The organism is Acholeplasma hippikon (assembly GCF_900660755.1).
Taxonomy (GTDB): domain Bacteria; phylum Bacillota_I; class Bacilli_A; order Acholeplasmatales; family Acholeplasmataceae; genus Acholeplasma; species Acholeplasma hippikon.
The window spans coordinates 230686-346028 of record NZ_LR215050.1 but is presented as its reverse complement, the minus strand read 5'-3'; the positions used below and the strand labels follow the sequence as shown (position 1 = coordinate 346028).

Below are 115343 nucleotides of genomic sequence, written 5' to 3'. Positions count from 1 at the left end.
AATAAATAAATTCGCTAATTTTTATAAATCCATTGTTTAACAATGTTTCTTCAATACTAATTGGTTCATCTAAAAAAGGTGAAATCTCGATTTGATTAGTATTTTCTCCATTAAAATAAACCATAAAATTATTTCTAACCTCAAATTCAAAATCAAAATGTTCTTTAAAATATAGAACTAATTCTAATGAATTCGGGTTTGAAATTTCTTGAAATATAATATAAATCTTTAAATTGTTAGTTTCTTGAAACAACACTCTTTTTTCATTTATATTTGTTTCATAGTATATAGAAAAACCAACTTCTATGCGTTTTAAATTATCAAGGACTTGAAGATAGTCATTCAAGTGAATATTGTTAAACTCAATCATTGCATATGATGCTTGTATATCATAATTAAAATCATCTGTTAATTGAGGGATTACTGTGGAGTCATTAAAAATTTGCTGCCATTTTCCAGTTGTTGCATAAACAGTAATAACCTCATCAAAATCACCAATCTTTAATTTGATATCATGATATCCAAAGGTTAAAGCCTCGACAACTAAATGATCAATGACACTAATTTTACTAGCATCATATATAAAAGTTATATCATGGTAATTTGCTCCTGAAATTTCATAAGGTAGCATAACCCCTATACCAACAGTTACATTTAATTGATTGTTTGAAACTGTGAGTTTAATTTCTTCTTTTTTATTTGTACATGCTGTAAGTAATAATATGCATGTGAGTATAATAAATGATATTTTTTTCATCTTGAAAACCTCTCTGTATTAATCATATCACATGGAATATGTAATTTTTTATACAAATATCAACACTTTTTTACTGTTTATCAAGAAACATCCACAAAAAAGTGAGTCTTGGTCCTTTTTCACCTTTTTTTTATTTTTAGCAATATAATAGATGTATCCTGAGGAAAAGGAGCATTTTTTATGGAATATACATTATTTGGAAAAGAACATATTATATTATTAATTATTTCAATTGCATTTATTATCATTAGTAACACACTATTAAATAAATTTACAAGACAAAGCGAAAAACGTATAAAAATTTCATTTATCATCATTTATTCTTTAATATTATTAAGTGAAATTGCAAAACAAATTCACGGATATATCACTTATGGTGAAGTTAGCATCGGATATTATCCATTTCATATTTGTAGTTATGCACTATACTTCTTCCCATTTGTTGCATTCAAAAAACAATATCCAAAACGTTTAATGTTAACTGCAACTATTTTAGGAATCATTCCAGGGTTAGTAACTATCTTTTATCCATCTAACGTCTTACAAGGTGGCTTTGTTACCGCAAATAGTTTCTTCTACCATTCATTAATGATTATCTTCGGTATTCAAATATTATCATCTGGTATTTATCATTATCGACCAAAAGATTTTATTTATACATTATTATCAATAGTTGTGATTTTCTCAATTGCTTTAACAGCAAACACAATCTTCAAAGGTGCAGATTTTGCATTCATAGGTACAGGTGGTTCAGCACCATATGGAGAATGGTTCATTTCTAAATTTGGTAAAGCTTTATATGTTACAACCGTTTATTCACTATTCTCATTTATCGTGTTTTTATTCCAATTACCATATATGATTGGCTATGTAATTAAAAATAAAACTCTACATACTATTAGACTAAGAAATAATTCCATTTAATAGGATTATTTTTTTTATAACTTTTCAACACTTTTTTAGTGATAATGCTATAATAAAATGACAATTTAATATTTTATATAAAATATAAATTGGAGGGAGATTATGAAAAGTTTACATACATTAATGCAGATATTTTCTTCTTTCGATGAAGCAATCTATATTGTTGATAAAAACAGAAAAATTCTGTATTTCAATCCAATAGCTGAAAGAATAACTGGATTTTCAAAAGATGAACTTGTGGGGAAGTACTGTCAAAATGATACATTAAATCATGTTGATAATCAAGGTACAAAACTTTGTATAAAAGATTGTCCATTAGTAACTGCAATTCGTAAAAACATCGTCATGGAACATCAAATTTATCTTCATCATAAAGAAGGACATCGTGTGCCTGTAAAAGTGAAAACAATTCCATATGTTGAAGATAATGAGACCGTGGGTGGGATTGAAGTCTTTAGTTTAGTTAACAAGGAAAAGTTTGAAGAAACATATCAATTAGCTAAAGAAAAGTTAAATTATATTGATCCACTAACAAAAGTCTTTAACCGTTACTTTTTAGAAGAACTTATCAATGGAAATTATCCAATAAACGTTTATGACTATGATATTTTGTTTATTGATGCAGATGATTTTAAACAAGTTAATGATCAATTTGGACACCTCGTGGGAGACGAGTTGCTGTCTATCATATCTAAAACTATTAATTTATATTTAGATGAAAATGAGTATGTTATCCGTTTTGGTGGAGATGAATTTATTGTCTTAATCAAAAAGTCTGATAAAACGCCTGAACGAAGTGAAACCATTAAAAATCTAATCAATCAATCTAGTTTAAGAAACTTTAAATTCTATCCAAGTGTTTCAATTGGCGTTTATATCACCAAACCTAATAATCACTTGAAAGAAGCCCTTAATAACGCTGATAAAGCACTTTATGTATCAAAATCAATGGGCAAGAACAGAATCCATATTTATAAATAAAAACCACTTAAAAAAGTGGTTTTTTTTACTCTTGGGTAAATTCAATTGTTAATATATCATCTAAAATTTCTTCATATTGTTTCAAATATAAATATATGTTTTCTTTTAAGAGATTAATATTTTCATATTTTACTTCTTCTTTAAAGATAATCTTTAGATGTGGAGTATCATCAAATTTAATGTCAAAATCAGAACGATTTAAATACATTGAAATGATATCTGTAATATCTTTGATGTTTTCTTCAATTAAATATGCTTGAAGTTGTTGTTGAAAGTTAATCACTGATACTAACATATCATCTGAATAGTAAGATTCAAAATCTTTATTATTTTCGCAAAATTTCTTGAATGCATTTAAAAATCTAATTTTGTATAATTTGCCTAATTCATAAAAATCTGTTTGTCTAAGATATTTAATAAAACTTGATTGGTCTTTAACAACTAAACTTATCATTGGCTTAGGATGATTCATATCCATAAAGTTATTTTCTTTTTTCACATACAAGACAAACAAAATATCATCTAAAGCGTGAATGACTTCTTCTTTATCAATGACTTCAAAATCAAATAATGATTTTTTTTTTAAGTATTCTAAAATTCTATTTTTCACTTTATCACCTTAACTTACATCATTATAACATATCAAATAAAAAAAGGCATTAAGCCTTTTAATTAAAAATCTTTTTATCAACTAACTTTAATGTTTTTACAATGATAAAGCTAATTACTAGGTAGAATAAAGTTGAAATGAGAAAAGGTGTTAATGTAAAAGTATTTGAAACCATTTCCTTAACTATTCTTAGAATATCTGAAACTGCAATTACTGTCACAATTGATGTATCTTTGATAAGATTAATTAATTCATTTGAAACAACTGGCAACTGCAATTTAAATGCTTGTGGAATAATGATATAACTCGCAACTTGAAACTCATTTGCCCCATATGCTCTTGCTGCATCAATTTGTTCACTGTCTACAGACGAAATTCCTGATTTAAAGATTTCTATAAAATATGCAGTGTAATTTAGTATAAAACCTATATATGCAACAAGTAATCTATCAACATATATTCCTAACTGAGGTAATCCATACATAATGAGAATTAGTTGCATCATGAGTGGTGTCCCTCTAAAAAATAGTGTGTAAATGTTTAATATCTTGCTTAACATTTTTTTTCGCGATAATAAGGCTAATATTAATCCTAATATTAAAGATACAACTGCAGTAATTATAAATATCTTTAGTGAAACAAATGCTCCACTGATGAGATTATTTATAATATCTGACATTTTATTCTCCTAAAATAAATAGATTATTTCCAAACCATTTATTAGAAATTTCGGCAGCAACACCGGATTCTAATAAATAAGTTAATGCTTCATCGATCTTTTCTTTAAGTTTAATTTCACCTAAATTAAAACCAATTCCATATTCTTCACTGCCAAAATCTTCATCTAAAATAAATAGATTTGTAATATTTTTGACAGTTAACATATATCTACCAACGATATCATCAACAACAATTGCATCAATCAAATTATTTTGTAACTCATAAAGTGCTGTTGCATAATCATCAAACTTCAAGAGTTGAATATCATTGGCAATATTTGAATCCTTAACAGCAAACTCAGCTGAACTATTGGTTTGAATACCAACTTTTAAATTTTTTAAGTCATTGACAGTTTTTACGCTCTCTCTATTCGTAATAACAATTTGACTATTGTTCATATATGATTTAGAAAACAACATATTTTCTTTTCTAGATTCGGTAATCGTTAATCCGTTCCAAATCATATCAATTTGTTTACTCTTAAGTTCAAATTCTTTTGTATCCCAATTAATAGGCTGGGAAATTACTTCTAACTTTAAGTATTCTCCTACTGCTTTTGCTAGATCAATATCAAACCCAACAATTTCTCCGTTTTCTTCTTTGAAACCCATTGGCGCAAACGTAGCATCTAAACCGATTACTAAATTTCCTCTACTTACAGCAGTTTCATAGACTGTGCCCTCTTTTTTTGCACATGCTACTGTAAATAAAATAAGCATGATACTTGTTAAAAATATTATTTTTTTCATTTTTCTTACCTCTCAACAAAAAAAGTATACCACGCCACTTTATTAAAGTAAAGTAGTGAAGTATACTTTTGTAATTTTTTACTTATTTGTCGGTAATAATGTCGTAACCCTTAGCTCCATAGTTAAGTGCTTTTGATACGCGAGATATCGTCGCTGTTGAAGCTTTAGTTGCATTAGAAATTTCCTGAAATGACATCTTGTTTTTAAGCATGTTGGCTACTTTTAAACGTAAAGCCATGTCATTTATTTCATTAATTGTACATAAATCTTCAAAGACTCTATAAAACTCTTCTTTAGTTTTAATCTTTAAGAACGCCTCGAATAATTTATCAATATCTTCTGTACTAAAACTTGATTTATAACTCATAAATATCTCCTATCATTAGACTACATACATTATAACACAAATCAGGGTAAATGAATTATTCATTTAAAGAGCGTTTTAAGAATTCCTTAGTTCTTTCTTCTTTTGGTTGATTAAAGATAATATCTGGATGATTATCTTCAAGAATGACACCTTGGTCCATAAAAATCACTCGATTAGAAACCTCTTTAGCAAACTGCATTTCATGTGTCACAATCACCATTGTCATGCCTTCTTTCGCTAAATCTTTCATAACTGCTAAAACTTCTCCAACCATTTCAGGGTCTAATGCTGATGTTGGTTCATCAAATAGCATAATATCTGGATTCATACATAAAGCTCTTGCAATGGCAACTCTTTGCTTTTGACCACCCGATAATGTTTGTGGTTTAGCATGAATAAAATCAGCCATACCAACTTTTCTAAGGTATTTAGTCGCCACTTCTTCAGCCTGTTCTTTATTCATCTTCAATAAAGAAATAGGAGCGATTGTACAATTTTCTAATACATTTTTATTGTTAAATAAATTAAATGATTGGAAAACCATTCCGATTTTCATTCTTAACGCATCTAAATCAGTTTTAGGATTCATTAAATCATTACCATGGAAAACAATTTTTCCACTATCGGGTTCATTTAATAAATTTAAGCATCGAAGTAAAGTTGTTTTTCCTGAACCAGAAGACCCAATGATCGTAACAACTTCTCCGCTATGAATGGTTAAATTAATATCTTTTAGAATGGTATTTTCACCAAAACTTTTTTTTAAGTTTTCAATTTTTAAAATTTCACGCATTTCGTTTAACTCCTTTACCACGTTTTTCTAGACGATTAACTAATAGTGAAGTTAAACTAGTCATAATAAGGTAAATGATTGCAGCTAGCATGAATGTATTAATTACATCATATGTCTTACCGAAAATTTGACGTGTCGTGAAGAATAAATCTGCCACTCCAATAACACTTAAAACTGCTGTATCTTTTAAATTGACAATAAATTCATTCCCTATTGATGGTAATGCATTTTTAATTGCTTGAGGATAAATAAATTTAGTTAATGCTTGACGACGTGAGAAACCTAATGAACGTGCAGCCTCCATTTGTCCAATATCTAAACTATTTACATTACCTCTGATAACTTCTGCAATATAAGCAGCCGTATTTAATGTAACAATAATTAAACCTGCTAATAATGGTGTCCATAATTCAGATCTGAATACAGGACTTAATCCATAGAATAAAACATATGCTTGGATAATCATTGGCGTTCCTCTAAATACAGTAATATATGCTGTAGAGAACCATTTTGCTATTGTTTTAACTATTTTCACAAAGACATGGTCACGTCTTTTATCAACTTTTTGTGTGCGCATATCTACTAAGACTAAACTTACGATTGCACCACCAATGGTTCCGACCACTGCTAATAAGAGTGTGATACCAATACTTGCTAATATGGCTGTCCCATATTCACGAATTATTTCAATCATTATAAACCTTCTTCTAATTAATTATTGCTGTTTGTAACAGCTGTTAACATCCATTCATTTCTTGTATCTTGACTTATTTTTGATAAAACTTCATTGATAGCTTCAACTAAATCAGTATCTTGCTTTCTTGCACCAATTGATACAACTACGTCAGCTTCTTCCATATCAAATCCGCCATTTTCTAATTCAATAATTTTTAATCTGCCTTCAGTTGTTACAATAGATTGAGCAACTGGGTATTCTGCGATGAATGCATCAGCAACACCACTAGTTACAGATAATGTTAATTCACCGTAGTTACCTAATGGTTGGTTGTGAATAGCACCAGTAATTTGTGATGCAATTAAATCATCATAAATTGTTCCTTGTTGTGCAACGACTCTTGCACCATTAAAATCAGCTAATGAAGTTGCATTTGCGTAATTTCCATTTGCACTTACCACCATTACAATTTCAGAACGATAATATTCTTCAGTAAAACTAATTTGTTTCTTTCTTTCCTCAGTTGGACTCATACCTGCAATAATAAGATCAATTTCTCCAGCTTTTAACGCAACAATTAATCCATCCCAGTCAATCGCTTTAATCACTAATGTTTTGCCTAATGCTGAAGCAATTGCCTTAGCAACTTCAACATCATAACCTGCAACATAGTTATTTGAACCTGCTAATGGATAGTTATATTCAGTTGCTTCTGTTTCCATCCAGTTGAATGGAGCATATGCTGCTTCCATTCCTACAATTAATTCTGTTTCAGTTTCTAGGTCATAAGGCGCTAATGATGAACAAGCAGCTAATGCGAATAAACCGAAAACTGATAATACTAATAAGATTTTCTTCATCTTTCTTCTCCTCTGTTTTTTCTAACAAAAAAAGGCATCCAAGACGCCTTTAAATAATCAAAATGTTTAAATTTTTATTATTTAGCGCCTCTACATAAAAATGTAGGAGTGTTATAAGTTTTTCCTATAACCCCATAGTCAACTAATGTCTTAATTGCTATTCGGCACTTTGACCTTTCGAATACTTCATCGCTTACCAGCTCCATATTTTACTATTTCTAAGTGCAACCTCTAAATATCTTTAATTGTTGTATTCAATTATACATATGAAAAAATATTAATCAAGTAAATCACATAATATTTTCTTATTTTCACATATTTATTTGTTTTCAGTCATCTCAATAAAGCGTTTTGTAATACTTTCCAAGGCCATTTTAACGATATTTTCTATATTTTCATTTTCAAAAACTTCAACACCTTTTATCGTAGAGCCATTTGGAGAACATACATTTTCTGCTAAAGTTTTTAAATTTATATTAGATAATTCAATCATTTTAGAGGCACCTAATAAAACCTGACTAATTATTAACTTTGCTTCATTTTCTGTAAACTGATTTTCTTTAGCATAATTTACAAATGCATTTGTAAATAAATATATCAAGGCCGGAGATGAACCAGATAATGAACTTAAGACAGCAATTTTATCTTCAGTAATTTCTATTGATTTACCAATCAAATTAAAGAACGTATTCATTTCTTCTTTAAATGCTTGATTTTCGTTTTCTTCATAAACGATTCCTGTAAAACCTAAATTATAGAATGATGATGTATTAGGAATGGTTCGAATAACTTTAGCCTTGCCTTTCATTAAACCTATGAGTTCTGATATCGTAAAAGATGGTGTAATACTAATGATAACTTTATTCTCAGTTAAAAAACCATTGACCTCATTTAGAATTGATTCATAGAGATTAGGTTTTACTGCAAGAATAATGTAATCAGATTCTTTTACGACATCTCCATTTGATTTAGTTATGTTTACATGATATTTATCTTTTAATTCCATCATGCGTTCATACCTAAATGTATGAAGATATATTTGTTCAGCATGAATATGATTATGATTTAATAAACCGTTTAAGATTGCTTCACCCATATTTCCGCATCCAATGAATCCAATTTTCTTTTGCATGAATTTAACCTCCTATTTTCATTATATCAAATAAAAAGAGGCGCTTAAGCCTCTTTATACTCTTTCAATTAATGCTTCATTAAATCTTCTACATTCAAACAAGAATGTTGTTAATTCTTCTTTCGTTGAAGGCACATGAATTTTTTGTTTAATAATTTTTTGATAAAGTTCTGTATAATCATCAAAATTGAAGTCTGTAAATCGAGAACTTTCAAATGGGATTGATACTGCAAAGTCATCAGCACCTAAATGCCAAACTTCGCCATCACTTAAATTATTTTCATAGAAAGCAACTAATGCTTGGTATGTTGCTGCTCCAATACCTTTAATTGCACTTGTCAAAACACGACTTGATTCTCTTGATTGATCAATATCTACTCCAATCACCCAAGCATTTTTATTTTCAGCGGCTTTAATTACTGAATGACTTGCCGCACCCGCTGCCGCATGTATAATTTCAACCCCAGCATCATAATAACTTTCAGCTAGTGTTACGACTTTATCACTTGCAGAAAAATTTTCTAGATAATTGTAATGATTTGGATCAAATATAATTGATTCATTTAGTTCATAGGATGCATAGTAAGCGCCAGCAACAAAACCAATACCAAACTTTTTAACTGTAGGTAATGCAACACCACCAATGAATCCTAAATTCCTAAATCCATCTTTGACTGCGGCATAGCCTGCTAAAAATCCTGATTCGTGTTCATTAAAATAAATCGTTAATGCATTTTTTGCAACTTTTAAATCTGATTCTTTATTGTAAGATTCTAATCCATCCAATATTACAAACTTAACATGAGGATATTTAGTTTCAAATCCAGAATATAACCCAGGAGTTATAATAATTTTCGCTCCTGCATTAACTGCTCGATTAATTGCCGCTAAGTAATCCTCTTCAGAATTTGTTAGTGGTTGATAATATTGATGAGAAACATTATTTTTAACGGCGTACTCTTGAATACCTTCCCAAGTTGCTTGATTAAAGGAGCCATCTTGGATACTGTCATATACAGTTATCATTGCGATTTCATATGTTTTTGTTTTACAAGCTGCCATTAAAGCAACCAAAAACATCGTCACAGATAATGTAATTATCTTCTTCATAGATATCTCCTTTCTTTCGTTCAACTATAGCATAAAGTCAATATGGTAATTTTGCAAGTGAAAACTAAATAATCCGAATAGATTATTCTATTTATCTAAAAAATTACATTTTTTAACTTTTTATTCCGTTTTATCCTAATGCTACATCTAAAATCATCATAATTGTGAAGCCAATCATAAAGCCAAATACAGCATGGTGACTATTTTTAGATTCTTGACTTCCTTGTGCTTCCGGGATTAATTCTTCCACAACAACATAGATCATAGCCCCAGCAGCAAATGATAAAGCATATGGTAAAATTGATTTCATTGAAGTCACTAATAATGCACCTAAAACAGCCATCATTGGCTCTACAAGTGCAGATGCTTGTCCCATAAAGAATGCTTTCTTTCTACTCATTCCTTCTTGTCGTAAAGGGATAGAAACTGCAGCACCTTCTGGGAAGTTTTGAATTCCAATACCAATGGCTAAACTTAATGCAGCTAGGGTTGCTGCTGCTATTGCAGTTGAAGTATCTCCTCTATTAATTGCACCAAAAGCAACCCCAATTGCTAATCCTTCTGGGATATTATGGATGGTAATAGAAAAGACAAGTAAAATTGTCTTTTTCAATTTTGTTGAAATCCCTTCACGTTCTTGGTCTTTACCAAAGTGAATATGTGGAATCGTCTTATCGGTAATATATAAGAAAATACCACCAAACATAAATCCTATTGCTACAACTAACCAAGCTGGTAATCCCCCGTTAATTTCAGCCCAGTCAATACCTGGAGCTAATAAACTCCAGAAACTTGCGGCAACCATAACACCTGCCGCAAATCCATAAATAAAGTTTAAAATCTTTTGTTTAATTGTTTTTGCAAAAAATACTAATGCAGCACCTAACAAGGTAATAAACCATGTAAACATACCAGCAACGAGTGCTTGTTGCCATGTTTGTAACCCTAGAAACCAATCTGTCATAAAACACCTTCCCTTTCATTTCTAAGATAATTATATCATTATCATAATGTAATAATATCGTTATTGTTCTTCAGCTATTTTTTTGAATTTTTCTTCGGTTAGACGGTAAACTGTCCATCCATTCATTGGAACTGCTCCTAAGGACTTATAAAATTGAATACTTGGTTCATTCCAATCTAAACATGACCATTCAAAACGACCACAGTTACGTTCAACTGCTATTTTAGATAAGATTTTAAAAATAGATTTTCCGTGACCTCGATTACGATATTGAGGCATAATATATATATCTTCTAAATATAAACCAGCTCTACCAACAAATGTGGAGTAGTTATGAAAGAATAAAGCAAATCCTACTTCAATATTATTCTCCATTGGAAAAATGACTTCTGCGATTTTCTTTTCAAACAACCATTCTTTTAGTGTAGTTTCTGTGGCAATAACTTGATCTTCCATTTTTTCATATACTGATAATTCTTTAATAAATTTTAATACTAATGGAATATCCTTTTCTTCTGCAAATCGATAACTTTTGTTCATGAATACCATCCTAAATTAATTACATTGGTGTCTTGATATAATTCATTTGTGCCAAATTGTAAAACTAAATTATTATTTTCAAATTTATAAATCCCGGTGAGAATTAAAGTTTCATCTACTTTAATTTCAAAAATTTGTTGTGCTTTAAATTCAAATGTTGCACTTATATTTTTTGGTCGGTCATTAATTAAAACCTTATAATATCCTTCGAAAAATGATACTTCATCAAATGAAATTCGAATACCAAATTCGCTATTATAATAACTAATTCCTACTAAATTTTCTCTTTTTACTTCTTGATCTTTAATCTCAGTTCTATAAATGATATTTTCATAAATGGTTTCAATGGTTCCATCTTCATGTGCAATTGATTGTGTTAACACAAGTTTATCTTTAACAAATACCTTATTTTCAATATAAACTTTGACATCATACACTATATAAGGTTCATTTTCTACTGTTTCTTTTGTATAAATGAATATTTTATCGTTATTTGATGATGTTTTAAATAATGCATCAACTTTAACATCATCAATGGTAATATACCCACTTCCAATATCTTTTCTTGGACCTGTAAAAATGATTTCTATGGTTTGATTTTCATCTACCCATAAACTATTTTGTTTAAACTGTGCTTGGATATGTGTTAATTCACATCCAGTTAATAACATTAAAAATATAAATGATAATACTAATAATATTTTTTTCATGTCTAAATTTCTCTTTCGTAGTAATTAATCATAAAGTTTTCATTTTCTTTATTAAAGGCAGATAATCTTGTATCTCTAAATTTAAACCCTGTTTTTTTACAAAATTGATTGCCTTTTAAGTTATCTTGCAATGTTTTTACATATTGTTTTTTAGCACCAAGTGTTTTTTGTTTCTGTGTTAAAAAATCAACTAACTGTGTTGCAATTCCTAATCTATTGTAATTTTCATCTACATAAAGCACATAGATACCTGACAATTCATCAGTCATTCCACCACCAATAACACCTACAATTTTATTTTTAATAACTGCCAAATAATAACCTATCCAAAAATTATCGCTATCATTACCACGAATAATTGCTTTTTTGAGTTGATTAGCTGTATAATTCACTTCAATTGCACGGCTCATATATTCTTTTGATAAAAAATCTTGATAAACTGCTAAGTAAGTTCGTTGAAGAAATTTCGAAAGTTCTTCAACATCTTCAAATGTTGCTTTTTTAATTGTAATTTGCATACGAAACCCCTTCTTTACTATACTTGAATATATTATATAATAATATATGCATTCACACAAAAAAATCATCTTAATCAAAATTAAAAAAGTCACACCTATAAAGATGTGACTATTTTTTTCTTATTTTCTTGAGCTTAATTCAAGTAAAACAATATTTTCAACGTGCGTTGAAAAAACCATATTGCTTGCAAAATCAACCTTGTGTGTATTGAAGTAACATCAAAATCGACTAAAATATGTTTCCCCTTACATGGTTGAACTGATGGCTAAAATACCAAAGTAACATATTTTTTGGTTTTTATGCTAAATTGCCAATACGAACTACACTCATTTTATCTCATCACCTAAAGAGTATTCAAAAGGGTTTAAGTCCTCCGTCACTCTACTGTCTAAGGTTTTGAGGTTTAATACAACTTTAGCACCCTAGCCTTCAAATCGTGTAAAAATTTTAGCACCCTAGTGTCATATATATGTAATTTTCTAGCACCCTTAATTTATGGCTTAATGAAGCTGTTTTTATTAGAGACTTGTTAAAAAACATAACCGTAAATCGAATAAACTCTATTAAGTTAGTATAATTTAAGTTAATTATTTATTTTATAGTTATATTTGAGTACCCTCATTGCATTTAGTACTGCTAATAATGACACCCCGACATCAGCAATCACGGCTTCCCACATAGTTGCGATTCCGACAGCTCCTAAAGCTAGAAACAAGAGTTTAACTCCTAATGCGAAGTATATGTTTTGCCATACAATCTTTCTAGTTCTTTTTGCCACAAAGACCGCAGTACCTATCTTAGAAGGTTCATCATTCATAATCACGACATCAGCTACATCGATGGCTGCATCGGCACCGAGTCCACCCATAGCAATTCCAATATCAGCTCTCGCTAATACTGGTGTATCGTTGATACCATCACCTACAAAGAACAGCTTCCCTCTGCTCGATTTTTGGAGTAATAACTTCTCTACAATATTGAGCTTATCTTCAGGCAACAATTCGCTATGAATTTCATCGATATCTAACTCTTGTCCAACTGCATCAGCAACTAATTTCTTGTCACCAGTTAGCATGACAGTTTTTTTAATGCCTAATGACTTCAACATTTTAATAGCAGTTTTTGAGTCTTGCTTTATCTGATCTGAGACAACAATATTTCCAACATATTTTCCATTGATAGCGATGTATATAATCGAACCCAATGCAATAGATTCCTTGAATTCAACACCCTCTCTTTTCATCAATCTAGCATTCCCGATTGCAATGATATCATTTTGATAGGCTGCTTTTACACCGTGTCCAGATATTTCTTCAACATCAGTTATTAAACTTTGATCTATTTCTTTATTGTATTTATTGACGACTGAGACAGCGATAGGATGATTAGAAAAACTTTCGACATACGCTGCTTTTTCGAGTAACTCTTCTTGTGTTGCACCATTAGCTGTATTAATTTCAGTCACTGTAAAAGTTCCTTCAGTCAATGTGCCAGTCTTATCAAAAACTGCAATCTCAATGTTATTTAATGCTTCTAGGTAGTTTCCACCTTTAACTAAGATACCATTTCTTGATGCAGCTCCAATACCACCAAAGAAACCAAGCGGAATCGATACAACGAGTGCACATGGACACGAAATAACTAAGAATATAAGTGCTCTGTAGATCCATTCCTCAAAAGTTGCACCTTGTATAACGAGTGGTAGTATTACCGCAATCAAAACAGCCAACGAAGTGACAATTGGAGTATATACTCGTGCAAATTTAGTGATAAAATTCTCGGTTGGTGCTTTTTTGCTGGTTGCATTCTCAACCATTTCAAGTACCTTAGAAACAGTTGATTCGCTTGCGAGTTTGGTAACTTTAACGGTCAATAAACCATTGATATTAATACAACCAGAGAGTACCATCTCACCTTTTGTAACATTTACAGGCACAGATTCTCCTGTTAGAATTTTTGTGTCAATTGTGGAAGTTCCTGACAACACTTCACCATCAAGCGGAATTCTTTCGCCTGGTTTAATGATCATTATCTCTCCAGTTTGAACGTCTTCAACACGCATTTCCACAGAAGTGTTGCCTTTTTTAATCGTTGCGACATCAGGTCTGATTGACATCAATTTTTTTATGGATCTTCTGGATCGATTGACTGCTACGTCTTGGAAAAATTCACCGACCTTATAAAAAATCATAACTGCAACTGCTTCAGGATGCTCTCCAATAGCAAATGCACCCATAGTTGCTATCGTCATTAAGAAGTTTTCATCGAACACCTTACCTCGATATATGTTATTGACTGCCTTCAGTACAACTTCTCCACCGATGATGAAATAACTTAGTATAAGTAATACATAACGAAAAACCGTTCCTTCAGCAATCAATAATCCTCCAGTAAATAGTAAGATACCTAAACCGAAGATGATTAAATCTTTCGTCATTGATGATTCTTCATCCACGTGATCTTCATTCTTCACATTTGATTGTGCTATCGTTACGCCAGGTTCAATTTTATCAATAATTTTTTGAACCTTTTCTTCTATACGTTTTTGATCTAGCGAATTTTTGAATTGAAGTGTCAGTTTTTTTGCTATAAAATCAACGTTGGCACCTAAAATTCCTTCGGTCTTGTTTAATTTTTCTTCAATCTTAGCCGCACAATTTGCACAGTCTAAACCATCTATTGCATAAATGACATTTGGGGTTAGTTCACATACCTCGACATCACCCTCTTCATCTTTCACAATTTTTTTGATCGTGTCAAATAGTCTTGCAGTATCAGTTGAATCCGCAACTTGTACCTTGATTTCTTTTGTAACAAAGTTTAAATAACCTTCCTCAACTCCGTTTAACTTCTTTATCTTTTGTTCAATCTTATCTGCACAACTCGCACAGCTAATTTCTGATAAACTATATTTAACCTCTTTCATGTTTTTTCTCCATTCTACTTATGTTTTAGATGATTCATTGCTTGAGTTATTAACACGTGGACGTGGTCATCGTCAAGCGAGTAATAAACAACATTCCCCACTTTTCGGTATTTAACCAAACGATTCTCTCTTAAGGTTTTCAATTGATGTGAGACAGCGGATTGACTGACATTGATCACAGCAGACAGATCGCATACACACAACTCGGTTTCTTTTAATGCCAATATGATTTTCATTCTTGTGGGATCGCTAAATGTTTTGAAGAACAAAGTTAGCAGTGAAATAGATTCATTATCTAGTAAGTTTTTATGGGCTATTTCTATTTTTTCAGGGTGAAGAACATTACATTCACAAAACTCTATTATATCTTTTTGATCCATACTAATCTCCCATCTATATGAGCGTTCATTCATATAGATATATTGTATCACAATAAACTGCGGAGTCAATAAAAACAACTTCTTTAGATGTTTCCACATTAATTTCGATATGTTTCCATATTGGGCAAAAAGTAAAAAAGAAGCATTTTACCCAGTTTTAAAGGGCAAAATGCTTCTTGTTCTATTATATGAATGGCTTTGTTAACGCATTCTTAATGAAAGCAATACGATGTTTTCAACGTGTGCTGTGTAGGTAAACATATCAACCGGTTGAATTTCTTTTACATTATAATTTTTTGTTAATTGACAAATATCTCTAAATTGAGTTTGTGGATCACATGCAATATATACAATTTTCTTTGGCTTTAAGTTTAGAACTGCTTGAATAAACTTAAGAGATGCACCTTGACGCGTCGGGTCCATAATTAAGACATCTACTTTATCTTTAAACTCTTCAATTGTCTTTTCAACATCGCCTAAGATAAAGTTTACATTCTCAACTTTATTTTCTTTTTTATTTTTAATCGCATCTTTAACTGAGGCATCGTTTATTTCTAATCCATAAACCATTTTAGCCTTTTTAGCAGCTAATAAAGAAATAGTTCCAATACCTGAATAACAGTCTAATACAGTATCATGCTCGCTTATATTAGCCATTTCTAATGCTTTATGATATAAATCAACCATGAGTGCAGGATTGATTTGATAGAAAGCGCGTGGTGAAATATTAAAGATTAAATCATCAATCTTATCTTGAATATAACCTTTACCATAAAGTACTTTTTCTTCTTCTAAAACAACAAGTTTTGTATCTTTTCTATGTATATTTTGTACAACTGTTGTTATATTCGGATGAATTGAGATAAGTTCTTTAATAAAATCTTTGGCATTTGGGAATAAATTACCTTGTGTTGAAATAACGACCATGAATTGATTAAATGCGTAAGATTTTCTAATTAATACGTGTTTAATTAATCCTTCTTTATAGTTACTCATATAAGCTTTAAACTTATATGTTACTAACAACTTTTCTACAGTTTTAAAGATTTCATCAATTTCAGGGTGATGTAAAAAATGACCAATTCTTGGTTTAATTTTTTTACTACCTTCTTCGAAGAAACCTAAACGTAATTGGTTATTTGAACCAACCTTAATATTAGTTGCAGATAAAACTGCTTTATGACGATACCCTCTTGGATTAGGATTCTTCATAATTGGATTGGCTTTTTTCTGAAATAACGTTTCAACAATTTCTTGTTTTTTAGTTAGTTGGGCACTTACCTTTAAGCTTTCAAAATCAGATGCTTTTAAACTTAAATGAAAGATATCATCATTTTGTTTGTTGATCATTTTATTACTCTCTTTACTTCTACTTTTTTAAATCTATTTATCTTCGTATGAATAAGTAGAACTTCATACGCATTTTTATTATTATTTTTCTAGGTGTCCGGCTAATTTAATGAAAAGAATTTTATCATTATCATAAGTTAAGTATCTAAAAACTTGTTCTTTAGTATACCAACCTGCAACTGATATTTCACTATCTTGTTTACGAATTTTTGTGTTAGTTGCTTTACCTAAAAAATAGTACACATCTTTATAAATACCATTTGGCATAAGATATGTTGAGGTTTGCATTTTGTCTGTTACAATTTCAAACATAATACCAGTTTCTTCATAAACTTCACGGTGCGCTGTTTCAATAATTGACTCATCTTTTTCAACATGTCCTTTTGGAAATCCAAAGTGGCCACCATTTTTATTTTGGGCAAGTAAGTATAAGATTTTTCCTTCTGATTCAGTATATACAATTGCTCCTGCTGAAATTTCTTTAACCATCTTAAACTCCTTTAACTTTTTACTGCATATCTATTATAAATGATTTTAAATCATTTCATTTAAATATTTCTAAAATACCAATCTTTTGCATAATTTAATGCCCCTTCAGTTAAACGATGTCCAGCATCATGTAAATATAGATCCACATTCGCATTTGCATCTTTTAAGTCATTAATTAATAACTCAAGGTCTTTTTTAGTTGTATATGGATCATTATATGATGTAACAATTAAGATATTAAGTCCTGTTAAATCCTTAAATTTCAAATCTTTTCTTACATATACAGGACTTAACAACATGAAGTTTTTTAGACTATCTGGATACATTTGAAATAATGATTCTAAAATATTTGCACCATTTGAAAAACCCATTGCAACAAAGTTAGTATCTTTAAATTCATTCATTTGTTTAATATCTTTGATATCCTTATCAAGTTCAGTTGTATTTAATTCTAAGTTAGGGATATCAAATTTACCAATTGCATGTCGTTTAAAGAAACGACGCATGCCTTCTTCTAATTCATTTCCCTCAAAAGCAATATAGTTTGAACTTGGATCTATATATTCTGCAATTGAGATTAAATCTCTATAACTTCCACCTGTACCATGAAAAAGTAATTGCGTCTTATTTGATTTTTTATTTCTAACGTAATACTTCATTTTTTTAATCTCCTTTAGCAAAATAACCGATTTTTTTTAATAATTGATTAAGTGATTCTTGTTCATTTGTTGAGAGTATATCAAATACTTTTCTCATATGTTCATAGTGCTTTGGAAAAATTTCATTTGAAAAATTTAAACCATTTTCTGATAACTCAACATAGTAAGTTCTTTTATCTAATTTGTCTTGAGTTCTTGTAATTAACTTTTTAACTTCAAGTTTGTCTAACACATATGTCATCGATGAATTTGGAATTAAAACTGCATCGCACACACTTTGTACAGGAAGTTTACCCTTGTGATACAAAACTTCTAAAGCTGTAAACTCATTTAAAGTTAAACCATATGAAAGAATGTCTTTTTTTGCGTAGGTTTCAACTGCTTGATGTGCTCTAAACAAAATTCGCATTGTCTTTAAACTATCTTGTTCCATCAGATGCCTCACAAGTATTCTTTTTCACGTTTTTTATTTGCATCAGATGAATCAAATAATTGTATCACACTATACACATATTCACTTCTATTTTTATATAAAGGCGGTAGTGTTAGATTCTCACCCAAAATATCATAAGTATCTTCATCATCGATGAATCCTGGGTCATCTGTTGCAATCTCAAATAAGATATTTGGATATAATCTTGTATATAAACTTCTAAAATAATATCGATCAACAAAACCACTATTTGGAATACCAAATGATTCAAAGAAATCTTCCCACTTGGCCATTTCTTCTCTATTTTTCACTCTAAATGCAATATGGTGCACACCACCAAATCCTTGAACAGCATTTGGTAAAAGTAAATTATGTTCTATAATCACAGATTCATTGTTACCACCGACATTAACTTCATATAAATAGAATGCATTTTCTTTCTCTACTTTTCTGAAACCTAAAATATCAGTTAATATACGCTCCATTCGTTCTAAATCTTTTGCACGCATAAATACTGGTCCTAAACCAATAATACCAAATTCATTTGGAACAGGTCCATTAAACCAAGGAGTTCCTTTATCATAGCTTGCTTTTGTTTCATCACTAATTAGTGCATAACGTTGTCCATCAAAATCTTCAAAATTAATCATAAGTTTATTAAATAATTTATACGGTTTTTGATGTTTAATTTCATATTTAACAAATCTTTTTTCAAAATAATAAATTGCTTCATCACTTGGCACACGGAATGTGGTGCGTGAGACTTCATTATTACCATGTACTGCACGACGTATGCCTTTAAAGTCAAAAAACGTCATCGTTGTTCCTGGATTTCCTCTATCATCAGCAAAATATAAATGATAGGTTTGAATATCATCTTGATTAACAGTCTTTTTGACCATTCTCATACCTAAAATATCTGTAAAAAATCTGTAAATTTTTGGTGCACTTGAAGTAATTGCTGTTACATGGTGCATTCCTAAAATATTATCCATAGCTTATCTCCTTATTTTTTTGTTAGCCTACTGATGTTTCCATCTTTATCTTCAACAGATACATTTTCTAAGTTTTGTTTAACTTGACCAACGATTAGCTTCACATATACTTTTCTTAATTTGTCACGTTCAATTAACTCTGCTTCAGTAAGTGCTCTAATTTTTGATTCTTTTGCATAATAATTTATCTTGTCTAATACATTTTTATGGAAAATATAATCTTCATAACTTGCTCTATCTTGATAATTATAAGTTTGTAATTGATCAATTTCTCTTACGAATATAGGCATTAAATCATTTCTAATTTCATCAGTTAGATGTGTGAAATGAGGAGGAATTTTAATTTCATCTGAGTCATCTTCATCAATTAACATTCCTGGTTTATCTGTAGCTAATTCAAATAAAATGCCACCCGGTTCTCTAAAGTAAATTGACTTAAAGTATTTTCTATCCTTTATTTCAACATTTATTCCACTTTCTTTTAAAACATCGATAAATGAGACTAACGTATCATCAGTTACCGTGAATGCGATATGATGCGTTGTTCCTGCTCCCATCTTTGATGAAACAGTTTGTTCTTTATATAAATCTAAGAATTGATTGTTATTAGCATCAAATCGAATGAAGTAATTATTTTCATCAATGACTTTTAAATTAAATTTTTCAATTAAAAAGTTTTTAGTAGCTTCATAATCATGACTATAAAGTGTTGCTCCGATGATTCCTTGAATTGCATAATCTTTTGTTACACCATTAAATTCATGATTATTTTTAACATAAAAAGTATCTTCTACTAATTCAAGATTAATACCATGCGTATCTTTAAAAACTAAATAAATTTGATTAAATCTTGAAACTTCACTATACGAAATTTTAAATTTAGCTAAACGTTCTTTCCAAAACAACATGCTTCCCTTAGGGATAACAAATGTTGTCTTAAAAACTTGACCATCGCCAATCACACCTTCTTTAAAATTTTGCTTCCATGGGAAAAAAGTCATTAATGTGCCTAAGTCTGCTTGATGGTTACCAAATGTAGTATGGTAAATTCTTTCATCATCAAAATTTACAGTTTTTTTAACTAGTTTTAATCCTAATACGCCTGCATAAAAATCTAAGTTTTCTTGTGCGTGCCATACAATTGATGACACATGATGTATACCTTTAATGTTCATATCTTTATACTTCCTTTTTTTATCATACTTTTATTATATTTCGAATTCGAATTATTTTTAAATCTTATGCACTTTCTTGCTTAATTATGTTACAATTTATATGTTTATTAACAAAAAGGAAAAATTATGAAGAAAATCATTACACTTGGACCATCTGGTACTTACGCTGAAATTGCGAGTCAAAAATTTAATATTGATTTATCATTATCTTCTTTAATTGAAATGGAAAACACGATTGATCAAGTATTTAAGAAAGCATATTTAGGAGATTATCTTGTTTTACCATTTGATAACTCAATTGATGGGTATGTTCAAAGAACACTTGATTTACTTTATGAATCAAATTACTACATTACGCATGTTAATGAACTATCAATTGATTTTTCACTAATCTCAAATGAGAATTCACTAGAGAATATCAAAAACGTTTATGTTCAATTTAAAGCACATGCCCAGTGCTATAATTTTTTAAAAAATTTCAGTCATTTCAACTATATAACGACTGATTCAAATACTGAATCATTAAATAGATTTACAGCATCACCAAATGAGTCATGTACTATTATTCCAACACATTTAATTTCTTCAAATTTTGAACTAATTATTCATCATGTTCATGATACACTAGATAATAAAACAAGATTTGTTTTACTAGAAAATAAGTTAAATATTCCAGACTTTGAAGTGATAAAAGCTTATGTTGTTTTATCACCAAATATTGATCAACCAGGCTTATTGCATGATATTTTATATAGTTTTAAAATGTTAAATATTAACTTAACTTCTATTATTTCAAGACCTAAGAAAAATACTTCAGGAAAATACAATTTCTTTATTGAATTATCTTTCTTAAGAGAAAATTATAATGATTTAATTAACGAACTAGAAAAAAATAAAAATTTTTCAACAAAAATATTAGGAGTATACAAATGAATTTAGTAGATTATATGACTTTAGAGACATATGAAAATAAAACTTTAGATAATAAACCTTTAATCTATCGTGCATATGTTCCGAAAGAAAAACAAGATAAGTATCGTGTATTTATCTTCTTACATGGTGCAGGTGAACGTGGTAATGATGGTGCATTCCATATTACACCAAATGCTGATATCATTAAACGTGTAATCAACCATCCTATCTATGGTAAAAACACAATTTGTATTGCACCACAAGTTCCTGCAAATGAATCTTGGATGCCAATGGAAAAAATCTATTCTGGTGAATATGATTTCGATAAAAACGAGAAAACACCACTTCAAGCAATCTTTAATGACTTCATTGAAAATGAATTACCACGTAAATATAATATCGATGAAGACCATATTTATATTGGTGGCTTATCAATGGGTGCAAGCGGTGCAATTGACTACTTAATGCGTTACCCGAATAAGTTTGCAGCAAGCGTCTTAATATGCGGAATTATGGACTTAAATAAATTAGATACAATTAGACACATACCGATGTGGTTATTCCACTCTAAGGATGACACAACAGTTTCACCTCATGCATATATTAAAGGTGCTAAAATGCTTAAAGAAATGGGAGCTAATATTCGCTTCACATTATATGAAGATGCTGGTCACCCATCTTGGAGAAGAGCATTCTTAGTTGATGATTTAATTGATTGGTTATTCAGTCATACAAGACAACAATAATAAAAATAAAAGTGTTAGGATTTAATAAACCTAACACTTTTTTTATAGACTGATAATAACAACTAAAGGAATGACACTTAATAAGCCACTTACAGCCATTAAGATATGTAAAATTGCAAATAATGTTAATTGACGCTTTGGTGTATCTTTTTTCTCAATTACCATTTCTTTTGTGCGAATGATCTTCTCATTAACTTCAATTTCAGTAACTGATTCTTCAATAATCTTTTCTTCAAGGGGTGTTAGACTTGAGATCACTCTTTTACTAAAACTTGGAAGCAATAAGCAGATGACTGCTAAAATGTAAAATAATCCTGATAAAGCATATAAAACATAAATAAAGAAACCTAATTTATCTTTTGCAACTAGAAAGTTATCGTTACTTTCTATCCAAAATGCTAAATATAAAATACTAAATACGATAAAAATTAAATATACAAACGTCCTTCGAGTTGCTTTTATACCTTGATCCATATGTTAATACCCCCTTATGTATACTTATATTTTATACTTTTTTTATTAAATTTTATAATAATTTGAATAAAAAAGTAGGATTTTACTCCTACTTTTACATAAAATCATATGGACTCAAGTGAATTGTTGGGTCTTCTAAATCTTCATCAAAATTGTCCTCAACAACTACTTCATTTTCTATGAGTCTTTCTTTTAATTTAGTATGACGTTTTTCAGCTAACTGATTGGATGCATAACGTAATAATTTCATATCACCTAAAATAAGTAAATATTCTTTCGCACGTGTAATTGCGGTATATATTAATTCTTTTTTTAGCATATGTAAATAACTTTTGATAATTGGTAAAAATACAATCTTATATTCTGACCCCTGTGACTTATGAATAGAAACAACATAAGCTAAATTAATATTTTCTAAATCAGCTTGTTCATAATAGACAATCGTTGAATCAAATACAACTTTCATAAGTAACGTATTTTTTTCCCCTAAGATAATATCGTCAATAACACCGATATCTCCATTCATCACTTTACGCTCTTTATCATTAACAAGTTGAATGACTTTATCATTTCTATAATAAGTTTTCTCTCCTATTTTCATAGATAATGATTTTTCATAATAGGGATTAAATCTTTTCTGGATTTCTTGATTCATTATATCGATACCCAAATCACCTTTGTATAAAGGAATTAAAACTTGAATATCGTTAATTAAATCATAACCTTTTTTAATTGCCCCTGCAATTTGATTTAAGATGACGCTCTTTACATTATCGATATTACCATTGTAAAAGATAACATCTTTATGTGAGATTAAATCTTCATCTGCTAGTACTTGTTTATTAACACTTTGCGCAAGACGTACGATATTTGAGTCTTTTGCTTGACGATGTATTTCTGTTAATCTAACAACTGGTATTAATTTCGAGGCAATCATATCGCCTAAAACATAACCAGGACCGACTGAAGGTAATTGGTCTTCATCACCAACGATGATAACTTGTGCACCTACTTTAATCGCATCAAATAAGCGTTTAGCTAAGAAAATATCAACCATTGATGCCTCATCAACAATGATTAAATTTTGTGGTAATGGTTCATCTTTATAATACTTATATGTTTGATCAAAATCATATCCTAAATGTGAGTGAATAGTCTTCGCTTCAAAATGTAAAAGTTCTCTCATGCGCTTACTTGCACGACCTGTCGGTGCCATGAGGGCTATTTTAAGTTTAGCTTCAACCTCTTTTAGATTAATCTTATAATATGTTGCATAAAGCGTTAATAATCCATCGATTAATGTCGTTTTACCTGTACCAGGTCCACCTGTGATAATTGTCATTGGATTAAGCATAGCAGAAATAATCGCATCATTTTGTTTTTCTGTATATTCAATTCCCTTTTGGATTGCAATTTGAGATAAATACAGTTCTAATAAATTTCGATCAATAGCTTTTTTATCTTGATTGATGATTGATTTAATTGATTGAGCAATATGATATTCTGCATAATAAATACTGTTTAAGAAGTAAAGATTATCTTCTGATTTAATCTTAGCTTCTTTTTCTAACATCATAAGCGCTTCATCTATTGATACATCAACATACAGCAATCTTTGAACTTTTTCAACTAACTCTTCTTTTTCTAAATATAAATTACCTTCACCATAGGCAGCAGTTTCTAATACATAAATACTTGCTGCTTTAAGTGTTCTAATGTCTTCTTTTTCGATACCTAGTTTATTTGCGATATCTTGACTTTTTACAAATCCAAACCCATCAATTTCATACATTAACCTAAATGGATCTTCATTTAATTTATCAAGTGTGTAAGCACCATAAGTTTTAAATAATTTCGCTGCAACTTTATTACTTAAACCGAAATCTAATAACTTAATAAAGACATCATTTGTTGCCTTATGTTGAATAAGTTCATTTTTCAAACGAACACGCTTCATTGGGTTTAAAAGTGGTGAAAGTACAGATTCATCTTCTATAATTTTATCAATTGCATCTAAACCTAATAAATCAACGATTTTTTTTGCTGTAACCGGACCAATACCAGTGAAATCTTCACTTGATAAATAACGAATTAAACCATTTTCTGTGTGGTCTTCAATACGTTTATATGTTAAAACCTTCAATTGTTTTCCGTATTTCGGATGATATGTAAATTCTCCCGTAAATTCATATAAAACTTCTTCATTGAGTATAGGAAAATAACCGACAATGGTGATGATTTCTCCACTATCGGTTTCCATTTTCGCAATGGTATATCCATTCTCTTCATTTTTATACTTATAGGATTTAACATATCCTCTTAATGTATCATTCATTAACTGTAAAGACGTCTTTCTCCCTTATAGAATGCTTCATTAATGAAACCTGATCCAACACAAACTTCGCCATCATAGATTGCACATACTTGACCTGGTGTAACTGCACGAATACCTTGTGGATAATCTACCCTAATTGTTGTTTCATCTAACCAAGTTACCATAACATCTTGGTCTGGTTGACGATATCTAAATTTAGCAGTAAACTTGCCTTCTTTTCTTTCTCCGCGCCATTTAACTTCAGTTACAATTGCACTATCAGAATAGCTATATGGATGTTCAAATCCTGGTTCAACATATAGTGTGTTTGTCTTTAAATCTTTACCAACAACAAACCATGCATCAGTTGTTTGGTCTGTTCCACCAATACCTAAACCTTTTCTTTGTCCAATAGTATAGTTCATTAAGCCATAATGTTTCTTAATGTATGTCCCATCTAAGCGACGCATATCGCCTTCTTTAGCTGGTAGATAATTTGATAAAAATTCATTGAAGTGTCTTTCACCAATGAAACAAATACCAGTTGAATCTTTTTTAGTTGCGGTTGCCAAATCAGCTTCTTTAGCAATTCTTCTAACTTCTTCCTTTGGTAAATGTCCAATTGGGAATAAAACTTTTCTTAATTGTTCAGTTCTAAGTTGACTTAAGAAATAAGTTTGGTCCTTATTTTGGTCAACTGCTCTTAATAATTTTGGCTCAGAACCACTATGATCAATTTGCGCATAGTGTCCCATCGCAATATAATCAGGATTAAACTTTTCAGCATAATCTACAAATGCTTTAAATTTAATTTCGTTATTACATAAAACATCCGGATTTGGTGTTCTATTTTTATTATATTCGTCAATAAAATATGAGAAAACACGATCCCAATATTCATGAATAAAATCTACCTTATGTAATTTAATACCTAATTTATCTGCAACTAATTTTGCATCTTGATAATCTTTTTCTTGTTCACAAGTTTCATCATATAATGTTGGGTTTCCTTTGAAATCCATATTCGTTGCTGAGTCCCAGTTACGCATAAATACTGCTTCTACATCATATCCTTGTTGTAAAAGGAGTAATGCTGCTACAGATGAATCAACACCACCTGATAATCCGATAAATACTTTTTTCTTTTTTTCCATGTTACTATCTTCTCTTTATTTCTGAAGGTAATCTTAATTCTCCTCTTGGAGACAATGAAACCTTTAATATTTTTGGCCCTTCTGGCATTGGTTGACGTTTAAACTGTTGTTGGTAGAAACGATTGAAAAATCTTGTTGCATATGTTTCAGATTCACTATCAGTTAAGTCAAATGTTTGTTTAACTAACCAGGCACACTTAGATTCTGAAGCGCCATTGTTTAGGAAATGATATAAAATAAAATCGTTGATTTCATATTTACCAATGGAATCTTCTGTGCTTTGGTTATTTTTTAATTCTGGTGAAATTGGACGCGCTAAGATATTATTTAAAATCTCAGACACATTTGTGTATGCTGTTTCACTATGATATCTTACTAAGGCTTGAACCCATGTCTTAGTTAAACCAGCATTCACATTATACATACTCATGTGATCGCCATTAAATGTCATCCAACCTAATGCAATTTCACTCATATCACCTGTTCCTAAGACAAATCCATTATATTGATTTGCTAAATTCATTAAATTAAGTGTTCTAATTCTTGCTTGAGCATTCTCAAAAGTGACATCATCGCTGCCAGCATGATTTAAATCTTTTAAGTGTTGATCTACTAATGTTTTAATTGGAATCTCTAAGGCTGTAACACCCAATGTATTCATTAAGACTAAAGCATCAGATTTTGTATGCGTTGATGTGATACTAGACGGCATTGTTACTGCAATAATATCTTTAACATCTCGGTTCATACGCTTAAATGTTTGGTGAGCAACTAATAATGCGAGTGCACTATCTAATCCGCCTGAAATACCAACAACAATCTTTGCGTTAGGCATCATTTGGAATTTGTTCATTAAACCTTTGATCTGTAGTTCATTTGCTAATCTTAAAGCGTATAATTTGTTTTCCTCTGGTAAAAAAGGAAGTGTATTTAATTTATTTGAAAGTTGATAATCTTTATTTTCATAAAACTTAACGGCAATTGTTCTAAGTTGTTTTGTCTGAAATAATTGCTCGTCACGAAAGGTAGAATCAATTCGACGTTGATATCGAATTGCCTCTATGTCTAAATCAACTACTAGTGATTCTTTATCATCTAATACATCTGATTCAGCAATTAAATCACCTAATGAAGCTGCAATCTTATGTGACGAATAAATTAAATCAGTTGATGATTCAGTTGCACCACTTGAAGTATAGAAATAACCTCCAAAATGTCTTCTAGATGATTCTAATACTGTATTTTTTCTAACTTCTGGTTTTCCTACTGCTTCAGTTGATGCAGATAGATTTAAGATAAAGTGTGCTCCAGCTAAACTTAAGACATCGCCTGGTGTATGCATAGCCCACATGTCTTGACATACTTCAACCCCAAATGAAATATCATTTGCTTCATCTTTAAATAATAAGGTACCAAATGGAACTTTTTGACCTAATAAATTAACTTCTTCTAAATTTGTTTGTAGCCCACTTTGGAACCAACGTTTTTCATAGAACTCTTTTGAATTTGGTAAGAAGCATTTAGGTATAACGCCTAAAATCTTTTTGTCCTGAATAACAACTGCAGTATTGTATAAAACATCATTAAACTTTAATGGTGCACCAAGTACATAAATACCTTTAAAAGTTGTTGTTTCAATAATTTCTTTTAAGGCCTCTAATGATTGATTAATATACGTTTGTTGGAAGAATAAATCTCCTGATGAATATCCAGCAACTGATAATTCAGGAAATAAAACAACTGATGAAATTGATGCATTCAGTAATTCAACAATTGGTTTAACATTTAATTTTGGATTGCCAATTGTAATTTTTGGTGTAGTCATTTCGACTTTAATAAATCCTTGATATGTCATAAGTTTTCTCCCTTATATAAATCATTTGCTACAATATATTCATAAACTTCTTTTGTAATATATGATTTGAATTTTTCTAAGTTTTCTCTTACTTTTGTAGAAGATACTTCACTATCATAAGAAATCACTTCGTGTTTAGTATTATATTCCTTAAAAATCGATAAATCAATTTCATAGTTCTTACGTTTAATAATTACGAATCCATACGTTTTTAACAACGCTTCATAGTTAATCCACTGACGTAATGTTTCAAGGTGATCAGTTCCAAAAACAAAATAAATATCTTTGGTTTCATAAATTTCGCTTATCTTATTTAATGCATCATAAGTCCCTGTAAAAGTTGTTGTGTTCTCTAAATCAGAGACGATAACATTACGAACTTCATTTGTGAGTAAATGAAGCATGTCAAAGCGCTTTTCAAATGAGATTAAATTATTTTTCCACGTATACTTGTTTCCAACTGGTAAAATAATTATTTTCTCAGGATTCAGTTTCTCATTTAGTAAATTGATTATTTCTAAATGTGCTTTTGTGGGAGGATTAAAAGAGCCTCCGTAAACTAAAATCATAATTTCACCCTAATTAATTATAACACGCTTTCTTAAATTACTTTTTACTAAAGTAAATGTATACGTTTTATATTAAATCTTATGTGAAATTCTAAGAAAAAAATGTTATAATCAACTTAGCGTGACAAATGAGGTTAGAAGTTATGGAAAATGATCAAAACAACCGACCAGAACATGACTTTAAATTAATACCAGCTAGACCTGTGAAATTAAAAAAGGATTATAATTTTTTTATACAAAATCCTATATTTAAATTCTTTTCATTCATTACAGTCATATTAGTTAAAATTATTGTCTACTACATTTACGGTATTATCTTTAGAGGGTTAAGGGTCAAGAATAGAAAAAATTTAAAACATTTAAAAAATGGACGTTATATTTTAGTATGTAATCATATGCATATTTTAGATGCAATTTGGCTAGGTACATCAATTGCTCCTAGAAGAATTTATGTAACCATGTTGCAATCTAACCTTGGTTTACCTGTTATTGGTAAACTACTTCGATTAGCAGGTGGCATTCCAATTCCTGAGACAAAAGAAAATATGGTTAATTTTTTAGATGAATTAAAACAAGAATTAAGCAAGAACACACCTGTACTTGTAATGCCTGAGGCATCTATCAAACCATATCATGTAGGCATCAGAAAGTTCTTAAGTGGAGCATTTAGATTTGCTGCTGATTCAGATGCTAAAATTCTACCTTTCGTTTATGTATATAAACAACCTAAAGGATTAATGAAATTAATTAAGAAAAAGCCATTTGTACACCTTCACGTTTTAGAACCAGTTGAAGTTGTTGAAATGGAAACTAGAAATAAAACTTATGTTGCAACTAAAGATAAAGTTCATCAAATCATGAGTGATTACTTTAACGAACACTCAGATTTAAAGGATCCAGACTATAAAAAATAAAACCTTTATTCATTAAACAGAATAAAGGTTTTTTTATTATCATTGTCTTTCTGCAATTCTTAGTTGAGCTGAATGACTACGTTTATTATATTCTAATTCTTCTTCACTAGGTAAGATTGCTTTTCGATTGATCATCACTAGTGGTGGTTTAGGTAAGTTTCTAATATCGACATTTTTAGGAACATCTAAAGTAGAATTTTTCTTCATAAATTGTTTTGTGATTCTATCTTCTAATGAATGGAATGTAATCACAACCAATCTTCCACCCGGATTTAATAATTCTAATGTATCTTCTAAAACATCTGATAAAACATCTAATTCTTTATTGACTTCAATACGTAATGCTTGAAAAACTCTTTTTGCAGAGTGCCCTTTTACATTTCGATTAATTCTATCTGTGATACGAACGATATCAAATGTTGTTTCTAACGGTCTTTGTTTGACAATTTCACCAGCAATCTTCCAGGCATTGACTTCATCACCATATTTTCTAAAGACATCTGCAAGTTCTTGTTGTGAATAGGTATTAACAACGGTATGTGCACTAAAATCTTTTGTGGTATCCATTCTCATATCAAGTTTATAATCTTTCAAATATGAAAAACCTCTTGTTTCATCATCTATTTGGAAACTTGATAAACCAAGGTCAAATAAGATACCATCAACTTTAAAAATACCTAATTTATTTAATTCTTCTTTCATCTTTTGGAAGTTAGCATGTATAAAGGTTTTATTTGGGTAATCTTTGAGTCTTTCTCCAGCACGCTGATGCGCATATGGGTCTTGATCAAATGCATATAAATGACCCTTTTTTAATTGTTTTAAAATGAGCTCTGAGTGTCCGCCGCCACCAAGGGTTGCATCAACATAGATTCCACCATCTTTAATGTTTAAAGCTTCAACAGATTCATTTAATAATACTGTAATATGTTCCATAAAAACACCTCTATCATATTATACCAAAGAAAAAAGCACTTCCTCGTGCTTTTTCTTTAGGATTACTTAGTTTCTTTGTTCTTCTTTTCTAAAACTAATTGACCTTTGTAGTAACCACTGTTTGGAGTCACTCTGTGTGGTAAAGTAAATTCACCAGTTTGAGGGTCAACAATAATTGCTGGAGTTTTTAGTTTAATATGAGAACGACGACGACCTTTAGATCCTTTACTGTGTCTTCTGAATATAGCACCCATGCCTATTCACCTCCTAAACATCATATTTCTTTTTTAAGCCTTCAAAAGCAGGGTGTCCTGTTTTTTCTGGTTCCAAAAACTTATCTAAATCTGCTGATTCATGATAAACAAATGGTTCTTTTTCTATCAATATTTCAGCAAATATAACTTGACCCAAATCGATTTCATCTTCTAAGATGTAGTCATATGTTTCTTCATCTTCTGAGAAAGTCAATTCTGTATCAAAAGCTAAATCATAGGTAACAGGTAAGAGTGAGATTGTACATTTTTGAACAACTTCCGCTTTAACTTCTAAGTTAAATTTAACTTCGCCTTGTTTTTTATAAATTTTACCTTCAACTTGTACATTGTTTAATGCAACTAAATCCTCTGCATTAGGAATTAATGTACTTAAATCAAGTCCTTGATTTATTGAGGTTACTGGTTCTAATTCTTTTACAATTATTTTCATAAAACACCTCAACCTAATGTATTATATACAAAATACTTTAATAAGTCAATCAAATTATCAAAATCACACATTTAAAAATGCATCTTTTAGTAATTCTTTTAAATCATCATTTGAAGCATTTAAGATATATGCTGAAATATCGACTTTATCAAGTACTTCTACTAAACTTTTATAGTCATAAGAGACGCCTTTAAAGGCTTCTTGAAGCATTTCTAGGTCATCTTTTAAATCAAAGAAGTCACCTATAAATTTAGTATTTTCAATTATACCATCTTTAACATCTAAACGCATCTCAAATCCACCCCAACTAAATCTTTTTTTCAATACTTGAGTAAATGGTGGTTGTTCTTGATATAAAAACTTATCTGTTTGATAAATTTTAGCTCTTTCTTTAAGCATTTCTACTTCTTCCGGACTAATTTCATACACGGTATCACATAATTCTTTTTCTAAGTATTCAATAAATTCATCGTGTGACATCCCATTTAAATATGATTTTAAATTTGCTACTCTAGAACGAACAGATTGTATACCTTTTGAAATTAATTTTTCATCCGGTGGATTCAATGCTCTAACCATTGTTTCAATATCTAAATCATACATCATTGTGCCATGCATTAACATGCCATTTCTATTTTGTAAAAATGCATTGCCAGATATTTTTTTACCTTCAACTAATATATCGTTTCTGCCACTAAATTCTGCGAGTACACCTAACTTGCGTAACGCATCTACAACTTGGCCTAAATAAGTTTTAAATGAGAAATTTTCCTTACTTCTTTTTGTAATAATGGTAAACATCGTGTTATTTTCATCTGAATATACAGACCCACCACCAGTTGGTCTTCTAAAAAACCTAATATGATTTTCTTTTACATATGGAAAGTTAATTTCATTTTCAATCACTTGGTTTTTACCAGAGATAATACCTTTAATTCTCCATGTAAAGAAGTATGTCTCATCACCTTTTAATAATTCATTAAGTACATACGCTTCTAATGCATAATAGAAAAATGGTTCTAAATTCCCTTCATTATGATGTTTAACTAATATCATATACATACCTCCAATACACTAACTATTATATAACAAAAAGAGGGTGGTTAACCCTCTTAATTTGTGAAAAATTCTTTAAATTTTTCCCAGGCTGATTTCTTTCTTGGTTGATCAAGATCTCTTAATTGTTCGTAAAGTTTCTTTTCATCAGATGATAGATTCTTCGGTGTTTCAACTGTGATAATAACATTTTGATCACCTTGTTTACCAGTTCTAACATCTTTTGTACCTTTATCTTTAATCTTTAAGACAGTACCAGATTGAATACCTTGAGGAATTGATAATTCAGATTTTCCATAAATTGTAGGCACTTCAATCTTATCACCTAATGCTGCTTGTGCAAAAGTGATAGGAACTTCTAAGACAATATCGGCACCATTACGTTTGAAGAGTTTATGAGGTTTAACTCTAAAGTTAATATATAAGTCCCCTGCCTCTGCACCTTTTGTACCACCGTGACCATATCCTGGAACACGTAATGTCATATCATCTTGTACACCTGCTGGAATCTTAACATCAACTTTTTTCTTAGTTTTTACTCGTCCGTTGCCTGAACATACGTGACATTTATTTTTAATTGTTTGACCTTTGCCGCCACATGTTGGACATGCTGTTTGCGTACGCATTGTACCAAACATAGTTCTTTGGTCTACATTAATATATCCACTTCCATGACATCTAGAACATGTTTCAACATCTTTAGAACTTTCCGCTCCACTTCCATGGCAGTGACCACATTCTTCTGTTATTTCAACTTCAACAGGTTTTTTAGTTCCTAAGACTGCTTCCATGAAATCGATTGTCATACGCATTTGAATGTCATCACCTTGTTGACGTGCGTTTGAAGAACGTTGACGTTGTCCACCACCACCAAAGAATGAATTGATAATATCTTCAAAACCACCAAATCCACCACTAAATCCACCAAATCCAGCGCCACCAAATGGGTCTCCATTTGCGCCAGCATGCCCAAATTGATCATATTGAGCTTTCTTTTGTGGGTCATTTAAGACATCATAAGCTTCTTGAACTTCTTTAAATTTCTTTTCTGCATCTGGCTCTTTAGAAACGTCAGGGTGATATTTCTTAGCTAAAGCGCGATATGCTTTTTTAATTTCTTCTGCTGAGGCAGTCTTGGAAATACCAAGAACCTCATAGTAATCTCTTTTTTCTGCCATGCTTTTTCATCCTTAACTTAGAATAAACAGGGAAGTATGGCTTCCCTGTTTTTAATTATTCAGTGAATTCTGCGTCAACAGTATTTGAATCGTTTGATCCGTTATTGTTTCCGCCGTTGTTCTTTTGAGCCTTTTCATATGCTTTAACAGCAACTGATTGAGAAGCCTTCATTAATTCATCTTTTTTAGCTTTGATATCTTCAAGGTCATCACCTTTTAACGCTTCTTTAAGCGCTTCGATAGCCTTATTAACTGATTCTTTTTCTTCAGCAGTTACTTCTTCACCAAGATCAACTAAAGCTTTTTCAGCTTGGAAAATGAAGTTGTCTGATTCATTTCTTACATCTGCCATTTCTTTACGTTTAGCATCTGCTTCAGCATTTTCCTCAGCTTGTCTTACCATCTTTTCGATTTCTTCTTTAGATAATCCACCGTTACCAGAGATAGTAATCTTTTGTTCCTTATTTGTACCTAAATCTTTAGCACGCACTGAAACAATACCGTTAGCATCAATATCGAATGTAACTTCAATTTGAGGTACACCGCGTGGTGCTAGAGGAATATCTGTTAATTGGAAACGACCTAATGTTTTGTTATCTGCTGCCATTGGACGTTCACCTTGTAATACGTGAATATCTACTGCTGGTTGGTTATCTGCAGCTGTTGAGAATACTTGTGATTTAGATGTAGGAATTGTTGTATTTCTTTCGATTAACTTAGTGAATACACCACCTAATGTTTCAATACCTAATGATAGTGGTGTAACGTCTAATAATAATACGTCTTTAACATCACCAGCTAATACAGCACCTTGAATTGCAGCACCCATTGCTACAACTTCATCAGGGTTAACTGATCTGTTTGGTTCTTTGCCAAATTCTTTAGTTACTAATTCTTGAACAGCTGGAATTCTTGTTGAACCACCAACTAATAAGATTTGATCAATGTCTTTTACAGTCATCTTAGCATCTGATAATGCACGACGAACTGGAACAATTGTTCTTTCAACTAAGTCTTTAGTGATTTCATTAAATTTAGCTCTTGTTAAGTTATATTCTAAGTGTAATGGACCTGCAGCTCCCATTGTGATGAATGGTAATGAGATTGTAGTTGTTGTTACACCTGATAATTCTTTCTTAGCTTTTTCAGCAGCATCTTTTAATCTTTGTAAAGCCATTTTGTCTAATAATAAGTCAACGCCGTGTTCTTTCTTGAACTCTGCCGCTAAGAATTTATAGATTTTTTCGTCAAAGTCATCTCCACCTAACTTGTTGTCACCTGCAGTTGAAACAACTTCAAATGTACCATCAGCTAAGTGTAAGATTGAAACGTCGAATGTACCGCCACCTAAGTCGAATACTAAGACAGTTTGTTCTTTTTCTGTTTTATCAATACCGTATGCTAATGCTGATGCTGTTGGTTCATTGATAATACGTCTAACGTTTAATCCAGCGATTGTACCAGCATCTTTAGTTGCTTGACGTTGAGCGTCATTAAAGTAAGCAGGAACTGTAATAACAGCTTCTGTAACTGTAGCACCTAAATAATCTTCTGCAGTTTTCTTTAAGTTTTGTAAGATGTATGCAGAAATTTGTTGTGGAGTATATTTTTTTCCGTTAATATCCACAGTATAGTTCATGTCACCCATGTGACGTTTAATTGAATAAATAGTATTTGGGTTAGTAATCATTTGACGTTTTGCAACATCACCTACTAAGATTTCATCACCCTTGAATGCTACTACTGATGGTGTAGTTCTCCCACCTTCAGCATTTGCAATAACTTTAACTTCATTACCTTCCATTACAGAAACGCATGAGTTTGTTGTACCTAAGTCAATACCAATAATTTTATTTGTTTTCGCCATGATTTTCTTCACTCCATTCATTAACTTTAACCATTGCTGGTCTTAATACGCGATCTTTGAAATAATATCCTTTTTGTAATACTTCTAAAACAATTCCGTTTTCTTTTTCTTTATTACTTTCCTTTTCGATAGCATGGTGTAGATTAGCGTCAAATGCTTTTCCTAAAGCTTGAATTTCTTTAACACCTTCTCTTTCTAATGCTTGTTCGAATTGGTCTTTAATCATCTTAAAACCAATTAAGAAGTTTTTTAATACCGGATCTTCAGTCGGGAACTCAACAATCTTAGAGAATTGTTCGTATGGAACTAATAATTCTGATGCAAAACTTGACGCTGCATATTTCTTCATGACTGCCTTTTCTGCATCGATTCTCTTTTTGTAGTTTTCAGTATCCGCTAAAGTTCTTAAATATTTATCATTCAACTCTTTAACTTGGTTTTCTAATTCTTCAATTTTAGCTTCTAACTTTGATTTTTTTTCTTTTTTTGATTCTTCTTTTTTCACTTCTTCTTGTTTTGTTTCTTCAATTATTTGATCATCTTGAATGATTTCATCTTTGTTGTCTTTCACTTAATTCACTCCTTATTATTTTTGTAAAGCTTTGCAAGGTTTGCCGCTATGTATTCCAAGAGAGGAATAATTTTCTTGTATGCCATTCGAGATGGTCCAAGTAAAGCGATTGTACCTTTTTCTCCGTCTCCAACTTCATAAGGCACAGAAACAACTGTCATATGATTCATTGGAATTACTTCTAAATCTGAAGCAAATTTAATGGATAAGCCATCATCACTACCTATGAGTTTGATAATTTCACGTCGATCCAACATATCAATGAACTTTTTAATGTGATTTACATTATTAAATTCGGGTTGTTCAAACACATTTGTCATACCTGATAAATAGAATTTGTCTGAAGCAAATTTAGAAAATGCTTGAACAAATGAATCTATCAATTGAGCTTGATATGCCATGAAACGACTCAATTCATGTTGAGCATACTCTTCTTTTAATACGCCCATTGCCTCACTGATTGTTCGATCTTTAAGCAGTTCATCTAAAGTCTTAATAACTTCTCTTAATTCATTCATACTCATGTCACCACTAATACGAATTTGTTGATGTTGAACATGCCCTGTATCTGTAACAATCAGAATGACTGCCTCAGTTTGTCCGAGAGGAACAAAGTCAATACGCTTAATTTTTGATTGTTCTACATCTGGGCCAACAGCCACAGCTGTATAGTTTGTTAAATCAGATAAGAGTTTTAATGCTTCTTGAATTGCATCATCTCTCGTAAATGATTTTTGTTCGAAGATTTGGTCAACAAGTGGAAAGACTTTCGCAACTTCCGAATCTCTAGTTACTAAGTTTTCTACATAGTAACGATATCCTTTTTCAGAAGGAATTCTACCTGATGATGTATGCGTTTTTTCTAAGTATCCTAAATCTTCAAGAATTGCCATATCATAACGAAGTGTTGCTGATGAAAAGTTTAAATAGGGTAAATTCATTAATGTCTTTGACCCTACTGGTTCAGCAGTATCCGAATGAATGTCAATAATTGCTTTTAAGATTAACTTTTGTCTATTTGATAACATCCTCATTCCACCTTTAGCACTCATCTATCATTTGTGCCAACTATATTGTACAACATCACTTTGGCACTGTCAACATTAATGTGCTATTTTTTGGGATTTTTACGATAATGAATAAATTCATTGAAATATGTTATAATTGCACATGAGGTAGTAAATCATGCAATTTATTTATATAATTATCGCTTTATTCGTTTCTTATTTAATAGGTTCCATTCCATGGGGATACATTATTCCTAAAGTTTTTAGAAATATCGACATTAGAGAACATGGTTCAAAGAACGTTGGATCGACAAATGTCACAAGAACATTAGGTAAAAAATTTGGTATTCCCGTATTTTTACTTGATTCATTTAAAGGTGCTTTACCTATCATTATTATTAGATATATACTTCAAGGACAAATACATACAGATTTAAATTTCATTAATCAGTATGATATTGTAATTTTTTATGGTGTCGCTGCAGGTGTTGGCCACATCTTCTCTATCTTCTTAAGAGGAAAAGGCGGTAAAGCAGTCGCAACTGGTGTTGGTGCAGTTATTGCATTAAATCCAATCGTTGGATTATCAGGCATTCTAATCTTCTTCATTGTTGCATTTGCAACTCGCTACGTATCAATCGGAAGTGTTGTTGCTACTTTTTTAGTTGGTGTTGGTATGTGGATTTCAGTTGCATTAGCACCTAGTCAAACATTCGAAACACAATTCTTTAATTTAATTGCTATTTCATTTATGTGCTTATTAATCATTTATATGCACAAGAAAAACTTTATTAGATTAAAAAATGGTACTGAAAATCGAATTGGTCAAAAGAAAAATAAGTAGTTATCTTTACTGCAATCGTGATTATATTTAATTTTGGGTATTTTCAATCAACAACTTCTATCATAAAACATAAAAAATAGCACTACTAAGTAGTGCTTTTTTCTATTTGATTGTCTAACCAATGAATGATTTCTTTAATTACTTCTCCAGTCACAGTATCATGATTTAAATTATGATAACCTGATTGAATCAGTTTTAATGTCTTATCTTCTATTGGCAAAAGATCATATAAGTGTTCTGCATTTTCTTTAGATACAATTTTATCTTCAGTTCCATGCATAATAAGTATTGGTTTTTTTATGTTGTTGACTTTTTTTAGTGTATCACTAACTGCTTTTTTCGTTACTTGTTTAGCTAATCTAAAAGTGAAGTACTTTAAGGCATATGGATCCACATTATCTGAAGGTGGGAAATGACTTAATCTTTCATCCTTAAAATTAGTTTTAACTTTAGACTTACCAACCAACCACATTGGAAGCATATTTAAAACACCAAGTTTTAAAGGAATCGTTGGCGCAGAAAGTGAAATTGAACCATCATAATCATCATACTGTGTTGCATAAACATTTGTTATCACAGCACCCATAGAATGTCCAAGTAAATAGATAGGTAGATTATTATCTTTTCTTACTTCATCAACGATTAAATGTAAGTCATCGATGAATGTTTGATATGTTTTGATATCACCTCTATCACCTTGACTCTTTCCATGACCGCGTACGTCATACAAAAGGACGGAATATCCGCCTTTGTTTAAACCCTCTGCAATTTTTCTGTAGTATAAAGCATGAAGTGCTATACCGTGAGTAATTATTACAATCCCTTTAGGTTTTTTCGCACTGTGTTGCTCAGTATAAATCATAGTTTGGTTAATTAACATGGTATCACCCTATTTCAAGTACGGAATAATTTCTTTTTTAATGTACCCAATAAAGTGCAAACTACCTGTTATGATTACTAAGTCTTGTTCGCTTTTATTTTTGATTAAATTTTCTAACGCTATTTTTGGATTTTCTTCAAATTTAAATGGAAGTGAGGCTAAGCTCTCATAACGAGTATCCGGGAAAGCAGTCGTTGTAATACTTTTCACATGCCCTTCAAGCATTTCAAGCATTTTTATCGGCTCTTTATCAGATAATGCACTAAACAGTATATTAATATTATACATTTTAAAAGTAGAATGTAAAGTATTTATCAATTCTTTCATTGCGTGCGTATTATGTGCACCATCAATATAAACACCATCTAATACTTTTTCTAATCTTCCACCATAGGATACTAAACTTAAACTCTGATTTAAACTTTCATGAGTAATTTCAGGTAAAATGAACTTCGCTACTTCGATTGCTAGTGCAGCATTTTTCGATTGATAGGTGCCTAACAGTGATAGTTCATAAGTTTCATTTTTATATTCAATGATATTTGGTAAGTTAGATAAAATCTTTATATCTTCTTCTTTAATAATCATGATTTCTGCATTTTTATCTTTAACATAATTATTAAATAAATCATATAATGATTTATCTACTGTTGTAAATAAGTGATTATGTTCTTTAACTATACCTAATTTATTGAGTCCAATTTCTTCTAAAGTATTACCTAGTGTTTTCATATGATCATAACCAATATTTGTAATCACTGAAGCATCATAGTTTAAAATGTTTGTCGCATCTAGTAAGCCACCAATGCCAACTTCCATGACAATGATATCTAAATTAAGTTCATGAAACACACTTAACGATGTCAATGTTAAAAGTTCAAAGAAAGATAATGTTTCTTTTGTTTCATCTTTATATTTTGCAGCAACCAAATAAATTAAATTAATGTGTTTCAATAACAAATCATCTGAAATATTTTCTCCATTCACTTTAATACGCTCATTAAAACTTACTAAATATGGAGACATGAATGTACCAACTTTCAATCCTTGGTCAACAAAGATTTTAGTTAGATACATACAAGTTGAACCTTTACCATTGGTACCAGTTACATGTACTTTTTTAATATGTGACAAGTCTAAAGAAAGCATGTCAAATGCTTTCTTTACATGTATAAGACTTGTTTTTGGTCTAAATTTTTGTTGAACTACAATCCAATTGATTGCATCTTCTAATTTATTGAACATGTTTCTTTAGTTTTTCTAATACGTCTTCGTATTGTTTTTGATAGTTAGCATATTTTTCTCTTTCGATTGCTAACTTTTGTTCTGGTGCTTTTGAAATGAAACTTTGATTATTTAATAAGCCTTCAGAACGAGCAATTTCTTTTTCTAAAGTTTCTTTTTGTTTTAATAAAGCTTCTTTCTCAGCCTTTAAGTCAATTAAATCACTCTTTACAACATGAATATTTGCATATGTTCCTGCTAATAAAACAGTGTCATTGTTACTTGTTTCATTAAATTGTAATGATTTAGAGTTTAAGAACTTAATTAAGTATGCTTCAATATCTTTTAATTCACCTAATACTTTATCCGATTTAGTTTCTAAAATAATATCAAGTGGTTTAGATGGCGCAACATTATATTCATTTCTTAATGTTCTAACTTTTGTTACAATCTCTTCAAATGCTGCAAATACTTGTTTATCATTACTGAAATCATACTTAGCCTCTGGCCATGAAGAAACCATAATTGATTTTTCATCATAGATTTCTAAGAATAGTTTTTCAGTTACAAATGGAATAAATGGATGCATTAATTTTAATACATCTTTTAATACATAAAGTAAAACAGCTTGTGTATTTTTATTTAGTTTTGGATTTTGTAAACTTACTTTAGAAATTTCTAAATACCAGCTTGCAAATTCATTCCAAATGAAGTTTTGTAAGACACGCGATACTTCATTAAATTCATATTTTTCATAGAAATTATCTGCTTCTTTAATTGTTTCTGAAAGTCTAGTTAAAATCCATTTATCAAATACAGTTAATTCAGCTTCATTTATTTCGATTGATGCATCTTCAATATTCATTGTTAAGAAACGTGTAATATTCCATAGTTTATTAATGAAATTCCATGAAGCTTCGATTTTTTCTTCATCATAACGAGTATCCATACCTGGAGCTGAATTTGATACGATAAAGTTTCTTAAAGCATCAATTCCATATTTAGCAACAACATCCATTGGGTCTACACCATTCCCAAGTGATTTACTCATCTTTCTTCCTTCTTTATCACGAATTAAACCATGAAGTAAAACTTGTTTGAATGGATCTTTACCTGTGAATTCTAATCCTTGGAACATCATTCTAGATACCCAGAAGAAAATAATGTCATATCCAGTTACTAATACATTTGTTGGGTAATAACGTTTAAAATCAGGATGTTCAGTATTTGGCCAACCTAAAGTTGAGAATGGCCATAGTGCACTTGAGAACCAAGTATCCAATACGTCTTCATCTTGAACCCAACCTTCACCTGGACATTCAATTTGAACTTTAACTTCCTCACCTTTAAACCATGCAGGAATACGATGTCCCCACCATAATTGACGTGAAATTGTCCAGTCTTGAATATTTGTCATCCAGTTTTCAAAAGTCTTTCTAAAGCGTTCTGGAACAAACTCAACTTGATTATTTTCTAATGTTTGTTTAGATAAACCCTTCATATCAACAAACCATTGAAGCGATAATCTTGGTTCAACCATAACACCAGTTCTTTCAGAATAACCAACTTGGTGAGTATATTCTTCAACGAGTGGACATAAGCCAAGTGCTTTTAAATCATTTGTTACATTTTTTCTACATTCAAAACGTTCTTGACCTTGATATTTACCAGCCATTTCGTTCATCGTACCATCTTCATTCATACATAATGGCATTTCTAATTGATGACGTTTAGCAACTTCATAGTCATTTGGGTCATGTGCTGGTGTTACTTTAACAACACCTGTACCAAATGCCATATCTACATAATCGTCTGCAATCACTGGAATTTCTCTATTTGTACCTGGAATAAATACTTTTTTGCCAATAAATGCTTTATAACGTGAATCTTCTGGATGTACCATTAATGCTTGGTCCGCAAACATTGTTTCAGGACGTGTTGTCGCAATTTCTAAATGCCCTGTTCCATCAACAAATGGATAATTAAAGTGATATAGTTTACCTTGTGTTTCTTCATATTCAACTTCAATGTTTGATAAAGCTGTTTTAGCCTCAACATCCCAGTTAATAATACGATAGCCACGGTAAATCCATCCTTTGTTGTATAAATCGATAAATACTTTGTTTACCGCTTGATTTAATTGACTATCTAATGTAAATCTTTCTCTAGAATAATCTAAAGATAACCCTAATGCAGCCCATTGATCTTTAATAAAGTTAGAATATTCTTCTTTCCATTCCCAAGCTTTAACAAGATAATTTTCTCTACCTAAATCATATCTTGAGATGCCTTGTTTCTTTAATCTTTCATCAATTTTAGCTTGCGTTGCAATACCAGCATGATCCATACCTGGTAAGTATAAAGCATCATATCCTTGCATACGTTTACGACGAATAATAATATCTTGAATTGTTGTATCCCATGCATGCCCTAAATGTAATTTACCAGTAACATTTGGTGGTGGAATAACAATTGTAAATGGTTCTTTTCTTGGATCTTTTCCGGCTTTAAAGAATTCGTTATCTAACCAGAATTGATATCTTCCTTTTTCTACTTCTTTGAAGTCATACTTCGGAGATAGTTGTTGTTTCATAGCCTAAATACTCCCTTTTTGTAATTTTGTAATAATAAAATGTTTTTTCATGATTGTCTAAATACTTATCTTTTCTAGCATTAATAAATTTAAACTTCATCTTTTCTAAGACTCGTTTGCTACCCATGTTACCTTCCAAATGGCTTGCAAGAACATAGTCGAAATCTAATGTAAAGAACACGTATTTTAAGACCTCGCTGACGGCTTCTGACATTAATCCTTGATTCCAATAGGTATCATCTAATATATAACCAATTTCGCAACCCTCACCGTCTACATGATTAACTTGTCGATTATGTAATCCAATGGTTCCAATCATGACATCATCATTTTTAAGTGTGATAGCCCATATATTCTCTTCTTTTATAAAGAGATCTAAAATGAGTTTACTATCATCTAAATTTCGATGTGGATACCATCCAGCCAGTGGACCTATATTTGGTTTAGATGCGTAATAATAAAATGAAACTAAATCAGAATTTTTCGGCGGACGTAAAACGATTCGCTTTGATTCTAAAATTGGCAGCATGTAAACCTCCTAAAAATAAAAATCCTTAGACAAAAATGTCTAAGGACGATTGTATCGCGGTACCACCTTAGTTCGTATAAATATATATACGCACCTTCATGATCTATAACGGGATTTCCCGGCTTAAACTACTAAGAATTTCGTATAAGCTGCTCCATGACTACCTTCATTAATTCCAATCAAGTCTTTCACCAAACGACTTGTCTCTAGTAATTGAAAATTAATTACTCCTTCACTTCATCGCATTTCAAATAATATTATATCAAATTATTTTTAATAAGCAATTGTAAATCGCGTACCTATATGTTTTGGATTTTCTGCTTCATCTAAAATAGGGTGAGCTAAATCTTGAACAGAAATTCTTGATTCATTATATTCATCATATAATAAGTGATCTTTACCTACTTGGTACTTACCTGTTCTTTCTCCATCGATTAATTCAGCTGCTGGAGAAACAAATGTTTTATGAATAGACATATCATCTTTATACTTAAAGTAAACAGCATCAGGGCCTTCTAAAGCCTTCAACCATGGTTTAGGGAAGAATCCTTCTCTTGCTAATTCACCATCATATTGAATAAGTGAAGTTGCACCAATGACTGCAATGACACGTTTGCTTAAAGATTTTGCTACTCTAAAAATCAATTCATATGCATCTAAGAATCTTTCTTTTTGTGCGACATGATAATAACCAGGATTGTATGCAGAAATGATTAAATCACATGATTTAACAATGTCTGTAAAAATTTGTTCATCAAAAATTGTAATTTTATGTTGATTTAAGTTAGCTCTTTCTTTAATCGCATTTCTACGATAAATTGCCTCCACTTGATGCCCTCTTAATAGTGCTTCATCAACAATTTTTTCCCCTACAAATCCAGATGCTCCAATAATTGCTATTTTCATTCTAAATTCGATTCCTTTATCATATTTTTAATAATATTTGCGGATTCTTCAAATGCTAATTGCTCCTCTGCTGCTAAATCAAATTCCAAGATTTCTAACACTCCTTTTCTACCAATAATGGTTGGTGTTGATAAATACACATCACTTACATGGTATTGACCATCTAAGTATGATGATGTGGTTAAAATTGATTTTTCATCTCTTAAAATCGCAGTACAAATTCTTGTTACAGCAACTGCAACTGCATAGTTTGTATAACCTTTTCTAGAAATAATTTCGTAAGCAGCGTTTTTTACCTCTTTAGCAATTCTTTCTTTGAATCCTTTTTCTTTGATTCTTTGTTTCTTGTAGTATTCATCAAATGTAATACCACCAATGTTGGTTCTTGAATAAACTGCAATTTCACTATCACCGTGTTCTCCAATAATGTAACCATGTACATTTCTTGCATCAATATTGAATTCTCTAGCAATACTTGACTTGAATCGTGATGTATCTAAGACAGTTCCTGAACCAATGACTCTTTCTTTAGGGAATCCTGAGATTTTCCACGTAATATAGGTGAGAATATCTACTGGATTTGAAACGACTAATAAAATTGAATTTGGATTTTGTGCAACAATTTCAGGAATTAATTTTTGATAGATTGTAATATTTTTATTAACTAAATCTAATCTTGTTTCTCCTGGTTTCTGTGCAGCACCTGCAGTAATAATGACAATATCAGAATCTTTAGTGTCTTCAATTGTTCCTGCATTTACTAATACGGGTGCAACTAAAGATGTACCTTGATAAATATCAAGTGCTTCTCCTTCTGCTTTTTTGTGATCAATATCATAAATCACAATTTCAGATGCAACTTTATTCATCATTAAACTAAATGCTGTTGCAGCACCAACATTACCAGCACCAATAACAGAAATCTTATTAGCTTTCATTTTATCCCCCTTATTCATTTACGATATAAAGGATACCGATTGTCCCTGCACCACAATGTGATGAAATAACACAACCTGCATGACCTTCATATAAGTTTTTAACTTCAATTTTACCTTCTAATTTTTCTTTTATGTAATCAAATGAATTTGATGCCATAGAGTGTGTAATAAAGATATAGTCTTTATCAACTTTGTCACCTAATGTTAATAAGTCATCAATCATAATATCTAATGCTTTACTCATCTTACCAATTGATTTTTTGTAAACATCTAACGTTCCATTTTCAACTTTAATAATTGGCTTTACTTGAAGAATACCACCAACAAATGCAGCGATTCCTTTTGCACGATCACCTTTGTGTAGATACTCTAATGTTTTAATTGCAAACTGACTTCTAACTTTCGGAACTAATGCTTGTGCTTTTTTAGCAATTTCTTTAGCTTCTAAACCTTGTTTTCTAAAATCACTAGCCTTTAATACAAGTAAAGCAATACCGCTTGATAAGTTTTGTGAATCAACCACAAACACATCATTTGTTTCTAACAAATCAACTGCAAGTTTTGCTGACTGATATGTTGCAGAAATCTTAGAACCAATTGAGATATGTACAATTTGATACCCTTGATCTAAATATTCTTTAAAAAATGATTCAAAACTACCAGGTGAAACTGCTTGAGTCTTTGGAAGATAGCCTAGTTCATCTACTAACTCATAAAGTTTTTCTGTTGTAATATTTACGCCATCTAAATAAGCTTCATCACCAAATCTTACATGTAATGGAATTGTTTTAACATCATACTTTTCAATTAATTCTTTACTTAAATCTGCTGTTGAATCTGTACTAATGATTATCTTCTTCAAAGTTAATTACCTCGTTTACTAATTTTTCAATGCCATATTTCGACTCACTTGAAGTCACATATAATAATTGTCCATCCAAGAATTTACTTCTAATTTCTTTTTCTTGTTTTAATCTAAATGATGATTTGACTTTATCATATTTAGTTGCAATAATAACAAGTTTGATATCTATTTTTTGAAGTTCACGATATAAATTTAAATCGTCTTCAGTTGGACCAACATTAAAATCAACCAATTGAAAAATCTTTTTTAAGTGACCATTATATTTAATATAGTCTTTAATCATTTTCAAGAATGATTGAGTTTGAGTTTTTGATCTTTTTGCATATCCATAACCTGGAGCATCTACCAAATAAAATGAATTATTTAATAAATATAAATTTAGTGTAATTGTCTTACCAGGTGTTCCTGATACACGTGCTAAACTTTTTCTATTTGTAATTGCATTAATTAATGATGATTTACCTACATTTGATCTTCCTAATAATAAGATATGTGGCAAGTCATCGACTGGCAGGTCGCTTACAGATACAGCTGATTTTATATATTCTGCTTGTTTAATCATACCTAAACCTCCGCTATTCTATTTTATCATAAGATGATAAATACCTAACCTTAATTTGACCATTATCGCAAGTTTTACAAAGAAAAAAATAACCGATTAACTCGGTTATTTTAATGCTTCTTTAAATACGTCACTTACTTTATCAACTGGTATAATTTTTAATTCTTTTCTTACTTCAACTGGAATATCTTCGATATCGCGTTCATTTTCTTTAGGAATTAAAATTGTTGATAAACCGCTTCTATGAGCTGCAATTGCTTTTTCTTTTAATCCACCAATTGGTAATACATAACCTCTTAGTGTGATTTCACCAGTCATACCAACATCTTTTCTAACATATTTATTAGCAGCTGCTGACATGATTGCTGTAGCCATTGTTATACCGGCAGATGGACCATCTTTAGGGACTGCACCTTCTGGTACGTGAACGTGGAAATCATTATTTTCAAAGATAACTGGATCAATACCATAATCTGATGCGTGTGCTTTTACAAAAGATAATGCAGTGATTGCAGATTCCTTCATTACATCACCTAATTTACCAGTTAAGACTAATTGACCTTTACCTTTATAATAAGTAACTTCAACTGGTAATGTATCACCACCAAATTGTGTATATGCCAATCCAGTTACGACACCAATTTGTTCTTTTTCATCAATCATATTATGAACAAACTTTGGTTTTCCAATATATGATTCAATATTTGATTTATTAATTGTTACTTTTTCAACTTTACCCATTAAGATATCTTTAATTGCTTTTCTGACTAAAGAACCAATGTAACGATTTAATTCACGTACACCTGATTCTCTTGTGTAATGTCTAATGATAAAGTAAAGTGTTTCATCATCAATCAAGAATTTATTAGTATCTAATCCATGTGACTTTAATTGTTTTTGGATTAAATGGTTTTTAGCGATTTGAACTTTTTCATGTTCAGTATAACTTGATAACTCAACGATTTCCATTCTGTCTCTTAATGGAGCAGGAACGTTTTCTAGGTAGTTTGCAGTTGTAATGAACAATACTTGAGATAGATCGTATGGTTCTTCTAAGTAGTGATCAGAGAATTTGTTGTTTTGTTCTGGGTCTAAAACTTCTAACATTGCTGAAGCTGGGTCCCCTCTGTAATCTGATGCCATCTTATCAATTTCATCTAATAGAAAGACTGGATTAATTGTTCCTGCATCTTTCATACCTTTTAAGATTCTACCAGGCATAGCACCAACATAAGTTCTTCTATGACCTCTGATTTCAGATTCATCTTTTACACCACCAAGAGATTGTTTAACAAACTTTCTTCCTAATGCTTCAGCAATTGAAATTGCTAAAGATGTTTTACCAACCCCCGGAGGACCAGCGAAACAAAGGATAGTTTGTGGTGTCTTACCAGTCATAATTTTGACTGCTAAATATTCAATAATTCTTTCTTTTACCTTTTCAAGACCATAATGGTTTTTATCTAACTTTTCTTGAACTTGTTGCAAGACATTTAAGTCTTTGCTTGCTTTCTTCCAAGGAAGTGCAACTAAAAAATCAAGATATGTTTTGATAATTTGGCTTTCAGCCATTGCTGAAGGTGTTGATTGGTATCTAGCTAATTCTTGAAGTGCTTTTTCTTCGATTGACTTAGGCATCTTAGCCTTTTTAATCGCTTCTCTTAGCGCATCAATTTCATCTTCTTTCTTAGCTTTATCGCCAAGTTCATTTTGAATTGCGCGCATCTTTTCTCTTAAGTAATATTCTTTTTGATTTTCATCAATTGCTTTTTTAACATCATCATTAATTCTTTGTTCAAGATCAGCAATCATCTTTAATTTAGAAATATCTTCTAAAATTAATTTTAAACGTTTATTTAAGTTTAATTCAGCTAAATATTTATATTTATCTGTTTCATTAATTCTTAAATTGCATGCTAAGATATCTGCAACTTTTTCGGCTGATAGTCCAGATTGAACTTGTTCAGATACTTGTTGTGCATTGTTTAACAATTGATTAGCATTTAAGACAATTTCATTTGCAATCATCTTAATTAATGTTTGTTCTTCATCAATATTTCCAGGAATAGTTTCTACTTCTTCATAATCTGCAACGAAATAAGGGTCGGTTAAGAAATATTCTTTTACTCTGATTCTAGACACAATATTAAACTTAACTTTGTAATTATCGTTAGGTAATTTGATCTTCATTGCTACTTTTGCAAGTACACCATAGTTTTCTAAATCAGATGTTGTAGGATTTTCAATTAATGGATTTTTTTGAACTAATATTAATACATAAGATGAAAAGTTTTTTTCAGCCTCTTCAACTGCTCTTAGGGATACTTTTCTGCCGACTTCAATTCTAAAATCATTGTTTGGCATTGGTACAATTCCACGAACAACAACAGCAGGTAAACTTGTTTGTAATTCCATATTTATCATCCCTTCCTCTATGATATTTTCTATTATATATTATATATCTTTTTTGTCAATTAGCAATCGAATTGCGTGAGTGCCAATAATTCTCACAAAATTACACAATATTATGAATAGAAGTTAATTTTAAAGAAAACCTCCAGAGTCATCTAGAGGTTTATGCTTACTTATTTTTGAATTGAACTGTTTACTAAGAAGTCAACTGCTTTTTCAAATGCAATGTCATTTTTAACTAATTCATCACTGATGTAACGTTTAATTTCTTCAACTTTCATCTTGTAGTAGTTAGCTAATTCTTGGTAACGAGCTGCTAATTCTTCTTCAGTTGCAGTGAATCCTTCAGCTTTAGCAACAGCTTCGATAACTAAAGATTGAGTTACTCTTCTTTCTGCTTGTTCTTTAGCTTGTTGTTCAAATGCTTCTTCTGTTAAACCAGATAATTGTAAGAATGTAGGTAAGTCTAATTGATATTGTTTAGCTTGATTTTCTACATTCTTTTTGAAGTTTTCGATTTCAGCATCAAACATTTCTTGTGGAACATCTAATGATGCATTCGCAACTACAGCTTTAATTACTGAATCAGTTAACACATTCTTAGCATTTGCTGATTTTTGTTCTTGTAAGTCTTTTTCAATTGATTTTTCTAATTCAGCAACAGTTGAGATACCTTCACGATTTAATGATTTAACCCATTCATCGTTTAATTCAGCACCTTTAGTTACTTTAATTTCATGTAATTTAACTTTAAATACTGCTGGTTTACCCGCTAAGTTTTCAGCTTGGTATTGTTCTGGGAAAGTTACGTTAACGTCTCTTTCTTCTCCAACATTCATACCAACCATTCCTTCTTCAAATCCTGGAATGAATTGACCTGAACCAATTTGAAGTGAGAAGTTTTCAGCTTTACCACCTTCGAATGCAACTCCATCTTGGAATCCTTCGAAGTCAAAGATTGCTGTATCTCCCATTTCTAATGCTAAACCTTCAGCTTTTGGTTCTAAATCAGCGTTCATTTGTAATAATGAATTAATTTCTGCTTTTACTTCATCAGTTGTTACAACTGAATCAACTTTAGCAACTTCAACACCTTTATAAGCGCCTAATGTAACTTCTGGTTTGATTGCAACTTCGAATGATACTTCAAAGTCTTTTTCAGTTGAGATACTGTTCCAATCTAAATCAATATTTAATGGATCAGAAACAATTGTGAATTCCTTAACTAACATAGCATCTTGGAATTTGTGTCCAATTGCATGGTTTAAAGCTTCAGCCCATAATGATTGAGCACCAAATTTTTGTTCATAAATTTTTCTTGTTACATGACCTTTTCTAAAACCTTTGATTTCTACATCATCTTTGATGTGATCAAATGCATGTTCTAAAGCATGTTCAAATTCGTGTGGTGTAACTGTAAAAGTAAACTTTACGTGGTTACTATTAATACGTTCAAATTTCATATTTTCCTCCTAAAATAACGTTCATCTTTTTTATTATATCACGTTTAATTATTTTCAATAATAAATACCATTTATTTACAAATTAATTTTCAATCAAATCAATATCAGCTTGAGTTAATCTGAAATCGAAGATATTAATATTTTCTTGTTGACGCATGTTATTGTGTGATTTAGGTATAACAACAACCCCACGTTGAAGCTGATATCTAAGTAAGACTTGTGCCCAAGATTTATTATATTTTTTACCGATTTCTAATAATAAATCCTTGTTTGGAACTGGATCTAATGGTCCCCATGCCTCAGGAACAATATCATTTTTAATACAAAATTTAATAATTTCATGATTCCAACGACTTGGATTTGATTCAATCTGGTTAATCATCGGTTTTACTTTGCTATGATTTATTAAATATGTTAATTGTTCTACATTGAAGTTTGATACTCCTATTGCTTTAAATTTATTTTCCTTATAATACTCAATTAAAATGTTCCATAAAATTAAGTTTTCTTCATTTTTTTCAGATGGGTGATGGATAAGATAGATATCAATATATGATCCAACATCAACTAAAGATTGATCAATTTTATTTTTAATTGATTCAATATGATTAAAATCTAATCCTTTGGTTGAAATCTTTGAGGTTACAAAAATTTCATCTCTGCCAATTTTTGTTTCTTTTAATGATTTACCAATTACAGCTTCATTTCTATACATAATTGCAGTATCAATTAATCGGTACCCATTGTCATAAGCCATCAGTAATTCTTTGGTGTCCATGTTAATTTCACCACCAAATTCGTTACCTATTTTTCCAAATGTATTTGTACCCATACCTACCATCGGAATGAGCATCCCGTTATTTAACTTAATATACTCCATATCTTTCTCCTTTACTGGATTGACATGAATCATAATGTGAAGCACATTTTCAAATGTAGTTTCAATATGATCATGAACTTTTTCTGATATATCGTGTGCTTTTTTTAAACTTAAATAATCATGAACACCAATTTCTGCATCGATATAGATATAGTTTACATGCTTTCTCATTTTTAACATGTCAATTTGTATTACACCAGGTATTTTTAGTATTTCATCTCTTACTTGGTCATAAAACTCTACAGATGGTACCTCATCAACAAGATATGATAACCCTTCTTTTAATAAACTCAAGGCTGTTTTAATAACAAAGATTCCAATGATAAGTGAAACAATATGTTCAATATATAGACCTGTTAAGTGATAAAGAGCAACAGAAATTAAAACGAATAAAGTCACAAATGCATCAGAAATATGATTGACACTATCTGCTTTTAACGTTGGTGTATTATATTTTTTAGCACCTTTATAATTAAGAATTGCAACAAATAACTTAAGCATTAAGACAGCACTAGCTACAATAATTGCTTCTTTTGATGGAATTGATGTAGTTTTATTGATAATAGTCATCAGTCCATCGTATCCAATAAATCCACCTGTAAGTAAAATGACAAAACCTAAAGTTAAGAATGTAACTCCTTCATACTTTTGATGTCCGTAGGGATGATCAAAGTCCGGTGCTTTTGTTGCAATTTTCATCGTTAAAATTAAACCCATACTTACTAAAATATCTGCTAAAGAATTGAATCCATCACTCAAAAGTGATTGTGATTTATATAAATACCCAAATGTTAGTTTAATGACAGTTAGTAAAATATTAACGATTAAACTAATATAAAAAATAGTAAGTACTTGTTTAGATGTTGATTGTTTCATATAGATTCTCCGAAAAAAAGATAGACTTAAAACTTAAGTCTATTTCTTTATTTTTCTTGTTTCAATTGTTTGTTGATATGCTCCTTTAAGTTCTTGACCAACTTTTTCAAGCGTTCTTTCTTTTACAACTTCAAAAGCATTATCTGTCATTTCAGATAAATCATTTTGAGATACATATTCAATTAATGATTTGAATTCCTGATTGTTATTTCCTTTTAACACGTGCGTTTTGTCTTGTAACCAATCGTAATATACGGGTATATCACGTGTAATAATTGGTGTTTTTGAAGCCATAGCTTCTAAGACAACAATACCTTCGGTTTCTTCATAAGTTGGAAAGAACATAACATTTGCACATTGATATGCACCTTTAATCACATCACCATCAACATATCCTGCCATAATTGCATTATTTGGTCTATGCTTAATTGCCTTATTAATAAAGTGCGTGCGTAAGATTTTGTTTAGATGACCAAACCAAATAAACTTATAATCAGGCATCATTCTTGCAACTTCAAAGAAATCATGGAGTCCTTTGCGCTCAAATAAAAGTCCTACACCAATAACGACCTTATCGCCTTCTTTAATATTAAATCTTTCTTTAAAAGCCTTCACTTTGTTTACATCTGGTTTGTATGCATCTAAATCAATACCGTTAGAAATAGCGAGCACAGGAGCCTTCACAACGTGCATACTTTCAATTAAATATTTAGAGTATTTTGTTGGTGTAACAATTAGATCAGCAATACCATATGTGTTTTGTAGGTGTTTGGCAAAGAATGGTTCAATAAAGCGCCATAATCTAAAACTTCTTCTAAAATCTTGATACGTAGAGTGTCCATGTACTAAAACTGGTGCTTTTTTCTTAAAGCGTTTAATATCTTTTGGACTTCCTGAGTTAATATGAACAACATCAAATGTATCTTTTGGGTCAAGGGTATATGAAACTCCCGCAGAATCTAGTGCCTTTCTTTGGTGATAGAATGCTCTTCCAATTCCCGATTTTTTCTTAAGTTTTTGATTACTTGAATAAAGTAAGACTTTCATAAGTTCCCCTTTTATTTTTGATTTTTACTTAAATAGTTTTTTGCGTAAATAGTAGCACCTAAGATACCTGAATTTGCTTGTGATTCAGCATAATAGAACTTTAATTTATCTACAGTTACTTTTGCATGTAAATTACGTTTTACAATTTTTTCTAAATACTCGCGAGGGAATTGTTCACTCATAATCACACCACCACCTAAAATAATGGTGGCAATATCTAAAATCGTAATTTCTGCTGCAATATAAAAACCTAACAAGTGTAAATAATCTTGAATTTCTTTTGAATCAAAGTGATCTATAAATAATCTTTCAAAAGGTGTTTGATTAAAATGTTTTTTATGAATTTCCACTAATTTAAATCCAGAAACATAACTTTCTAAATCACTTTGTTTATCGTTGTAGTTAATACCATTTAAGTATTGAGGTACATGCCCAATTTCTCCAGCCGCCCCATTATCTCCTTGGTATAATTCATCTTTAATACGAATCGCATTTCCAAATCCTGTTCCAAGGTAAAATCCTAAAACAGATTGTTTTGGATTGATATTGAAATATTCAGCATCATACATTAATAAATAATTCACATCATTACCTAATATGATTGGAATATTTAATTCTTGTTCTAGTTTCATCAAGTAATTGCCTTCTAACGCTCTAATATTAGGCGTATCAATGACAGCTCTAGTTTCTTGATCAACTAAGCCAGGGAATCCCATAGAAATTGCTACGATATGATAATCATTTTTATATTTATTTACAAAATCCTTTACTACTTCATCTAATTTATGTGCGATTGGTTGAGATTTATGCTTTTCTTCAAATAAGATATTATTTTTTTCGTCTACCAATCCCATTCTTACGTTGGTTCCACCAACATCAATGCCAATATAATACTTTTCCATACATTTATCTCTTTCTTTTAATAATATAAACACCAGGTTTATCTGCGTAGATAAAGCCATTTTGTTTATTTACTTTTTGTGAAGTAAATATTAATTTTCCATCATTAGGTAGCGTAGATTTTTTAAAATCATTTTTAATATAGTGCGATAATGTGTAGTCTTTTGTTTGTAATTCATAGTAAATATAGTTTTCAATCTTTTCAATTGAAATACCTTTTTTAACATATTTATCAAAACGATATACACTATGTAGCTTTCTTATTTTTAAAATTTGTCTAAACTTACTAATGCTCTTATAATCATACCACTTAATTGAGTTAATTTCATCTGAACTATTATAAGAATTTTCTACACCATTTTTTGAACGATACATTTCTTGTCCTGCATGGTAAAAAGGAACCCCTTGTGAAATTGCGATTAAATGGTTATTTAAATCTTGGTATATTTGTTTTACCTCCAATTTATCATAATTAAATGAGAGTGTATCAAATAAAGTTAAATTATCGTGACATTCCACATAATTTATTGATTTAATTGGCGAATCAAACATGTGTGGAGAACCAAGAATCCCTAACATTGCTTTGTCAGATAGTCCTTGATGTCCTGTAGCGTAGCCTAATTCTTTTGTATGTAATTGGCCTTTAAAAATATTACGATAAAAATCATTAAAGTGCCCTATTTTTTTCATAGTTGCTTGATTAGCCATATTGCTTCTTAACTTCTTAGTAACGGCAGTATCCATATTCCATCCTTCACCATAAAGGATAATTGAAGGATTAATTTTAACTAAGCGTTCATAAGCTAAATTCATTGTTTCATTATCTAATAATCCCATTAAGTCAAATCTAAAACCATCGACTTTATAAAATCTTACAAAATGTTCCAACGAGTCTAAAATTAATCTTCTAACCATATAATTTGTAGTTTCTACATCGTTTTCTAAGAAACATGAGTGTGTTTGTTTGAAGTTTTTGTCATGTCGATAAAAGTAACCTGGTGCAAAGACATCATAAGGGAATAATGCACGTTCATAAACGTGATTGTAAACAACATCCATGACAATACCTAAATTTAATTTGTGCGCCTCATCAACTACTTTTTTAAATTCTTTTATTCTTTCATAAGGATCATTGGGGTTTCTACTTAACCAGCCATCTATTGCAAAATATTGCATTGGATTATAGCCCCAGTTATAAGCTTTAGATTTTTCTATATCATCAACCCCATAAAAATCAAATACTGGTAAAAGTTGTAAATGCGTTATACCTAAATTCTTTATATATTCAAGCACGCTTCCATTTAACTTTTCGCTATGCTCTGTAACACCTAAAAAGGTACCTTTATTTACAACATCTAAATTTAAAGATAAATCTCTAATGTGACCTTCATAAATTACAGCATCTGTATATTTTTTTAATTTTACAAAGTCATATTGTTCTTTTTCAACTTTAGTTAAATCTATAATAATTGAATCAGTTAAATTGCTTGCAATATTATATGGATCTGTTGCAGTCTCAAATTCGTCAACCAATCTTATTTCATAATGATATGGTAAAGATTCTAAATCGCCAGAAACTTCTACTGTCCAGACTGGTTTTTCATATGTCATAGGATATTTACTTCCATTGACGTCAAGTATAATTTCCTTTGCAACTGGACTAAATACTGTAAATGTTGTTTTTTCTTTTGTATATTGATAACCTAAAGGGCCATCATACTTAAATTTTTGATTGAAAGATTTCTGTAATGTAATTAATCCAATTGATAATGGATAACTTACCTCATTAATCCAAATGTGATCAACTAAATGTAATTCTAAATTTTTATCAGTTTTAAAGTATTGGTTCCCATTTTCATTTTTTAACCAGTAAAGTTGATATCCTTCAATTCCAATGTGTGAAATATACACATTTGATTCGATTCTTATTAAATTAAAATCATCTATAAACGCTTTCATATAGACTCGCTTTCTTATTTTTTAAACTAATTATGATAAAATTGACTTATATACAGGGGGACAATTATGAAACCAACTATTAAAGATGTAGCTAAGAAAGCAAACGTATCCATTTCAACTGTTTCGAGAGTCATTAACCAAAAAGGTTATGTTCATGAAGAAACAAAGGTTCTTATTGACAAAACAATTAAAGAATTAGGATTTGTTCCTAATCAGTTAGCTAGAAGTTTAACAAATCGTTCTAGTAAAATTATCGCTGTGATCGTTCCTCACATCGGACCATATTTCTACGGCCAACTTTTAGAAAGTATTGAGGCTCAAGCTCAAGCAAACGGATATAAAATCATGTTCTTCAACGTTCAAGATGATCCTGAACGTGAGCTTGAATATATTAAATTCTTTGAACAATATAATATTGAAGGTATTATTATTGCTTCAAATTTCCAAAATGCAAACAAATTAGATGAAATGAAAGTTCCAATCATCACGATTGACCACATTTTAGATGAAACCATTCCTTCAATTACTGCCGATAGCGTCAAAGCTGGTGAATTAGCGGCACAAAAATTAATTAAAGGTGGTTCTAAAAATTTAGCAGTCTTTAGAGGACCTTCTTTCTTAATGACAACCATCGAAAGAACTTTAGGATTCAAAAAAGAAATTGCTAAACATAATTTATATGCAGAAATCTTTGACTTTGACTTAGTTAATCCTGATGCGAAGTTAATTGAACAAATCTTACGTGCTAACCCTCATATTGATGGTATCTTCTGTTACTCAGATACATTAGCACTTGTTGTTCAATCAACACTCCAAAAAATTGGAAGACGCGTTCCAGAAGATGTGCAAATCATTGGATATGACAACACACCATTCTGTGAATGGGTTAATCCACCAATCTCAACAATCAGTCAACCAATTAATTTATTAGGAAAACAAGCCTTCTTAAACATTACACGATTAATTCGCGGTGTTGAATTAGACACATTGCATGAAGTGATTGATGTTGAAATCATTGAAAGAAAATCTACAAGATAGGAAACGAAAGTTTCCTATTTTTTTAATCTTAAAATTAGACCTGTTAATGAACCTAGTTTAATTTTAAGATGATAATTAAAATGACCTCTTGGCTCATTTATAGCTTTTAATGGTAATCCATTATATTGTCCATAACCAGCATAAATATCTTTATCAGAATTTAAAATTTCTTCATATTGACCTTCAAAAGGTACTGGTATTTCATATGATTCATAATAGTTTGGTGTCATATTTAAGACAATCACTAATGTTTCATTGTCTGATTGTCTCATATAAGCAAAAACAGATGAGTCTACATGATCAGATGCTAACCACACAAATCCTTTCGGTTGATGATCATATTTATATAGAGCATCATTTGTTCTATAAATTTTAGCCAAATCTTTAAAATACCTATTTGCAGAATCATGAATTGGATAGTTTAATAAACCCCAATCCAATTCTTGTTTAAAATTCCATTCATCATATTGAGCAAATTCTTGTCCCATAAAGAGTAACTTTTTACCTGGATGTGTCATCCATAGTGTTAAAAGTAAACGATAGTTTTGGAATTTTTGTTCATACGTTCCAGGCATTTTATTTAATAATGAACCTTTTAAGTGAACCACTTCATCGTGACTAAATGGTAAGATAAATTGTTCATTATATGTATAAACTAAACCAAATGTTATTTTATCGTGATGATACTTTCTATAGATTGGGTCTTCTTTGAAGTACTTCAATGTATCATTCATAAAGCCCATATTCCATTTATAGTTAAATCCTACACCACCAATATCGGTTGGCCATGTTACTCTGGCATAATCAGTAGAATCTTCTGCTGAGAAAATAATTCTGTCATCCTTGCTAAATAGATGATTAGATACTTGTCTTAAGAAACTTAAGGCACCTGTGTTTTCTCCCATATCACGATTTCCTAAGTGATAAATTAAGTTTGATACTGCATCAATTCTAAAGCCATCAACATGGAAGTAATCAACCCAAAAATTAAGTGCTGATTGCATGAAACTTCTTGAAATTCCCTTATCAAAGTCAATGTTACTTGTACCCCAAACAACATTTTCTCTTCTTAAATCATCCTCGAACTCATAAAGGTAGGTTCCATCAAATTTAGATAATCCAAACCAGTCTTTATTAATATGACCTAAAACCCAGTCAATAATTACGCCAATACCTGCTTCATGGCATCTATCAATAAAGTACATTAAATCTTTTGGCGTCCCATAACGTGATGTTGCGGCAAAAAATCCTGTACCTTGATATCCCCATGAATCATCAAGTGGATGTTCATAAATTGGCATGAGTTCAATATGTGTAAATCCATTTTCTTTGACATAATTAATTAAGTCATCAACGATTTCGTTATATCTAATGAAGTTACCATCCTTTTTTTTCCATGATCCTAAATGTAGTTCATAAATTAAAAATGGTTCTTGATAAACTTTTTTCTTTGTTTCAAACCATTTTTGATCATGCCAAGTATAACCATCAATGTCATATACTTTTGACGCATTATTTGGTCTTTCTTCTGCATAATACGCAAACGGATCTGATTTATAGATTATTTCACCACTATTTAAATGAAGTTCATAACGATAAGTAGCCCATTCTAAATTCTCAGGTATCGTAATTGAAAAGAAACCTTGAGGGTGCACTTTTGTTAGCACATGTTTCCAACCTTCATAATTATTGAAACTAGATAAAAGTCTAACTTCTTTGGCATTCGGTGCATATACTGTGAAAGTTGTTGAAATTATACGTCCATCTTTATCTTTATTTAACTTAGAACCTAAAAATTCATAAGCTAAGTAGTCTTTACCTAAAAGATATAAATCTATATGTCCGTCTATTTTATTCATATTATTCCCCTTTGATCTTTAATTATATTTTACTATAAGTAAAATGAAAAAACTGCCGTTATGGCAGTTTTTGTTAGAATTTGATTTCTTTTAAATGCCAAATATCTGCGTTGTATTGAGAAATTGTACGGTCTGATGAGAAGAAACCTGCATTGGCGATATTCATGATTGACATCTTATACCAAGTTTGTTCATCTTGATATAACTTATTAGCTTTTTCTTGTGCTTCAACATATGATGCAAAGTCAGCTAATACTAAGAAATAATCTTTGTTTAATAAATTGTTTAAAACATTATCAAAATAGTGTTCATTATCACCTAAAGTTCTAATGAATGCAAATACATCTTGTAATCTTTGATCTTGTTCATAAATTGCTCTTGGATTGTAATTATTTGCTTTGTAAATATTTGTAACTTCTTCAGCTGTTAAACCAAAGATAATTTCATTATTCATTCCTGCTAATTCAGCAATTTCAACGTTAGCGCCATCTAATGTACCAACAGTTACTGCTCCATTTAACATGAACTTCATATTACCTGTTCCGCTTGCTTCTTTTGATGCTGTTGAAATTTGTTCAGAAATATCAGCTGCAGGGAATAAGAATTCAGCATATGAAACATTGTAGTTTGAAACAAATACAACCTTTAATAAATCATTTGTTTCAGGGTCATTATTGATGATGTGTGAAACTTTATTAATTAATTCAATAATGTCTTTAGCCATCACATATGAAGGTGCTGCTTTTGCTCCAAAAATAAAGTTTTGTGCATGGAAATTCTTCTTGAAGTTCTTATCTGATTTTAATCTTAAGTATACATAAATGATATTTAAGACATTTAATAACTGACGTTTATATTCGTGAAGACGTTTAATTTGAATATCGAAGATTGCTTTTTCGTTTAATTCAACACCCGTATCTTCTTTAATCTTTTGAATTAACGCGCGTTTTTTAGCTAATTTCATTGATTTAATTTGTTTTTGAACTTTAGTATCTGTAGCATAGTTTTCTAATGCTTTTACTAAAGATAAATCTTTTTGCCATTCAGTACCAATTAATTTATCAATGATTTTCACTAATTCAGGGTTGATATGTAATAACCAACGGCGATGAGTGATACCATTTGTTTTATTGTTAAATTTATTTGGATATAATTGATAGAAGTCATTTAATTCGATATTTTTTAAGATTTCTGTATGAAGTGCTGCTACCCCATTTACTGAGTAAGAACCATAAATACAGATATTAGCCATACGCACGCTATTATTTCCAATTAACTTCATTTCGTTAATCTTATTTTCTGCATATGATTTTTCTTGTAACATACGAACGAATCTACGGTTCATTTCTTCAACGATTTCATAAATTCTTGGTAATAAATTTCTGAAAATATCAACATTCCATTTTTCTAAAGCTTCTGCTAAAATTGTATGATTTGTGTATGCACATGTTTCATTAACAATTTGCCATGCCTCATCATAACCTAAATGTTCTTCATCCATTAAAATTCTCATTAATTCAGGAATGATTAACGTTGGGTGTGTATCATTAATTTGGAATGTATAGTATTTAGCTAGATCTTTAACTGATCTACCTAATGCTTTATGTTCATTAATAGCTGACTTAATACCAGCAGCTGAGAATAAATATTGTTGTTGTAATCTTAAGTATTTACCAGCTTCTTTTGAATCATCTGGATATAATGATTCATTTATTTTGCTTACCATATTTAAATACCATTCATCATGGTTATAATGTAAACTTGTAGGTTCAGCTTTCCATAATCTTAAATGGGTTACCACTTCGTTATTTGCACCAACCACTTTAACATCATAAGGAACTGCTTTAACCCAAACTGGATTTTTTAATACTGTATATTCTACATAACCATAGAATGGAATATATACTGCTTCAGCATCTTTTCTTTCTTCCCAAATGAACGGATTATTTAACCAGTTATCTGGATACTCAACTTGTTTGTTATTTTCGATTTTTTGAACAAAGAATCCTTTTTCATATCTTAAAGAGTTACCATACAGTGGTAAGGCAACTGATGCTGCTGAATCTAAGAAACATGCTGCTAATCTACCAAGACCACCATTTCCTAATCCTGCATCTGCTTCTACTTGTTCAATTTCATTTAAGTCATATCCAAAATCATTAAAAGCTGCTTGAACAATTGGAGCATATCCTGAGTTCATTAAGTTAGAAGTAATTAAACGTCCAATTAAAAACTCCATTGAGAAGTAGATTGTCTTTTTTAAATTATTTTCTTTTACGTAATTTGTTGTTTTATTATAATCTTCTGCTAATTTCTTGTCTAAAAGGTGTGCTAGTGTCGCATATCTTTCATATAAAGAAGCATTTTCAATATTTTTATTAAATAAATGATCTAGCGCGGCAATAAATGCACCTTTAAAAGTGTCTTTATTTGAGAAAATTTCTTTCATATTTAAAATTCCTTTCGTTTTTTGCTGACATTACACGTTAATTCTACCATACTAAAGTAGTGGTTTTTTTGTGCAACCGTTTACATTAATCATTCGCAAAGTCATATTAACTCATTTTTACATTTTTTTATAATTAAAGTGGTTTTAATGGGAAAATTCATTATTTTGAGTGTTGAAAGCGATTACTTTATTTGGTAATTATCATTTTTCTTGTGGTTAAATAATCTAACTTTAATAGATAAACGTTTTCCTATTTTTTAAAAAATAAAAAACTTGGCTATTGCCAAGTTAAATTACAAATTTTAGTGTTAATAAAGTTAATCCCAATACAACAAAACCTACCATGAATAATGTGGTAATGTACTTCTTCATTGAAATTTCTATATTGTGTTTTTTTAATAATTCAAACCACATTAATCCTGCAAGGGCACCAAAAGGTGTAAGTAAAACACCAGTGTTTGAACCGATAATACTTGCATATAATCTTTCTAGCGCAACAGGATCTGCTATATTAGGTCTTAAGATTTCAGCAAAAAGCATACTCATCGATTGATTATTCATTAAGTTACTTGCAAAATGTGAAGAGATACCATATCCCCAAATTGGGTCTAAATCATTTAAGAAATTTGCTAAGTGTGTTGTCACGCCACTTTCAGTTAATGAAACAATTAATACAAACATTGAAAGTATCATCGGAATAAAATTCCATGGAGCTTTCTTATATGTATTTGTTACAGCAGTTAACTTAATCTTCTTAATTTTTAAATAGATAATTGCAATTAAAGTTAAACTTAATGCCATTATCACAGTGATTAACCACATTTCTAATGAAATCACATTTGATAGTGCCATTAAAATAATACAAACAATCAAATGTGCTAGCGCAATACCGACTAATACAGGTTCTTTTAATTCAACAAAACCTTCTACTTTTTCCATTTTTTGGTTTAATTGATTTCTAAAAATTAAGTAAATCATTCCTAATCCCGAGAATCCTGCAACTAAACCAGGTAAAGCCATCACTTTGAAATATTCCATAAATCCAATTTCATACACAGATGCTAAGTAAATATTTGTAGGGTTACCAATAATTAAAAGTAAACTCCAAGTGTTTGCTGCAGTTAATACACCAAATAAATAAGCATAAGGTTTAATTTTTGTATTCTTACAAAAATAAATTAAAAATGGTGTTAAGGTTAAGATAATAATATCGTTAGATGTAAACACAGTTAAAACTGATGCTAATAAATATACAGAAATAAATATATAGATTTGCTTTGAGCCTATTTTATTAATTAATTTATAGGCTAACCACTTGAAGAATCCTACTTCATCTAAGAATAATGATAAAATTGTTAGAAAAATAAATAGTACAATCAGTTTCACTGGATTCATTGATGAATCCGCAAACATCATATCTTTTAATGTATTTAAGTCAACAAATCCAAAGACAATGGATAAAAGTGCTCCAATTAGAATGATTATCCAATGTGTTTGAAACTTTCTTTTGAAAATATGTATTTTAGGAAAAAACACTAAAGATAACATCATTACGGTAATCGTAATAATAAATAAAATAGTTGCCATGATGAATAATTAGACCTACGATTCTTGGTTAATTTTTTTAATTTTTAATAATGCTTTTGGGTGGTTAAGTATATTTTTTGCTAATGTTGGAGGAAATAATATATCTGGTTGATAAATTCCATTTTTAAAGTTTGTTAAATAGGCTAATTCTTTTTCATTGAAATTAATTATTTCTTTTAACACGTCATTAAATAACTTTTTTTCATTAATTGTTTGATTATCCATTAAACTTAGGTAAAATGCAACCATTTTTCTAATAAATGGAACTTGTTGAATTATAATTTTATTTTCAGAAAATAATGTCTTTAACACACTTGAATCTTCATCATTAACTAGATAATTAACAATATAAATTGCGTAATTTTCAGCTAACCCAAGACTATTGATGTGAATATCCTTAAACGTTTCATCTTTTCTAGCAAACTGTTCGGGTTTTAAGATGTGCGATCTATTTAGATAATCAATTCTTAAGTCAAACTTAAGCTTTGATTTTTCATCTAGAATGACATAGTTGTCAAATGATGAGGTGAATTCAGATTTTTTAGCATCAATTGAAAAAGACTGTTTTAGTAGAATATGTGGTAATTGTTTTAATAATTCTTTTCTTACTTCTGATACATGTTTTACATCAAGTGTCGTATCAAAATCAAACTGAAGTTTATTTTGAAAGTATTCGGTTTCTTTAATTAAATATTGAAGTGCTGATAAACCAGTTAATTTAAGTGGTTCAACGATGACTTCATTATCAAATGCTTGAAATAAATCCGCTAATCTTAATTTTTCTTTTTGCATAATTTGCCTCTTATATTTATATAATCACTAGTATTGTATCACATCAAAAAATAAAATCCTCCATTGTGGAGGATTATTTTACTTTTTCTTATAATCTTGTTTTCTAATTGATCCATCACGTTTATGAATCACAATTGATGAGTCTTGATTTTCAGCAAGTTTTTCAGCAAATTCAATAGCTTCTTTTTGTGTTCTAAAATACTTAATTGTTTTTGTTGAACCTTCTTTTCTTACACGCCATTCTCCAGCATGTTCAGCATCTGTATCTTTATTTTGAGAAATATGATATTTTGCAGGACGTTTTGGTTTTCCATCTTCTTCAACTTCCTCTTCTTCAGTTTCCTCATCTTTTGCTGTCTCTTTAACCTCAGTTTTAGTTGGAGCTTTTGGCTTATCTTGCATTACTGGTTTTTCTTCAGCCTTCACAACTTCTTTTTCAGTTTCAGATTTTGCCTCAACAACTTTAGCTGGTTCTACTTTTACAGGCTCAGTTTTCATTTCTTGTTGCTCAACTTTTCTTTCAGCAACTGCCTTTTTCTTTTTAGGCTTAAATAGAATAACTGCTAACAAAATAATTAGTAGTAAAGCACCACCAATAATTAGATATTCTGTTAAACCCATATTTTCAAATCCCCCTTCAAATACTAACATACAAATCCTCCTTTATTCTTTAATTATATTTTACATAATTTTTATTAAATATTGGTGTTTTTATACTAAAAACAGTGTTTTTCAATAAAAAAAGTTGATTTATTCGACTTTTAAATACTTTTTATGAAGTTTAGGGCTTCTTTAAGCCAAGTGCTTTGTTCTTTATATGTTTCTTCAAATAATTTAGGATCAACATTTTCCGGTGCAACTTCACTGGTTGCAAGTGATAATCCATGTGGTCCATTTTCAAAAATTCTAACCATATGTGGTGTTAAAGTTAAAACTAATTTTTCAACCAGTTTATAAGTGTTTCCAACGAAAACTGACTTATCTTCTTCTGTATGCCATACATAAATTGGTGGTAGTTTTCTTTTAATTTGTTTTTCTAAAGATACTTCATCTAAATACTTTTTACTTTCTCCTAATAAAGCATCAAATGATCCTTGATGAATTAAATCTGGTTCAGTTGAAACAACAGGATAAGCTAAAATTGCACCACTGATAAAATTCTTATAATTAATCACAGTTTGAAGTGCTAAGTGCCCACCAGCTGAAAAACCAAGCAAGAAGATTCTACCAATGTTTGGTTCTTTTTTTAATTTAGTTAGTAATTCATAAACTTCTAATGTTGTTTCCGGATAAAGTAATTTAGACTCTCTATAGTAATAAACTAGTGTGTGAAAATCTTCATTTAAAATTTTATCGGCTACAACCTTTGACTCTCTTTGGGATGTATATTGATATCCTCCACCAGGAAAGATTACAAATATATCTCTTTTTGCCTCTTTAACGTATGTTAGCATACCATAATTATTGCTCGATAATTGTATACGTTTTTCAAAACTCATTTTAAACTCCTAAAACTGGTAATAATAAATAAATAAAAATTGCAGTGTGTATCATAAAGCCTAGCCAGTTAACTAAAACAAAATACCAATGTCGATTTTTATGTCTTAAAACATATAAACTGTATAAACCACCTAAAGATCCAAAGAAAAATGAAAACAATAATAATGAACTTTCTTTTATTCTCCATTTATTTTTGATTGCTCTTTTTTTATCTATTTTATATAAAGATGCTGTAATTAGGGAAACTAATACCCAAACAGCTGAATGAATAATTAAATATATCATGTCTCTCTCCAAAATTTAGTATATCCTTTTTTATCTTTCATATTATACTCGATGATACGAGTTAATAAGTGATAATTGATTTCATCTTTATATTTTATTCTAAATAAATGTGTTGTTTGTTCATATTTAGCTAATGAAATCTCATCCTTAAAGTATTCCATTGCTTTAACTTCTGGTGCTACAGAAAAGTGATTTTTTGAAGCAGAGAAGGCAAGAATAAATGTACCATCCATTAAAAACATAGGTTGATTATATTTGATTTCAAGATTTAAATTAAAATTATTTTTAACCCAATTGCACAAATCTAAAAATACTTTACGATTTGACTCTTCTTTTATGAATCTTTGACCATAATCTTCTAAATCTTTAATGTAACCCATATAATCACCTCAAATTAAAATTAAAGCAAATATAATTGCTATGCATACTGTACTTAATAAGTTTACCATATCATTATTCACAAATGGTAAACCAGACACCAGTTTGTATTCTCCGTGATTTGTTCTTTTTTCTATTTTTTTCCCTGTTTTTAATTCAATGTATTTTGCTTGTAAAAAAATACCTAGATAACTATCAAAAACACAACCTAAAAAACCACCGATTGTAATCATAATAAAATAACCAAATAAAGCTATTGAAAACTCAAAGGTTATTCCATATAACAAGATAAATAAAAACGAAATAAATATGCTTCCGAAAAGTGAAGACAATGTCCCTAATAAACTAACTCCACCAGACTCACCTCTTGGCACTTCTTTAAAGTTTACAATCGATACAATTTTACCTTTTGAGGTTTTACCAATTTCTGATGCCCAAGTATCAGAAGTTGATGCGGCTATTCCAACAGCAGCAACAACCATAAAAATTTGTTCTTTAGTGACAAAATAAATCACTGAAAAGATGGTAGCAGCTAAAATATTAGCAATCACTTGAATAAAGTTCCTTCCATCTTTTTCTTCTTTTTCTAAATGTTTTATTTTTTGAATGATACTGCTTGATAAAAAGAATGAGATTAAAAGAACGAACATAATATATGTTCCCATTCCATAAATTAACGTACCGAATAAGGTAGCGGCAATTGCTCCTGAAAGATTTAAGGACTTCTTTTTATAAGATAGAATAGCAATCAATAGACTTAAGATGAACCCAATTAGAAAATCCATACAATACCTTCCTTTATAAAAGTAATAGCAAAAGCCAGAGTAATAAACTTGTTGATAAAGGAATTGATAAATTATCTAGTCCTTTAGGTGTAAATAATTCTACTACTGTTGCAACAACTGCAATTATTATACTAAATAATAGCGTATAAATGAAAGGAATTGATACCCCAATAAGACTCATTGTAAAAACTACTATAAGTGAGGCAACAAACATGGTAACTGTTCCAATGATACTTTTACCATTTATTAATTTTTTCTTACCATAGGCTTTACCAAAAACTGCTGCAAATCCATCCCCGTAACCTAAGATAAAAATACCTAATCCAGCAATAATTGGATCCATGAATGTGAAACTTGCAATTACTAATAACAATAGTGAAATTGGAAAATAAACTGTACCTAAGTTACCTTTGTCATTTCTTTCCATACTCTTAATTAAATTCATCTTGTAAGATGCATAATTAAGAAGAATAAATACAATTGGTGGAATAATGGCATAATACATGTTATCAAACATAAATATAACAAAGAACCACCAGTTAGCTACACCAATATGGATAAACTTTCTTGCACCTTCATCATTTAAAACATTTTTCTTTTGTAGGATAGTCGATAAACCAATCATCAAAAACACAAAGACAAAAGAAAATACTAGCCCTAAGATATTATTCATTTATGGTATACTCCTTAATTAGTTTTATTTTTCTCATTTCACTTACACTTTGTTTTCTTGAAAATACATCATATCCATTTTCAATAATGACATCAATAATCTCTCTATATAAAACAAGTGCATATGTTAAGATTTGGCGCTCTTCTTTCGGAAAAACATCCATATTTTCTAATGCAATTCTGTAATGGGTTTTTGCAGTGAAGGCAATCTCATTAAATAAATTCATAAAATCATCATTTATTAATCCAATTGCTAAGTCACTTATTTTATAGTTGTATTTTGACATTAAATCGCTAGGTAGATATATACGATTGATCTTATAATCTTCACCAATATCGCGAAGAATATTTGTTATCTGCATGCCAACACCTAAATGATAAGAAACTAAATCTAGTTTTTCTTTATTACCATTTGGTGCTAGTATTGGCGTTAACATCATTCCGACACTAGATGCAACTTTTGTAGCATAATTTCTTAATTCCTCTAAAGAGTTAATTGGTTTAAAGTTTAAGTCCATATATTGGCCTTCAAGCATGTCATAAAATGGTTTAAAATCGAAATCCTGATAAAACTTCTTACGAACATCTAAAAGTGCTCTAAAGATGAAATTATTTACTTCTTCGTTTCTTACAAAATCATCAAGTTCTTTTTTTAGTTGATTTAACGCAGCTAAATCATTTGATTGATCGATGATATCATCTGCATAACGACAATACGCATAAACTGCATACACAGCATTTTTCTTATCTTCATTCGTTAACATACTAAATGCTTTATAGAATGTCTTAGAGTTTTTCTTTATAATACGTTCGCATTTTTTATAATCTCTTCTTAATTGGCTCATTTAAATCATCCTTTAATATTTCATTAACTGCTAATTTTGCAGATGTTAAGACAATTGGAACGCCTGCACCTGGATGGTTCGAGCTTCCTGCAAAGTATAAATTCTTTACATATCTAGATTTGGTTTGTGGTCTAAAATAATTACTTTGTTTAAGTGTAGGCTTTAAACCAAATGTTGCACCATGTTTTAAATTGAATTTTTCTTCAAAATCATTTGGTGTGTAATAAGTTTTAACTTCAATATGTTCAAGTATATCTTCAAATCCTTCTTTTTAGCCATGATATTTAAGACATGATTCTCATATTTTTCAGTAAACTCTTTAGTCCAAGTATGTTTTGAATGATGTTTATTTGGAACAGGTACTAAAATATATAACAATTCTTTTCCTTCAGGAGCAACACTCTCATCAATTTGACTTGGGCTATATACATAAAAGGATGGATCTAATGGCATCTGATCTTCAAATAAATTGTTAACATTTTCTTTGAAGTTTGAAGTGAAATAAATATTATGAAGAGCTTTAGGATATTTTTTATTCATCCCTAGATAAATTAAAAATGATGAGGATGAATACTCCATTTTATCTACCCTTTTATAGGTATATTTCTTTTTATATTTATTTTCCTTAATTAAATTATCCATTGCATAAGGGAAATCCGCATTCGATAAAATAAGATCTGCAGTTATCATTTCATGATTTGAAATAACATCTTCTGCAATTTTATCTTTAATAACTATCTCGCTTACATTTTGATTAAATAAAATCTTACCACCAAGTTCTAAAAAACGACGTTCCATTGCTTTAGCCATACTATACATGCCGCCTTTAATATAATAAACGCCATATAAAAGTTCAATCATTGGAATAATTGTATAAATGCTTGGTCCTGAATAAGGTGATACACCAATGTATAATGTTTGGAAAGCTAATGCTTGACGCATTCTTTCATCATCTACAAATTTACCAATTGAGTCATAGGCATTTGAAAATGTTTTTAACTTTAATGCCTGATATAAAGTTTTTGGATTATAAAAGTCACTTGGTTTTCTAAAACTACGATCAATAAAATCATTTTTAGCAATTAAATATCTTTTATAGATATCTGCTAAATACGCTAAATATCCTTGTGTATCTTTTTCACTGATTGCTTCATGCGTTTTAGTCATATGTACCAAATCAGAACTTGCATCCATTTGATAACCATCTGCGAAAGTTAAACTAAGCATTGGTTCCACACGACTCATTTGAATATAGTCTTTAGGATCAACACCACTATATCTAAATAATTCTTCATAAATGTCTTTCATCATAACAATTGTAGGTCCAACATCAAATTTAAAACCATTAGATTCAATTTGATACATTCTTCCGCCTACTTTTTCATTTTTTTCTAAAATAGTCACATCGTATCCATTTTTTTGTAATCTAATTGCTGAAGCTAAACCTGCAGTTCCTGCACCAATCACAATAACTTTTTTCATATAGAACCTCCATGTAAATTAAGTATATTGTAACAAGTTAAACTATTAACTTAATTTTAATGACATCAAATGCACTTTTTTTGTCATAAAAAAAAAGAAATCATCAATTTTCTAATGATTTCTAATTGGTTGTTCAAATTTATCTAAATAAAAAGTAATGATAGGTTCAAATCTAAAAATTGATTCAGATTCACGCTTTTCAAAAATAAACTGCGATATAAATGGTGATTCTAAATGAGTAAGTTCAATAACTAACTTGTCCTCGCTTGAGGCTAAAACAGTTAAAAATACTTTTTGTCGCTCATAATTAATCGTTCTAATAAATCTTAAATAACCAATTCGTTCGTTTAGATTTAATCGATCAACTGATTCATCATCATGCGTAAACTCAATAAAATCTTTGTTTACACGGACTGAATTTACTTTTAATGAATTTTTATCAAGTTTAAATGTTAAATCGTGTTTGAAAACAACATTTGATGATTCTTTTTCATAAGTTAATGTCTTAACATATAGATCTAACTGATCTTTGTTGATATCATTTGACAACGTAAAGTTTCTAAAATGTTTTTGAATTAAAGCATATATTTTAACAAAATCAGTCGTTTGAGAGGTTAAGATAATTGCTATTTTTAAATCTTTAAACACATAAATAACTTGCCCAAACATGCCATCTGCTGCATATTCGTTCTCATTTACGATGTGGAATTGATATCCATATGAAATACCTCTTGATTTTGATGCTTCAGTCCCAACACTATCTTGTTTAATGACTTGGCTTTTGGTTGCTTCATCTAAGAATGCTTTAGAAACAATGCGTTTACCTTTATAAACTCCATCATTAAGTAAAAGTATGCCTAGTTTTGCCATTGCATCATGAGTGATTGCTAATCCACTTCCGCCGTAACTATTGCCTTCAGGTGTTTCTTCCCAAAAATAATTGGTGATTTCCAATGGTTTAAATAGTCTTTCATCTAAAAATACCTGTAATGTTTTTCCAGTAGTGATTCGAACTAATGCTGATAAGATATGTGATGTTCTTGTTGAATATAGGTATTTACTTCCTGGTTTGTTAACGAATTCTCTAGAAAAAAAAGTTTTAATAAAATCATCATCGACTAATGCATCTTTAAAGTTTTCATATTTTAATCCACTTGACATCGACAAAAGATGCCTAATTGTCATCTTTTCTAAATTTTCATTGAGAATCTTTGGAAAATAGTCCTTAAAGTACTTTGACACTTTATCATCTAAATTTATTAATCCATCATCTAATAACATTCCAATTGCTAGCCCTGTAAATGATTTAGTAATGGAAAACATGATTCTAGGCTGATCAATTTGATATGGTTTTTTATTCATTTGATATAATACTTCATTTTCGTTAACTATTCCAAAACTAATATTCTTAATACTTTCGTTTTGTTCACATTCATTTAAAAAATTATATATTTCTTGATACATATTTTCTCCCTAGCTAATTGCTTGTAGTAATGTCATTAAAAAAGTTAATACAATCATCGTTGATGCCACATAAATCGGGACTTTCTTATCAATAATTTTCTTAAGTTTTATTGAACTTGCTGAAATTAACAATACCAATCCTAGTATGAAAATATACCAGTAAACCACTCCAATTTTACCATCTGAGATTGTTAACCAGCCATTATCAATGAAATCTAAGAAAAAGTAGGGGAAATTACTACCACTAAATTTTATACCGAAAGCGTACATAATATATGCAAATATCATATAGTATAATGGCGTAATTAAGCCAAATAAATAAAGTTTCTTACGATAAATTCTACGATCATTTAATAAGTAATCTAAAATTGAAACAATTGGTGTTAAAGTATGAACCAAAATATTTGATGGAGTTAATAAATAACTTAAAGGTAATGAAGGGGTTAGTAAAATTGAAAACACCACATAAGTTATGAGTATGCCAACGGTTAAAGTATATTTCGATATAAAATAACCTTCTTTCATTTCTTTATCACGATAAATATAAATTAATCCTACTGCTGCAATCATAGCCATCCATAGATTACTTTGGATTGTAAAATATAACATCATGGATGTACCACCCATAAAGTCTACTGAGCTTGCAAACATTTGTAAGTAAACGCCAGCTAAAGCTGATAAGATGATTAACCATTTGAAAATTGTCTTTTTGAACATTTTTAATTCCTCTTTTGTCGTTTCTTAACTTCATTATAAACTATTTTTAACTCATTTTCATGTGATAATAAAAAAATGTTGAGTTTCCTCAACATTTTGATTATTTTTTTCTTACCTAGTTGAATTTACTGCATTTTTCAAACTGATTTGCTCTAAATACATTTGATAAACCTTTTTTACTAGATCATCCCAATTACGATACAAATCTTTATATGCATTTTCACAGACTTGTTCATAGGCTTTCATATCACTAAAAATCTCAACAATACGGTTAGCATAATCTTTGACATCATCCTTTGCTAGGTATCCATTTCGATTGTCAATAATATTTGATGCAGTTACCGTATTTTCTAAAAATAAAGTTGGTGTCTTTTGACTTGCCGCTTCTATTTGAACAAGTGATGATGTGTCATATTTAGATGGAAAGACAAATAAATCTGCCATATTAAAATATTCTGCAAGTAGCTCTCTATCTGCAATCTTACCTAAAATTTTGACATCATTTTTTAAACCATAAAAATTAATCTTGAAATCAAGTTGATTCGTATGTGGTCCTGAACCAATAAAAATCATTTTAAATTTAAAGTCTTTATCTTTAAGTTCTTTTAAAACATCAATTAGAAAATAGATATTTTTTATTTTATCAATTCTTCCAACAAATAAAAATACTTTTTCATCTTTAATTTCATGCTTAGATTTTAAGTAAAGAACTGTTTTTTGATTTTTACTATAAACAAAATCAGTTCCATTTTCTAATACAAGGGGTTCTTTCTTTAATCCAAAGCCATGATAAATTTCTGCTATTTTTTTATTAACTGCATAACATTGATCAAGTTCATTTAATAAGGAAACTATTTTTTTGACCATGACTTTAGATATAAGTTTAGACTTTGTTCTCATTTGAAAATCTTTATGATATTGACTGTGCAAAGTACCAACAACTGGTATGCCTCGTCTTTTCGCGTATTCTACACCGACTTCGCCAATGGCATATGGGGAGTGAATATGTACGATATCTAATTGAAGCGAGTTTAATCTATCCATAAACTCTTTATCTTGTTTAGGCCGTGGTAAATCATAATCTGTTAAGGGAATTGGCATCTTCTTACAACGAATGACTTCATAAGGAAATTTGTCTTTATAGTTTGCATCTCTTCCTTTCGGACAAAAAACATAGACGTTAGCAACTTTTGATAATCTTGTTGCATAACTATCTACGACTTTTACCACACCATCGATCATTGGATAAAATGTATCAATAAATAATCCAATATTTATTTTCCCCATCAAATCACCCTATTCTAGGACTTTAACTAATTCGAATTGTTTTAATAACTCTTCCGCTTTAAAATGTTTGAAAAACTCAATTAAACTAATTGATGTTTCATCAACATTTAAAATACCTAATTGCGTCCCATTTGATAAGGTAAAGAGTTCATTTAGTAAACTACTTCCAATACCTTGTCTTCTGTAATTCTTATGTACCGCAATTTGAAGTAATGAGCGTTTATTTAGATCACTAATTGCATATCCAATTATTTTATCGTTATCTTTTACGACTAAGTATGTAAACTGACCTGGATTTCGATTAAGTGAACTAAATGAGTTTTGCCATGAAGGCATAACATCCATTAAGTCCTTAACATCATTATAGTCAATTTTGTCAACTTTCTCAATTGGATACACCTTATATTTTTTATCAATTTTATTAATTTTAAAACATGGGAAGTCTCTTTGCTTTTTAAAACCTAATTTAGTATATAAATTATATGCCTTTTCATTGATTGTAATTACTTCTAACATATAGGAATGAATCTTCATATTTTTAAAAGTATGAATGGAATGAAGGATTAAACTTTGAGCAACTTTTTGACCTCTAAATTTTGGTCTTACCCCAATGGATACAACATATCCAATATTCGCTTCATCATTTTGTTTATAAGCATTCATGATGACACCTGCTAGTTGACCATCTATTTTAGCTGCATAAGATATTTCTGGATCCATTCCTCTTACCTTCATCATATTCATAAAATCTTGATAAGGGACGTGTCTGAATCCCACATAATCACTAAAGGCATCAGAGAAACACTCATAATATGCTTCGCTACTTAAATCTTTTAATTTGATAAATTCCATATAAACCTCCATAAGTATTCATTAACTATTTTTAGTATAGCATGAAGGTTTTTAATTGATTTTACGCTTTGCATAGAAAAAATTAAAAGAAACTATAAGTTTATTTTTTTCTAAATTTATTAACTAAAAAGAAAAAACACCAGTTTTTAACTGATGTTTTGGTGTTTTAAATAGAGCATTCATCACCTTCACATTTAGGTGCGTCTTCTTCATCTAAAAGTGTAAAGGACTTAGTTTCTTCGAGTGCTTTAGTAATTGCTTGTTTAAAGATTGCTGTATCTTGTGCACCACTTACAGCGTATTTTCTTCCGAAAATAAAGAATGGGACACCTTGTATGCCTATTGATTCTGCTTCTTCAATATCTTTATCCACTAAATTGGCAAATTCATTTGTATTTAGAATAGATTTTACTAATTCCTCATCTAATCCTACAGATGTGGCAAGTTTTGTTAAAGTATCATGATCACCTAGGTTTAAACCTTTAACAAAATAACCATCCATTAATAGTTCAGTTAATTCTGATTCTTTACCATATTTTTTAGCTAGTTTTGCTAATCGGTGAGCTTTGTATGTCGATACGTATTGAATTTTATCCATATGATAATCTAAACCAACCATTTTCGCATAAGTTGTTGCTTGACCATACATCACTTTAACTTGTTCTTTTGGAATACCTTTAATTTTGCTTAATCCTTCAATACCATCAATTGCAACTTCTGGTGCATCTGGATTTAATTGATATGCTTTGAATACCAATTTAATCTTATTTTCAACACCTAATTCTTTAATTGCATTCTCTAATTTTCTTTTCCCAATATAACAAAATGGACAAGAATAATCACTCCATATTTCAATATTCATCATCATATTTACCTCCATGAGTTCATATTCATTTTAACATGTGGGCTAATATTGAAACGCTTAATTGCCTATAAGTTGAAACTTATGTGTTTTTTACTTTTTTGTTGAGCGTTTCTAAAAGTATAAAACTTATAATAATAATTATCAAAATATATAAGGGTAATGATTGAATCGTTACGTAATTTGCGATTAAACCAAAAATAGCTGGCATAAGTACAACTCCAGAATATGCAAAAAACATTTCAATCGAAATTATTGCTTGAGATTTTTTTCTATCAAATAAACTCGGTGTTCGATGAATAATTGAAGGAAAAATTGGTGCAGCACCTAACCCTGCAATAATAATACCTAAAACTGCTACTTGATAATATATAAATGAAAATAAGATTACAATCATCCCAGTTATAATAAGTAAAAATCCAATACGAATGATATGTTTTGATTTCACTTTATTTGATAATATACCCGAAATGATTCTACCTACTGTCATGCCAATAAAGAAAATTGATGCGAGTAATGCACCTAAATCCTCACTAATTCCTTTATCTTTGACAAGATACGTACTTACCCAGTTAAACATTGTCGCTTCAAATCCTGTATAAAGTAAAAATGCAAACATCAAATACTTAATATGCTTTATTTTAAGTACTTGAAAAATGTTTAAGTGTTCTTGTTCATTTTGTTGTTCTTCTCTTTGTTTCTTCCACATAAATAATGATCCAAAAACAATTAATGAGATAACTAGTTGAATCATTGCAACAACTTCATAACCTTTTTGCCACCCTAATTTATTTGAAATTGCATAACTCATTGCAAATGGACCTACTAAAGTTCCAATTCCCCAAAAAGCGTGTAAAAAGTTCATATGTTTCTTTTTATAATGGAGTGAAACATAATTGTTTAATGTCGAATCAATTGCACCAGCACCAAATCCATAAGGGAAAGCAAAAAGAGAAAGCATTAAAAGTGAGTTTGAGATACTAAACCCAAACATTGCAATCGCCGTTAAGAAAACGGATATACTAGTGACGAGTCCAGAGCCAAACTTATGATTAAGTTTACTCGCAAACAAACTTGATGTAATTGTTCCAAATGAAATCAGCATCGTTAACATGCCCATAGATGAAATTGGTATATTTAAATCTTTATAAATTACAGGCCATGCTGAACCTAATAAAGAATCTGGTAAACCCAAACTAATAAATGCTATATAAATAATAACTAATAAAATAGATGCCATAATTAACCTCTTATTTGTGATTATATCAAAGTAAATTCGTTTATAATAGTTTTAGAGGTAGCTTATATGATTATTTTTATTTCACCAAGTAAAACTTTTACAAATTCAATCAAACCAGGGAAATCTATTTTATTTAAAGATAAGACAGAAAGATTATTTAATGAAATTAAATCATTTAAAAAAGATGAAATTAAAATAAAATTCGACTTATCCGATAAATTAGTAGATGAGGTTTATGATTATTACCATAAAGAACAAACATTAAGCCAAGCAATTATTCGCTATGGCGGTATTCTTTATAAGTCTTTAGATGCAGAAACATTAAACTTTAAAGATAATCAAATTTTCATTTTATCAGCAATGTATGGTTTAGTTCCACATGATGCAGAAATTAAAAAATATCGAATTGATTTTACGCATCGTATGTTAGGAAATCTCTATCACTACTGGAAAAAAGATTTAACTCACTATATGAAACTTGAGTTCAAAAATGAAATATTAATTGATTTAACAAGCAAAGAATTTGAAGATTTAATTATCAAACCAAAATATCGAATTGATTTTAAAGTATTAAATCAAAAAACAACACCGACTGTATTACTTAAACAAATGCGTGGTTTATTTGCTAGAGAAATCGTTAATAAAAACATACAAACACTCGATCAGATTAAATCGTTAGTTATTAATGATTTTAAATTTAATCAAGAACTTTCAACTGAATTTGAGTTCATCTTTACAAAGTAAAAAGCTTGCCGAAGCAAGCTTTTTTTCTTATTTTTCTTCAAATTGTGAATTATATAATTCTGCGTAGAATCCGTTTGCTGCAAGTAATTGGTCGTGAGTGCCACTTTCAATGACATCCCCTTCTTTCATTACTAGAATTAAATCAGCATTTTTAATTGTACTTAATCTATGCGCAATTACGAATGAAGTTCTACCCTTCATTAATGCATCCATTGCATCTTGAATTAATACTTCAGTTCTTGTATCAATTGATGAAGTTGCTTCATCGAAGATTAATAATGGAGCATTTTGAATCATTGCACGAGCAATTGTTAATAATTGCTTTTGTCCTGCAGATAAGTTTAACTTGTCAGTTAAGATTGTATTGTATTTTTCAGGTAATGTATTAATAAAGAAGTGAATACCTACTGTCTTACAAATATTCTTGACAGTTTCAGCATCTACATCTTTCTTATTGAAGACTAAGTTTTCATAAACAGTACCTTCAAATAACCAAGTATCTTGTAGAACCATACCAAATAAGTTATGAACGTTTTCTCTTGTTAATTCTTTAGTATCAACACCGTCAATTGAAATTGAACCTTCGTTTACTTCATAGAATCTCATTAATAGGTTAACTAAAGTTGTCTTACCTGCTCCTGTTGGACCAACGATGGCAACTTTTTGACCTGCTTTAATGTTAGCAGAGAAGTCTTTAATAATAATTTTGTTTTCATCATATCCAAATTTAACATGATCAAACTTAACATCACCTTTTACATTTGTTAATTGTTTAGTCTTGTGTGATTCATCTGCTAATTCTTTTTCTTCTAAGAATTCAAATACACGTTCTGATGCAGCTGTACCTGATTGTAAAGCGTTCATTGATTGAGCCATTTGTGATAATGGTTGTGTAAATAATCTAACGTAAATAATAAATGCTAAGACAACACCAAACTCAATCTTATTGTTAGAAACTAATAATGCACCAACAATAATAACTGCAACATATCCAATATTACCAACAAAACTCATTAAAGGCATCATTAATCCTGAGAAGAATTGAGCTTTCCAACCACTAACAAATAATTTTCTATTCATAGTTTCAAATTGTTCTTTTGCTTCATTTTCTCCGTTATAAGCCTTAACGATTGTATGTCCTGTATATGTTTCTTCAATGTGTCCATTTAAAGCACCTAATTGACCTTGATATGTCTTAAAGTGTTTTTGTGAACCCTTAATGATTGTTGCCATAAAGACAAAACCAATTACTGAAGATAAAATTGCTGTAAGTGCCATTAACCAGTTTGTATAGAACATCATAACAATTGACCCAATAAACATGGTAATCGCAGTTACTAATGTACCAAAGCTTTGTGCAAATGTTTGTGCAATTGTATCAACGTCATTTGTGAATCTACTTAAGATATCACCGATATTATTAGTATCATAGTACTTAAATGGAACTTTATTGATTTTTTGTGCCATTTCTTTTCTAAACTTGTTAGAAACTCTTTGACCAATTGTAACCATGAAGAAACCTTGAATATAGTTAAAGATAAAACCTAAAATATAGAAGATAACTAATGTGATTGCAATTCTATCAATTTTCTTAATATTAATACCATTAACGATATCAGTCATACCAGCAGTGATTTCGTTAGTGATTGTTTTAATCATATCAGGTCCTAAAAGGTTTAGGATTGTTCCGATGAATGCAAGGATAATCGCAAGAATTAAGATGGCTCTATAAGTTCTTACATAATTTAATAATTTTTTGAAGGATTTTTTGAAGTCTTTAGCTTTTTCGCCGACGCCCATGCCGCCATGACCATGACTAGATGTTCTTTGACGTGGTTTTTGTTCATCATTATTCATTTGCTAATTCCTCCTCTGATAGTTGTGATAATGCAATTTCTCTGTAGACTTTATTATCTTTTAGTAATTCTTTATGCGTACCAGCACCAACAATCTTACCTTCATCTAAGACTAAGATAACATCAGCATTTTTAATTGTACCGATTCTTTGTGCAACAATTAATGTAATTTGATTGTTTAAGTTTTCTTTTAACGCATTTCTTAAATTACGATCTGTACGATAGTCAAGTGCAGAGAATGAGTCATCGAAGATTAATACTTCAGCATCTCTTTGAATCGCACGTGCAATTGATAATCTTTGTTTTTGACCACCAGAGAAGTTCTTACCAGCTTGAGAAACTCTTGAATTGCCTTTTTCTTCTAAGCTGTTAACAAAATCTGATGCTTGTGCAATTTCTAGTGCATAATCTAATTCTTTTTCTTCTTCTAAACCGTAGTTAACGTTAGAACCGATTGTACCACTGAATAAGAATGCTTGTTGTGAAATGTAACCAATTTTCTTTCTTAAATCATGTGCCTTAAATTGTTTAATATTTTGACCATTAATTAAGATTTCACCTTCTGTTACATCATAGAATCTAGGAATTAAATTAATCATTGTTGATTTACCAGCACCTGTTGCACCGATAATCGCAACTGTTTGACCTTTGTTTGCCTTGAAACTAATATTTTCTAATACTGGGTCAGATGCATCAGGATATTGGAATGAAACATTGTTAAATTCAAGTGTTTTAACATGCTCTTTTAATGGTTGAGAACCATCTTTAATTTTTGTTTTCTTATTTAATACTTCTAGGATACGACCAGCTGATACTTGTGCTCTTGGTAAGATAATGAAGATCATTACTAACATCATGAATGCCATGATAACTTGCATTGCATATTGTGAGAAGATAATCATTTGTTGATAAATATCTACACGGTCTAACATATTCACAAATGGAATACCATCAATTAAATGTGCACCAATCCAATAAATTGATAAGCTTACACCTGATAAAACAAGTGCCATTGTTGGACTGATTAAACTCATAATTCTACCAGCAAGTAAACCGTCAGTCATTAAAACATCATTTACTGTGTCAATTTTCTTAGTTTGGAACTTTTCAGCGTTATAAGCTTTAATAACACGTAAACCTGCAAGGTTTTCTCTTGAATACTTGTTTAACTCATCTGTATTCTTTTGAATACGTTTAAATCTTGGTACAGCAACGAAAATAATCACAACTAACACGATTGAGATAGCTAAAATTGCACCTGCAGTGATTGCTGTAAATTGCCATTGTGAACCCGAAATTTTATAAATACTCCATATTGCAAGGATTGGAGCCTTTAATAATAATTGTGCTCCCATTGAAATCATGTTTTGTACTTGTGTAATATCGTTTGTAGAACGAGTGATTAAACTTGGTGTAGAAAATGCATTGATTTCTTCCATTGAGAAGTCTGCTGTCTTTGTAAACATCATTGATCTTAATCTAGCTGAGAATCTAGATGAAATTCTTGCGAAAATTAAGCCAACGATTACTGCTGAAATTAAACTTCCAAATGCTAGACCTAGCATCTTTAAGCCTTCTACTACGATATCCCAAATATTGGCGTTGCCTTCTAAAGCCATTTTTGAAATTGTTCCCATATAAGTAGGGATTTCAAGTTCTAGCCAGACTTGACCACCAATTAAGAGAATAGAAACTAATATCCACAGCCATTCAGTTGTCTTAATATGTTTTAGTATTTTTAGCATATTATTTTTCTTCTTCCTTTTCTTCTTTTAAATTTAACTTAATTTGATCGAGTACCTTAAAGAAAACTTCTAGATCTTCAGGTGCAATATCCTTAGCCATTGCAACTTCCATTTCTTCATACTTTTCATCAAATTTATGATGAAGTTTTGAAGCATGGTCTGTAAGCTTAATGATTTTCTTTCTGGAATCTTGTGGATCATCTAATCTTTCAATTAATCCATTACTTTCCATTAATTGAAGCATTCTGGAAACTGTTGATTTACGCATCATGAATGCTTCTTCTAAATCTTTCGGATTGACTTCTTCATTTTTATGTTTTGTCAAATACTTTAGAATTGCAGCATGAGACATAGAGATATTTTCAGTCGATGCTTCTTTATGCGTGAATCGCATAATTAGATTCATTAAGTTTCTTAACTCTAGTCCAATTTTCTTCAACGTGTGACCTCCTAAATTAGTTAGCATGCTAACAATTATATTGATTTTTTTATAATAGTCAATAATTTAGCACTTAGAAAAAAATTATGTAAAAAAAACTAGAGTTTGAACTCTAGTTACTTTTTAAATAAAAATACTGAATTATATTTTTTTGAATAGCCTGCTAAGACAACTCGATCCTTATACTTATCTACTGTATAGTCACCTACATTTTTAATCTTAAAAATTGCAAGTGTGTAATGTTCTTTTCCCATATAAACGAATTTAAATTTAGCTAGTGTTCTATTCATCTCATAGACTTGACCAAGTTTAACCTCTTCTAAATTAGTCAAATCCATTGAGTTATACTTAATTAAGTGATGGAAAGAATAAATTGTTTTCACTAATAACGGTAAAACTAATAAGACATCAATTAAGATAGCTATCCATTTATTATCAGTTGCAAGGAAAATAGCAATCGATAATCCAATTGCAAACAATACACAGATGATATAGAATAGAAAAGTTCGTAAGTAAACATCAAAATAAATGTTATTTTTTTTGCTCATATTATCTCTTCCTTTAACTAATAATAATTATACATGAAGTTTAAAAAAATAGACTCTATTCATTTAAATCAAAATTCTACAATTTTGTATTCCTTAAATAGAGGTCTAATTAATTATCTTTTTTCTAATAATACAACTGAAGTTGCTTTTTTGTTGTAAGCCGCATAAAATACAATTTGTTCAAATTCATGTTTATCAAGTTTTGCATAGATTTTTGTAGAAAAATGTTTTTTAGTATAATGACTTTTATTATCAAAAATAAAACTGTATCTTACAATACCAAGAAAATCTAGATGTCCTAGTGATAATTCTATTTTTTGAATCGTATCTTCATTTACATACTTATGGTTAATTGCCTGAATTGCACGTCTTGTTGTGGCAATTACTCCAAGTAAGGTTGCAAGGACAAAAAGTATTTTCATAAAAACCATTTGATTAAGTCCAGGTACCACAAACATAACAATAGTTAAGCCTAATAACCCTAATGTTATTAAACCGAATAAGATTGCCTCAAATTTAAAATACCTATAATATACATTAATAAACTTGTCCATAATTTTCCCCCTTAAATAATTCAATATGTAATAATATTAGCCGATAAAATGTGTAGAATTTTCATCTTATCTTTTTTTAATGAATTTCTTTCAAAAAACATTTTTTCAACAGAAGACCAAATAAATACCCAACTAATTATCACTTCAATATCATTGAAGACTTTTTGTTGTAGTAATGGAATTATGGTAGGTATGATTAATAAAACTAATCCGATTAAAAATAAAATGATTGCAATCCATCTTGCTTGTCTTAGATCACTTTTAATTCTAGCAATTTCTAAAGCTGCTAAATATTCTAATGTATTCATAAACTTTGCTTCATATGCAAATGGAATAAATAGATCAATTTCATCATTTGTTGATATGTATTCAGCTTGTGCTTTTAGATTTACATAACCTAATTTTGTTAATCTACCATCTTTAAAAACATCTTCTTTTAAGACAATTTCATTTTTATTAATTTTCTCTATTTTATAGTCTAATCTCTTTTCAATTTCTTTAAATAGTTTTTTATCTGCCATACATATCCTCCTTTAAAAATTTTGTAATAAAAGAACTAGTAATTCTAGTTCTTATTTTTTGATATAGAGTCTACGACTTTAGTGATTGTTTCTTTAACTGTATTAATTCCTTTATTAACTTCTTGATTTAATTTATATGTTGGATTCTCCTTGAAAACTAAGATAACACTATTGTTTTTAACTGCAATTGCATTCACAAAATCCCAACCAATTGTTTCTTGTTTATTGATCAATTCTGACATTTTTAGCGCCTTTTCATTGTTATCTTTTATCTTAGAAATAATTTCTGTTTTATACATTAGAAATCCTCCTATACCCTAACTTTATTATATAATATTTATTCAAAAACTTAAGCTTCTTCACACATATAGAAAAAAGAGCACAAAATGTGCTCATCTTTATAGTCTATTTTTATAGTTTTCAATCAGTTGGGTATATTTCTCTTTTATTTCATTAAGTTTAGTTTCACTTGTTCTATCTTTAATTGTAGCATTCATTTGTGTAATAAAACCATTCGGTGCGTATAAGCTATCTGATAGTATATCGATTAAATCAAGATATGTTTTTTCATAGATTGTCATATAAACTTCTAATGATAAATCATCATCAAAGACTTTTTTTAATGATGTTTTTAAATCATTTTCTAATGCTTCATCAGTTTGCCAGTACTGCAATTCATTCCAAACTTTGAAGACTAATTCTTCTTTCTCTTCATTTGATTTTCCAATCACATAAACGTTATAGCCATATTCAAATGACACATAATCACCTGTGTAAGTGTTACTTACAGGGTAAGGCACAAAGCCCATTTCAAATGAACGATTTAACCAACGGTTACCAACATTTAAGAAATGTAGGCTTCCTGGATGAATAAGTACTCTACCATTTAGCCAATCATCTGAGCCTGCATCATAAGTTCCATTTGGTTCAAATACTTGATAATCTAATAGTAAATCAGAAATAAAATCGAAAGTCTCTACTGAATTAGGTTTTACAAAGTCTACAGTTAACTCATCTAGATTTAAGAATGACCCACCATTTAATGGAACCATGTTCATTGCCCAAGTAATCGGTTGTCCACCTAATGCATAGTAATTATCACCTTTAGCACTTAATTGATTTTGAACAACACGTGACCATGATTCAAATTCAGACCATGTCCATTTGCCTTCTAAATATAACTCAGCAGGGTTAGCTACATTAAGTTCATTTAATAAATCTATATTATAGAATAAACCTTTTGATACTTTAGGCTTACTAACTTCAAAGCCGTAAATTTGATCACGATAAGAAACAAATGGTACATATCTTTCATCTATATTTCTTCCATAAGTACTTAAATATTTATTGATTGACGCAATCGCATCCAATCTAGATAAATCAGATATCCAATCAGATGATACTGAATAAATATCTGCCAGAGGTTTATTTAAGTGATGTCCTTCACTAATTGCGGATATACGACTTGGACCCCACATTGCACTAGAAGGATATGTTTTATATGTGATGGTTACATTATATTTAGTTTCTACTTCTCTTTGAAGATTTTGTTTTTCAGTTTTATACTTACCTTTATAATTTGGATGAAAAGGATCTACCTCTTCTAAAGCTGCATGCATAATTACAATTTCTATTGGTGGTGTTGGATTAACTTCAAATTTTGCATAAAGTGTTGTATCTTTACTTACTTTGGTAGTTAACTTAAATTCTTCTTCAAAAGTTAAATCTAAATACCAACCTTTAAAAGTAAACCCACTTTTTATAGGCGTAGGTAATTCTTTTAATTCACTTAACTTAATTGGAGGAATCTCTCCTGCCCCATCTGTATCAAATAAAATTAATGGATCTTTCATCTGACATGCAACAAGCAATAAAACAAAAAAAATTGCTATAAATATTTTTTTCAAACTTATCACCCTTTATGATTTATTTTCACCTTTATTATAATTTAATTATTTCAATTTATCTAATAAATTAATAAAAAACAGACACATCATAAGTTGATATGATACCTCTAAAGTAGACACAGGAAATAATATAAAGAAATATATATTATTACTGTTAATACTTGGAGGTATTTTATTTTGAGAAAAAACAAACGATTAAGTTATGAAGAAAAATTACTTATTTGCACGATATATGAGAAAGGCGAAGGGTCACTTAGACAGTTAGCAAGTCAGTTTGGCGTAAGCAAAAGCGCAATAGAGGTACTGATTTTCAAATATAGTAAGTTTGGTGCTGAAGCATTACGTATGCAAGGTATGAATCAAAGTTATACTGAAACATTAAAAAATGAAGTTGTTGAATCATATAGGAATGGTGCTGGAAGATATTATGATTTAGCCCTAAAATATGGAATTCGTAATCCGTCATTAATAGCAAGATGGGTATTAGGGTATAATAATATCAAAACTACACATAGTGAATCAGGTGGTATCGATATTATGGGACGTAAAACAACATTAGATGAAAGAGTTAAAATTGTAGAATACTTAATTCAAAATGAGTTTGATTATCAAGGTACCTCCTTGAAGTTTGAAGTAAGCTACCAACAAGTATACACTTGGTACAAAAAGTACCAAGTTTTTGGTGTTGATGGACTTAGTGACAAGCGTGGTCGAAAAAAACAACCTGATGAATTATCAGAACTTGAAAAATTAAGACGTGAGAATGAACGCCTAAAAAAAGAATTATATTTAAGTGAGGCAGCCAAGGAAGTCTTCAAAAAAAAACAAGAGTTGGAGGCCAAATCCCACTTAACAAGATTAGAAACCAAGAAACATATGAAACAATAGCTTATTTTAAAGATGTTTACGATATTAAATGGCTCTGTGAACTGTTAGGTATACCGCGATCTGCATATTATAAATGGTCAAACAGAATTAAACCATCCTATGAAACAAAGAATGAAGAAATGCTAGAAGTTATACAAACCTACTATAAACATTTCAATAAAAAATACGGTTATAGACGTATTAGAGATAACATCAATAAATATACTGGAAAAAATCATTCAGAAAACTACATTTATCGTTTAATGCGAGCCTACAATTTAAAATCTATTATCCGTCGTAAACGTCCAGGTTTCTTGAAGACTAAACCTGAACAAGTTGGACAAAACATATTAAATAGAGAATTTAGTGCATCCAATCCAAATGAGAAATGGTTAAGTGATGTTACAGAATTTAAATATGGATACAGTGGTCAAAAGCTTTACTTATGTGCGATATTAGACGTATATGATAAGAGTGTAGTTTCTTATCATATACATCATAGAAATGATAATCATCTCGTTTTTACAACCTTTAATAAGGCAGTGAAAAAGAATCCTGGTGCTCAACCAATGTTTCATAGTGACAGGGGATTTCAATACACGAGCAGATCATTTAAGAATCTATTAGATAAACACAATATGGTGCAAAGTATGTCTAGAGTAGGTAAGTGTATTGATAATGGACCAATCGAGAACTTATGGGGCATCATCAAATCTGAAATGTATTATTTAGAAACGTTTGATTCATCAGAAAAACTCACAAAAGCAATTAAAGATTACATTAAGTTCTATAATCAAGAAAGAATACAACGCAAATTAAAAAGCCATACACCTTTAGAATATAGGTATATGGCCATCTAATTTTATATTATTTACCGTGTCTACTTGACAAGAGGCTGTTCAAGTGATGTGACTGCTTTACTTTATATTGATTAATAATCCATTGTTGGCATTTGAGTTTTTGGTTCTTTTACTTCAACAACTGCTGCTTCAGAAGTAATTAAGAGTGATGCAATTGAACTTGCATTTAAGATTGCATTTCTAGTTACACGTGTTGGGTCAATAATTCCATGCTTTAATAAATCTACCCATTTACCTTCTTTTGCATCAAAACCATGATTTAATGGTTGTTTTCTTTGCATTTCTACGATTGTTTGACCATCAAATCCAGCATTTTCAGCAATTTGATAAGTAGGAACTAATAATGAGTCTAAAACAGCTCGAATACCTTTATTTACATCTGGATTTTCATCAGTGAAGTTATGGTTTAATGCTTCATAGATTTCAACTAATACGGCACCGCCACCAATAACAATACCTTCAGCAACTGCTGCTTTTGTAGCATTTAATGCATCTTCAATTCTTAATTTCTTTTCCTTTAATTCAGATTCTGTTGCTGCACCAACTTTAATGATTGCAACCCCACCAACAAGCTTAGCTAAACGTTCTTGGTATTTCTTCTTGTCATATTCAGATGTTGCTTGTTGAACTTGGTTCATAATTTCATCAATTCTTCTATCAATTGAATCTTTATGACCTTTTCCACCAATTAATGTTGTTGTATCTTTCTTAATAACTGCTTTAGAAACTTTACCTAAATCTTCTAAACGCATTTCATTAAGTTTCATATCTAAGTCTTTTGTATAGAATGTTGCACCAGTTAATATTGCAATATCTTGTAGTAATTCTTTTTGATTGTCACCAAATCCAGGAGCTTTAGTTGCCACTACATTAAATGTTCCACGAAGTTTATTGACAATTAAAGTTGATGTAACTTCATTTTCAATCTCTTCTGCAATCATTAATAATGGTTTGTTTGTTTTAATAACTTGTTCTAGAATTGGTAAGATTTCTTGGATTGTTTTAATTTTTTGATCTGTAACCAGTACGTATGGATCTTCAAACTCAATCGCCATAGTTTCTCTGTTGTTAACAAAATATGGCGAAATATATCCTTTATCATATTGTAAACCTTCAACAACTTCTAATTCAGTTTCAAATCCTTTAGATTCATCAACTGTGATAATACCATTTTTAGTTACTTTTTCCATTGCTTCTGCGATGATTGAACCAATTTCTTTATCACCAGCAGAGATACTTGCAACACTTTGTATATCTTCTTTAGAATTGATCATTCTTGATTTTTCTAATAATTTATCAGCAATAACTTTTCCAGCTTTTAACATACCTTCGCGTACTAAAATTGGATTAGCACCATGTTCAATTGCTTTAAAGCCTTTTTGAATAATAGATTGTGCAAGGACAGTTGCTGTTGTCGTTCCATCTCCTGCTTCATCATTTGTTCTATTAGCTACTTCATAAACTAATTTTGCCCCCATATTTTCATAAGCGTCTTGCAATTCAATTTCTTTTGCAATAGATACACCATCATTTGTAATCAGTGGTGATCCATATGATTTTTCTAAGATTACATTTCTACCTTTAGGACCTAATGTAATTTTGACGGTATCTGCTAATTTGTTCACACCGTTTAAGATAGCATCTTTAGCTACTGAGCCATACTTGATTTCTTTACTCATCATTATCACTCCTCAAACTAAATTAACTAAATTTTATTCATATATGGCTAATATATTTTCTTCTTTGATGATTAAATATTCCTTTTCATCAAATTTCACTTTTGTTCCTGAATATGTTTGGTATACAACTTTATCGCCTACTTTGATATCTTTCACTTTAGGACCAAGTGCAACGACATTACCAATTGAAGGTTTATCCTTTTCAGAAGTTGAAAGGATAATGCCTGACTCAGTCTTTGACTCAACCTTTTCGAACGATAAAACCACATATTCGTTCAATGGTTTTAACATAATTACACCTCCATTCAGTTATTGGCACTCTTTAATCTAGAGTGCTATTTCAATTATTATTATAGTCAAGATTTTCACACTGTCAATACCTTGTTTAAACTTTTTAGCATAATTCTAAAAATCAATTTCAATAAAAAAATATGATAAACTTGAATTAAGCAATAAGGAGGAATTATTAATGAAAATAGGAATTATTTGTGCAACCGGTAAAGCTGGCGAGTTAATTTTAAATGAAGCACTTGCTAGAGGGCATGAAGTTACTGCGATTGTAAGAAATAAATCTAAATTAAAAACTGATAAAGTAAAAGTTATTGAAAAAGATGCCTTCAGCTTAACTAAAGCGGACTTTATAGACTTAGATGTTTTAGTCAATGCATATGGCGCTCCACTAGATAAAGATACTGAATCAAATCATATCAAATTAGGTAGATTACTGATTAATGCATTAGCACACACCAAAACCCGTTTAATTGTTGTAGGTGGTGCTGGAAGCTTATTTACAGATAAATTGCATCAAAAAAGAGTGGTAGAGACACTTCCGGAATTTGTTCATCCAATTGCCAATGGACAACTAAAGAATTTATTGGACTTAGAAAGTTCTTCTAACCTTAATTGGACATTTATATCTCCTGCTATGATATTTGATTATCATGGCCCAAAAACTGGTAAATATGTCATAGGAAAAGATGAATTAATATTGAATGCTAAGGGAGAAAGTTATGTTAGTTATCTTGACTATGCGATTGCGCTACTTGATGAGATTGAGCATCCAAAACACTTAAATCAACGTTTTACTGTGGTTGCTGAATCAAAATAAAATAATCCACTTTTAAAGTGGATTTTTTTATGCCTTAATATAATATAATTCAGAAGCTGAAATATTGTATGAATTATCTGTTCTATCGAGTAGAGTAAAATTAATATATTTTCCTATTACTTTTTCTTCTACTTTAACTAGTTTTCCGTTTGAGTATCTAAACTGATCATACATGATTGACTTATGAATGTTATCAACAACTGTTCCTGAAAAAATTAATTCAATAGCACGATCTTTTCTATCTATTAAAGCGAAAGTATTTAAAACATCGTGGAGGTATGTATTATATAAATTACCTGAAAACTTTTCTATCTTTTTAAAATTAAAAGTTTATCCATTCATCTTAATTTCATAATAATTTCTTGTAGAACGATCATAAACATTCATTTCAAATTTAGTGATTTTACCATCTTTATTTGTCTTAATGATAAATTCACCAACGAGTGTTAACTGATTAACATCTGTTTTTGTTCGATTCGAAATACTTTCTTCAATTGTTAAAACTTCATTTAAATCAAAACTCCCGCGATAAAGATTCTTACCATTAAAGAAATCAACAATAAAAAATAAAAATACACCCAGTGATAAGGCAATGATAATTCTTATGTATCTCGGAATTTGTTCTAATTTTGTTTTGATTATCTTAATTATCTCTCCATAAAATTATTGTATATGTAATCAATTTTAATGTAAAGTTATTTACAAAAAAAGACTGAAATTATTTCTTTCAGTCTTTAATAATTACTCATCTTTTAAAACTAGTAATGAAACACTTTCAACAAGCGGTGTATATGGGAACATATCAAGTGGCACGATTTCTTTTAAATCATACACTTTTAATAACATTTCTAAATCTTTAGCAAGTGTTGATGGATTACATGATCCATAAATCAACTTCTTAGGTTTATATTTTAAGACTTGTTTGATTGTTTCATATCCTAAACCTGTTCGAGGTGGGTCAAAGAACATCGCATCAATTGATTTTTCTTCTAAGTTTTTTAACGCCTTTGTAAAATCAGATTGTAGTACAGTCACATTTTTTATGTTATTTCGTTTAAGAGATAAAATCGCACTTTGAACACTGCGTTGGTCGATTTCGATTGCATAAACCTTTTTACAATCTTTAGCAATGTAATGGCTCACTGGGGCAATCCCTGCATAAGCATCAATGACAATATCATCTTTACTTAAGTTTGCTAATTCTCTCATTTTATTATAGAAGTTATCTGCCATCACTGTATTTAATTGGAAGAATGATTCTGGATATAATGAGAAAGTTTGGCCATTTATTTTTTCGTTAATTGTTTGTTTACCGTAGACTAAGCGACTATTTGTTGAAAAGAAAACTTGTTCTTTATAATTATCTGTTAAGAATTCATAAACACTCATAATTTCAGGGAACTTTTGAACTAACTTCTCAGCAACTAACTCAATGCGTTCATCATGTTTCATGAGTAGGAAAGATACCTGAGTTTCACCTGTGAAATGACCACGACGAATGACTACTGACTTTACAAAACCTGATTTATCTTTTTGAATATAAGCGTCAAATCCTGTTTCATCCATAATAAGTTCTAAAGCTTGAACCATTTCGTTAATTCTTGGGTTTTGTACCGGCGTATCATTAACAGGAATAAATTCATTGCTTCCTTTTGCAAATAAACCAAACTTGTTATGTCCGTCTATTTTTCTAACTGGTAATGAAACTTTATTACGATACCCCAATGGTTCTCTCATACCAATAGTTGGTTTAATCATTGCGTATTTAATTTTTGATGTCACATAACGATTCAGTGCATTAACTAAAATATCTCTTTTTAATGCAAGTGCACGTTTATAAGTTAAATGTTGCATGCTGTAAGCGCCACATGCATCGTATGAAGGGAACTTCACTTCTAAACGGTCTGGACTACTTACTTTGATATTTATGATTTCAGCAACACCACGTGTCTCATAAAGTTCAGTTAACTTAACATCAACTACTTCACCTGGTAATGCATTATCAACAAATACTGCTAATTTATGATAATAGCCGATACCTTCACCGTTGATTCCAATTTTTTTAATTTCAACTTCGATAACATCACCAATTTTTAATTGTTCATTTATCATTTTTACCACCTATACCTTATTTACTCTTTGATTGATAATAAGGATTTTTCTTTTTCTTATATTGCTCAAAAGAATCCGACTTTTTCTTTGAATTTTTTTTCTTTTTAGGATCATATCCTCTAAATCTTAGGTAATCTGGTTGTTTTTCAACCTTTTTCTTTTGGTCGTTCTTTTTATTTGAAGGATTCTTCTTTGTTTCTTTTGTTGTTTTCACATCTTTTACAACTTCTTTTTCTTTTTCATCCATGAATGGGTGAGGGAATACTTGAAGTTTTAAATTGATATGTTTTTCGATATCTTTTAATAAATCTTTTTCTTCATCACTGACAAAGGCAATTGCTTCACCTGCTTTACCAGCACGACCAGTTCTACCTATACGATGAATAAATGTTTCTTCAATTTCTGGAAGTTCATAATTGAAAACATAGTCTAGTCCACTAATATCTAATCCACGAGATGCAACATCAGTTGCAACCAGGATTTTAGTTTTTCCTGTTTTAAAATTAAGTAATGCTCTGTCACGTGCAGCCTGTGATTTATTACCATGAATTGGCTCTGCATGAATGTTCAACTCAGCTAAATTTTTAACTAAACGGTCTGCATTACGTTTTGTTCTAACGAAAATTAAGACACGTTTCATATTTTCAGTTTCAAGTAAATGTGCTAATAAATTTATCTTTTGTTTCTTTTTAACATGATATACACGTTGTGAAATAATATCTAATGTTTGAGTTACAGGTGCAACCGCAATTCTTACTGGATCAACTAACATTTCTGTAGCTAATTTTTCAATTTCTTTTGGCATAGTTGCAGAAAACAACATTGATTGTCTTTCTTTTGGAATATGACTAATAATTTTTTTGATGTCTTTGATGAACCCCATATCAAGCATTTGATCTGCTTCATCTAAAACCAAATATTTCACATGGTCTAATTTAACTATTTTTTGTTCCATTAAATCCATTAATCGACCCGGAGTAGCAATTAAGATATCAACACCTTTTCTAAGTGCTTCTTCTTGTTTCTTTTGGCTAACTCCGCCATAAATTATTGTGTTTTTGATATTAATAAACTTCGAATATTTGGTGAAGTTTTCACCAATTTGAGTTGCTAACTCTCTTGTTGGGGCTAATATTAATGCCTCAATTTTACGAGGTTTTGTAAAATCTAAAGATTCATAGATATGTTGTAAAATTGGTAACGCAAAAGCTGCAGTTTTACCTGTTCCTGTTTGGGCACTTCCTAATAAATCTTTCTTTGCTAATAAATGTGGAATTGCCTCAACTTGTATTGGTGTTGGTTCAGTATAACCAACAAATGCCACTGACTTTGCTATTTTTTCATTTAAACCTAAATTACTAAATGTATTCATAAAATCTCTTTTCTTACTTATTTGACACTTAAATATTAATTCATACGCTAATTGCCTTATAAAGTATACCATGAAATTAAAAATATTGTTTTAACTTAATATGGTTTCTTTATAATCACATGAAAATCTATAAAAAACACCTATCATAACGATAGATGTTTAGTAATCAATTAAAATTTAGTATCATCCACTTGATCTAAATATGCTTTTAGTGGAGCCATGATACGAGCGATTGTATTTTCTTTGAATGGAACTGGTAAGTTAGTTGCATTTAATAAACCTACAAAACTCTTTGAACCACCTAATTGGCATAATGCATAGTAGTTATCCCAAGTTGATTTTCTATCTACTTGATTTCTACCCCAGAAGTCAAATGCAATAACTTGAGCTAATGTGTAGTCAATATAATAGAATGGTGAATCAAAGATATGAAGTTGACGGAACCACCATAAACCTTCGCTTGTTGGGTCTTCCTCATCATACTGTTTCCATGGTTGATATTTAGCTTCTAATGCTTTCCAAGTGGCTTTTCTTTCTGCTGGTGTCATATTTGGATTAGCATAAACTTCATGTTGGAAGTGATCAACTAATGCACCATATGGTAAGAAAGTAATTGCTCCTGATAAGTGACTAAATTTATATTTTTCAGTATCTTCTTGGAAGAATTTTTGAATCCATGGCCATGCTAAGAATTCCATTGACATTGAGTGAATTTCACAACCTTCATATCCTGGCCAACGTTGGCTTGGAAGTAAGTTTCTTGATGTATAAACTTGGAATGCATGCCCTGCTTCGTGTGTTAATACATCCACATCATGTTGTGTTCCATTAAAGTTAGCAAAAATAAATGGAGCTTCAAATTTAGGGAAATAAGTACAGTAACCACCAGATGCTTTACCTGCTTTGCTCTCTAAATCAAATAAGTCTTTTTCTACCATCATTCTAAAGAATGCTGATGTTTCTTTACTCATTTCATCATACATTTCCATTGCTTGATTAACTAAGTGTTTCATATCCCCTTTTGGTGTAGGATTACCAGATAAGAAGTTTAAGTTTAAATCATATGATAATGGTTTTTCAATACCTAAACGCTTTGCACGACGACGTTCTAATGCTTCAACATAAGGAACTACATCTTTTAAAATTTGTTCTCTATATTTTTTAACATCTGAAGCATCATAATCAACACGTTTTAAGCGGTCATAACCTAATTGGATAAAGTTTTCATAACCTAATTTTTTAGCAATTTCAGTGCGAACTTTTACTGCTTTATCATAAATTTCATCAATTTTAGTTTCGTTTTCTTTATACCAGTTTGCAACCGCTAAAGATGCCCCACGACGAATATTACGGTCTTTATCTGTTGTTAATTTACCGATACTTGATAAATTGTAAGTTTCGCCATTAAATTCAATTTTAGCTGTACCTCTAACTTTAGTATATTCTGAATTTAATTTATTTTCTTCTTGAATAAGTTCAATCACTGATGCATCAAACACTTTAATACCTAACTCATATTGTTTGAATAATAGTGAACCTAATTCCTTTTCTAATTCAGTTCTAAACTTTGATTCAACAACAGCCTTTTCAAATAATACATTAAATTCAGTAATTTCTGGTGCTGCTTCATCCATATAATCTTGTTCTGCTGCATAGAACTCATCAGCTGTATTAATTGTATATCTAACGCTAGCAAGCTGGAACATTGTATCAATGTAATCATTGTAGTCGTTATATGCTTTAATAATTTCTAATTGTTCTTGAGCAGAAGTTGCTTTTTCGAATTGTTCTTTAAGCTCTGTCATTTTAGCTTTAGCTTGTTCTTTATCAATTCTTTCATATTTAAAATCTTGAAATTTCATTTTCTCTCCTCCATAACTTGTTTTCATTTTAACACATAAAACAAAGCCTGACTTAAATTTTCCTAGAATTCAAAAAATATATTTTTTTCTTTACATCTAATCTAATTTACATTTTCAGTTTCAACAAGTTCAATTACATTTGAATTATGAATTACAGTAAGTAAAAAATCAGTAATATCTAATGATTTATAACCATAAATTTTACCTTTATTTACAGTATCAATTGCATCTTCTACAATTTTAACTTTGTATCCTCTATCATAGGCAGCAATTGATGTAAATGCAATACAATATTCACTATTAAAGCCAGTAACATATAGTTCATCAATTTGATTATCTTTTAAATATGATGTTAGTGTTGTTTGAAAGAATGCACTCGGTGTATATTTTTCTACAACAAACTCATTTTGATAATCTAACATTTCAGAAATTTTAGATCCTTCATTCTCTTTATTAAAGAAATCTTCTTTATGCTCACTACAGTGTCTAACAAAAATAATTTTGTCATTATTTTCTCTAAACTTTTTGATTAATTCATTAATTTTATCAATAATTTTTGTTTCTTTTTTTAAATCGATCAATCCTTTTTGGACATCAATTACTATTAAAGCTCTCATATATTCTCCTAATATATACATGTAAGACAATTTACATGTTATTTTTTTATTTATAAGTGATTGTCCACTATAATAAACTTATGATGATATCACAGACTAGTTTATATTCTCCCTACAGCGTTTACGACTGGTTAAAATAGGATATATCTGTGACTTTAATTAAATATGGTTATGAGTTGGATACAGCATTTTATGACTGGTTATTTCTAATTAGGTTACATTCATTAAAGTCTGCAGCGCTAAGCTTCGTGTTCATCAAAGAAAGGCAGGGATCTTATGATTCTAGTAGGTATTGATGTCGCCTCAAATAAACATGACATCTTCATTATGAATGCATTAGGTGAAGTATTTAATAAACACTTTACAATCGATAATACACGTCAAGGCTATAAAAAACTCCTTGAGCAAATTTCATTGGCCAAAGAGTTCTTCAAAGATTCTAATGTGCGTATAGGGCTTGAATCTACTGGACATTACTCTAGAAATATCTTATACTTCTTAATCCTCGAGGGATACGATGTAATGTTTATTAATCCATTATTAACCAATATGGACCGAAAGGCTTCCTCAGTTCGTAAAACGAAGACTGACTCTATAGACGCCAAGGCCATTTGTATGTTTCTCATTCGAAACCAAAACGATTTCAAACCCTATACACTATCATCATATCATATTGATGAACTCAAAATACTTGTTAGACAAAGAAAATCTTTAAAAAAACAATTAAATCAAATAACTAATCAACTTCACGCATTCTTAGATCAGGCTTTCCCTGAATATCATACCGTATTCAAGAATATCTTATCTAACGCCCCATTAACACTTTTATCGTCGTATGCTTCATTATCAGAACTAAAACGCGTTAGAGTAAATACGTTATCTGAACTTCTTAAGAAATCTTCTAAAGGTAGACATGGTTTAGCAAAAGTTGAACTCATTAAAACATTAGTTAAAGATTCAATTGGTATAGATAGTGCATCTTTATCACTATCCATCAAACAATCTGTCCAAACCATTAGAACTATTGAAAGTCAGATTGACCAAATTAATCAATTGTTAGAACACCATATCACTGAATCTAAAACCACCCTTTTAAGTATTCCCGGCATTGGTACTCAGACCGGTGCTATCATCTTAGCCGAAATTGGTGATATCAATCGTTTTAAATCAGATGATGCCTTACTAGCATATGCCGGTCTTGATCCATCTGTTTATCAATCCGGTAATTATGAAGGCAGCTTTAAGATATCAAAGCGTGGATCATCTATTTTGAGATGGGCCATCTTTCAAGCTGCTAAGGTAGCGGTTATTCATGACCCCGTTTTTAACGCTTACTATGAGAAGAAAAAATCTGAAGGAAAGCATTACCTAACAATTATTGGCCACGTTACTAAGAAGCTCCTTAGAGTTATTCGTTCCATTTTAAAGAACAATAGTGTATATACTGTTTCTCATTAACCGTATTTAATTATCAAAGATTTAAAATAAGGTGTTTCATGGACATCTGTTTTAGCATGTCTTTTTATCATTTCAACTATTATTTGTTAAACACTTGACATTCATCTAATAGTTGGCTAATTAAAAGTAAGCTTTGATATGCCTTCTTTTTATAATACTCCAAATGTTCTTAAAACTAAGTAAACCACGTAAAAAATATAAGTAACAATTAAAATTAAACCAACATTTTTTGTAAGTTTTCCTTTAATCGCAAATAGTGATACAAAGATTGTCACACCAAGCATAATTACTAAATCAATTAAAATAGCTTCATTAAACTTAAGATTTGTGATTGTTGAAGATAAGCCTATAATGAATAAGATATTTAAAATGTTAGAGCCAATGACATTCCCTAAAATCATATTATTTTGCCCTTTTTTAGCTGCTGCAATTGTTGTCATTAATTCTGGTAATGAAGTTCCAACTGCTACAATAGTTAATCCTACTAAAGTTGTTGCAGCAGTTTTCGTCATTCCAAATGCAACTGCTGCAGTTTCTGCTAAATATGTAGCAGGCGTTGTGACCAATTCAGCTCCAATTGCAATTCCTGCAGCACCAATTATTAATAATGGAATTGTCCATTTAGTAAATGGTTTAACTTCATGCTCTTCTTCATGATTTACTTCATTTTTAGAACTTCTAATTAAAATATAAATGTATAACGCACAAATTAATAGTAAAATAATACCTTCATACCAAACAATTCTTTGATCCGTATTGAATAAAAACCCAAATAATACAAACATAACTGTAGCCAAAATCATGAATGGAATGTCACGTTTTTGTATATTTTTTCCAACTAAAATAGTACCAAATAATGGGCCAATACCTAAAATTAAAGTAATATTCACGATATTTGATCCAATCACATTGCCCAATGCTAAATCAGATGTTCCCTTTGCCTTAATTGCTGAAACTAAACTTACCGCTAATTCAGGTAATGATGTTCCTAATGCAACAATTGTTAATCCAATCACAAGTGTTGATATCTTTAATTTTTTGGCTAGGCTTGATGCACTATCGACAAAGATATCAGCACACTTTATTAAAATTAATCCACCAACAATTAGTATCATAATGTTAGCCAAGACATTTAATCCTGTTTGATTAAAAATTTCCATATTTACTCCTTCTAATATTCATGATGAATATGTTTTTCCACATGTTACTTATTATACCGATATATCTAAATAACTCAAATTAAAGGCTCAAGAAAATACATCTCATAATGAGATGTATTTATATATATTATTTAACTAAACTTAGTTCTTTTTTTCTAATAATGTAATGGATTCAACTAAACTTGTGAATGGAAACATATCAACAGGCACTATTGTTTTAATATCATATAAATCTTTTAATTCATTAATATCTTTAGCGAGTGTTGAGGGATTACATGAACCATACACAATTCGAGTTGGAAATAATTTTTTTACCATATCAATGCCATCAAATCCTAAGCCTAAGCGTGGAGGATCAAAGAAAATAACATCAATATTTTCATTCATTAAAAGATTAGTTGATTGTTTAAAACTACTATTGATCACTTCAACATTTGTAACATTATTGAAGTTTAGTGCTTCTTTTGCAGTATCTGATGTTTCTTTATTAATTTCGATTGCATACACCTTTTTAGCATATTTATAGACATAATGTGATACAGGTGCCACACCTGCAAATGCGTCAATGGCAATCTCGTTAGGCTTTAAATCAGCTAGTTCCACCATTTTTTTATAGAACTTATCTGCTTGAGTTGTGTTCAACTGAAAAAATGTATCCGGCGTTAACATGTAGTTATTGCCATCTAATGCTTCACTAATGGTCCGTTTACCAAATAATAAATACGATTCATTGGTATAAAATGTATCTTTTTTTGTATCATTATTAACAATTTCAAATACAGATACAATTTCAGGGTGTAATTGAATAAGGTCATCAACAATATATCCAATTTCAACAACTCTTTCAGGAACAATAAATGAAACTTGAATTTCATCTAAGTTTTCTGAAATTCTTACCACACCATGAGATATGAATCCAGTTTTTGATTCAAAATCATACGCATCAAGTTGATATCTATCCATTAATTCAGTAATTGTTTTAAATACTTCATTAATCTTTTGGTGTTGGACACCACAATCCTCAATCGCAATGAATCGATTAGAGTTTCTTGCAAACATTCCAAATTGGTTTTTTCCATCTATTTTTTTGAATGGTAGACTTGCCTTATTGCGATAGTGCATTGGGTCTTCCATACCAATAGGTTCTGCAAAAATTTGTTTATCATAATTTTTATAATAACGATCAAAAGACTTAATTAAGATATCTTTCTTTTGTTTTAACATTGCACTATAGTTAAAGTGTTGGGTTTGACATCCGCCACATTCGTCAAACACTGGACAAAATGGTGTTGTTCGGTTTTCTGATTGTACAAGAATTTTAAGTACTTTGGCAATTGCTCTATTTTCAAAAACTTCTGTAATTTGTGCTAGTATTTTTTCTCCAGGTAAAGCACCTTCAACAAAAATAGCTAATTTTTGGTAGTATCCAATACCTTCTCCATTAATTCCCATACGTTTAATTTCTAATTCGATAATATCGAATATTTTAACGTTTTGTTGCATCATATCACCTAAATTCTTTTAATTAATACTGCAGTGCCCATGCCACCACCAATACATAAGCTTGCTAAACCATATGTTTTATTGTATTCGTGTAATTCATGTATGAGGCTAACTAAGATTCTATTTCCTGAAGCACCAAGTGGGTGTCCTAATGCGATTGCACCACCATGTATATTTAACTTATTTAAAATACTTTCTATATCAATTCCATTCGATACACTTAATTCTTTTACAACACCTAAAACTTGTGCTGCAAATGCTTCATTGATTTCAATTAAATCAATCTCAGCTAAACTCATTTTTGTTTTTTCTAATATTTTATTAATCGCTAAGGTTGGACCTAATCCCATATACATTGGATCTAGTGCAGCTTTTGAAGTTGCAATAACTTCTGCAATTGGTTTTAAATTTAATGAGGTAACCATTTCTTCACTAGCAAGTAATATAAAACTTGCCCCGTCATTTAGACCACTTGATGTAGCCGCTGTTACTGTTCCATTTTCTTTAAAAATAGTTCTTAACGTACGCATCTTTTCTAAATTTGAATTTCGATTTATAAACTCATCTTTATCAAAAATATGAATGTTTTTTCTGTCTTTTATAGTAATTGGTAAAATTTCTTTATTAAAGAAACCTGTGTCAGATGCATGAATTGCTTTCATTTGAGACTTGTATGCATATTGATCTTGTTCTTCACGACTAATATTTAGCTTTTCTGCAATCATTTCTGCAGTATACCCCATTAATACATGATTAAATGGGTCGATGAGTCCATCTTTATAGATGCTATCAATAATTTCTTGGTTACCCTGTTTCATACCTTTTCTTGTATGCCCTGTTATGTAAAATGGTGCTTCACTCATTGACTCAACACCACCAGCAATAACAAGGTTATTATCTCCAGACTGAATAGACTGGAAAGCACTAATCACTGATTTCATTCCTGAACCGCATAACATATTGATACTGTATGCAGCTACATTTTCAGGTATACCAGCTTTCATTGAAATTTGTCTAGCAATACCTTGACCATGATTACTTTGAATCACATTACCAATAATGACTTCATCTATAACCTTTTTATCTATATTTATGTTATCAAGCATCTGCGATAAAATTTGTGCTGAAAAATCAACCATGCTTATGTTTGATAATGTTCCTAAGTATGATCCAATTGCACTACGTTTTGCTGCTACAACAAATACTTTTTTCATAAATACCTCTTTAAAAACTACTATATTCATTATAAATGAAAACTTATTTTTTTCCTAATTTTATCCAACAAAAAAATCAGGATTTCTCCTGATTTTAAATATTAAAGTTATTTTCTTAATCTCATAACATCTCTTGCAATCATAACTTCTTCGTTAGTTGGAATTACCCAAATTTTAACTTTAGAATCTGCTGCTGAGATTTCTTTTTCACCACGTGAATTGTTTGCAACTGGGTCTAATTTAGCTCCAACAGCGCTTAATCTATCCACGATAGCTTCTCTAACTTCTTTAGCATTTTCACCAATTCCTGCTGTGAATACGATTGCATCTAATCCACCCATTAACACGAAGTATGAACCGATATAATCTGCGATTCTTTTCGCTTGGATAGTGATTGCTAATTGTGCTCTGTGATTTCCTTGATGTGCAGCATCTACGATATCACGTGAGTCATGTGAAACACCTGAAACGCCTAAATAACCTGAATGTTTATTTAAGTCATTTAAGATTTGATCAATTGATTTACCTTCTTTTTTAGCAATTAAGCCAAAGATTGTTGGGTCAACGTTACCTGAACGTGTTCCCATTGGAATCCCTTCAAGTGGAGTTAATCCCATTGATGTATCGACTGATTTACCATTCTTAACAGCAGTGATTGATGCACCATTTCCGATATGACAAACAACAATCTTAGTATCTTCTTTACCTAAACGTTTTGCAGCGATTTCTGAAACATATTGGTGAGATGTACCATGTGCACCATATTTTCTAACACCATATTTTTCATACCATTCGAAAGGAACGCTATATAAGTAACTTTCTTCTGGCATTGTTTGATGGAATGTTGTGTCAAACACAGCAACTTGGATAACATTCGGTAATGCTTTTCTAAATGCATTAATACCAATAATATGTGCTGGGTTGTGTAGTGGTGCTAAGTCATTTAATGAAGCAATTTTAGCTACAACTTCATCATCAATAACTGCAGAATCTTTAAATAATTCTCCACCTTGAACGACACGGTGACCAACACCTTCAATTTCTTCTAACTTATTAATTACGCCGTGTTTTAATAATCCTTCGATAACTAATTCAACAGCTTTAGAGTGATCTAAAATTTCACCTTTTTTTACAAATTTTTCACCATTAAATTTAAAAGTGAACTCTGCATTTTTATTACCAATTCTTTCAACGATACCTGATGCAATTTCTTTTTCTTCTGGCATTTCAAGTAATTGGAATTTTAAGCTGGAACTTCCAGCATTAACAGCTATGATTTTCATATATCAATTGCTCCTTTTTCTATACGTCTAAATTGTAACTTATTATATATAATAATTCAAGTTTTATCGGGGTTTATCCCATTAAATATGTGTAAATCGCACAAAATTGTAACACAGTTCCTAATGCAACCCATAAATGCCAAATAAAATGGAAGTATTTAATTCTTGATAGGCTATAAAATACTACACCTATTGAATAACTTACTCCACCTAATAGGATAAGCCACATTGCAGCTGGTGCAAATTGATATAAATCTACAATAAAGTATAATCCGCTCCATCCAATAAGTAAGAAAATAGCAACGTGTAATGGTTGATATTTTTTTACCCAAATGGATTTAAAGATAACACCAATAATAATTAATATCCATTGGCAAATAAATAAGAATATACCTTCACTTAAGAATCCTTCAATACCAAACATTGGGTTTTCTCTTAATGATGGTAATAATAGTAAATTCGGTGCAAAAGTTCCACCAATTAATAAATAAATTGATAGGTGATCAAATCTTTTAAATAAACCTTTACTTTTAGTAAAAGCTAATGCATGATACAGTGTTGACATTGTATAAAGCATGATAATTGAAATTCCAAAAATTAAGGCTGAAGTTAACTTCCAACCATCATTTCCTGCTTTAACTACTAACAAAATTAATGCAACAATACCAAATATTGCCATTACACCATGTGAAACGCTATTTGCAATTTCCTCACCTACGGTTTGAACTCTTTTTACCTTTTTTATTTTTTCCACTATTTTATTCTCCTTTAAATTGTTTTAAGTAGTTGCTTCCTTTTAACGTATCCGGCTCATGATCAAACAATGACGGATAGTCAAGTTGTCTTAACACTTCAAATACGGTGATTGCAACTGCATTTGAAACATTTAAACTTCTGATTTTATCATTTGTTGGAATTCTAAATGTAAATTCTTCATTTTCTGCTAATAACTTACGATCAATTCCATATGATTCTGATCCAAAGACTAGATAAATATCTTCATCAATTGCTTTATAGTCTGGGTCAGAATGACGATGCTTTCCATAACGGGTTAGGAAGAAATATCTACCTTTTCTGTCTTTAGTAAATGATTCCCAATCTTTATGAATTTCAAAGTATAAGTGATCATAATAATCTACTGCACTTCTTCTTAATTTCGCATCATCAATTTTAAAACTAATTGGTTCGATTAAATGTAACCTAACATTTGAACCAACACAAGTTCTCATGATATTTCCAACATTTTGTGGAATTTCAGGTTGACATAACACAACGTGTATCATGCGGTTTGTCCTCCATCTTCTATATTTACTTTTACTTCTAAACTCACTCTTTTTGTGAGGTGATGCGCATGGAATAAAGCAAGAATATTTGAAACATTCATCGCAATCCATACAATTGAATAACTTAAATTTTTAAAAAATATAAATAAAATAATTAACATTGGTATTCGTAAAACCCATAATCTAAATGATTGAGCTTTCATACCCAAATCACTATTACCACTACCATTGAAAATAGCCATGTAGTTTTGGAAAATTGCCATCGCTGGTTGTGTTAATAGTAACCAAATCGTATATTCGATAGATACCTTAACTAAATAAGGATTACCTGGCCCAACAAGTGCTTCAACAAATGGTTTTCTATAAATAATCGCAATCGTGATTGCAACTACTGTGATAGAAAATGTCATCACGCCAGATTCATTATAAATTTTCCTTGCACGTTCTGGTTTACCATGTCCTATGTTTGCCCCAATAAAAACTGCAGAAATGGTTGTGATTGCATATATTGGATTCATTAAGAGTGATGATAGTTTATTCCCAGTTGCAAATGCACTTGAAATATCATCCCCATAAACCCTTTGAACAAACACATTAATAATAAAGAATCCAAAATAAGTAATTGCATGTGATAAAGCAGCAGGATATGCAAATGGCCACAGTTCTTTAATTGATTCTTTTCTTGGTAATAAATCTTTAGTTTTTAATTTGATATATTTTTTTGAACGATATAAATCCAATAACATGAATGGAACAAAAATCATGTTACCAATTAATGTCGCCCAGGCACTTCCCATGACACCCATTTTTAGAACAGATACAAAGTACCAAGTCAGTACAATATTTAATAAGATTCCTAAAACATTATATATCGTAGGTAAAACTGTTGAACCTTGAGATTGTCTAATTGCTTGATATACTGTAAAGAATACAACCCCAACAAGTTCAAATGAACGAATATTAAAATAAGAAAAGGCAAACTCAAATGTTTGTCCTTTAGCACCCATGAGTGGAATAATTAACCACGAAGTTACTAGGATGAAAATTGTTAATACGATTCCTACAATAACAGATAATGCAATAAATTGCCCACTAAAGTATTTGGCTTTATCATAACGTTTTGCGCCAATAAACTGCGAAACAACAGCCATTGCACCAATTGATAGTCCTACGCCTAAAGCTAGAATTAAGTTATTAAAGGTTTCATGTAAATTAAGTGCAGCTATAGCTGATGAAATTGTTTCAGATGATCCTTCCATTCTTGAAACAAAATAAATATCAACCATACCATTAAATGACTTAATTAGATTATTAATTAAAATCGGTAAAGAAAGTAAAAGCATTTGAAGCCATGTTTTTTTACCATATAACATGCGCTTTGTATTTTCTGATATTTCGCCTTGCATATATCTATAATTTTAAATGTTATTCCTATCTTGATCTATGTTTTGTAATCATTTCTTGTCTTAAATCCCAAAGTGGTTTTGATAAGTCCACATAATATTCATGAGGATTTTGTAATCGAATAACTTCTTTCCATAAAGTACCAAATAATTGTTCTTTTTTTGCTCTAATTTCTTTTAATGATGGTTTCTTATAAATTAATTTACCATTATCAAATATCTTAGTTAATAAAGGAACTGCTTTAAAGTTTGAAACTAATTTTTCTTTCCATGGTGCATTTGGATCAAATAACATATATGGTTTAGATTCATCAATTACTTCATCAAATAAAGTAATGACATCGGCAATTGCCATATTGTTTTCATCATAAAAACGATAAACTTGTTTAAATCCAGGAATGGTTGTTTTTGCTACATTATCAGAAATCTTAATTCTTGGAACTAAAATTCCATTTCTTTCGATTGCACTTAATTTATATACACCACCAAATACCGCTTCACTTCTTGCAGTAATTAGTCTTTCCCCAACGCCAAATGTATCAATTTTTGCATCTTGATGAACAATCAAGTCACGAATTAAATATTCATCTAATGAGTTAGATACTGTAATTGTAGTTTCAGTTAAACCAGCATTATCTAACATCTCTCTAACTTTTTTAGAAAGATAAGCTAAGTCTCCTGAGTCAATACGAATACCTTTTAATTTCTTACCCATTGGAACTAAAACTTCATTATGTACTTTAATTGCATTTGGCACACCTTGATTTAAGGTATCATAAGTATCCACTAATAAGACTGTATTATCCGGATAATTTAATGCATATGACTTAAATGCTTCATATTCACTATCAAAACTTTGAACATAAGAATGCGCCATTGTTCCCAATGCTGGAATGCCATAGTACATATCAGAGATAGTATTAGAAGTTCCAATCACGCCACCGATGTAAGCACTTCTTGCCCCAATGATTGCAGCATCATATGAGTGTGCACGACGTGCACCAAATTCAAGTACTGCTCTCCCTTTTGCTTCTCTGACAATTCTAGATGCTTTCGTTGCAATTAAAGATTGATGGTTATAAGAAAGTAATACCATTGTTTCTATTAATTGACATTCAATAATTGGTCCTTTGATAACAAAGATTGGTTCATTTGGGAAGATTGGTGTTCCTTCTTCTATTGCAAAAACATCAGAAGTGAACTTAAAGTTTGCTAAATAATTTAAAAAACCTTCCGAAAAAATCTTCTTAGATCTTAAGAATTCAATCTCCTCAGCTGTAAATTTTAAATTTTCAATGTAATCAATAATTGATTCCAATCCAGCTAAGATAGCATAACCACCATCATCTGGAACTCTTCTAAAGAATACATCAAATACGGCAATTTCATTTTCTCTACCATCTAAGAAAAATCCGTTTGCCATTGTTAACTCATAGAAGTCAGTTAACAGACTTAAATTTCTTTTTTCCATATACTCACCTATTTTTATTGTACCATTAATGGATTTATATCCATTTGATTAGAAAAACAAATCCCTAAATAAGGGATTTATTTTACAATGAGGCATCTAAAATCAAATCAGTTGACTCGTACCATTTTAATTTGATAAACAATGTATCTAATCCAAATACTAAAACTGCAGGTAATAACACTTGTGCAGCAACGAATAACCAAGCTTCTACGCTAAAGTTACCAATTGTTAATACTTGAAGTTGACCAACAATACCACTTGAACCCATTCCTGGCCATGCTGCTGTAAAACTGTGTCCTGCTGGAATTCCATTAATAAACCAACCATAACCACCAAATAATAAATAGCATAATGGTGGTAACACAAATGAAGCAATTAATGTTGGAACCCAAGTAATAAGTTTTTTCATAACATTTTTAAATTGGAACATTGAACTTGCTACACCAATTGTAAAAATTGTTCCAATATCATTTTTTCTTGTTGATTGAATTGCAAATCCAACCATTTGTGCAGTACATCCAACAACTGCAGCACACATTGCAATAATCGCAATTGGATCATTCGCTTTAAATGGTACTGTAAATACTGCAATAGCAACTCCTGCACTTGAAATAAACGGTAAAGTTAATAAAATACCAAAGATTAATCCAACAAATGCTGAAGTTAAATATGGCTCTGAAGTCATAAAGAACTTAATTGTTGCATAAATTGCTTCCATTAATTTATCAATTGGCCATGAGAATAAATACACGGCAAATAAAGCTGATAACGATGTGACTAACGGAATAAAGAATAAATCATACGCAGTTTTCTTTCTAAATACGTACTTTATAACAAAATATACTGCGACAACAACTAAATACGCAGTTACTGGGTTATTTGGCACTTTTGTTGGATTCAACCAACCTTCCATACTAAAATCAACACCAAATTGTGTTGCAATACCACCAGCAACAGATAGCATAACTAACTTTAAGCCATCTACTTTAAGTGCTAATCCAATACTTAATCCAATCCCCATCCCAAGTAAACTTGTAAGAATTGCAGATAACCTGCCAAGTGCTGCAATTCCTGTTACAACACCTAAAGTTTGAATAATCGCGCCGACAACAATCGTACCAAAAATACCAAATGTCATCGCATTAAGTGATTTATATAAAAAACTCTTTACTTCTGCGCTTTTCTTACTTTTTTGATCAACGGTTTCATTCATCTCTCATCATCCTTTGCAAATAAATTGACCATAATAAATCATATCATTTTTATCTTAAAAATACTCAACAAATACTAAGAAAATTAATCATTTTTTTAAAAGTATAAAGTTATATAAAAAGAAAAAAGTATATGTATTTTATGTACCATATACTTCTCCTTCTTGAACTTAAAAATCACCTGTTTTAAGTTCTATTTTCTTTCTCAGATGCTACAGACCCCCACGTCCCACACCACACTAAAGTGTAGCTGGCTTATTCCCCACAAACAAACCAGCTACCTCTAACTAATTTTTTTAAAATTAATTAGCAAAGTAATAATTTTTCAGCCTGAAAATTTATTTCAACTAATCAGTGCTAAAATAGTATCGTTGTAACGTTATACATCAACTGTTAAATCATCTTTAACATCAATACTAACAGTTACCTCGACGATCTCAGGGTGCTTACCCTTTGATCCAAACCCTAAGTCATCTATGTTCATTTGACTTTCATCAATGATAATCTCAGGATGTTTTAACTGATTAAACCCTATCAATGACATAGGTACTCCAATCAAGAACAAAAGCCCAATCTTACTTATTCCCTTTTTCAACTTAAATCCCCCCGTTGCGTGTAAGATTTTAGTTTTAAAGGGCATTTTCAAACAGGGCAAAACTGTCCTATTCAAACAACAAGGAGTTTTATTATGGAATCAGATATTTACTCAAAAGAACTTGCACATTATTTCGATATGCTCCGTGTCTCAAGAAAGATGACACTTGAGGATTTGACACACGAGATTGTCTCTATTAGACAATTTAGAAGATATATTCGTGGAGAATACCAAATGCCTCAAATTGTCTTTAATAAACTTTCTACGCGTTTAGGATTCAAACCTGAACATGTTTTATTAGAATTTGAAAATGTTAAACTCGCTGAAACAAAAAAGATGAATACACTACATAATTTAGTTGTAAACAAAGATTTTCAAGCAGCTAACTTAATCATCCGTGATATTGATGAAAACTTTATCATTGAACAAAATAATCTTATTATGTTTAAGTTTTCAAAATTATTAATGGATTACTATCTAGAAAATATCAGTCCAGAAAATTTTATAGATGAAATAAAAATATTAATTCATTATGATTCACTTTTTGAAAAATCTATTTTATCTTCAACTGAGGTTATTCTTCTAACATCACTTTTACCAACTGAACCATTTAGAGAAAAAGATAAAGTTATTAAATTATTAGAAAATTTCTTAAACAAACAAAAAACGATCGTGAGTGGTCACAACGATCGATTAATTCTATTATGTTTATATTATGTGTCTGATTATTATGGTACACAAGGAAAATTTGAAGATGTTATAAAATTTTGTAAAAAGGGAATTGAATACTGTAACTACTTAAGATATACTTATTTACTTCAAGACTTCTATTATTTTTCAGCACTTGCTTACTATTATCTAAATAAATTTGAACAATATGAAATGATGCTTTATCGATGCTACTGCGTTTTAAATGCTGAAGACAATGAAGCTAAACAAAAAAACTATTATCAAATGATTGAGGAAGACTTTAACATTCAATATGAAGTTTTTATTAAAGAATATTTAGAAAACCGTATAAAAAAGGCACAGTAATTAACTGTGCCATTATTTTTTATTCAGTTGGAAAAACAATTGTTAATTGCATCTTAAACTTTTCAACTGCTTCTAAACCATGCATAATATTAGCAGGCATGATGATTGAATCCCCTATAGTTAACATGTATGCTTTATCATCAATGGTTACTTTTACAGTTCCATCTAAAACTGTTACAAACGCATCCCCTTTTGACTTATGCATTGACAAACCTTCACCCTTATCAAATGCGAATAATGTCACTGTTACAAATTTATTTTGAACAATTGATTTAGAAATGACTGAACCTTCTTGATAATTAATTTCATTTGCTAACTTTAACACTTGACTCTTTTCAATATTTTTAAACATATTTATGTCCACCTCGTCTCTTTGATTTCATTCTACCACTAAATCATCGATCTATCAATGTGTCCTAAAATGCAATTTGGTTGTATATTTTGACTTGTTGAAATATGATAAGGCTAAAGGGGAGAAAGATATGAAAATTTCAATTGATGCACATATCAATGAAGATATTTTAAAAGTGTGGGATTATTATAATGATCCTAAACATATAGTGAAATGGAACCAAGCCTCATCTGATTGGCATTCACCACATGCAGTTAATCATTTAAAGGTCGGAGGAACCTTTAGTTATCGTATGGAAGCTAAAGATGGTTCAGCAGGATTTGATTTTACAGGTAAATATACTGAAATTCAAAAACCATTTATTTTAAAATATGTACTTGATGATGGTAGAGAAGTTGATGTTTTATTTAAAATCATGGGCAGTGGTACACATGTATTCTTATCATTTGATCCTGAAGATGAGTATCCAGAAGAATTCCAAAAACAAGGTTGGAATGCAATCTTACAATCATTTAAAAAATATTGTGAATCACTAAAAGAAAAAGCAGATTAATTTCTGCTTTTTTTATGCAAGTTCACCGTTATAACAACTCATACCACCAAGAATATTGACAACTTTATAACCTAATTCTGTTAATATTTCAGCTGCAATGTGACTACGGTTGCCTGTTCTACAAATAATATAGTAAACTTGATTTTTCTTAAGTTTATTTAAATGACTCGTTAATTCTCCTAATGGAATATGAATGATACCTTCAATATGGCCACTATCAACTTCATCTTTTTCTCTTACATCAATAATTTTAATATTGCCTAGTTGCATTAACTTTTCTAATTCTGAGGTTGTAATCTTTTGAAACATTTTATCACCTTACTTTACACCTAAAAATTATATGCCTATTTTTTTTATTTTATTTTAAAGATGCATTTTAAAAACTTAAGTATGTGATAAAAAAACATGCCAGCATAAGCTAGCATGTCAATTACACTGTAAATTGGCTTTGAAATAAGTTATAATAAAAACCTTTTTTATTCATTAAAGCTTCATGATTTCCGATTTCAACGATTTTTCCTTTATCCATCACAATAATTGCGGTTGAATCAACAACATTAGATAAGCGGTGGGCAATAAAGAAACTTGTCTTGTTTTTAATGATGTGTTTGAATGTCTTTTGCAGTTCTCTTTCCATTAATCTATCTACATTTGAAGTTGCTTCATCTAAAATTAAAATTGTTGAATCTAAAATAAGTGCTCTTGCAATTGTGATTAACTGACGTTGACCAATAGATAGGTTACGACCATCTTCTAATACTTTTGCTTGATAACCATCTTTTAACGTTTGAATAAATTCATCTGCACCGGCTAATTTAGAAGCATAGATAACATCTTCCATCGTTGCATCTTCTTTACCATAAGTGATGTTTTCATAAATCGTACCTTCAAATAACCATGGTTCTTGTAACACAAGGCCAATACTTTCACGTAAAGCGCGTTTACTTACATGGTCAATATTTTTATTATCAATCATGATGTTACCTTCTCTTGCATCATAAAATCTTAAAAGAAGATTAATTAATGTTGACTTACCTGCTCCAGTAGGACCAACAATCGCGATTTTATCGCCACGCTTAATTTCTAAACTTAAATCTTCAATTAATGGATAACGCTTATCATATGCAAAGTATAAGTGATTAATTGAGATATTTCCTTTTTTAAAGATATCTTCTTTATCAAATTCATGTAGATCAATTTCATTCTTTTCATCTAATAAATCAAATACTCTATCCATACATTTCGTACTTGCCATTAAGATTGATGAAAGGTTTGTTAAATCATTTATAGGCTTAGAGAATGATTGGCTATATGCAATAAAACTTGTAAGTAAACCAATTTCAAAATTATCCGTAAAGACATAACCAACAATAAAACCAATTAAGATAAAGATAATATTATTAATGAAACGTGTGGTTGGATTTGATAAAGCAGATATAACATTTGCACGTTTACTTGAATCTTTTAATTCAGTTGCTTTTTCTTCAAATCGTTTTAAAGCTATTTCTTCATAGTTATATGAATAAATGAGTTTGTGTTCACTAATAAACTCATTTGTAAGGCCATTTAACTCTGCATTGTTCTTTTGTAAGTTAAAGTAATGCTTTTCACTTAGTTTATTTAATTTTTTAGTTACAAATAAAATAAGTAGCGATAAAACCGTCACCATGATAGCTAAATAAACATTTAAATAGATCATTAATCCTAATGAGCCAACCATCATGAAGATGCTCATAAAGGCCTGGCTAAAAAGGTGGGAAGTTCCATCATAAATGATTTCTACATCTGTTGTATAGTTATTGATGATACTACCAAAAGGTGTTTTATCTAAAAATCCAATTGGCACATTAAATACTTTTTCTGTAAGTTTATCACGCAAGAATTCCATTGTATAAACTGCATATTTAGTTGCGAATACTGAACTTAACCAAGTGAGTATACCACCTAATATATAAAGTGATAATACAATGTATAAATCTATTTTGACATCATGAACCAAGATATTATTAAGAATTGTTCTTAAGTATAGTGGCGCAACAAGCATACATATACTAGCAAATAAGGCAAAGATGATTCCAATATAAAGGTGATGATTTTTCCCCTTTGTTAATTTAATTAATTTTAAATAATTTCTCATCTTAATCCTCCACTAGTTGTCCATATAATGGTGATGTATGAAGTAATAATTCATTATTACCTTCTGCTTCTATTTCACCTTTATCGATGACATATATTCTATTTGCTGCTAGTAAAGTAGATTTTCTAACACTAATTAAAACTAAGATTTTATCTTTAAAGTCTGTTAAAATTCTATTTCTAATCATTGATTCCGTTAAGAAATCAAGGGCACTAAATGAGTCATCTAAAATTAAGACTTCATAGTTATTCGCAAACGCTCTAGCTAAACTTAAGCGTTGACGTTGTCCCCCTGAGAAGTTTGTTCCTTTTTCTTCAACTAAACTATAAATACCATTTGGTTTTTTCATAACAAAGTCATAGGCTTCTGCCTTTTTTAAAGCTTCAATCACTCTTTCTTCTGTAATTTTATAGTTACCCATCACAATATTTTCATAAATTGTTCCTTTTAAGAATTCTGCACGTTGAGATACATATCCAATTTTTCTTCTTAAATCAGATAACTTGAAATTATTGTATGGAATACCATTAATTAGGATTGTTCCATCCTGTGGACTATAGTAACCTGCTAGCATTTGCATGATTGTTGATTTACCAGACCCCGTTTTACCAGTTAATCCTATAATTTCGCCTTTTTTAAGGTCTAGGTTAATGTTTTTAACTGAAGGTTTACTTCTTCTTGGATAAGTGTAACTAATATTTTCAAACTCAATGGAATCAATTGATTCAGGTAATAAGAATTTGTCTTCAGTTTCTTCATAAATTTCCATGTTTAATAATTCTCTAATACGAATATTAGATGAAATACTTCTTGTATAAATCATAACTAAATTCATAACAGAAACTAAAGCGACTGTTAATTGTGTTGTATAAGTTACAATACTAGCTAATCTTGAAATTGAAAACTCCCCTGAGTTTGCAATTGGAATAGCCATAAATAAAATAATGACTAAAGTAGTATACATAAAGATAGTTGTTGTAGGACCTGTTAATAACTGGAATAAATTGAGTTTATTCATCGTCTTTGTAATATCTTTATTTTTCACTTTAAACTTTGTTGTTTCTTTTTGTTCCCCTCTAAATGCTCTGATGATACGCATCCCTGTTAAATTACTCTTAACTACTTTTGTTAAATCATCATTCTTACGTTGAACTTCTTTATAGTTCTTCATTGATTGTCTTAAGAAAATAACTAATAATGGTAATAAAATACCTGCAGATATTAATAAAATTAATGCAAATTGCGGATGAATGGTGTAAATAGCAATTAATGAACCAATGACTAAGAATGGTGCACGAGAGGCTGTTCTAATACTCATTGAAATTGCATTTCCACTTTGATAAGCATCTAATGTTAAGCGATTGGCTAAGCTTGATTGTGTAAACTCATTATATTGAGTTGGAGAAAATTTAGAAATTTTCTTATACATATCAACCCTTAACTCTTTTACATAGTTTTCAGAGATGTCATAAGCATAATATTGTGCGGTTATACTTGAAATAAAGGCAACAATAATTAATCCAATAAGCATAAGTGATGCAATTAATATATAGTTTTTATCATTTTTTAAAATACCATTATCAATCATTAAACTCATACCAATCGGTAATAGAATTTCAATCACTGCTTCAATGATTTTAAAGCTAACCCCAATAAATATTTTGTACTTGTGTTTAACATAATTTCGTAATTTCATGCTCATCTAACCTCTTTCTTCCTAAATTATATGCTTAATTTTATATAAATTCAAATAATGATTTTATAGGTATATATAAGTTTTTTTTATATTAAGATCATTTAGTTAATCATAACGTCTTCAATAATTACAGACTTATCATCATACAGTGAAACATTTAATAACATAAAGAAACATGGAATAAATAATAAATCAATCAAAATGAAAAGTGATTCTTCAAAGAATGATGGTAACATCATAACCGCTACAAAATTCCATGCCATATGACTAACTAATGCTAATAATGATATTTTAATCCAAACATTATTTTTTAATCTTATACTTAATATGATGCCCATACCATGTAGAGCACCAAATAAAGCATGTGACATAAATGCATGTGCTGATCTTCTAAATAAAACCGTATAATCAATTGACTGGCTTCTAATCAAGCCATTGATTCCCCAGATAGTTGCATAGCCCATTGTTTCTGCAATTTGGAAACCTGCACCAACTAAAAATCCGATAAAAACACCTTGGCTTACCTTTTTGGCTTTAACATTTTTAATAACGATATAAATCGTAAACATTTTCGCAAATTCTTCGATGAGTGGGGCAATCATAACAGTATCAACAAAATCACTTACACCAAAATTAATTTGTCCAACTATAAATAAAGATAAGGTTGTTGCGATAAAAAAGATAATAATTGCTTTACCAATGCCAATAATTTTATCTTTCATAATTTCATAGAAAAATACTGTAAATGTCATCGGAATAACACTTGCTGCTATGAGTGTTAACCAAGGAAAAGCATAAACTCCAACATAAATTGTATTTAAAAAAGACACTAAGGATAAACCTAACATAAACAAGAAAACTCTTGTCCATAAATAAGGTATCGGTAAATTATCAAAATAGATGATTTCCTTTTTATTTCTATTCGTAAAAGATTTAGAAAAGAAAATTTTATAATCAAACTTTTCAATATTTTTTATACCAGTAAAAAAATATATTATTTTGTCCATAGTTATCCCCCAAAGTTACTTCTAAATTCATTATACAATGAATAGTCCAATAAAAAAAGTTTATCTAATGCTAGATAAACTCATTTTTACGACTATTTATTAAACATAATCTTTTCGCTGTTAAACATCTTAGCTAATACAAACACACCAATGCCAATCATCACGCCATTTGAAATAATCGTTAATAATAAGTTTAATGGATTAATCGTTAAACTTAATAAACCGCTGAAGCATTGAATTGAGTTGTAGATTGGTAATAAGTATAAAAGCGAATTTGATGTAACTGATGTATTCATAAATCCTGTTACTCCAACAAGCATCACAAGCATCATTAATGGAACCGCTAAAGAAGATGCTTCTTTTACAGTTTTTGCAAATGCAGAAATAATAGATAATGCTGTTGTGAAGAATAATACAGTAAACATAATCACTAATAATACTAATGCCAATGTGCCAAAACCATAGACACTTAAGGTAATTCCATCACCTAAAAGTGCAGGTAAAGATGCCATTAAACCGATGAATGATGCAAGTGCTGATGTTAGTGATGTAATACCTAAGGCAATAATCTTACCTAAAGCTAATTCATGACGTTTCGCAGGTGTAATTAATAAAGTAGCAATTGTTCCACGTTCTTTTTCACCAGCAATTGATTCTGTACAGATACCCATTGCACCCGTGAATAAGAATGTCATTAATAGGAATGGTAACATCATGCTAATGATCATCACTGACATATCTTCATCAGTTGCTAAATCATATTTTGTTTCAGAATTATTGATATCAAACTTGTTTGAAATTGTTGTTTCAAAAGTTTCTAATCCTGAAGTATAAATTGCGTAAAAATTTTGAGAATCTTGATTTGATGAATTATAATAAATTTCAATATTTGGAGCTTTAGTTCCTAAACTAGGATTATAAGCAATCATCTTGTTGTAAAAATCTTCTTCATAGAAGATATACGCATCAATTTCTTTATTTTTAATTCGTTCTAAAATCTCTTCTTGTGTTAACTCTTCTTCATTTATTTTAAATGTCAGACCATCAATCTCTAATAAACCTTTTAACTCTACTGGCTCATTTTCAATGTAGACAACATATTCCGTATTTGGCTTAAATGTGTTTTGGAATGCAGAACCCAT

The 115343-nt window shown here is 30.2% G+C and carries 110 protein-coding genes, 1 pseudogene, 1 riboswitch and 1 other annotated feature (2 of these 113 only partly in view); of the genes and pseudogenes, 14 read left to right on the top strand and 97 right to left on the bottom strand.

The genetic code is table 11. The features are described from left to right. Positions 1 to 757, bottom strand: partial view of a hypothetical protein gene (locus EXC59_RS01690; protein WP_035369767.1) — the 5' portion only. Its footprint begins 401 nt before the window's first position; only the first 757 of its 1158 coding nucleotides appear in the window; it begins with the start codon at positions 755 to 757; its stop codon lies off the left edge, out of view. Positions 758 to 937: 180 nt separating this feature from the next. Between EXC59_RS01690 and EXC59_RS01685 the strand changes: the two genes are divergently transcribed. Beyond that, on the top strand, positions 938 to 1681 hold the full coding sequence (locus EXC59_RS01685; protein ID WP_035369765.1) for a TMEM164 family acyltransferase: 744 nt from the start codon (positions 938 to 940) through the stop codon (positions 1679 to 1681). A gap of 102 nt (positions 1682 to 1783) precedes the next feature. Then, a complete protein-coding gene (locus EXC59_RS01680; protein ID WP_035369764.1) occupies positions 1784 to 2662 on the top strand; it encodes a sensor domain-containing diguanylate cyclase in 879 nt (292 codons plus the stop codon). A gap of 25 nt (positions 2663 to 2687) precedes the next feature. Here EXC59_RS01680 and EXC59_RS01675 read toward each other — a convergent pair whose 3' ends face one another. From EXC59_RS01675 to EXC59_RS01575, 21 genes are all read right to left on the bottom strand, one after another. Next, on the bottom strand, positions 2688 to 3272 hold the full coding sequence (locus tag EXC59_RS01675; protein WP_035369761.1) for a hypothetical protein: 585 nt from the start codon (positions 3270 to 3272) through the stop codon (positions 2688 to 2690). A gap of 58 nt (positions 3273 to 3330) precedes the next feature. Further along, positions 3331 to 3951 (bottom strand): amino acid ABC transporter permease, encoded by a 621-nt coding sequence (locus EXC59_RS01670; RefSeq protein WP_035369759.1) that lies wholly within the window; start codon positions 3949 to 3951, stop codon positions 3331 to 3333. Position 3952: 1 nt separating this feature from the next. Beyond that, positions 3953 to 4741, bottom strand: a complete 789-nt coding sequence (locus tag EXC59_RS01665) for an amino acid ABC transporter substrate-binding protein (RefSeq protein ID WP_035369756.1) — start codon at positions 4739 to 4741, stop codon at positions 3953 to 3955. A gap of 82 nt (positions 4742 to 4823) precedes the next feature. Continuing rightward, on the bottom strand, positions 4824 to 5108 hold the full coding sequence (locus tag EXC59_RS01660; protein ID WP_035369755.1) for a YerC/YecD family TrpR-related protein: 285 nt from the start codon (positions 5106 to 5108) through the stop codon (positions 4824 to 4826). 55 nt (positions 5109 to 5163) lie between these two features. Beyond that, on the bottom strand, positions 5164 to 5901 hold the full coding sequence (locus EXC59_RS01655; RefSeq protein ID WP_035369752.1) for an amino acid ABC transporter ATP-binding protein: 738 nt from the start codon (positions 5899 to 5901) through the stop codon (positions 5164 to 5166). Next, positions 5894 to 6595 (bottom strand): amino acid ABC transporter permease, encoded by a 702-nt coding sequence (locus EXC59_RS01650; RefSeq protein ID WP_162164062.1) that lies wholly within the window; start codon positions 6593 to 6595, stop codon positions 5894 to 5896. Before EXC59_RS01650 ends, EXC59_RS01655 begins: the two co-directional genes overlap by 8 nt. A gap of 17 nt (positions 6596 to 6612) precedes the next feature. Next, positions 6613 to 7437, bottom strand: a complete 825-nt coding sequence (locus EXC59_RS01645; RefSeq protein WP_035369749.1) for a transporter substrate-binding domain-containing protein — start codon at positions 7435 to 7437, stop codon at positions 6613 to 6615. A gap of 74 nt (positions 7438 to 7511) precedes the next feature. Beyond that, positions 7512 to 7679, bottom strand: a riboswitch (Lysine riboswitch). A 77-nt stretch (positions 7680 to 7756) separates the two neighbouring features. After that, positions 7757 to 8569: a pyrroline-5-carboxylate reductase gene (proC, locus tag EXC59_RS01640; RefSeq protein ID WP_035369747.1), complete on the bottom strand. Its 813-nt coding sequence runs from the start codon at positions 8567 to 8569 to the stop codon at positions 7757 to 7759. 54 nt (positions 8570 to 8623) lie between these two features. Further along, the gene (locus tag EXC59_RS01635; RefSeq protein ID WP_051659057.1) at positions 8624 to 9679 is read right to left on the bottom strand and encodes a BMP family lipoprotein; all 1056 of its coding nucleotides are present in this window, start codon (positions 9677 to 9679) and stop codon (positions 8624 to 8626) included. Between the two features lie 130 nt (positions 9680 to 9809). Then, entirely contained in the window at positions 9810 to 10643 is an 834-nt protein-coding gene (locus tag EXC59_RS01630) for a ZIP family metal transporter (protein WP_035369745.1), read from the bottom strand. A gap of 60 nt (positions 10644 to 10703) precedes the next feature. Next, positions 10704 to 11183 (bottom strand): GNAT family N-acetyltransferase, encoded by a 480-nt coding sequence (locus EXC59_RS01625; RefSeq protein WP_035369743.1) that lies wholly within the window; start codon positions 11181 to 11183, stop codon positions 10704 to 10706. Further along, positions 11180 to 11893 (bottom strand): hypothetical protein, encoded by a 714-nt coding sequence (locus tag EXC59_RS01620; RefSeq protein WP_162164061.1) that lies wholly within the window; start codon positions 11891 to 11893, stop codon positions 11180 to 11182. The genes EXC59_RS01625 and EXC59_RS01620 overlap by 4 nt, the downstream gene beginning before the upstream one ends. Positions 11894 to 11895: 2 nt before the next feature. Then, positions 11896 to 12411: a GNAT family N-acetyltransferase gene (locus EXC59_RS01615; RefSeq protein WP_035369738.1), complete on the bottom strand. Its 516-nt coding sequence runs from the start codon at positions 12409 to 12411 to the stop codon at positions 11896 to 11898. Between the two features lie 584 nt (positions 12412 to 12995). After that, positions 12996 to 15338 carry a heavy metal translocating P-type ATPase gene (locus EXC59_RS01610; RefSeq protein ID WP_035369737.1) on the bottom strand — a complete coding sequence of 781 codons (2343 nt, stop codon included), beginning with the start codon at positions 15336 to 15338 and terminating at the stop codon, positions 12996 to 12998. 14 nt (positions 15339 to 15352) lie between these two features. After that, positions 15353 to 15718, bottom strand: a complete 366-nt coding sequence (locus EXC59_RS01605; protein ID WP_035369735.1) for an ArsR/SmtB family transcription factor — start codon at positions 15716 to 15718, stop codon at positions 15353 to 15355. A 201-nt stretch (positions 15719 to 15919) separates the two neighbouring features. Further along, positions 15920 to 17068: a 23S rRNA (uracil(1939)-C(5))-methyltransferase RlmD gene (rlmD, locus tag EXC59_RS01600; protein WP_051659056.1), complete on the bottom strand. Its 1149-nt coding sequence runs from the start codon at positions 17066 to 17068 to the stop codon at positions 15920 to 15922. A gap of 81 nt (positions 17069 to 17149) precedes the next feature. After that, complete coding sequence (locus EXC59_RS01595) at positions 17150 to 17557, bottom strand: bis(5'-nucleosyl)-tetraphosphatase (protein WP_035369733.1); 408 nt, start codon at positions 17555 to 17557, stop codon at positions 17150 to 17152. Positions 17558 to 17616: 59 nt separating this feature from the next. After that, the gene (locus EXC59_RS01590; protein ID WP_035369732.1) at positions 17617 to 18216 is read right to left on the bottom strand and encodes an alpha/beta hydrolase; all 600 of its coding nucleotides are present in this window, start codon (positions 18214 to 18216) and stop codon (positions 17617 to 17619) included. 4 nt (positions 18217 to 18220) lie between these two features. Continuing rightward, positions 18221 to 18649 (bottom strand): MarR family winged helix-turn-helix transcriptional regulator, encoded by a 429-nt coding sequence (locus EXC59_RS01585; RefSeq protein WP_035369803.1) that lies wholly within the window; start codon positions 18647 to 18649, stop codon positions 18221 to 18223. Positions 18650 to 18657: 8 nt separating this feature from the next. After that, positions 18658 to 19644, bottom strand: a complete 987-nt coding sequence (locus EXC59_RS01580) for a VOC family protein (protein WP_162164060.1) — start codon at positions 19642 to 19644, stop codon at positions 18658 to 18660. 11 nt (positions 19645 to 19655) lie between these two features. Next, positions 19656 to 20819: a VOC family protein gene (locus tag EXC59_RS01575; protein WP_051659055.1), complete on the bottom strand. Its 1164-nt coding sequence runs from the start codon at positions 20817 to 20819 to the stop codon at positions 19656 to 19658. 126 nt (positions 20820 to 20945) lie between these two features. Here EXC59_RS01575 and EXC59_RS01570 point away from each other — a divergent pair, with 126 nt between their 5' ends. Then, positions 20946 to 21752 (top strand): prephenate dehydratase, encoded by an 807-nt coding sequence (locus EXC59_RS01570; protein ID WP_162164059.1) that lies wholly within the window; start codon positions 20946 to 20948, stop codon positions 21750 to 21752. Beyond that, the gene (locus tag EXC59_RS01565; RefSeq protein ID WP_035369725.1) at positions 21749 to 22477 is read left to right on the top strand and encodes a carboxylesterase family protein; all 729 of its coding nucleotides are present in this window, start codon (positions 21749 to 21751) and stop codon (positions 22475 to 22477) included. The genes EXC59_RS01570 and EXC59_RS01565 overlap by 4 nt, the downstream gene beginning before the upstream one ends. A gap of 42 nt (positions 22478 to 22519) precedes the next feature. Here the strand turns inward: EXC59_RS01565 and EXC59_RS01560 are convergent, their stop codons facing one another. From EXC59_RS01560 to nadD, 5 genes are all read right to left on the bottom strand, one after another. Next, the gene (locus tag EXC59_RS01560) at positions 22520 to 22951 is read right to left on the bottom strand and encodes a hypothetical protein (protein WP_035369723.1); all 432 of its coding nucleotides are present in this window, start codon (positions 22949 to 22951) and stop codon (positions 22520 to 22522) included. A gap of 94 nt (positions 22952 to 23045) precedes the next feature. Further along, positions 23046 to 25286, bottom strand: a complete 2241-nt coding sequence (recD2, locus tag EXC59_RS01555) for an SF1B family DNA helicase RecD2 (protein WP_035369720.1) — start codon at positions 25284 to 25286, stop codon at positions 23046 to 23048. Beyond that, positions 25286 to 26419, bottom strand: coding sequence for a tRNA 2-thiouridine(34) synthase MnmA (gene mnmA, locus EXC59_RS01550; RefSeq protein WP_035369718.1), 1134 nt, complete (start codon positions 26417 to 26419; stop codon positions 25286 to 25288). Before mnmA ends, recD2 begins: the two co-directional genes overlap by 1 nt. Before the next feature lie 4 nt (positions 26420 to 26423). Further along, the gene (locus tag EXC59_RS01545; RefSeq protein ID WP_035369716.1) at positions 26424 to 28274 is read right to left on the bottom strand and encodes an NAD(+) synthase; all 1851 of its coding nucleotides are present in this window, start codon (positions 28272 to 28274) and stop codon (positions 26424 to 26426) included. Continuing rightward, positions 28271 to 28843: a nicotinate (nicotinamide) nucleotide adenylyltransferase gene (gene nadD / locus EXC59_RS01540; protein WP_162164058.1), complete on the bottom strand. Its 573-nt coding sequence runs from the start codon at positions 28841 to 28843 to the stop codon at positions 28271 to 28273. Before nadD ends, EXC59_RS01545 begins: the two co-directional genes overlap by 4 nt. Positions 28844 to 28986: 143 nt before the next feature. Here nadD and EXC59_RS01535 point away from each other — a divergent pair, with 143 nt between their 5' ends. Continuing rightward, positions 28987 to 29757 carry a lysophospholipid acyltransferase family protein gene (locus tag EXC59_RS01535; RefSeq protein ID WP_035369712.1) on the top strand — a complete coding sequence of 257 codons (771 nt, stop codon included), beginning with the start codon at positions 28987 to 28989 and terminating at the stop codon, positions 29755 to 29757. Between the two features lie 39 nt (positions 29758 to 29796). Here EXC59_RS01535 and rsmH read toward each other — a convergent pair whose 3' ends face one another. The 8 genes from rsmH to hrcA form a co-directional block, all read right to left on the bottom strand. Further along, entirely contained in the window at positions 29797 to 30693 is an 897-nt protein-coding gene (rsmH, locus tag EXC59_RS01530; protein ID WP_162164057.1) for a 16S rRNA (cytosine(1402)-N(4))-methyltransferase RsmH, read from the bottom strand. Between the two features lie 62 nt (positions 30694 to 30755). After that, positions 30756 to 30947: a 50S ribosomal protein L32 gene (gene rpmF / locus EXC59_RS01525; RefSeq protein WP_035369707.1), complete on the bottom strand. Its 192-nt coding sequence runs from the start codon at positions 30945 to 30947 to the stop codon at positions 30756 to 30758. Between the two features lie 13 nt (positions 30948 to 30960). Beyond that, on the bottom strand, positions 30961 to 31398 hold the full coding sequence (locus EXC59_RS01520; RefSeq protein WP_035369705.1) for a YceD family protein: 438 nt from the start codon (positions 31396 to 31398) through the stop codon (positions 30961 to 30963). 63 nt (positions 31399 to 31461) lie between these two features. Then, on the bottom strand, positions 31462 to 32454 hold the full coding sequence (locus tag EXC59_RS01515; protein WP_162164056.1) for a lipoate--protein ligase: 993 nt from the start codon (positions 32452 to 32454) through the stop codon (positions 31462 to 31464). A 56-nt stretch (positions 32455 to 32510) separates the two neighbouring features. Continuing rightward, on the bottom strand, positions 32511 to 33632 hold the full coding sequence (gene dnaJ, locus EXC59_RS01510) for a molecular chaperone DnaJ (protein ID WP_035369701.1): 1122 nt from the start codon (positions 33630 to 33632) through the stop codon (positions 32511 to 32513). Between the two features lie 55 nt (positions 33633 to 33687). Beyond that, a complete protein-coding gene (dnaK, locus tag EXC59_RS01505) occupies positions 33688 to 35499 on the bottom strand; it encodes a molecular chaperone DnaK (RefSeq protein WP_035369698.1) in 1812 nt (603 codons plus the stop codon). Beyond that, positions 35483 to 36070, bottom strand: coding sequence for a nucleotide exchange factor GrpE (grpE, locus tag EXC59_RS01500; protein WP_035369696.1), 588 nt, complete (start codon positions 36068 to 36070; stop codon positions 35483 to 35485). Before grpE ends, dnaK begins: the two co-directional genes overlap by 17 nt. Positions 36071 to 36075: 5 nt before the next feature. Beyond that, a complete protein-coding gene (hrcA, locus tag EXC59_RS01495) occupies positions 36076 to 37122 on the bottom strand; it encodes a heat-inducible transcriptional repressor HrcA (protein ID WP_162849166.1) in 1047 nt (348 codons plus the stop codon). A gap of 133 nt (positions 37123 to 37255) precedes the next feature. Here hrcA and plsY point away from each other — a divergent pair, with 133 nt between their 5' ends. Beyond that, positions 37256 to 37921 carry a glycerol-3-phosphate 1-O-acyltransferase PlsY gene (gene plsY, locus EXC59_RS01490; protein WP_035369694.1) on the top strand — a complete coding sequence of 222 codons (666 nt, stop codon included), beginning with the start codon at positions 37256 to 37258 and terminating at the stop codon, positions 37919 to 37921. An 85-nt stretch (positions 37922 to 38006) separates the two neighbouring features. On the opposite strand, the gene EXC59_RS01485 is transcribed toward plsY, so the two are convergent. The 14 genes from EXC59_RS01485 to EXC59_RS01420 all read right to left on the bottom strand — a co-directional run bounded on the left by EXC59_RS01485 (position 38007) and on the right by EXC59_RS01420 (position 55955). Continuing rightward, entirely contained in the window at positions 38007 to 38801 is a 795-nt protein-coding gene (locus tag EXC59_RS01485; RefSeq protein WP_035369692.1) for an alpha/beta fold hydrolase, read from the bottom strand. A 9-nt stretch (positions 38802 to 38810) separates the two neighbouring features. Next, positions 38811 to 40046, bottom strand: coding sequence for a bifunctional folylpolyglutamate synthase/dihydrofolate synthase (locus tag EXC59_RS01480; RefSeq protein ID WP_035369690.1), 1236 nt, complete (start codon positions 40044 to 40046; stop codon positions 38811 to 38813). Beyond that, positions 40036 to 42618 carry a valine--tRNA ligase gene (locus tag EXC59_RS01475; RefSeq protein ID WP_035369689.1) on the bottom strand — a complete coding sequence of 861 codons (2583 nt, stop codon included), beginning with the start codon at positions 42616 to 42618 and terminating at the stop codon, positions 40036 to 40038. The genes EXC59_RS01480 and EXC59_RS01475 overlap by 11 nt, the downstream gene beginning before the upstream one ends. Beyond that, complete coding sequence (locus EXC59_RS01470) at positions 42590 to 43147, bottom strand: GNAT family N-acetyltransferase (protein ID WP_162164054.1); 558 nt, start codon at positions 43145 to 43147, stop codon at positions 42590 to 42592. The genes EXC59_RS01475 and EXC59_RS01470 overlap by 29 nt, the downstream gene beginning before the upstream one ends. 38 nt (positions 43148 to 43185) lie before the next feature. Next, positions 43186 to 43397: a binding site (T-box leader), on the bottom strand. Positions 43398 to 43420: 23 nt separating this feature from the next. After that, positions 43421 to 44053 carry an NAD(P)-dependent oxidoreductase gene (locus EXC59_RS01465; RefSeq protein WP_035369687.1) on the bottom strand — a complete coding sequence of 211 codons (633 nt, stop codon included), beginning with the start codon at positions 44051 to 44053 and terminating at the stop codon, positions 43421 to 43423. Then, complete coding sequence (locus EXC59_RS01460) at positions 44050 to 44991, bottom strand: L-lactate dehydrogenase (protein ID WP_162164053.1); 942 nt, start codon at positions 44989 to 44991, stop codon at positions 44050 to 44052. The genes EXC59_RS01465 and EXC59_RS01460 overlap by 4 nt, the downstream gene beginning before the upstream one ends. A 10-nt stretch (positions 44992 to 45001) precedes the next feature. Beyond that, positions 45002 to 45853: a DegV family protein gene (locus EXC59_RS01455; protein ID WP_035369684.1), complete on the bottom strand. Its 852-nt coding sequence runs from the start codon at positions 45851 to 45853 to the stop codon at positions 45002 to 45004. Next, positions 45834 to 46418 (bottom strand): ribosome biogenesis GTP-binding protein YihA/YsxC, encoded by a 585-nt coding sequence (yihA, locus tag EXC59_RS01450; protein WP_035369682.1) that lies wholly within the window; start codon positions 46416 to 46418, stop codon positions 45834 to 45836. Before yihA ends, EXC59_RS01455 begins: the two co-directional genes overlap by 20 nt. Before the next feature lie 105 nt (positions 46419 to 46523). After that, entirely contained in the window at positions 46524 to 48833 is a 2310-nt protein-coding gene (gene lon / locus EXC59_RS01445) for an endopeptidase La (RefSeq protein ID WP_084145242.1), read from the bottom strand. A 170-nt stretch (positions 48834 to 49003) separates the two neighbouring features. Beyond that, positions 49004 to 50293 (bottom strand): trigger factor, encoded by a 1290-nt coding sequence (tig, locus tag EXC59_RS01440; protein ID WP_035369678.1) that lies wholly within the window; start codon positions 50291 to 50293, stop codon positions 49004 to 49006. 82 nt (positions 50294 to 50375) lie between these two features. Beyond that, positions 50376 to 52049 carry an aldo/keto reductase gene (locus EXC59_RS01435; RefSeq protein ID WP_084145240.1) on the bottom strand — a complete coding sequence of 558 codons (1674 nt, stop codon included), beginning with the start codon at positions 52047 to 52049 and terminating at the stop codon, positions 50376 to 50378. A gap of 39 nt (positions 52050 to 52088) precedes the next feature. Further along, a complete protein-coding gene (gene dgs / locus EXC59_RS01430) occupies positions 52089 to 53096 on the bottom strand; it encodes a processive diacylglycerol alpha-glucosyltransferase (RefSeq protein WP_035369677.1) in 1008 nt (335 codons plus the stop codon). Between the two features lie 11 nt (positions 53097 to 53107). After that, positions 53108 to 53998, bottom strand: coding sequence for an allose kinase (alsK, locus tag EXC59_RS01425; RefSeq protein ID WP_035369675.1), 891 nt, complete (start codon positions 53996 to 53998; stop codon positions 53108 to 53110). A 4-nt stretch (positions 53999 to 54002) separates the two neighbouring features. Continuing rightward, positions 54003 to 55955 (bottom strand): alpha-amylase family glycosyl hydrolase, encoded by a 1953-nt coding sequence (locus EXC59_RS01420; protein WP_051659052.1) that lies wholly within the window; start codon positions 55953 to 55955, stop codon positions 54003 to 54005. 66 nt (positions 55956 to 56021) lie between these two features. Here EXC59_RS01420 and EXC59_RS01415 point away from each other — a divergent pair, with 66 nt between their 5' ends. Next, positions 56022 to 56993: a LacI family DNA-binding transcriptional regulator gene (locus EXC59_RS01415; RefSeq protein ID WP_035369674.1), complete on the top strand. Its 972-nt coding sequence runs from the start codon at positions 56022 to 56024 to the stop codon at positions 56991 to 56993. A gap of 14 nt (positions 56994 to 57007) precedes the next feature. On the opposite strand, the gene glgB is transcribed toward EXC59_RS01415, so the two are convergent. The 18 genes and pseudogenes from glgB to EXC59_RS01330 all read right to left on the bottom strand — a co-directional run bounded on the left by glgB (position 57008) and on the right by EXC59_RS01330 (position 76049). Continuing rightward, positions 57008 to 58852, bottom strand: coding sequence for a 1,4-alpha-glucan branching protein GlgB (gene glgB, locus EXC59_RS01410; protein WP_035369673.1), 1845 nt, complete (start codon positions 58850 to 58852; stop codon positions 57008 to 57010). Positions 58853 to 58925: 73 nt separating this feature from the next. Continuing rightward, on the bottom strand, positions 58926 to 61301 hold the full coding sequence (locus tag EXC59_RS01405; RefSeq protein ID WP_035369669.1) for a glycogen/starch/alpha-glucan phosphorylase: 2376 nt from the start codon (positions 61299 to 61301) through the stop codon (positions 58926 to 58928). 288 nt (positions 61302 to 61589) lie between these two features. Continuing rightward, a complete protein-coding gene (locus tag EXC59_RS01400) occupies positions 61590 to 62888 on the bottom strand; it encodes an ArsB/NhaD family transporter (protein ID WP_035369667.1) in 1299 nt (432 codons plus the stop codon). A 15-nt stretch (positions 62889 to 62903) separates the two neighbouring features. Beyond that, on the bottom strand, positions 62904 to 63680 hold the full coding sequence (locus EXC59_RS01395; RefSeq protein WP_035369666.1) for a hypothetical protein: 777 nt from the start codon (positions 63678 to 63680) through the stop codon (positions 62904 to 62906). A gap of 78 nt (positions 63681 to 63758) precedes the next feature. Then, positions 63759 to 64331, bottom strand: a complete 573-nt coding sequence (locus tag EXC59_RS07200; RefSeq protein WP_197723479.1) for a DUF2188 domain-containing protein — start codon at positions 64329 to 64331, stop codon at positions 63759 to 63761. A gap of 110 nt (positions 64332 to 64441) precedes the next feature. After that, positions 64442 to 65179, bottom strand: coding sequence for an alpha/beta hydrolase (locus tag EXC59_RS01385; RefSeq protein ID WP_035369664.1), 738 nt, complete (start codon positions 65177 to 65179; stop codon positions 64442 to 64444). Position 65180: 1 nt separating this feature from the next. Beyond that, positions 65181 to 65465: a DUF1294 domain-containing protein gene (locus tag EXC59_RS01380; RefSeq protein WP_035369663.1), complete on the bottom strand. Its 285-nt coding sequence runs from the start codon at positions 65463 to 65465 to the stop codon at positions 65181 to 65183. After that, positions 65462 to 65845, bottom strand: coding sequence for an iron chaperone (locus EXC59_RS07060; protein WP_162164052.1), 384 nt, complete (start codon positions 65843 to 65845; stop codon positions 65462 to 65464). Before EXC59_RS07060 ends, EXC59_RS01380 begins: the two co-directional genes overlap by 4 nt. 9 nt (positions 65846 to 65854) lie before the next feature. After that, positions 65855 to 66628 (bottom strand): DUF92 domain-containing protein, encoded by a 774-nt coding sequence (locus EXC59_RS01375; protein ID WP_162164051.1) that lies wholly within the window; start codon positions 66626 to 66628, stop codon positions 65855 to 65857. A gap of 13 nt (positions 66629 to 66641) precedes the next feature. After that, positions 66642 to 67301 (bottom strand): diacylglycerol/polyprenol kinase family protein, encoded by a 660-nt coding sequence (locus EXC59_RS01370; protein WP_035369661.1) that lies wholly within the window; start codon positions 67299 to 67301, stop codon positions 66642 to 66644. Next, a complete protein-coding gene (locus tag EXC59_RS01365) occupies positions 67294 to 68145 on the bottom strand; it encodes a phytoene/squalene synthase family protein (RefSeq protein WP_035369660.1) in 852 nt (283 codons plus the stop codon). Before EXC59_RS01365 ends, EXC59_RS01370 begins: the two co-directional genes overlap by 8 nt. After that, positions 68120 to 69627 (bottom strand): annotated as a pseudogene (locus EXC59_RS01360) (phytoene desaturase family protein). The gene EXC59_RS01365 and the pseudogene EXC59_RS01360 overlap by 26 nt, the downstream one beginning before the upstream one ends. A gap of 111 nt (positions 69628 to 69738) precedes the next feature. Next, the gene (locus EXC59_RS01355) at positions 69739 to 71091 is read right to left on the bottom strand and encodes a serine hydrolase domain-containing protein (protein WP_035369659.1); all 1353 of its coding nucleotides are present in this window, start codon (positions 71089 to 71091) and stop codon (positions 69739 to 69741) included. Positions 71092 to 71100: 9 nt separating this feature from the next. After that, positions 71101 to 71808, bottom strand: a complete 708-nt coding sequence (locus EXC59_RS01350) for a Pr6Pr family membrane protein (RefSeq protein WP_035369658.1) — start codon at positions 71806 to 71808, stop codon at positions 71101 to 71103. 111 nt (positions 71809 to 71919) lie between these two features. After that, a complete protein-coding gene (locus EXC59_RS01345) occupies positions 71920 to 73095 on the bottom strand; it encodes a glycosyltransferase (protein ID WP_035369655.1) in 1176 nt (391 codons plus the stop codon). A gap of 9 nt (positions 73096 to 73104) precedes the next feature. Beyond that, positions 73105 to 73947 (bottom strand): GNAT family N-acetyltransferase, encoded by an 843-nt coding sequence (locus EXC59_RS01340; protein WP_035369654.1) that lies wholly within the window; start codon positions 73945 to 73947, stop codon positions 73105 to 73107. Positions 73948 to 74113: 166 nt separating this feature from the next. Beyond that, on the bottom strand, positions 74114 to 74815 hold the full coding sequence (locus tag EXC59_RS01335; protein ID WP_162849164.1) for a DsbA family oxidoreductase: 702 nt from the start codon (positions 74813 to 74815) through the stop codon (positions 74114 to 74116). A gap of 76 nt (positions 74816 to 74891) precedes the next feature. Continuing rightward, on the bottom strand, positions 74892 to 76049 hold the full coding sequence (locus EXC59_RS01330) for an MFS transporter (RefSeq protein WP_035369653.1): 1158 nt from the start codon (positions 76047 to 76049) through the stop codon (positions 74892 to 74894). Positions 76050 to 76115: 66 nt separating this feature from the next. On the opposite strand from EXC59_RS01330, the gene EXC59_RS01325 reads away from it, so the two are divergent. After that, complete coding sequence (locus EXC59_RS01325) at positions 76116 to 76793, top strand: YaaA family protein (RefSeq protein WP_035369652.1); 678 nt, start codon at positions 76116 to 76118, stop codon at positions 76791 to 76793. A gap of 27 nt (positions 76794 to 76820) precedes the next feature. Here the strand turns inward: EXC59_RS01325 and EXC59_RS01320 are convergent, their stop codons facing one another. The 8 genes from EXC59_RS01320 to EXC59_RS01285 all read right to left on the bottom strand — a co-directional run bounded on the left by EXC59_RS01320 (position 76821) and on the right by EXC59_RS01285 (position 84363). Then, positions 76821 to 78650: an ABC transporter ATP-binding protein gene (locus EXC59_RS01320; RefSeq protein ID WP_035369651.1), complete on the bottom strand. Its 1830-nt coding sequence runs from the start codon at positions 78648 to 78650 to the stop codon at positions 76821 to 76823. Further along, the gene (locus EXC59_RS01315) at positions 78643 to 80394 is read right to left on the bottom strand and encodes an ABC transporter ATP-binding protein (protein ID WP_035369650.1); all 1752 of its coding nucleotides are present in this window, start codon (positions 80392 to 80394) and stop codon (positions 78643 to 78645) included. Before EXC59_RS01315 ends, EXC59_RS01320 begins: the two co-directional genes overlap by 8 nt. Before the next feature lies 1 nt (position 80395). Then, positions 80396 to 80833, bottom strand: coding sequence for a MarR family winged helix-turn-helix transcriptional regulator (locus EXC59_RS01310; RefSeq protein ID WP_035369648.1), 438 nt, complete (start codon positions 80831 to 80833; stop codon positions 80396 to 80398). Positions 80834 to 80949: 116 nt separating this feature from the next. Continuing rightward, entirely contained in the window at positions 80950 to 81381 is a 432-nt protein-coding gene (locus EXC59_RS01305) for a hypothetical protein (protein ID WP_035369647.1), read from the bottom strand. A gap of 113 nt (positions 81382 to 81494) precedes the next feature. Beyond that, a complete protein-coding gene (locus EXC59_RS01300) occupies positions 81495 to 81935 on the bottom strand; it encodes a hypothetical protein (protein WP_035369646.1) in 441 nt (146 codons plus the stop codon). A 20-nt stretch (positions 81936 to 81955) separates the two neighbouring features. Continuing rightward, entirely contained in the window at positions 81956 to 82456 is a 501-nt protein-coding gene (locus tag EXC59_RS01295; RefSeq protein ID WP_162164049.1) for a hypothetical protein, read from the bottom strand. A 44-nt stretch (positions 82457 to 82500) separates the two neighbouring features. Beyond that, positions 82501 to 82755 carry a hypothetical protein gene (locus EXC59_RS01290; RefSeq protein ID WP_035369644.1) on the bottom strand — a complete coding sequence of 85 codons (255 nt, stop codon included), beginning with the start codon at positions 82753 to 82755 and terminating at the stop codon, positions 82501 to 82503. A gap of 99 nt (positions 82756 to 82854) precedes the next feature. Then, a complete protein-coding gene (locus EXC59_RS01285) occupies positions 82855 to 84363 on the bottom strand; it encodes an InlB B-repeat-containing protein (protein WP_035369642.1) in 1509 nt (502 codons plus the stop codon). Positions 84364 to 84540: 177 nt separating this feature from the next. Here EXC59_RS01285 and EXC59_RS01280 point away from each other — a divergent pair, with 177 nt between their 5' ends. Together EXC59_RS01280 and EXC59_RS01275 are read left to right on the top strand one after the other, a co-directional pair. Beyond that, on the top strand, positions 84541 to 85251 hold the full coding sequence (locus EXC59_RS01280; RefSeq protein ID WP_129614234.1) for a helix-turn-helix domain-containing protein: 711 nt from the start codon (positions 84541 to 84543) through the stop codon (positions 85249 to 85251). Continuing rightward, entirely contained in the window at positions 85206 to 86090 is an 885-nt protein-coding gene (locus EXC59_RS01275; protein ID WP_162849185.1) for an IS3 family transposase, read from the top strand. The genes EXC59_RS01280 and EXC59_RS01275 overlap by 46 nt, the downstream gene beginning before the upstream one ends. A gap of 71 nt (positions 86091 to 86161) precedes the next feature. On the opposite strand, the gene groL is transcribed toward EXC59_RS01275, so the two are convergent. Both groL and EXC59_RS01265 read right to left on the bottom strand, forming a co-directional pair. Then, positions 86162 to 87769, bottom strand: coding sequence for a chaperonin GroEL (gene groL, locus EXC59_RS01270; protein ID WP_035369130.1), 1608 nt, complete (start codon positions 87767 to 87769; stop codon positions 86162 to 86164). 33 nt (positions 87770 to 87802) lie between these two features. After that, entirely contained in the window at positions 87803 to 88060 is a 258-nt protein-coding gene (locus EXC59_RS01265) for a GroES family chaperonin (RefSeq protein ID WP_035369128.1), read from the bottom strand. A 178-nt stretch (positions 88061 to 88238) separates the two neighbouring features. Here EXC59_RS01265 and EXC59_RS01260 point away from each other — a divergent pair, with 178 nt between their 5' ends. Beyond that, a complete protein-coding gene (locus EXC59_RS01260) occupies positions 88239 to 88877 on the top strand; it encodes an NAD(P)-dependent oxidoreductase (RefSeq protein ID WP_035369126.1) in 639 nt (212 codons plus the stop codon). A 741-nt stretch (positions 88878 to 89618) separates the two neighbouring features. Here the strand turns inward: EXC59_RS01260 and rlmD (EXC59_RS01250) are convergent. From rlmD (EXC59_RS01250) to EXC59_RS01235, 4 genes are all read right to left on the bottom strand, one after another. Continuing rightward, positions 89619 to 90989 carry a 23S rRNA (uracil(1939)-C(5))-methyltransferase RlmD gene (gene rlmD / locus EXC59_RS01250; RefSeq protein WP_035369124.1) on the bottom strand — a complete coding sequence of 457 codons (1371 nt, stop codon included), beginning with the start codon at positions 90987 to 90989 and terminating at the stop codon, positions 89619 to 89621. Positions 90990 to 91005: 16 nt separating this feature from the next. Next, on the bottom strand, positions 91006 to 92361 hold the full coding sequence (locus EXC59_RS01245) for a DEAD/DEAH box helicase (protein ID WP_035369122.1): 1356 nt from the start codon (positions 92359 to 92361) through the stop codon (positions 91006 to 91008). A 170-nt stretch (positions 92362 to 92531) separates the two neighbouring features. Continuing rightward, positions 92532 to 94223 carry a M3 family oligoendopeptidase gene (locus EXC59_RS01240; protein ID WP_035369120.1) on the bottom strand — a complete coding sequence of 564 codons (1692 nt, stop codon included), beginning with the start codon at positions 94221 to 94223 and terminating at the stop codon, positions 92532 to 92534. Between the two features lie 101 nt (positions 94224 to 94324). Beyond that, positions 94325 to 94840 (bottom strand): isochorismatase family protein, encoded by a 516-nt coding sequence (locus EXC59_RS01235; protein ID WP_035369118.1) that lies wholly within the window; start codon positions 94838 to 94840, stop codon positions 94325 to 94327. Positions 94841 to 95116: 276 nt separating this feature from the next. Here EXC59_RS01235 and EXC59_RS01230 point away from each other — a divergent pair, with 276 nt between their 5' ends. Beyond that, complete coding sequence (locus tag EXC59_RS01230) at positions 95117 to 96298, top strand: IS110 family RNA-guided transposase (protein ID WP_035369117.1); 1182 nt, start codon at positions 95117 to 95119, stop codon at positions 96296 to 96298. Positions 96299 to 96447: 149 nt separating this feature from the next. Here the strand turns inward: EXC59_RS01230 and EXC59_RS01225 are convergent, their stop codons facing one another. From EXC59_RS01225 to EXC59_RS01180, 10 genes are all read right to left on the bottom strand, one after another. Then, positions 96448 to 97458 (bottom strand): calcium/sodium antiporter, encoded by a 1011-nt coding sequence (locus tag EXC59_RS01225; RefSeq protein ID WP_051659009.1) that lies wholly within the window; start codon positions 97456 to 97458, stop codon positions 96448 to 96450. Between the two features lie 141 nt (positions 97459 to 97599). Then, positions 97600 to 98961 (bottom strand): 23S rRNA (uracil(1939)-C(5))-methyltransferase RlmD, encoded by a 1362-nt coding sequence (rlmD, locus tag EXC59_RS01220; protein WP_035369116.1) that lies wholly within the window; start codon positions 98959 to 98961, stop codon positions 97600 to 97602. Positions 98962 to 98969: 8 nt separating this feature from the next. After that, complete coding sequence (locus EXC59_RS01215) at positions 98970 to 100175, bottom strand: thiolase family protein (protein ID WP_035369115.1); 1206 nt, start codon at positions 100173 to 100175, stop codon at positions 98970 to 98972. A 107-nt stretch (positions 100176 to 100282) separates the two neighbouring features. Then, on the bottom strand, positions 100283 to 101458 hold the full coding sequence (locus EXC59_RS01210) for an acetate kinase (protein WP_035369114.1): 1176 nt from the start codon (positions 101456 to 101458) through the stop codon (positions 100283 to 100285). 73 nt (positions 101459 to 101531) lie between these two features. Continuing rightward, on the bottom strand, positions 101532 to 102212 hold the full coding sequence (trhA, locus tag EXC59_RS01205) for a PAQR family membrane homeostasis protein TrhA (RefSeq protein WP_035369113.1): 681 nt from the start codon (positions 102210 to 102212) through the stop codon (positions 101532 to 101534). A 4-nt stretch (positions 102213 to 102216) separates the two neighbouring features. Continuing rightward, entirely contained in the window at positions 102217 to 102741 is a 525-nt protein-coding gene (locus EXC59_RS01200) for a tRNA (cytidine(34)-2'-O)-methyltransferase (protein WP_084145172.1), read from the bottom strand. Continuing rightward, a complete protein-coding gene (locus EXC59_RS01195; protein WP_162163994.1) occupies positions 102738 to 104147 on the bottom strand; it encodes an MATE family efflux transporter in 1410 nt (469 codons plus the stop codon). The genes EXC59_RS01200 and EXC59_RS01195 overlap by 4 nt, the downstream gene beginning before the upstream one ends. Positions 104148 to 104172: 25 nt before the next feature. Further along, positions 104173 to 105615: a nicotinate phosphoribosyltransferase gene (locus EXC59_RS01190; RefSeq protein WP_035369110.1), complete on the bottom strand. Its 1443-nt coding sequence runs from the start codon at positions 105613 to 105615 to the stop codon at positions 104173 to 104175. An 82-nt stretch (positions 105616 to 105697) separates the two neighbouring features. Beyond that, positions 105698 to 106828 (bottom strand): PTS sugar transporter subunit IIC, encoded by a 1131-nt coding sequence (locus tag EXC59_RS01185; RefSeq protein ID WP_035369108.1) that lies wholly within the window; start codon positions 106826 to 106828, stop codon positions 105698 to 105700. 377 nt (positions 106829 to 107205) lie between these two features. Beyond that, positions 107206 to 107421 carry a hypothetical protein gene (locus tag EXC59_RS01180; protein WP_035369105.1) on the bottom strand — a complete coding sequence of 72 codons (216 nt, stop codon included), beginning with the start codon at positions 107419 to 107421 and terminating at the stop codon, positions 107206 to 107208. Positions 107422 to 107514: 93 nt separating this feature from the next. On the opposite strand from EXC59_RS01180, the gene EXC59_RS01175 reads away from it, so the two are divergent. Next, entirely contained in the window at positions 107515 to 108456 is a 942-nt protein-coding gene (locus tag EXC59_RS01175) for a hypothetical protein (RefSeq protein WP_035369104.1), read from the top strand. 19 nt (positions 108457 to 108475) lie between these two features. Here EXC59_RS01175 and EXC59_RS01170 read toward each other — a convergent pair whose 3' ends face one another. Next, on the bottom strand, positions 108476 to 108808 hold the full coding sequence (locus tag EXC59_RS01170) for a cupin domain-containing protein (RefSeq protein ID WP_035369102.1): 333 nt from the start codon (positions 108806 to 108808) through the stop codon (positions 108476 to 108478). A gap of 130 nt (positions 108809 to 108938) precedes the next feature. Between EXC59_RS01170 and EXC59_RS01165 the strand changes: the two genes are divergently transcribed. Next, the gene (locus EXC59_RS01165) at positions 108939 to 109361 is read left to right on the top strand and encodes an SRPBCC domain-containing protein (protein ID WP_035369101.1); all 423 of its coding nucleotides are present in this window, start codon (positions 108939 to 108941) and stop codon (positions 109359 to 109361) included. Between the two features lie 12 nt (positions 109362 to 109373). Here EXC59_RS01165 and EXC59_RS01160 read toward each other — a convergent pair whose 3' ends face one another. The 5 genes from EXC59_RS01160 to EXC59_RS01140 all read right to left on the bottom strand — a co-directional run. Continuing rightward, positions 109374 to 109670: a rhodanese-like domain-containing protein gene (locus tag EXC59_RS01160; RefSeq protein ID WP_035369099.1), complete on the bottom strand. Its 297-nt coding sequence runs from the start codon at positions 109668 to 109670 to the stop codon at positions 109374 to 109376. Positions 109671 to 109791: 121 nt separating this feature from the next. Beyond that, positions 109792 to 111498 carry an ABC transporter ATP-binding protein gene (locus EXC59_RS01155; RefSeq protein WP_051659008.1) on the bottom strand — a complete coding sequence of 569 codons (1707 nt, stop codon included), beginning with the start codon at positions 111496 to 111498 and terminating at the stop codon, positions 109792 to 109794. 1 nt (position 111499) lies between these two features. Beyond that, positions 111500 to 113194 (bottom strand): ABC transporter ATP-binding protein, encoded by a 1695-nt coding sequence (locus EXC59_RS01150; protein ID WP_035369098.1) that lies wholly within the window; start codon positions 113192 to 113194, stop codon positions 111500 to 111502. Positions 113195 to 113295: 101 nt separating this feature from the next. Then, positions 113296 to 114201, bottom strand: coding sequence for a PrsW family glutamic-type intramembrane protease (locus EXC59_RS01145; protein ID WP_035369097.1), 906 nt, complete (start codon positions 114199 to 114201; stop codon positions 113296 to 113298). Positions 114202 to 114293: 92 nt separating this feature from the next. Further along, positions 114294 to 115343: the 3' portion of an ABC transporter permease gene (locus tag EXC59_RS01140; RefSeq protein ID WP_051659007.1), read on the bottom strand. It continues 114 nt past the right edge of the window; 1050 of the gene's 1164 nt are visible here — the last part of the coding sequence; its start codon lies off the right edge, out of view; it ends in the stop codon at positions 114294 to 114296.

Excerpts from the sequence above, each read along its gene's own strand:
- EXC59_RS01245 (WP_035369122.1), bottom strand. The coding sequence starts at position 92,361 with ATGAATACATTTAGTAATTTAGGTTTAAATGAAAAAATAGCAAAGTCA.
- groL (WP_035369130.1), bottom strand. The coding sequence starts at position 87,769 with ATGAGTAAAGAAATCAAGTATGGCTCAGTAGCTAAAGATGCTATCTTA.
- EXC59_RS01630 (WP_035369745.1), bottom strand. The coding sequence starts at position 10,643 with ATGACAGATTGGTTTCTAGGGTTACAAACATGGCAACAAGCACTCGTT.
- mnmA (WP_035369718.1), bottom strand. The coding sequence starts at position 26,419 with ATGGAAAAAAAGAAAAAAGTATTTATCGGATTATCAGGTGGTGTTGAT.
- EXC59_RS01350 (WP_035369658.1), bottom strand. The coding sequence starts at position 71,808 with ATGTTCAAAAAGACAATTTTCAAATGGTTAATCATCTTATCAGCTTTA.
- EXC59_RS01150 (WP_035369098.1), bottom strand. The coding sequence starts at position 113,194 with ATGAAATTACGAAATTATGTTAAACACAAGTACAAAATATTTATTGGG.
- EXC59_RS01335 (WP_162849164.1), bottom strand. The coding sequence starts at position 74,815 with ATGATGATGAATATTGAAATATGGAGTGATTATTCTTGTCCATTTTGT.
- glgB (WP_035369673.1), bottom strand. The coding sequence starts at position 58,852 with ATGAATAAAATAGACGGACATATAGATTTATATCTTTTAGGTAAAGAC.
- EXC59_RS01165 (WP_035369101.1), top strand. The coding sequence starts at position 108,939 with ATGAAAATTTCAATTGATGCACATATCAATGAAGATATTTTAAAAGTG.
- rsmH (WP_162164057.1), bottom strand. The coding sequence starts at position 30,693 with ATGGAACATATTACAGTATTATTAAATGAATCTGTTGAAGCTTTAAAC.
- EXC59_RS01175 (WP_035369104.1), top strand. The coding sequence starts at position 107,515 with ATGGAATCAGATATTTACTCAAAAGAACTTGCACATTATTTCGATATG.
- EXC59_RS01340 (WP_035369654.1), bottom strand. The coding sequence starts at position 73,947 with ATGGAATTTATCAAATTAAAAGATTTAAGTAGCGAAGCATATTATGAG.
- EXC59_RS01230 (WP_035369117.1), top strand. The coding sequence starts at position 95,117 with ATGATTCTAGTAGGTATTGATGTCGCCTCAAATAAACATGACATCTTC.
- EXC59_RS01470 (WP_162164054.1), bottom strand. The coding sequence starts at position 43,147 with ATGCTGCCAATTTTAGAATCAAAGCGAATCGTTTTACGTCCGCCGAAA.
- EXC59_RS01145 (WP_035369097.1), bottom strand. The coding sequence starts at position 114,201 with ATGGACAAAATAATATATTTTTTTACTGGTATAAAAAATATTGAAAAG.
- EXC59_RS01170 (WP_035369102.1), bottom strand. The coding sequence starts at position 108,808 with ATGTTTAAAAATATTGAAAAGAGTCAAGTGTTAAAGTTAGCAAATGAA.
- EXC59_RS01565 (WP_035369725.1), top strand. The coding sequence starts at position 21,749 with ATGAATTTAGTAGATTATATGACTTTAGAGACATATGAAAATAAAACT.
- EXC59_RS01560 (WP_035369723.1), bottom strand. The coding sequence starts at position 22,951 with ATGGATCAAGGTATAAAAGCAACTCGAAGGACGTTTGTATATTTAATT.
- rpmF (WP_035369707.1), bottom strand. The coding sequence starts at position 30,947 with ATGGGTGCTATATTCAGAAGACACAGTAAAGGATCTAAAGGTCGTCGT.
- EXC59_RS01465 (WP_035369687.1), bottom strand. The coding sequence starts at position 44,053 with ATGAAAATAGCAATTATTGGAGCATCTGGATTTGTAGGGGAAAAAATT.
- dnaK (WP_035369698.1), bottom strand. The coding sequence starts at position 35,499 with ATGGCGAAAACAAATAAAATTATTGGTATTGACTTAGGTACAACAAAC.
- EXC59_RS01475 (WP_035369689.1), bottom strand. The coding sequence starts at position 42,618 with ATGAAACAACAACTATCTCCGAAGTATGACTTCAAAGAAGTAGAAAAA.
- dnaJ (WP_035369701.1), bottom strand. The coding sequence starts at position 33,632 with ATGGCAGAAAAAAGAGATTACTATGAGGTTCTTGGTATTTCCAAGACT.
- EXC59_RS01405 (WP_035369669.1), bottom strand. The coding sequence starts at position 61,301 with ATGAAAGAAATTTTCTCAAATAAAGACACTTTTAAAGGTGCATTTATT.
- EXC59_RS01520 (WP_035369705.1), bottom strand. The coding sequence starts at position 31,398 with ATGAAAATAATTGTAAAAGAATTAGAACCAGTAACCTCAATAAATCAA.
- EXC59_RS01300 (WP_035369646.1), bottom strand. The coding sequence starts at position 81,935 with ATGGACAAGTTTATTAATGTATATTATAGGTATTTTAAATTTGAGGCA.
- EXC59_RS01185 (WP_035369108.1), bottom strand. The coding sequence starts at position 106,828 with ATGAATGAAACCGTTGATCAAAAAAGTAAGAAAAGCGCAGAAGTAAAG.
- EXC59_RS01155 (WP_051659008.1), bottom strand. The coding sequence starts at position 111,498 with ATGAGAAATTATTTAAAATTAATTAAATTAACAAAGGGGAAAAATCAT.
- EXC59_RS01365 (WP_035369660.1), bottom strand. The coding sequence starts at position 68,145 with ATGAGCCAATTAAGAAGAGATTATAAAAAATGCGAACGTATTATAAAG.
- EXC59_RS01575 (WP_051659055.1), bottom strand. The coding sequence starts at position 20,819 with ATGAACATTAAAGGTATACATCATGTGTCATCAATTGTATGGCACGCA.
- EXC59_RS01260 (WP_035369126.1), top strand. The coding sequence starts at position 88,239 with ATGAAAATAGGAATTATTTGTGCAACCGGTAAAGCTGGCGAGTTAATT.
- EXC59_RS01620 (WP_162164061.1), bottom strand. The coding sequence starts at position 11,893 with ATGAAAAAAATATTATTAGTATTATCATTTATATTTTTAATGTTATTA.
- EXC59_RS01650 (WP_162164062.1), bottom strand. The coding sequence starts at position 6,595 with ATGATTGAAATAATTCGTGAATATGGGACAGCCATATTAGCAAGTATT.
- EXC59_RS01680 (WP_035369764.1), top strand. The coding sequence starts at position 1,784 with ATGAAAAGTTTACATACATTAATGCAGATATTTTCTTCTTTCGATGAA.
- EXC59_RS01330 (WP_035369653.1), bottom strand. The coding sequence starts at position 76,049 with ATGGCATCTATTTTATTAGTTATTATTTATATAGCATTTATTAGTTTG.
- EXC59_RS01395 (WP_035369666.1), bottom strand. The coding sequence starts at position 63,680 with ATGCAAAAAGAAAAATTAAGATTAGCGGATTTATTTCAAGCATTTGAT.
- yihA (WP_035369682.1), bottom strand. The coding sequence starts at position 46,418 with ATGATTAAACAAGCAGAATATATAAAATCAGCTGTATCTGTAAGCGAC.
- EXC59_RS07200 (WP_197723479.1), bottom strand. The coding sequence starts at position 64,331 with ATGTTAGTATTTGAAGGGGGATTTGAAAATATGGGTTTAACAGAATAT.
- EXC59_RS01615 (WP_035369738.1), bottom strand. The coding sequence starts at position 12,411 with ATGCAAATTACAATTAAAAAAGCAACATTTGAAGATGTTGAAGAACTT.
- EXC59_RS01545 (WP_035369716.1), bottom strand. The coding sequence starts at position 28,274 with ATGACATATCAAGGATTTATTAAAGTCGAAATGACTACACCAAAAATT.
- EXC59_RS01415 (WP_035369674.1), top strand. The coding sequence starts at position 56,022 with ATGAAACCAACTATTAAAGATGTAGCTAAGAAAGCAAACGTATCCATT.
- EXC59_RS01160 (WP_035369099.1), bottom strand. The coding sequence starts at position 109,670 with ATGTTTCAAAAGATTACAACCTCAGAATTAGAAAAGTTAATGCAACTA.
- EXC59_RS07060 (WP_162164052.1), bottom strand. The coding sequence starts at position 65,845 with ATGGGTTACATTAAAGATTTAGAAGATTATGGTCAAAGATTCATAAAA.
- EXC59_RS01655 (WP_035369752.1), bottom strand. The coding sequence starts at position 5,901 with ATGCGTGAAATTTTAAAAATTGAAAACTTAAAAAAAAGTTTTGGTGAA.
- EXC59_RS01240 (WP_035369120.1), bottom strand. The coding sequence starts at position 94,223 with ATGAAATTTCAAGATTTTAAATATGAAAGAATTGATAAAGAACAAGCT.
- EXC59_RS01380 (WP_035369663.1), bottom strand. The coding sequence starts at position 65,465 with ATGATATATTTAATTATTCATTCAGCTGTTTGGGTATTAGTTTCCCTA.
- EXC59_RS01590 (WP_035369732.1), bottom strand. The coding sequence starts at position 18,216 with ATGAAGTATTACGTTAGAAATAAAAAATCAAATAAGACGCAATTACTT.
- EXC59_RS01580 (WP_162164060.1), bottom strand. The coding sequence starts at position 19,644 with ATGGATAATATTTTAGGAATGCACCATGTAACAGCAATTACTTCAAGT.
- nadD (WP_162164058.1), bottom strand. The coding sequence starts at position 28,843 with ATGATTTTAGTTTACGGAGGCTCTTTTAATCCTCCCACAAAAGCACAT.
- EXC59_RS01265 (WP_035369128.1), bottom strand. The coding sequence starts at position 88,060 with ATGTTAAAACCATTGAACGAATATGTGGTTTTATCGTTCGAAAAGGTT.
- dgs (WP_035369677.1), bottom strand. The coding sequence starts at position 53,096 with ATGAAAGTCTTACTTTATTCAAGTAATCAAAAACTTAAGAAAAAATCG.
- EXC59_RS01645 (WP_035369749.1), bottom strand. The coding sequence starts at position 7,437 with ATGAAGAAAATCTTATTAGTATTATCAGTTTTCGGTTTATTCGCATTA.
- EXC59_RS01515 (WP_162164056.1), bottom strand. The coding sequence starts at position 32,454 with ATGATATTAGTTAAACATCATAATGAAGGGAATTTAGAACCATTTTTC.
- EXC59_RS01400 (WP_035369667.1), bottom strand. The coding sequence starts at position 62,888 with ATGGCAACTATTTTATTTATTATTACGATTACCGTAATGATGTTATCT.
- EXC59_RS01385 (WP_035369664.1), bottom strand. The coding sequence starts at position 65,179 with ATGAGTTTTGAAAAACGTATACAATTATCGAGCAATAATTATGGTATG.
- EXC59_RS01190 (WP_035369110.1), bottom strand. The coding sequence starts at position 105,615 with ATGGAAAAAAGAAATTTAAGTCTGTTAACTGACTTCTATGAGTTAACA.
- EXC59_RS01290 (WP_035369644.1), bottom strand. The coding sequence starts at position 82,755 with ATGTATAAAACAGAAATTATTTCTAAGATAAAAGATAACAATGAAAAG.
- EXC59_RS01685 (WP_035369765.1), top strand. The coding sequence starts at position 938 with ATGGAATATACATTATTTGGAAAAGAACATATTATATTATTAATTATT.
- recD2 (WP_035369720.1), bottom strand. The coding sequence starts at position 25,286 with ATGAATGATACATTAAGAGGATATGTTAAATCCTATAAGTATAAAAAT.
- proC (WP_035369747.1), bottom strand. The coding sequence starts at position 8,569 with ATGCAAAAGAAAATTGGATTCATTGGATGCGGAAATATGGGTGAAGCA.
- EXC59_RS01595 (WP_035369733.1), bottom strand. The coding sequence starts at position 17,557 with ATGGTTAAAGAAATTTCAGCAGGAGCAATTGTATATACTGAATCAGAA.
- plsY (WP_035369694.1), top strand. The coding sequence starts at position 37,256 with ATGCAATTTATTTATATAATTATCGCTTTATTCGTTTCTTATTTAATA.
- EXC59_RS01635 (WP_051659057.1), bottom strand. The coding sequence starts at position 9,679 with ATGAAGAAGATAATTACATTATCTGTGACGATGTTTTTGGTTGCTTTA.
- EXC59_RS01460 (WP_162164053.1), bottom strand. The coding sequence starts at position 44,991 with ATGAAAGCTAATAAGATTTCTGTTATTGGTGCTGGTAATGTTGGTGCT.
- EXC59_RS01210 (WP_035369114.1), bottom strand. The coding sequence starts at position 101,458 with ATGAAAATCATAGCTGTTAATGCTGGAAGTTCCAGCTTAAAATTCCAA.
- EXC59_RS01610 (WP_035369737.1), bottom strand. The coding sequence starts at position 15,338 with ATGAAAGAGGTTAAATATAGTTTATCAGAAATTAGCTGTGCGAGTTGT.
- rlmD (WP_051659056.1), bottom strand. The coding sequence starts at position 17,068 with ATGATCAACAAACAAAATGATGATATCTTTCATTTAAGTTTAAAAGCA.
- EXC59_RS01570 (WP_162164059.1), top strand. The coding sequence starts at position 20,946 with ATGAAGAAAATCATTACACTTGGACCATCTGGTACTTACGCTGAAATT.
- EXC59_RS01200 (WP_084145172.1), bottom strand. The coding sequence starts at position 102,741 with ATGATACACGTTGTGTTATGTCAACCTGAAATTCCACAAAATGTTGGA.
- EXC59_RS01535 (WP_035369712.1), top strand. The coding sequence starts at position 28,987 with ATGGAAAATGATCAAAACAACCGACCAGAACATGACTTTAAATTAATA.
- lon (WP_084145242.1), bottom strand. The coding sequence starts at position 48,833 with ATGGAATTACAAACAAGTTTACCTGCTGTTGTTGTTCGTGGAATTGTA.
- EXC59_RS01670 (WP_035369759.1), bottom strand. The coding sequence starts at position 3,951 with ATGTCAGATATTATAAATAATCTCATCAGTGGAGCATTTGTTTCACTA.
- alsK (WP_035369675.1), bottom strand. The coding sequence starts at position 53,998 with ATGGAAAAGTATTATATTGGCATTGATGTTGGTGGAACCAACGTAAGA.
- EXC59_RS01435 (WP_084145240.1), bottom strand. The coding sequence starts at position 52,049 with ATGAAACAATCAACATCTAAACAAGTACTTACTATTTTTTATATTAGT.
- EXC59_RS01420 (WP_051659052.1), bottom strand. The coding sequence starts at position 55,955 with ATGAAAGCGTTTATAGATGATTTTAATTTAATAAGAATCGAATCAAAT.
- hrcA (WP_162849166.1), bottom strand. The coding sequence starts at position 37,122 with ATGAGTGCTAAAGGTGGAATGAGGATGTTATCAAATAGACAAAAGTTA.
- tig (WP_035369678.1), bottom strand. The coding sequence starts at position 50,293 with ATGAAATTTGAACGTATTAATAGTAACCACGTAAAGTTTACTTTTACA.
- EXC59_RS01665 (WP_035369756.1), bottom strand. The coding sequence starts at position 4,741 with ATGAAAAAAATAATATTTTTAACAAGTATCATGCTTATTTTATTTACA.
- EXC59_RS01195 (WP_162163994.1), bottom strand. The coding sequence starts at position 104,147 with ATGCAAGGCGAAATATCAGAAAATACAAAGCGCATGTTATATGGTAAA.
- EXC59_RS01295 (WP_162164049.1), bottom strand. The coding sequence starts at position 82,456 with ATGGCAGATAAAAAACTATTTAAAGAAATTGAAAAGAGATTAGACTAT.
- EXC59_RS01375 (WP_162164051.1), bottom strand. The coding sequence starts at position 66,628 with ATGGATTTTCTAATTGGGTTCATCTTAAGTCTATTGATTGCTATTCTA.
- EXC59_RS01225 (WP_051659009.1), bottom strand. The coding sequence starts at position 97,458 with ATGGAAATTTTTAATCAAACAGGATTAAATGTCTTGGCTAACATTATG.
- EXC59_RS01585 (WP_035369803.1), bottom strand. The coding sequence starts at position 18,649 with ATGGAACAAGATAGTTTAAAGACAATGCGAATTTTGTTTAGAGCACAT.
- EXC59_RS01485 (WP_035369692.1), bottom strand. The coding sequence starts at position 38,801 with ATGTTAATTAACCAAACTATGATTTATACTGAGCAACACAGTGCGAAA.
- rlmD (WP_035369116.1), bottom strand. The coding sequence starts at position 98,961 with ATGCAACAAAACGTTAAAATATTCGATATTATCGAATTAGAAATTAAA.
- rlmD (WP_035369124.1), bottom strand. The coding sequence starts at position 90,989 with ATGATAAATGAACAATTAAAAATTGGTGATGTTATCGAAGTTGAAATT.
- EXC59_RS01345 (WP_035369655.1), bottom strand. The coding sequence starts at position 73,095 with ATGGGGAAAATAAATATTGGATTATTTATTGATACATTTTATCCAATG.
- EXC59_RS01355 (WP_035369659.1), bottom strand. The coding sequence starts at position 71,091 with ATGTATCAAGAAATATATAATTTTTTAAATGAATGTGAACAAAACGAA.
- EXC59_RS01235 (WP_035369118.1), bottom strand. The coding sequence starts at position 94,840 with ATGAGAGCTTTAATAGTAATTGATGTCCAAAAAGGATTGATCGATTTA.
- EXC59_RS01305 (WP_035369647.1), bottom strand. The coding sequence starts at position 81,381 with ATGAGCAAAAAAAATAACATTTATTTTGATGTTTACTTACGAACTTTT.
- EXC59_RS01320 (WP_035369651.1), bottom strand. The coding sequence starts at position 78,650 with ATGAATAATGATGAACAAAAACCACGTCAAAGAACATCTAGTCATGGT.
- EXC59_RS01370 (WP_035369661.1), bottom strand. The coding sequence starts at position 67,301 with ATGAATAATATCTTAGGGCTAGTATTTTCTTTTGTCTTTGTGTTTTTG.
- EXC59_RS01605 (WP_035369735.1), bottom strand. The coding sequence starts at position 15,718 with ATGGATCAAAAAGATATAATAGAGTTTTGTGAATGTAATGTTCTTCAC.
- EXC59_RS01625 (WP_035369743.1), bottom strand. The coding sequence starts at position 11,183 with ATGAACAAAAGTTATCGATTTGCAGAAGAAAAGGATATTCCATTAGTA.
- EXC59_RS01325 (WP_035369652.1), top strand. The coding sequence starts at position 76,116 with ATGATTATTTTTATTTCACCAAGTAAAACTTTTACAAATTCAATCAAA.
- EXC59_RS01215 (WP_035369115.1), bottom strand. The coding sequence starts at position 100,175 with ATGAAAAAAGTATTTGTTGTAGCAGCAAAACGTAGTGCAATTGGATCA.
- EXC59_RS01315 (WP_035369650.1), bottom strand. The coding sequence starts at position 80,394 with ATGCTAAAAATACTAAAACATATTAAGACAACTGAATGGCTGTGGATA.
- EXC59_RS01660 (WP_035369755.1), bottom strand. The coding sequence starts at position 5,108 with ATGAGTTATAAATCAAGTTTTAGTACAGAAGATATTGATAAATTATTC.
- EXC59_RS01480 (WP_035369690.1), bottom strand. The coding sequence starts at position 40,046 with ATGTTCAATAAATTAGAAGATGCAATCAATTGGATTGTAGTTCAACAA.